We start from the raw sequence: 115,343 nt of genomic DNA, 5'->3' as shown, positions 1-115,343 counted from the left end.
GGGCGATGCCGTATCAAAGCCTGATTATGGAGATGACCCCGGACTATAACGAGCGGACCCGCGTCACGGAAGTGCGTGGCTATTTCCAGACGATGGCCGGTTTTCTGAACGGTTGGATGTGGTGGATTTCGCTGCTGCCGATTTTCTTCCTTAATGGAGAAGCCAGTACCGTAAACGGCATGCGTTATCTCAGTTTGGGCATCGGAGCCATTATCATTGTGCTGGGCATCGTACCTGCCATCTTTGTGAAGGAGCGCTATTACGAAAGCGTTAACAAGCATCAGGAAAAGGTGAGCGTAATCAAGAGTTTGGGCGAAACGCTCAAAAACGTGCCTTTTCGGATCCTATGCCTCTTCACTGTATTCTTCCTGCTCGGCACGGCGATTTTCGACAGCTACGGCCGCTATGTCGGAACGTACTATGTGTTGAATGCCGACTGGACGGTTGCTGCAAAATTTGCCGGTTATGGAACCGTGGTCTACACGGTCTTCAGCCTGCTCTTTATTCCGATTTTCCGCTGGCTGTCCGAGCGGATCGGCAAGCCCAAGTGTCTTGGCATATCCGTCTGTCTGGTTCTGTTTTCAGCGGCAACCACCTGGTGGACCTTTAATCCGGCCTATCCCTATCTGATGCTGGTGAACACGATTTTTATCGGTGCGGGATATGCCGGCCTTTGGCTCATGCTTTCGTCGATGCAGGCGGATGTGGTCGATTATGACGAACTGAAAACCGGAGAGCGTCGCGAAGGCAGCTTCGCCTCCATCTTTTCGTGGATCCTGAAGTTTGCGTTCTGCATCGGCTTCCTCATCTCCGGCCCTTTGCTGGAGCTCACCGGATTTGATGCGGCGCTGGAAGCCGCGCAGCCGGAAGCTGTTTTGCGCAACATGCGCATCGGCTACATCGTCATCCCGGTTGCGGCCTTGGCGGTGGCGCTTGTTTTATTGAAAATTTTCCCGATCACGCCGGCTAAGGCGGCAGAAATCCGCGAACAGCTCGAAGAGCGGCGCGGTAAAGTGTAAACGAAATTTGAAACTTGAAACCTGAAATTTGAAATATGCAGTACGTAATACGAAATACGTGAGGTGAAATTATGAAATACGGATTTTTTGAAGACGCTAAACGCGAATATGTAATCACCAACCCGAAGACGCCGGTGAAGTGGACAAACTATGTCGGCACGCTGGCGTTCGGCGGCATTGTGGACCACACCGGCGGCTCGCTAATCTGCAAGGGCGATCCGGCGCTGAACCGCATTGTGAAATACATGCCGCAGCTGCCCAGCTCGGAGTTCAAGGGCGAGGGGATGTATATCCGCATCAAGCAACCCGACGGCTATAAAATCTTTTCACCGTTCTTCGTGCCGACGCTGGATCACTACGACAAGTATGAATGCCACGTCGGCCTTGGCTACCAGCGCATCGTTTCCGAATTCTATGGCATCCGCACCGACGTCACCATCTTTGTGCCGCCCGGCGAAAACGTGGTGGTGCGCGACATCAAGGTGACGAACCTCGGCGACGAGCTGGTCGAACTGGACGTGGTGCCGGTGGTGGAGTTCACCCACTTTGATGCGCTCAAGCAATACACCAATGCCGACTGGGTGCCCCAGACCATGACGGTCGATGCGGAAAAGAACGCCGACGGCACCGTGCTGTTGCGCCAATACGCCTTCATGAAGAAGCAGTATGAAAACAACTTTTTCACCTCCAACGTGCCGGTGGATTCGTTCGAGACCGACCGCAAGGTGTTCCTCGGCGACAACGAATACGGCACTTGGGCCAACCCGCTTGAGCTGCAGGAAGACCACCTGTCGAACATCGAAGCGCGCCGGGGCGACACCATTGCCGCGCTGCTGCACAAGCTCGGCGAAGTGGCTCCGGGCGAAACAAAGCGCATTGTTACCCAGCTTGGGCAGGACGAGCCGGCCAAGGTGACGGAGACTTCAAAAAAGTTCCGGTCTTTGGAAGCCGTTGATGCCGCCTTTGCCGAACTCGGTGCCTTCTGGGACGAATACCTTTCCAAAAACTGGATCGAAACACCGGACGCTGCATTCAACTCGATGGTCAACATCCACAACCCGCGCCAGTGCCACACGACGATGAACTGGTCGCGCTATCTTTCGCTCTACCAGCTCGGCCTGGGCGCGCGCGGCATTGGATTCCGCGACAGCTCGCAGGATGTGATGGGCGTGCTCGCCGGCGCGCCGGACGAGGCCAAGGCGCTGATGCGCCGCCTGATCAGCGTGCAGCTGCCGAACGGTTCGGCGATGCACCAGTTTTTCCCGCTGACGATGGAAGCCAACGAGGGCGACTCGCGGGAAGAGGGCGACAAACAGTGGTATGGCGACGACCACCTCTGGATTGTTCAGGCGGTTTCCGCCTATGTGAAGGAAACCGGCGACTATGCTTTCCTCGATGAGGAAATCACGTTCTACAGCAAGGAACTGCCGCTGGCGGAACGCGAAAAGGGCACCGTGCTCGAGCACCTCCGCCGTGCGCTGGAGTTCACGCGAACGCATACCGGAAAGCAGGGGCTTCCGCTGCTTGGTTTTGCCGACTGGAACGATACAGTCAACCTCCACGGCGATGCGGAAAGCGTTATGATAGCCAGCCTCTACGGCCGGGCGCTGCTGGAAATGATCGATCTGATGGAATTTCTTGGAGACAAGACGTCTGCACGAGCATACCGTGCTAATCATGCGCATATGAAAAAGGTCGTGAACGAAGTGGCCTGGGACGGCGAATGGTACGCCCGCTACTTTGAAGAAGACGGCACGCCGATCGGTTCGAAGGAAAACAGCGAAGGGCAGATTTACACCAACGCCCAGTCGTGGACCGTGTTCTCCGGCTTTGCCGACGAGGACCGCGCGCTCCAGGCGCTGGAGTCGGTCAACAGCAAGCTGAACACGCCTTGCGGGATCAAGCTCAGCTGGCCGGGCTACGATGGATTTGATCCGGCCAAGGGCGGCGTGACCACCTATCCGCCGGGCGCCAAGGAAAACGGCGGCATCTTTCTGCACTCCAACCCGTGGGTGATGATTGCAGAAACGATGGTCGGCAACGGCGACCGTGCGTTCCAGTATTACAACCAGATCAATCCCGCGGCGCAGAACGACACGATCGAGCGCTTTGAATGCGAGCCCTACTGCTACCCGCAGAACATTCTTGGCGACGAACATCCGCAGTTCGGGCTCGCCCGCAACAGCTGGCTTTCCGGAACCTCGTCCTGGACCTATCAGGCGGCGGTCAAGCATATCCTCGGCCTCATGCCGTGCCACCAGGGGCTGGAAGTCAATCCCTGCATTCCGGCGGAATGGGACGGCTTCAAAGCGACCCGAAAGTTCCGTGGCACGACCTATAACATTGAGGTGAAAAATCCCGACCATGTTTCCAAAGGCGTTGTATCGGTCACCATCGACGGCGAGGCCATCGAAGGCAACGTGCTTCCGGTCTTTACCGACGGAAAGGCGCATTCGACCGAAGTTGTGATGGGCGTCATGGTGGAAGAGGAGCAGTCGCAGGAATCTCAAAAAATGGTTTTGGCGGAAGGCTAGGTCGCATTTCTATGAAAGTTGCTATTCCATCCGGTTTGATTCTTTCGGCGGCATTGCTCTCGAGTTTGTGCGGCTATGCCGAAGGTGCCGGCGAATGGGATTTTGTTTCGCGGGTGCGGAATGAAAATGCACAGCCGCAGCGTCAGGCGCTTCCGGTCCGGTTGGAGCCGCGTTCCAGCGGCATCATGGAGTACGGGCCTCGATGGGAACGTCCCTGCGCTGAAGCATTCAAGGCGAACGAAGTCTACATGCTATCGGTGCGTGCACGCGCCATTGATCCGCAAGCCGTTGGTTCTGTTGCGCTGAAACTTGCCGTAAGCTCTCCCGGCAAGATCAGGGGAAAGGTTCGGCCGGTGTTCCGCTGCGGGCCGGTGCTGAGCGCTGAATGGGAAACCTTCTCTGCGCCTTTTTCCGTGCCGGAAGATGCCGCGCCCGGAAGCCTTTCCCTATTCCTTGTGCATGGCTGGGGCGATGCCGCGGTCGAGGTGGCCGATGTCCAGATTGAAAACCTCGGTTCGGAAAAGCCGCTGCAGGCTTATGCCCGGAAGGGCCGGTGGTATGCCGGCCAGGAAGCGGATGCCGCTTGGCGCCTAGAAGCGCAGTCCATGATTGCCTCCAACCGCATGGGCACCTTTTCGGTGCAGGTGCTTGATGCGCAGGGCGAGCCGGTAAAGAACGCCCGGGTTGTGATCGAGCAGCAGCGTCATGCCTATCGTTTTGGTACGGCAGTCAACAGCCTCTTGTGGCGGTGGATCGCCCCGGATGCGGCATCCAATCCGCAGCTGCAGGCGGAATTCAAAGCCTATCGTGCCGAATCCGGACGCAAGGGGCTGACCTTTGCCCAGCGCCAGGCGGAGATTCAGAAATACTTTGAGGTTTTGAAGGCGGACTTTAACTATGCCGTGTTCGAGAATGCGCTGAAGTGGGAGGCGTGGTCGGGCGCGTGGGACGGCTTTCGGCAGGAAGACACATTTGCCTTGACCGATTGGCTGCATGCGAGCGGTCTTGATGTGAAGGGGCACGCACTGGTTTGGCCGGGGTGGGGCCATGCGCCGGCCTGGACGAAAAAAATGGCGGACCGTCCAGAGGCGCTGAACCGGCTCGTCCATGCCCACATCACCGATATCGGTGCGGCCATGAATGGCCGGGTGGCGGCTTTTGATGTACTTAATGAAGCTTTTAATAACCATGACTACATGGATGTGATGGGCAGCGAAGTGGTCGGGGACTGGTTCAGACAGGCGGATGCGGTATTGCCGGATGCGCAATTAAACGTAAATGATTTTTTATTGATGGCCAATGGCGGGTACTGGACAGAAAAACTCGATTTCTACGATGCGCTTGTGGGCCGGTTGCTGGACGAGCAGGCGCCGTTGGAGGGGATCGGTTTTCAGAGCCATTTCCGCCACAGCTTCCTGACCGGCCCGCAACGGATATGGGTCTTATGCGACCGTTTCGGCCGCTACGGGCTTCCGCTGGTTTGCAGCGAATTTGATGTTGATCTGGCCGATGAAGAACTGCAGGCCGCCTATACGCGCGATTTTCTGACTGCTTGGTTTGCGCATCCGGATACGCAGGCCTTTCTCCAATGGGGGTTCTGGCAGGATTCGCACTGGCTTCCCTATGCCGGGCTTTACGATCGCGACTGGCGGATGAAGCCCAATGCAAAAATCTACCGCGACCTGGTTTACAACCAATGGTGGACCGGACGGGAAGAGGCGCGGTCCTCTGACGACGGACGGGTGGAGTTGCGGGGCTTTCTAGGGAACTATCGGATCACGGCACACGCCAGCGGTCGTAAAGTTGTGCTTGAAAACATTGAGCTTAAAAAGGATGGGGCATCCTTGAGCATGAAGCTCTAGCAGGCTGTTTTTGGCAAAACCGTATGAACCGCAGTAACGATGACTTGAGGATTTATTCATGCAGCATTTATACAGGACCATCATCATGACCGCAGCAGCACTTAGCGTTGTTGCCTGCGAGGGCGCCACGCTTAAAGTCGATTCGTCTACCGTAATTCGCGAAGTGGATCGCCATCGTTTTTTGGGTACGAACGCTGGGCTGTGGCATGAGGCGCGGCAACTGTTCGATACCGATGTGCAGTACTATTTGCGGGAGCTGAATCCGTCGTTCATCCGCATTCCCGGCGGCTCTTGGTCGGACGAGTATGTCTGGAACGGCAACGGCGTGTGGGACGGCAACACGTTTGATATGTCGAAGCTCAAGGACGGCCAGTGGGACGTCGACTATTCCGCCTATGCGCCCGGCTTCCACCTGCTCGCTCCCGGCAAACCGGACGAGTGGCACGGCAATGTGGACGCCTATGCGCTGCACGAGTTCGCCAAAGACAAAGGCTCGCATTCAATCGTGACGGTCAACGTCGGTTCCGGCACGCCGGAAATGGCGGCGGAGTGGGTGCGTTGGGCCAACCTTGAAATGGACTACGGCGTTGAATATTGGGAAATCGGCAACGAGCTTGAAGGCCGTTGGGAAATGGGCAGCACGCTGCCCGACGGTTCACGGATGACCGGCGAAGTCTACGCGAAAAAATTCATTGAATATGCCAAGGCCATGAAGGCGGTTGATCCGTCCATCAAGGTGGGCGGCCCGACGGCGGCGAACACGCGCGCGGTCTTTATGGAAGACCTGATGCGCATTGCCGGCGACTATGTGGACTTTCTTTCCTTCCATACCTATCCGGTGGAGCGGCACCTTGATTCCGAGCGCGACATCATTGATCAGGCCTTCTCGCTGCACGAGCCGATGAAGCGCTATCGCGGCTACATCGAAAAATACCAACCGGACCGCAAGGACGAGATTGAACTCGCGATTACGGAATGGAATTCCAAGGTTCTCGAAGACCGATATACCGGCGATCTGCTGAACGGGCTTTGGAGCGCGATTTTTGTGGGCGAAATGTTCCGCGAGGGCGTTGGCTTTGCGACGCAGTGGGATCTGCTGACGGTTACGCCCGAGGGCGGGCACGGCCTGTTTCATTTTGCGGGGCGCTGCGTGCCGAAGAGCCAGTATTGGGGGCTCTATCTCTGGAGCAAATACATGGGCAACCGGCTACTTGCTTCGGAGCTGCAGGGGAACGGGAACGTCTATGCGGTCGTCACGCGCGATGACGAGCGGCTTTATGTGATGGTGGTGAATGTTTCGCGCGATGAATTTGCGCAGATCAAGCTAGATGTGCCGGGGGTCGCTTTTGCATCCGAAGGCCGGGCGGCAACGCTCTCGCATCGCGAATATTTTTGGGACATCTACAAGCATGAGCCACGTTGGAGCCGCAAGCCCAACGAAAGCCGGTTTGCTATTGGCGACAAGCTTGAATTTGATGTGCCACCCTACACCGCAAAGGTGTTCGAGTTGCCGCTGAAAGGCTTTGGACTTCGTTCGAGCGAAGCGGTTGAAAACTCGGAAATCCAGCCCTTGGAAATTTTGCTGCCCGAATCGTCGCCGGCCGACCTGCCGGTGGAAGGGTGGGTGTTCCTCCAGAACGATCCGGAAGATCCGAAGGTAGGAAAACAATTTGATGCGGCAAAGCTTTCGGTCAGCGGCCCCGCCACGGCGGACGTTGCCACGGTTTGGCTGGGCGAGGCGGCCGGACGCTTTTCGCTCACCCCGACAGGCGCTGGAACCGTTACGGTTCGGGCCACGGCGGCCGATGTTTCGGTGGAACGCGTCATCGAGATTCTGCCGGTGCAGGAGCGCAAGGAGATCGTTTGGCAGTTTGAAGACGCCCCCGAAAAGTGGGGTGCAGCAAGCTCGTACAAACTGGTGGCCGACGATGCGGTGCGCCCGAACCAGCAGGTGGTGGCAGTGGTGCTCGATGGTGATCGTCCAACCTCAGGAAACGATCAGTTGGCGGTGTTTGCGATCGCTCCGGAAACGGTGGAGCGCGAGCGCATTGCCGGCGTAGTGATGGATGTCAGAGCGTCGGCCGACTTGCAATGCGCGGACAAGGATATTGGCGTGCGCATCGTGCTGCAAAGCGAGAGCGCGCATTGGGTCGACCTCGGCTCGCTGCCGTTGGAGCAGGTGCGCGGAAAATGGAAGACGTTGGAGCTGAAACTGCCCGACACCAAGTATTATTCGGTGATGGGCAACACCTATGCGCTGTTCATTCAGCTTTACCAAAACGGTGAGAAGAAGGTTCCAGTGTCTGGAAAAATCTATTTGGATAATATCGGGTTTATTTTGAGGTAGAATCGTGACGAGTGAGCCGTGAAGCGTGATGTGGAAAAACAGTCACGCCTCAATTGTCGCTTATCACGAACGCCGAGTGGAAAAGGAGATACTATGAAATTAGGAAGACGAAGTTTTATTGGAACAGGTGCTGCATTGCTGGCGGGTTGCGCTTTAGCGAAAAAAGAACGCAAGCCGAACGTGGTGTTCTTTATTGCCGATGACATGCTGCCCAAGCATTTCAACTGCCTCCCGCAGGGCAAGGGCAAAAACCTGACGCCGAACATCGACCGCCTGGCAAACGAGGGCACGGTGATGACGGAGCAGCATGTCTGCTCGCCGATCTGTACGCCGAGCCGCTACAACGTGCTGACCGGCACCTACGCCAGCCGCGCGAACAATGACTTTTTTACGGGCCGCACCAAGAACGAGGGACAGTCTGTTGTTGAGTTCAACACGCATATCCTCAGTTCCGACACCACGCTGCCTCGTCTCATGCAAAAGGCCGGCTACAACACCGGCATGGCCGGCAAGAACCATGTGGTAGAGGTGGAGTCCCGTAAACGCTTCAAGGATTTCGACGCCAGCGCAAAGGATCCTGAAAACGTATCGAAGCTCAAGGCCAACCACGATCATGTCTGCCAGGCCATCCGCGAGATTGGCTTCGACTATGCCGACCACGTCTACGACAACAACCCCGACTTCCTCGGACTGCACGAAGTCGCCGTCCAGAACATGGACTGGATCACGGAAGCCGGCGTCGAGTTTGTCGGCCAGCCCCGCGAGAACCCCTTCTTTCTCTATTTCGCCACCACAGTGCCTCATGGACCGACCCAAGAGGAACGCTCTTGGAACGCCAATCCCCTGATTTCTGCGGTCGGCTATCTGGACAAGGCGCCCAATGTGCAGCCGGCGCGCGACACCATTCCGAAGCGGTTGAAGAAGGCCGGTTTGCCGGTGAACGACGACACGGCCAACATGCTATGGCTGGACGATGCGGTGGGTGCGCTGCTGGACAAGATCGAAGAAACCGGACAACTCGACAATACGGTCTTCTTTTTCTTCAGCGACCATGGCCAGAGCTCCAAAGGAACGGTCTACCAAGGCGGCGTGCACGATCCTTCCATCGTCTGGAAAAAAGGCGGCTTCCCAGTAGGGTCGGAATGCGATGCCTTCGTGTCGATCGTCGACTTTGCGCCGACCATTCTCGATATTTCGGGATATAACTATTCGAAGGTAAAGTTTGATGGCGAGAGTTTCCTTCCATACCTCAACGGCAAGCCGCAGAAGCCGGGGCGCGTGCTCTATTTCGAGCTCGGCTATGCCCGCGGCATCCGCAAGGGCAACTGGAAATACATGGCCATCCGCTATCCGGAAGATCTGGAAAATATGAGCATGGATGAGCGCAAGCGGGTGCTCGACGAATGGAATGCCGAGCGGGTGCGCAAGCATTTGCGGACGGTTACGGACGATCCTTCCGCACCGTTCAGCCACCTGACGCCGATTCCCGGCGGTGGCGACGCGGAACGCAAGTCGACCGGTTCCTATCCGGGTTATTTCGACCGCGACCAGCTCTATGATCTTTCCAAAGATCCGCGTGAGCAGAAGAACCTTGCGAAGGATCCGGAATACAAACAAAAGCTCGAAGAGATGCAGCGCGAGATGAAAAAGATTCTCGGCGGGCTCCCCGGCGACTTTGAGCTGTAGTTGAAGATCGGACGGGAACCCATGAAAAGATTGAGCTTGTTCGCCGTTGCATGGCTTCTTGTTGCTTCGGCATGGTCTGCACAGATTGCACCCGATCATCCGACGATCCGCTATGTCGGCCGCTTTACGGAAGACCATCGCTTTGGCTGGACGGGCAGCACGATAGAGGTGGACTTCCAAGGTTCGGAACTTTTCGCTGAGCTGGAATTGGCAGATGGGGCTGCTGCGGGAATGACCGTCGTGGTGGATGGCGAGCCGCGTTTTTTGAAGGTTTCCAAGGGCCGGAACTCCTACAAGCTGGCCGATGGACTGGATGCCGGAACCCATCGAATCACTTTATTCAAACGAAGCGAGGGCGCGATTGGGACGGTGCGTTTTCACGGATTCGACATTTCCGATGAAGGGAAACTATTGCGCCCTGAAACACCTCGTATGAGAATGTTGGTGATTGGCGACTCGATTACCTGCGGCTACGGCAACGAGGCGAAGACGCTGGACGAAGGCAATACCGTCGAAAATGAAAACGGCTATATGTCCTATGCGCCAATTGCCGCCCGCGAGTTAGGCGCCGACATCATGATGTTTTGCTGGTCCGGACGCGGGATATTCCGCAACCGCCAGCTGAAGTATGATCAGGCGACGACCATTCCGAAAATCTTTGACCAGACGCTTCCGCTGGATGCGAACATCAAATGGGATCACACCCGCTTCGTACCCGATGTGGTTGTGATCAATTTGGGCACCAACGATATGGCGGAGCAAAACGGAAAAAAAGAGCCGTTGCCTAAAGAGGGTTATATTGCCGTCTACAAACAGTTCATCACCCGCATCCGCTCCTATGCGCCGGAATCCAAAGTTATCATCAGCATTGGCCCGATGGGGGATGAGCCCGTAAGCGAATGGTTGCCGGAAATTGCCGGTGCGTTCGACGATGTTTCTGTTTTGGTTTATGCGCCCTTTGCCGGCGCGGATGACACGGGCGGGCATCATCATCCCAGCGTGAAAAAGGACAAGGCCATGGCCGCTGAACTCGTGGTTGCGGTTGAAAGTATGTTGAAAGGCAACAACTGATTTAGAAATAAATGAGGCAAGGGTGAAATGAAAAGAATGCGTTTTATAGTGGGATGTTTGGTCCTGTGCGGTCTGGCCGCGCAGGCCAATACGATTCGCGTGGATGCCGGTAAAGCAATCGGTGCGGCTCAACGGGCTCATTTGATGGGCATCAACATTGCCGTCTACAATTCGCCTTCTGATTATTCCAAGGCGATTGACGGCCCGATCAGTGAGCTGGCGACAGGGTTGATCCGGATGCCGGGCGGTTCGGTTTCCGATAAATATTATTGGAATGGCAACGGTGTGGTTTCGAACGGCGTGGTGGATCAGTCAAAATACAAGGATGGCTATTGGCAGATCGACTATTCCGACTATCGTCCGGGTTTCGCGGTGGACAATCAGGATTGGAGCAAGGCCAATCCCGACTTTATCAACATGGATGCCAAAACCATGCACGAGATCACGCGCAAGCATTCGACGGCGCGCAATCTGGTGACGGTGAATATGGGAAGCGGCACGCCGGAGATGGCGGCGGAATGGGTGCGCTGGGCCAATATGCAAAATGATTACGACGTTGAGTATTGGGAACTCGGCAACGAGCTGAACGGCGAGTGGGAGACCGGGCATGTGATGCTTGATGGTTCGAAGATGACCGCCGACAAATATGTGGCGCGCTACATTGAATTCGTCAAGGCCATGAAGGCGGTTGACCCCAGCATTAAAGTAGGCGGGCCGTCGTGCGATGTGGAACACCACGACGACTATTTCGAACCGCTGCTTCGGGATGCCGGCGAGTATGTTGATTTTATAACCCTGCATTACTATTCGCTCCGGAACAGTTTGGCGCCGGAAAAGGAACTGTTTGACGGGCTGCAAAATCTGGCGCCGGTGATGGAGCACCTCAACAAACTGGTGGAGCAATACCAACCTGCCCGCAAAGACGAAATTGAGTACAGCATCACGGAATGGAACTCCAAGCTGCCCAAAGATCAGGATGCGTACCGGTTGTTCAATGGGCTTTGGTTCTCCGCCTGGATTGGCGAGATGATGGCCGAGGGCGTCGATTCGGCCACCGTGTGGGACATGTTCAGCGGCGCCGACAACGGCCATGGGCTGCTGGTCCGCAAGGGGGCCGGCTATGTGCCGACCGGACGCTATTGGGCATTCTGGCTGTGGTCGAACTATATGGCCGATACGCTGGTGGAAACCAAGGTGGCTGATAATGAAAACCTCCATGTGTACTCCACCCGCGATGAGGACGCGCTCTATGTGATGGTGATGAATGAATCACGGACGGAACCGGCTCCGGTTTCGCTCGATATCAGGGGATTCGTTCCGGCGCGGATCGGCAGTGAAATCACGCTTTCATCCAGTGAATATTTTTGGAATCCCTACCTCGGAGCAGCCGATTGGAATAACGGGCCGTCGGTCAAGTCCATCGTGGTCTCCGACGGCATGGAGGCGACGATCCCGCCATATTGCGTGAAGGTGTTTAAGTTCAATGCGCAGGGAGTGAAGGGAACGCTTTCCAAACCGGAGGATGCGGGTTCGCTTGAACTTCGCGTATTGCTGCCGGAGTCCGGCCTGGGCGATATGACGGTAGAAGGATGGGTTCGCGCATTTCAGGCGGGGACAGATCTTCCCTATGCCGGTGAGCTCGGAAAGGTGCGCCTTTCGGTGGACGGGGCCGCCAAGCTTTCAACTGCAGAGGTGGTGTTGGCGGGGGCGGCCGGACGCTTTGTTCTCGAACCTGCAGGGCCTGGGGCGGTAACGGTCACGGCCGATAGCTGCGGGCAGACGGCGAAAAGCGTGGTCGATTTTAAGCCGGTTGATTTTGAAGAGCGGGTGGTCTGGGATTTTGAAAGCGGAAAAATAGAAGAACCGACCGCTTCGGCCTACAGTTATTCGGTGGCCGAACTTCCAGACACTGGAAACCATGCGGTGCGTATCGATTTTTCAGGCGTGGCCGTTCGGCAGCCGGACAACCACATCTTCGATATCACAAAATATCCCAAGGGCATTCCAACGGAGCGGATCGGCGGCGTGGTCTTCGATATTTTCGTACCCGATGAATTTGAACTGGATGAGCACGGCGGCAACCTGCAGGCGGTCTTGCAGAGCACCGGCGCCTACTGGATTCCCTGCGGGCAGGTTCAGCTTGCCGAGTCGCGGGGGGAATGGCGCACCGTCCGGATGGAGATCCCGAACAAACAGTTCCTAAAAGTGATGGACGATGCCTTTTCGCTGCTGTTCGTGATGCACACCGAAGGTCCGGTTTCCGGCCCCATCTATCTGGACAACATTGGCTTTATGCTGCGTCCGGAATAGGGAGTGTGCGGCGAAAAAATATTAACCGAGAATTTTTTATTATGAACAATCAGTTTCCGGAAAACTTTGTATGGGGGGCGGCGACGGCCAGCTATCAGGTTGAAGGCGCTGTTCGCGAGGGTGGCCGCGCTCCGTCGATCTGGGATGCCATGTGCCAAACCCCGGGCAAGATCATGAACGGCGATACGGGCGATGTGGCGTGCGATCATTATCACCGGATTGAAGAGGACGTGAAGCTGATGAAGGACATCGGGTTGACCGCCTATCGTTTTTCCATCGCCTGGCCGCGCATCCAGCCGGATGGCCAGGGCGAAGCCAACCCGGCAGGCATCGCATTCTACAACCGCCTGATTGATTGTCTGCTGGAAAACGGCATTCAGCCGTGGGTGACGCTCTATCATTGGGATTTGCCTCTGGCCTTGCAGATTGAGCATGACGGTTGGTTGAATCGCGACATCGTTGATCGCTTTTCCGTCTATGCCCGCATCTGTTTTGAGAATTTTGGAGACCGCGTCAAGAATTGGATTACGCTGAACGAACCGTGGTGTTCTGCCGTGCTGGGGCATGGTTGCGGGGTGCATGCGCCGGGCCGGGTCAGCAATACGGAGCCGTATATTGCGGCGCATCATTTAATCCTGTCTCACGCGAAAGCGGTTGAAATCTACCGCAGCGAGTTTTCCGGGCAGCACGGAATGATCGGGTTGGTCAATAACTGCGACTACCGCTATCCGTTGACGGAGAGCGACGCCGACAAGGCGGCCGCGGAGCGGAGCATGGAATTTTTCCTGGCCTGGTTCGCCGATCCGGTTTGGAAAGGCGACTATCCCGCGGTGATGCGCGAGCGGGTCGGTGATCGGCTCCCCATATTTTCGGATGAAGAGCGCACGATGGTTTTGGGTTCGAGCGATTTTTTCGGGCTGAACCACTACACAACCATGCTGGCTTCGGAACCTAATGAAAAACCGCATGATGCGAGCGTGGCGGGCAATGGAGGAATCTTCGACGACCAGCATGTTCGGCTGGACGTGGATCCAACCTGGGAGCAAACGCATATGGGCTGGAGCATTGTTCCGGAGGGATGCCGCGAACTGCTGAAGTGGATCGATGCTCGCTACGGCCATCCGATTATTTACATTACGGAAAACGGATGTGCGCTGGATGAACCCGATCATGACACGGGCATTAACGACACGGCCCGCGTGGACTTTCACGACCGGTATCTGCGCGAGTGCCGCAACGCCATTGGGCAGGGCGTGGATCTTCGTGGGTATTTCACCTGGTCGCTGATGGATAACTTTGAGTGGTCCTTCGGCTACGGACGTCGCTTCGGTCTTGTTCGTATTGACTATGAAACGCTGGAACGAACGCCGAAGCTGTCCGCCCGCTGGTATCACGATGCCATTGCTTTAAATGGGGAAAGCATTTCCCTGAAATAAATTCGAAATATGTAAGTTCAAAGGGGCGCAATGAAAAAGAACACGCTGTCGTTTAAGGAAAAGTTCGGATATGCCAGCGGCGATTTTGCGTCGTGTTTGTATTTCGGCATATTCATGAATTTCATGAGTTATTTCTACACGGACGTGTTCGGCATCAGCGCCGCCGCTCTGGCAACCATGATTTTCATCACCCGCACCTGGGACTGGATCAACGACCCCATTATGGGCGTCATCGCGGACCGCACCGACACGAAGATGGGCAAGTTCCGCCCGTGGCTTTTGTGGATGATTGCCCCGTATGCCGTGGTCGGCATCCTAACCTTCACCACCTTTGATCTGGGGGCGACCGGTAAGTTGGTCTACGCCTATGTGACCTATACGCTGCTGACGATGATCTATACGGCGATCAATATTCCGTACTCCGCATTGATGGGTGTGATGACCGCGAAGTCATCGGATCGAACGGTGCTGGCTTCCTATCGGTTTGTGGGTGCCTTTGCGGGTACGTTTTTTGTGAATGGAACCATGCTCTATCTCGTCAGCGCGTTCGGGCGCGGCAACGAAAAGGTCGGCTTTACGCTGACCGTGGCGCTCTACGCGCTGATGGCGGCTGGGTTTTTCTTCCTAACCTTCATCTCAACGCACGAACGCGTTAAGCCTCCCGAGGGGCAGAAGCCGTCTATCGTAAAGGATCTGCAGGCCCTTCGTCACAACGGTCCGTGGATCACGATGATCTTTGTCAGCGTCTTGACCATTCTCTGGATTGCCATCCGGGGCGGGGCGACGATTCACTATTTCAAGTATGTTTCCGGCAACGCGAACTGGGGCAGCCTGTTTCTGAGCATCAGCACCGTGGTGCAAATCGTCGGCGTTCTGCTGACCAGGCAGATTGTTGCGTTGCTTGGCGGCAAGAAGCGCACCTTCATTATCGTTAATTTCGTATCGGGAATCTTAATTGCCTTGTTCTATTTTATTGATCCGAAAAACATCCCGCTAATCATGGCGCACCAAGTGGTCAGTTCATTCATTATGGCGCCGCTCATGCCGCTGTTCTGGTCGATGATTGCCGACACGGCCGACTATGGTGCGTGGAAGCTGGGGCAGCGCTCGACCGGCCTCCTTTTTTCCGCTGGAACCTTCTCTCAGAAAATCGGCTGGTCGATCGGCCCCGCTTTATCGATGGCCTTGCTGGGCTCCTTCGGTTTCGTGGCGAATCAGGATCAATCGCCCGAAACGATTCACGGCCTGCGCCTGATCATGAGTCTGATTCCGGCGGTGTTCGCCTTTCTTGCCGGAGCTGCGGTTTTCTTTTACAAGATTGATGCAACGATGGAGAAGGAAATGGAAACCGCCATGGCGGCAGAAGAGCTATAGTTCCGGTCATCCGTGCGCATTCCAAAATACTCACCGAGGAGTGCCGTTAGGGTTGAATAGAACGAGCTGTCAGCGTTCCTGCTGTTTGGCCTTTTTCCGGAGTTTATTCATGGTTGTGTTGTTCATGTCGGGATTTTTTCCGGTCTTGAAGCGTTCTGTATGATAGTAGTGGCGTTCGAGCCGCCAGAAGACGCCTTCGTCATAAGGTGGTTCTATTTTGTCGGCCTCCCAGTTTTCAAGAAGCGTATTTAGTTTTTGAACCTTTTCGGGCATTGTTTTGACGAGATCTTTGGTTTCGGCGAGATCGTCATCCAGATTGTAGAGGGCCAGCCCATAGTCATCGACGCGGATGAGTTTCCACGGGCCGTCGCGGAGCGCGGCGCAGTCGAGTTTGCGCCAGTAGAGCTTTTCGTGCGGGATGCTTAAGTCCTTCCCATTGATGTAGGGCAGCAGGTTTTTGCCGTCAAGGGGGCGGGGCTGCTCCAGCGAACCGCCGGCGGCTGCAACGCTGGTCGGATAGATGTCGAGCGCGGAAACCATCGGTTCATAAACCTGGCCGGCCTGCACCTTGCCTTTCCAGTAGAGGACAAACGGCACGCGGTGGCCACCTTCGAATTTATATCCCTTCATGCCGCCTAGCGGGGCGTTGGATGATTGTTTGACCGTGCCTCCGTTGTCGCTCAGGAACCAGATCACCGTATTGTCGAGCTGGCCGGTTTTTTCCAAGGATTGGAAAACGCGGCCAATATTGCGGTCCATGCCGTAGACCAATCCGGCATAGTTGTCGTCGGAGCCGAGGGCTTCCATATCCTCGGGCTTTGATTGGAGCGGACCATGGGGTGCGGTGTAGGACAGGAAGGCAAAGAAGGGTTTGTCGGAATCGGCTTCGATAAATTTCAGGGCCTGGTCGGTCAGCCGGTCGGTCAGATGTCCCTTAAACTCAACTTGCTTGCCGTTGTGCTCAATGTTGTGGGGATCGCCGGGTTTGTCGTGCGCATGTGCTGCATCGAACCAATAGGTGCGCGACCCTTCGCGCAGGCCCCAGAATTCGTTGAAGCCGCGTGCGGTGGGATAATGCTGCGTTTCATCGCCAAGATGCCATTTTCCGAAGAGGGCCGTCCGGTAGCCGCAATCCTGCAGCGCTTGTCCCAGCGTCCGCTCCTGCGTGTCCATGCCGAAAGGCCGGGGCGGGCAGTTGCCCTCGTGGCCAAAGCGCTGCTGGTAGCGCCCGGTCATCATGCCGGCGCGCGACGGACTGCAGACCGATGCAGAAACGTGGGCGTCGGAAAACCGAACGCCGTTTTCAGCCAACCAGTCGAGGTGCGGCGTTTTGATATGTTCCGAACCTTGGAAACCGACATCGTGGTAGCCCAAATCATCGGCGAGAATCAGCAGTATGTTGGGCTGGTTCGCCCATGTGCTTGCAGAGGCTAAGCAGAGCAGGATGGTTATAATATTTTTTTTCATGTAGTTGCTTCCTTCATGGTTGTTTTGAGGGGCAGAATAGGGTTTTTAAAATTATTCTGCCACCGAATCATTCTGCCTAATGTTTTCCGGACGTTCCTTCTGGTAGACGCGAACATAGTCGATTTCGTATCGGGAGGGGAATTGTGTTTCAGCGGGATCACCGCCGTTGATTCCGCCGATGGCGAGATTGAGCAGGATATAGTGGGGTTGGTGGAACGGATTTTTGATAGGGTGGCCTTCGGGATTGTTCGTGGTGGACAGCAGGGTTTCGTTCAACAGACGATCATCGACATACAGCCGGATATATTTTTCGGTCCAATCCATGCGCCACACATGAAACGCGTCGTCCCAGTTCGCTCCCAATTCAGCGACCGGTGTTTTTGTCGTGTCCCATTTCGGAGACCATCGCCGCTTGGTTCCCGATGCAACGTTGGCCAGAATGTCGCCCTTATAATATTCCATGATGTCGATTTCGCCGTTGTTCGGCCAATCGCCCTTAACGCCCAGCGTCCAGATGGCGGGCCATAATCCATCGCGGGCCTCGATCTTTGCCCGGATTTCAAAACGGCCGTATTGCCAGCTATGGAGCCCCTTGGTGGTTAGGCAGGACGATGTATAGGCCGCCCCCTTGCGTTTGGTTTTCCAGTTATTGGAATTCGGTTTGTGGTTGGGGTTTGGTTTCCATTCCTTTCGTCCTTCAATAATCAGCAGTCCGTTCGAGCAAAATGCGTTGTCCGGCTGGTACCATTGCAGTTCGTTGTTGCGGACAAAGCCGTGCTCAAGGTTCCAGTTTCCAGCCTTTGGGTCCCCGTCTTGGTTAAACTCGTCCGCCCAGACCAGCTGGTAGTTGTTGGCCAACGCCGTGGCAGAGAGTGCGAGCAGGATGAAGAGTAGCATAGGTTTGATTTTCATATGGTGCCTTTACTGCGTGGCTGCGGCCTGCAGTTCTGAGACGGTGCAGAAAACGAATCCGGCACCTTTCAGCTTGGCGACCACTTCGTCGAGATAATTCAGGGTGATCTCGCGCTCGTGCATGAGGATGATGGCGCCGCTTATGACCTTGGCAACGACTGCGTCGGCATGGGCTGATGCAACGGCGGGATCGTTCAGGTCTTCTTTCCCTTTATAGTCGGCATAGACGCTGGCGTTGAAGGCGGGCAGGTTCAACTCGTCGAGTATGGACCATACCCGGTCGTCAAACTTCAGGAACGGTGCGCGAAAAACGGTTGGTCCAACACCGGTGGTTTTTTTTGCCAGTTTCTGGAAACCAAGAATTTCTTCGCGAATGTCTTCTGAGGTTTTGAGTTCGGTCAGTTTCGGATGGGTCATGGAATGGTTGCCGATTTCGTGGCCTTTACGGGTGACGAGTTTTGAAAGTTGCGGTTCGGCTTTCACTTTTTTGCCGATCTGGAAGAACGTGGCTTTCACCTGATGCTTTTCGAGGATGTCCAGAATGGGTGCGGTATACGCGCTGGGTCCATCGTCAAAGGTCAACGCGATCATTTTTTGACTATTGGGAATTGTGCTGATGGCGCTGCGACCGGCTGAGGCCGAGAGGGCACCCAGCAAAAGCAGGCAGGTTAGAATATTTTTGAACATATTTGACTCCGAGTGTTCTACAGGTGATGTAGTTTCTTTATTTTTAAATATAACATAGATATAACAAAAACAAGGTGTTTTCGATGTGTTTCTTGTTTGGGGGGGAGCAATCGTTGGTGTGGCAAAAATCGCATTAATCGTTAGTTATTTGATTTTATTGGGTTTTTTCCGCGAAACCGATGAGTGGTGGTAGTGAGTGGAACATAAAAACCGGGATTCCCATGTTGACATAGATATAGGAACGATATATAAGCAATCCAACCTGAAGCGATAGGTGTGTATTATTTATATGTGGAGGCGGGTGCCTTCCATGGAGAGTAAAGAGAGATACTACGGAGGTAGAGAGATGAAAAAGTGGCTAGCCATATTAATGGCAGTGGCTTTTGCGAGTGTTTCGCAAGGGCAGAACGTTATAGACAGTTGGGATTTTGATGTTCTGGATGGAGCGATCGATACGGCAGGTAGTTACTCAGATCTGGGTGTCGGTGGAAAAACCTGGGGGGCATCTGATGTTGCGTCGATTGTCAGCAGCAATGCGGTTCTTGAGGGGCTCGGCAATCAGGAGCCGTCACCTTATGTGAATTTTTTCCGATCCGTCACCCCTTCGGTGAGAGCGGGTGAAACCAGCGGAAAATATCAGCTGAGTGTTGATATTGTCTCGGCGAACTTTGCCAATACTTCGGTATCAAACCAGAGTGCCACCTTCGGGATCGGTATCCGCAAAACCGGTGGCGGCGGCGGTGACGATCAGCTGATGCGTTTTATGTATCAAGGTCAGCTCAACGTTACCAACGTAAACAGTTCCGGCGTAACCAATATTATTGCCGATGCAGACCAGATTCAGATCACGGTCGATTCCAAGGACATCACCCTAGGGATTGTTGACTTTTCGATTCCGGGAAGTTCGGTTTCGAATCTGAACTTCAGACAGGTCTATGACCTGAATGCAGGAACCTATGAAGCGTATTACACACTGGGTGCGGCCTCTGAAGTGCTTCTTCACTCGGGAGCCATCAAAGACGGTTGGGACCTCGGCGCTCTGCGAATTAATTCTCAGCAGTATAACGGGGGTCAAATCTGGGAGCCCGGCGACCTGTTTAAGTTCGACAACATCGAGTTCACACAGCTGGTGGCACCTGCCACAACGCTCTATGAGGGAAATCTCAGTATTGTAGACTCCCAAACAGGAACTTTCAACAAGCTCCTGACGAACTTAACGTATAAGACATTCGCCGATGCGCAGGTGGGCGACGTGGTGGTGGTGCTGACTGCTTCAAACAAGGGCGGTGAACCGGACGCAACGGATTCCACCGGCGTGATCACCTTTGGCGGAACCGCATCGCTCACGGAGACAAACTTGAAGAACAGAGTCGCTATCGGCGGGGCACCTTCCGCCAACTGGTGCGCCACGGTAACAGCGGCCGGATCTGTTGATGTAAATTTGAGTCATGTCTCGGACGGGTACTTATCTATTGGAACCTATCTGGTGCGGTCGGACAGCGATGAAATTGAAGTGGTCGCAATGGCCGCCAACTCAGCGACTGATCCCGCTGCTGTTACGAATCTCTATGACTTCGGCGGAATGGTCGACGGACAGGGCCTGTTTTTCGAGGCAACTTCCGGTAACGACGCCGCCGGTTGGGTTGCTTCAAATACCGGTACGATCCTTGATGTGGGGCCGGGTAGTCGCCAGATCGCGCGCGGGACATTCTCAGAAGTGTCTGCGATAACAAATATCTGGACCACGGCTACTGCAGGAAAACGAAGCGGTGTCGCCGGTATTGTTCTCGCGGGTCTCGGCACCTCGCCGACGGTTACTGTTGACGAGTGGGATATGAACAGCAATGGGCAGTATCAGCGTTCAAACAACGATCTGGTTTTACCGGGTACGGACACGAACGCTCATCAGTTTGCCCAGACTACGGATGATGGCACCTTCATTTATGCTACGACGAACGTAGCACCTGCGAATGGGTTTTCAGACAAGACCACCCTGTCGCAACCGGTTGTTCTGACGAATGCAGTGGCGAAGATGACCCTGAAGTTCTCAGAAATCGACTGGTCTTCAGCTACCAATCTGGTCTCGAACTTTGGAATTCGCCTTTACGACGATTCCGAAGCAAATTACGTTGGTTTGAAAATTGCAGATCAGGGAGCTACCAGCGATGCCATTCGTATCAGCGCGGAAGGAAATGCAGCTTTCACCGCTCATGGGCGCCTAAGTTCGGTCAATGCCGTAACCGGCGACTTCTTCGTGACCATTGAACTGGACTATGCGAACAGCGAAATCCGCCTGTTGAGCAGCGGAGAATGGTTCCCCGGCGGAGTTGCCGTGCAGACCAACAGCTTCGATTTTGCAGCTCTAGGCATCACCGAGTTGACAAAAATCCAGACGCGTTCGGCCAACTGGAGTACAGGCGATTATATTGTTCTGGATAATCTGGAGATTAACTACACGCCGCTGGACACTCCGGAACCGCCGGACACCCCCGATTCGTTCTACAGCGAATGGCTGGCGGAAAATGGATACACCTCCGACACCGGCCTGCTCGAAGATGCCAATGGAAACGGCGTTAACAACCTGACCGAATATGCTATTGGCGGAGCGGCGAACCTGCCGGTTGAGTCGGTTGATGGTGCATATCTTGTATACGTCCACGTGCAGTGGGATGATGCAGAAGCTTCTGCCCGCGGCCTGAGCTATGCCGTGCTGGCAGATGATAACCTTGTTTTCGGTGATGGCTTCAGCACGAACGATGTTGAGTTTGTCGGCAGTGTTGACGGTGTCCCGGAAGCGGGGCACATGACGGTCACCAATCAGGTTCCGACCGATATTGGTGCACGGTTTATGAAGCTGGATATTACATTTACCCCGTAGACTGTCGTTTAACAGGTAACCAGAAAAGCCCCGTTTAGCGGGGCTTTTTTTGGTGAAGAGCTTTGTTTTTTTTACCCGGGAAAAGGGTCCTTCGTATATTTTAGTGGCAACGAATGAATGAAAAGCAACGAATGTTTCGGCGGCAGAAGCGATTCCCGCTCATTCTGCGGTAGGGTAGCTGTTTCCCGATAATACTGCAGCTAACGGTCAGCTACAAGGGGCAGGACTATGCTTCGACGCTGACCCTCACCAATGATGAATCCATTGTGGTTATGCTTTCCTCAAGTGTTGCCGACGATGCCTGCACATCGGAGGTGATCGATGCATGGCATTACAATGGTCTGACTAATGGCGCAGAGCTGGCCGAAGGAATCAGCACCGGTTTGGTGGGCGGCGTGTTCTTTAATAATGATCCGTTGGCCTCAATCCAGAACGAAACCGTCCGTTGGCAGGCCGACGGTGCTGATCCCAGCCTGTTCCAAGGCAAGGACCCTTCAAGCTATGACGGCGCAAGCAACGGGCTGTTCCAGCTGTCGGTCGACTATCTTGACGGCGACTTTTCGGGAACCGCGGCGCTGACCAACGGCATTGGCCGCGTCGGCTTCGGTCTGCGCGGCGATCCAGGTGGGGCAGACATCGATGCGACATTCCGTTTGGTGTTCAATAGCGGAGGTGGGTCGAATGCGCACTATCGTTTGGAGGTGACGGATGACGGCGGCGTGAATCAATTGGTTGGTACGTTCCCCGAAGCCACGCTGGATCATTTGAATGTCCGCTCGGTCTACGATCTCGACAGCAGGGGGGCGATCGGTTCGTTTAAGGTGTATTATCGACTCGACGGTGCTGCTGAGGTACTTGCACATGCTGGGCAGCTAGCATCCGGTTTTGCACTGGATCAACTGCGCGCCGTGGTGCAAACCTCCAACGGCGGCGCCAACTGGGAGGTGGGCGATCAGGTCTCGACCGACAACTTGGTTCTCCGCACGCTCGGCGGTCCACCGCCGCCACCGACCAAGACGGTGCTCGAGGAATGGACCTATGCTAGTGTGACCAACGGCGCGGGGCTGTCGGAAGGGTTTAGCACGACGGGTACCGGGCTTGCATGGGCCGACTCCCCGTTGGCGGTGGTGTCCAATCAAATGCAACGCTGGACCTACAATGGAACGACGGAGTCAGCGTTCCAAAATAAAGTCACTTCCGGAAGCAGTTATGAAAATGCAACGTCCGGAGTCTATCAATTGAGCTTCGACGTTGTTTCGGCCGGCTTCTCGGGCACAGCGGCCGCAGATGGGAAAGCACAATTCGGCTACGGCATCCGGGACAACTCCCTTGCAGGAACCGATCGTAACGGCATGTTGCTGGTCCGTTATGAAGGCGGCGGAGCAACGGATGAGTTCCGCATAAGTCTCAGCGCCGGTTCAACGATCCAGCAGGTGGTGCAGAATGGCCGCGTAATGTCCAACCTGCATGTTCGTGCCGTATACGATCTGGACAATGCAGGCGCGGTCGGCTCGTTCAAGGCCTATTACAGCTTCGACGGCGGGACCGAGACGGAAGTGGTTAATCAGCTGGCGGCGGGATTCACGCTCGAGACCCTGCGCATGCAGGTGCAGACCATCAACGGCGGGAACAGCTGGGCCGTTGGGGATGTCGCATTGCTCGATAATATCCAGTTTTGTGAACTGCTTGAAGGTGTTGAGACTCCGTCATCGCTGCTGGCCGACTGGCTGGCGGACTATCTTGGCCTTGGAAGCCAGACCAATCTGACGGATAATCCAGATTCGGATATTGCCAAAAACTTGCTCGAATATGCCTTTGGCGGCGATCCGACCAACGGACTGGATGTCGGCCACTGGCCAACCGCCCAAGCCATGGAGAACGGCGGAACGAACTATATTGAGTATGTCTACGCCAAACGCACTGACGCCGCGACACGCGGATTGGGCTATCAGCTCGAAACCAATCCCGACTTGATTGGCGGAACCTGGACCAACAGCTGTTTTGTTTTGATCGGATCCGGCGAGCTTCCCGGCGGAGCGTTCGATGCCGTCACGAATCAGGTTCCTATGGTTGGAAACACCGGCTTTATCCGGTTGAAGGTGGAATACACGCCTTAATTGGACAGGCTGGATAGCCGGTTCCGTGCCGGCGATCTGGGCTGGAAGCGTTGATTATGTGATCGTTCGCTTTTGAAATTTCATTGTTATATATCTTCCGGTTTCCTTGGGTTTTGTTATTATATCAATAATCAATTGATAGGTTGGTTGTAGATGTCTTATAACAGTTGGGTGGAAAAATGAAAGAAATCGATAGTTCGTTGGAAACATCATTGGAAAGCACGCCTCATAAATATCAGGGTATTTGCGACGATATTTTGGCTCGGATCGAAAGCGGTGAACTACCGCCGGGCACACGGCTTCCTGGCGTGAGAGCGCTGGGCGAGCAGTATGGCTGCAACTACCACACCGTACGACACGCCTTCGAAACGCTGGCCGAGCGGGGGTATGTTGAGCTCAAGCGCGGCAGCGGCACCTTTGTTACGGAGCGTGCAGTGGATTTCAAGATGCGCAAGGTGGCAACCGAAAAGGTGCTGCGCACCACCGACAAGATCGGCGTTCTGCTTCCGCTCAAGCAGTGGGGGTACTATGTAACCAGTCTGATCGACCAGCTGCACCACATGGCTGAGGATATGGGCATCAAGCTCAATATCCGCACCGTAACCGAAATTGATATCCATTCCGCCTCATTGGCGCGCGAATTTTTGGATCAGGATTGTTGCGCCATCATTCTTCCGTGGATCGGGGAGGATCAGCATGCGGCCGGGCTGCACGATTTTATTCGGGCCAGCGAACTTCCGGTGGTGCTGGCCAACCCCGCACACGGACTGGAGGCCAACTGTTATTGGGATCCGAGCGTTGAGCCCGATGCCTCCCACTCCGACACCTACTTGCAGTGCAGTTATTTAAGAAAGCTCGGCTACAATAAAATTGCGCTTCTAGGTCCTGATACAGAGGGGGCGGAATATTTCCAGCGTAAGCTGCTTCAGTACAGCCGTTGGTGCGACCGCGAGGATCTGCCAAACCTGATCGGCATGGTGGACCGCTCGGAGAAGGACTATAAACGGATCATCAAACGCTGGGCGCCCATGAAGGGCGAACTGGCGGTCATCGCGTACCACGATGAGATTGCGTTCGAATTTATGAGTGCGGCGGCCAGCAAGGGCTTCTCCATTCCGGACGATTTTGCCGTTCTCGGACATAACAACAACCCGAACGGGCTGCGGTCGAATCCGCCGCTGAGCACCATGTTGCTTCCCTATGAGTATGTGGCCAAAGGAATGATTGGCCATGCATTGGCGCTCAGCCAAGGCAAGTCGGCGCAACTGGTTCAGCACGAGCCCCAGGCGTTTTATATCCGCGAATCCTGCGGCGGCCGCGCCCGCCTTGGCGTGGATGGCGTTGAGAAGGTGGTTAAAGAACTTATGGATGACTTCGGAAAAAGATAGGAACGTCTCTTCCTGAACGGCGTTTGAACAAAAGCCGGTTCCATCATGTGGAGTCGGTTTTTTTCATGTATGAGTTATAACGGCGAAGCAAAAGGGGGCGATGCCTAATGAACAAAGAACTCTATTCTGCTGAATTCCTGCTTAAAAGACTCATGGAGAAGATGACGGACAGCATCTACTTCAAGGATTTGCAGTCCCGGTTCGTCATGGTGAATAAAAACTTGGCCAATGCTTGGGGCTATTCCTCTCCCGATGAGCTGATTGGTAAGAGCGATTTCGACAGCTTTCGCGAGGACGATGCCCGTCACATGTTTGAAGACGAGCAGGCCATTATCAAGAGTGGCGAACCGTTGGAAGGCATCGAGGAAGAGACCACCTGGAAGAATGGTCATGTGGCGTGGTCTTCCACGTCGAAGATGCCGCTGATTGACGACGCGGGCAAGGTGGTCGGAACCTTTGGCATCTCCCGGAATATTACCGAACATAAGCTCGCGGAATTGCAGGTGGCCCGCTATGCGGAGGAAATCCGCAGGATTAAGGAGGGCATGGAGGAAGATTTGCGCATGGCCGCGGAGTTGCAGAAATCCTTTTTTCCTACGACCTATCCCATTTTCCCTGAAGGCGTATCTCGCGAAGAAAGTGCGGTGCAGTTCCTTCATCATTACAATGCCAGCGGCATGGTCAGCGGTGATATTTGCGCCATCCGTCGCCTGTCGGGCACGGAGTGCTGCGTGCTGCTGTGCGATGTGATGGGCCACGGCGTGCGTGCGGCGCTGGGCACGGCGCTCATTTGCGCCATGGTTCAGGAGCTGGCGGAGCAGGAGCGCGACCCGGGCAGATTCCTCGGACGGATGAACGAACGGCTGCTGCCGATTCTGCGGCAGCAGGACGTGTTTCTTTATGCCACGGCCTGCTATGCGGTCTACGATGCCGCCTCCGGCCGGATGCGGGTGGCCAATGCCGGGCATCCAGTGCCGCTCCTCTTGAAGGGGGGCGAAAAAACCGCCGGCTGGCTCATGGATGATGGATCCATGCGGGGTCCCGCACTGGCAGTTTGTGAAGATGTCGTTTACCAAACCTTTGAAAAACAGTTGCGGGCTGGCGATTCCGTGGTCATGTATACGGACGGCCTCTACGAAGCGCTGGGCACGGATGACGAGGAGTTTGGCGAGGAGCGCCTGCTGCAGGCGGCCAAACGGAATGGAGGGCTTCCGCTCCAAGAACTATTCCCGGCTTTTGTCAAAGAGGTGTGTGATTATTCGGCGGACGGCGAGTTCGACGACGACATTTGTCTGGTGGGTTTCACATGCCGCTCGTTGCGGGCTCAAAGTTGAATCTCGAGAGCCGCTAGGTTCGGAAGTGTTTGGTCGGGCGCTTCTACTGAAACGCCGCGGACTCGCTTTATGGAATCTTCCCCGATGTGTTCCTCCATAGCCTTCATCAACAGCTCGTCCGTGTGAAATGCCCCGGTCTTTGACCTGAACTTAATTGGCGTTTATCGGTCAAAACCGCATGAATCATATTGGCGGCAGGAATCCGGTTTAATATTTTGACAGACAAGAGGCGCACTAATACTTGCAGGTAGTAGTTGACAATGACCCAGTACAGATATATGAGTGATATAGATAATGGGGGGCATCGCGAGATGGATGCCATTTACGGCATGCAAGTGGGTCATTTGCAGTAGGTAAATTAGAAAAAGAGGTTATGATGAAATTTTCAGCATCCATACAAAGTGCAGTATGTGCACTCGCGTTATTGGCATTGGGTACAAGTGCGGCGTTGGCGGGCACGTTGACCATCCAGGAAATCAATCAGATCGAAAGCGCCTTCGGCATCACGCTCACCGCGCAGGAAAGAACGGATCTCGGCAATATTGTAAAGCCGGATGGGATCGAAGCCTGGCGATCCGAGGCGCAGGCGCGCATCGATGCCCACCGCAAGGCAAATCTCGACATTCAGGTGGTGGATTCCCTTGGCAACCCGGTTCAGGGAGCGCAGGTGGAAGTCAAATTGAACAAGAATGCCTTTAAATTCGGCGGCGTGGCGACCGCAGCAGATTTGACCGACGGGGATGGAAACCTTTCCGCTGAGAGCCAGACCGCCGCCTACTGGCAAAACTTTACCTCCAATATGTTCAACTCGGTCGGGTGCAATAATGCATTCAAACCCAAAATCACCAGCCAGCACAGCGATCTTCCTGCCTTTACGAATTGGGCAGCGAATAATAACATCGATGTGCGCGCCCACCTTTTGATGTGGCCGGGCGGTGGAACCACGAACGATCTCGGCGGTGTGGCCGGCACGGATTACGGCGACCACCTGTCGACGGACAGCACCTCCGACTATGCATCGTATGATATTCGGGGCGCGATTGAAACCTATGCAGGAAATCAAAGCGTTGCTAACAGGAATGCGCTCAAGTCGGACGTTGATGGTGAAATTGCGGAATGGGCCGGGCGGTGGAATGTCTACGAATGGGACGTCATCAACGAAACGCGAGGCAACTATCTGCTTCAGCAAATCCTCGGCTATGGCCAGGAAACGGAGTGGTTCAATATTGCCTCGAACAATATGGCCGATCCGGACACCAAACTCTTTATCAATGAAAATCAAATCATCTCTGCCAAATCGGCAGCGCTGAATTCCACTTATTACACGGATCGCCGTGACATCTATTTCACCACCATCGACCGTTTGGTGGCTAGCAATGCGCCGATCCATGGCGTTGGCTTCCAGAACCGCTACAAGTGGGAGCATATCGATCCTGCGGATGTATACAGCCGTTTGGATGATTTTGGCTCCCGCTATGGCTTGCAGCTGGCCGGAACCGAGTTTGAGATCAAACACGTTGACGGAACGTTCACTCCCTCTGATTACACCCGTGCGCAGATGACTGAAGAAACCATGACGGTCTATTACAGCCATGCACTCGCCACTGGGCTGAACGCCTGGGATTATATGGGGGAATCGCCCTCCGTTGCTCCTGTCACGGCTGACGGCACAAACGAATGGAAATCGGCCATGGCCTGGTATGATGGCACCGTCAAGCTCAATGCCTTGGCCTGGTACTATGTCCACCGCATCCGCTACAACTCCGACGCTGAGCTGGCCTCCGGCCTCGATGGCCAAACCGGACTCCGCGCCTTCAAGGGCGACTACGACATTACCGTCAGCTACAACGGGCAGGAAACCACCTCCTCTCTGAGCCTGACCAACAGCGAATCCGTGGTCATCACGCTCGGTTCTGAGATTTCAGACTCCACCGCCTCCACGGTTGTGGACGCATGGAGCTATGACGGATTGACCAACGGCGCGGGTCTGGCCGAAGGCGTCAGCACCGGCCTGGTCGGCGGCGTAAACTTCGGAAATGATGCGTTGGCCTCCATTCAGAACGAGGCTGTTCGATGGCAGTCCGACGGGGTAGATCCGAGCGTGTTCCAAGGAAGGAATCCTTCAAGCTATGACGGGGCAAGCAATGGCTTGTTCCAGCTTTCCGTCGATTATCTCGCCGGCGATTTTTCCGCCACGGCCGCGCTGACCAACGGCATCGGCCGGGTCGGTTTTGGTGTGCGCAGCGACCCCGGCGGCGCCGACCTCGATGCGACGTTCCGGGTGGTGTTCACCAGCGGTGGCGGCTCCAATGCGCTGTACCGTCTGGAGACCACCGATGACCTCGGCAACAATCAAAATATCGGGACTTTCTCAGGATCGACCCTTAATCACCTAGGCGTTCGTGCGGTTTACAATTTGGACAATGCCGGCACTGCCGGATCCTTCAAGGTCTATTACCGCCATGACGGCGGCAGTGAGGTGGAAGCGCACGTTGGCCAACTGCCGGCCGGCTTCAACCTCGATCAGCTGCGCGCTGTCGTGCAGACCTACAACGGCGGCGCCAACTGGGCCGTCGGCGACCAAATTTTTACAGACAACCTAATTCTGGAAAAACTAGGCGAAGCGCCGGCACCGTTCTTTACGGTTGACCCGATCAATAAACCGGATGCGGCTCAGGATACAGCCTACACCGGCCAGACCATCGCCGGCACCGCCTCCAATGCGGTAACTTATGCCAAGGTGGCAGGGCCGGACTGGCTGTCCATCGCTTCCGACGGCACGCTCTCCGGAACCCCGGCGGGAACCGATGTGGGCCAGAACAGCTGGATCGTACAGGTTTCCAACGGGTTTGATGCCGACACCGCCGTACTGAAAATCAACGTCACCGGAGCAGGTGGCGGTGGCCCCGGTGGAAATATTGGTATCATTGCTGGATACCCGATCACTAAAACCGATGATGCAGCCTCGGATACTATTTTCGCGGGAGTGGAAGTGGACGCCGGCGATGTGGTTTGCATCGCAACGGCTCCGAATAAGACAACCTCCGCGAACCTGCTTTCGCTGACATGGAGCGGAACGGAAGGCGTGGACGGTCACTCAACGACCATCAACCCGGGGGATAACGACGGTCGTTCCTGCTATGTTTTCTATACGGAAATCATCAACTCGAACTCCTACACCTTTACCGTTGATGCCGCTGTAGTCGGCCTGACCGCCCAGAGTTCGCTCTTTGTGCTGCGCGCAGGTTCGGGGCTCATTGAAGTGGGCGATGAGGCGACGCTTAATGCGAACACGGCATCACCCGGATTGTCCTACGACTTCTCACCGGAAACACTCCCGGAGTTTGCAATAACCATTGAGTCGTATGCTGCTAAGAACGGCGCAGCGCTTTCGAAGGCTTCGGGCTATGCTGAAACCCAGAATGCGAATGGACGCCACATAGTTTATAGCACCAATGTGACGGGCTCGGTATGGAACAAGGCACACGGCAGTGATGCGGGTGCTCTCAACTATGTGGGGGCAGGCGCAGTCTTCTACGAGAAGACCAGCGGCGCGGCAAACACGCCTCCAACATTTGGAAGCGATCCGATCGAAGAAGCGGGTGCCTATGTCGATACCGCCTACACCGGCAGTACGCTGGCCAGTCACGCTTCCGACGGTGATCTTGATGCGATGACCTTCAGTATTGTTTCCGGTCCGTCGTGGTTGACGGTAGCGCCGTCCACCGGTGCGCTCGCCGGCACGCCGCTGGCGACCGATCTGGGAAGCAACAGCTGGAAGGTATCGGTGTCCGATGGCACGGCTACCAACTTTGCCACGCTGCATATTTCGGTCGGCACCTTGGTAACCCCTTATACCGGAACCAATGTCCTGTTCATTGCCATCGACGACATCAATCCGATTTTGGGCTGCTACGGTAACACATTGATCGAGACCCCGAACATTGATTCGCTGGCGGCGCGGGGCATGCTCTTTGAGAATGCGCATTGCCAATGGTCGGTCTGCGGACCGTCGCGCGCCAGCCTGATGACCGGGCTCATGCCGGAACAGGGCGGCGTGATGGGATTCGTGAAAATGCGGGGCGATGCCGTAAACAATGATCGCGACAACGATAAAGGAGTAACCAATCTGGTGACCATCCCGCAACACTTCATCAACCACGGCTATGCAACGGCTGCGAGCGGAAAAATCAACGACTATCGCTGCGTCGGCACCATCAATCCGGACGGCACCATCAGCGAAGATGGCGGCAGCGTAGATGATCCGCCGTCGTGGTCAAATGGCTTTTCCAGCCCCAGCGGGGTGGGCAGCACGACCGCGGTGCGGACAACCGACGCGAAAATTGTAAAACTGGCAGCCGAAAGCGTCGCTCAGCCGGGTGCCGACTTTACAGACGGACTGATTGCCACTGCTGGGTTGGCTCAGTTGAATGCTCTTGCGACCGGCAACAAACCGTTCTTTCTCGGGGTAGGCTTCAAGAAGCCGCACCTGCCGTTTCTCGCGCCGGCATCCAGCTGGAGTCTCTATGATGACAGCGCTTTCAGCCCGGCCGCATTCCCAGACAAAATGCTGAACGCGACAACGTATACCTTCAACAACATCCACGAATTGCGGGATAACTACTATCTGGAATTAAGCGGCACGAATGCGCTGCCGATTACCGACGGCATTCTGCCGGACGATCAGCAGCGGACATTGCAGCACGGATATTATGCCTGCATCTCCCACGTCGATGAACAGGTCGGTCGTGTGCTCGACGAGCTGGATGCCCTCGGGTTGGCCGACAACACCATCATTGTGCTGTGGGGCGACCATGGGTTCCACCTAGGCGACCACAACGAATGGGGCAAGCACAGCAATCTAGAGCAGGCCACCCGCGTTCCGTTTATCATCAGCGCGCCGGGATATCCTGCCGGGCAAAAAACAGACGCGCCCGTCGGGTTGTTGGATATCTATCCGACCTTGTGTGAACTCGCCGGGCTGCCGGTTCCCGAACAGCCGCCGAATGCAGCGGTTGCAACCAACCGCCCGCTGGCCGGCCTCAGCCTCGTTCCGGTTCTTGCAGATCCCGATGCACGGGTTCAGACCGGAGTCGTGAACCACTACGGCAGCGGAACCTATGGTTATGCCTATCGCACCGACCGTTACCGCTATACCGAGTGGATAGATGAATCCGGAACCGTCCAGGCTCGTGAACTCTACGACTATGAACAGGATCCTTTGGAAACCATCAATCTGGCCGGCGAAACGGGTTATGAAGGATTGGTCTATCAGTTCTCCCGTTCCATGCGCTACCCGACTGAATCCGGTGGTTGTGATCGTCTCAAGGCCAGCACGGCTCCGACGGCTCCAGCCAATAAATCGCTGGCAGGACTGGTGCTGGATGGCGATCAGGTCTCGTGGCCGGATGCTGCGGGTGTAACCTATAATGTCATGACGACCACCAATCTGGTGGACGGCATCTGGACGACCAACCAGACGACCGAAGCCGACAGCTATATCTGGCCGATGGCAAAGCCGGAAGAATTCATCCGGGTGGATGTTTCCGAGTAGCACAAATTAGGATCAAACTTTTCAAGCCGTTAGCGGCTTAAGGTTTGTATGGATGCTTTCGTCCGACTTGTGGAGCAGAAGCCGGGCGTTTCCCATAGCGGGATTGGACAGGAGATCAGAATGAAAAAATATTTTATAGCGGCCGTCATGGCAACAGGTCTAAGCATGGCTGCACAGGCCAAGCAGCAACCCAATGTGTTGTTCATTGCGATCGACGACTGCAAACCGGTCTTCGGCTGCTACGGCGACGAGTTTGCCCAGACGCCGAACATCGATAAACTGGCCGATCGGGGAACGGTCTTTCTGAACAACCACTGCCAGTGGTCGGTTTGCGGGCCGTCGCGCGCCAGCCTGATGACCAGCCTGATGCCGGAGACCACCGGCGTGATGGGCTTCAAGCAAATGCGGGCCATCCTGCCGGATCTGGTCACCCTGCCTCAGTATTTCAGAAGCAAGGGGTATGAAACCGCCGCCACCGGGAAAATTAATGACAACCGCTGCGTCGAAGGCGGCCGCAGCGACGACGACCCGCTCTCGTGGTCGGTTCCTTACTCGTGGGGCGTTGGAAAAGGATACAATCCCAAGGGAAAGGTTTCGTGCGAAGCCTCGACCAACGACGAGGCGGCACACGATGACCGCCAGATTTGCGAGACCGGGATCGAACGGATGAACCAGCTCGCTAAGGGCGGCAAGCCGTTCTTTCTCGGCGTGGGCTTCAAGAAGCCGCACCTTCCGTTCATTGCACCCAAAGCCTATTGGGATCTATACAATCGGGCGGATGTGAAGCTGGCCAGCTTTCAGATGAAGCCGAAGGGCGGAACCCCGAATGCGTGGGACGATTCCGCCGAACTGCGCGGCCATTCGGACATCCCGAACAAGGGTGATATACCGGAAGAAAAACAGGCCGAACTGATTCATGGCTACTATGCCTGCGTTTCCTTTGTCGACACGCTGATCGGCCGTTTGACGGCAAACCTTGAGTGCCTCGGGTTGGCCGACAACACCATCATTGTTATTTGGGGCGACCACGGTTTCCATCTCGGCGACCATGGCAAGTGGGCCAAGCACACCAACATGGAGCAGGCGACTCGTTCGCCGTTAATCATAATTCCTCCAAAGGTTGGAAAAGGCACAAAGACGGCGCTGCCGTCCGGATTCATTGATGTTTACCCGACGCTGTGCGAACTGGCCGGCCTCGAAATTCCGGGTCAGGTGCAGGGCAGAAGTCTGGTGCCGATGCTGAAAAATCCGAAGACCTCGGTGCGTAACGGAAGCATAAACCTGATTCGCCGCGGCGGTATGACGGGGTATGCCTACCGCACGGAGCGCTACCGTTACATTGAGTGGGTTAAAAAAGGTGAAGTGGTCAGCCGCGATCTTTACGACTACGAAACCGATCCGCTCGAAACCGTGAACCTCGCCGTCGATGAACGCTCGAAGCCGCTCATGAAAAAACTGGCCCGGCAGATGCGCGAAGAGGGCGTCGGCTGCACCATGCTGCTGAAGAGCAAGTAGAGGTTGATCATGAAGAGGCTTAGATTACTGCTGGTGGCTTTTGTCGCATGTGCGTGGGTCCATGCCGATCTATCGCATACCGTTCAAAGCCTGAATAATCTAAGCAAGACTACATTCGCCTCCACCGGTACGTTGTCGGTGGTGAAGGGCGATGTCGTGGTCATGGCCGTGAGTTCGAACAAAAGGGGCGGCGTAGTGCCGCTGACGTTTAGCTCCACCGCCGGAACATTTGTCGAAGCGGATGCCCGTTCGCAGTTGGGTACAGACCCGAACCCGAATTCCTATGTGAGCTATTTGACCATTGATTCCCCTGGAACCTTCGACTTTGTGGTCTCTCATGCCGTCTCTATTACGGCGAGCGTTTGGCTTTACAAGCTGACGGCGGACAGCGGAAACCTTGCCTTTCTGGATAGCGATGCCGTTGAGTTTAATTCAGATGCAAACATAAGCTTGCCGATGAGCTATGGCTGGGATGGAACCACCTATGATAACATCGTTGTCATCGAGTCGGGCTCGGCTCTTAAAGGGGTTCTGGACAATACCGTAACAGGTGTTTCCGGCTCGCGTATCACCAGCCTTTCCGAAACCAATGGAACGACCGCGGCGAGCGCATGGAGTTTTACGTACGACCCTGCGAATCTCGGCAAAAATTCGGGTTCGATTGCGGGAGTGGCTTTTGCCGAAATCAGCAGTGAACCCCTGCCTCCTATATTTATCACTGATCCATTGATTGGAACATCTGCTGTAACAAACCAACCCTATACCGGTTCGATCGCCGACCAGGCATCTGATCCCAACGGCGATCCCATGTTCTTTTCAGTTTCACCTTCCAACACCTGGCTGTCTGTAGCCGCCAACGGCGAGATTTCCGGCACACCGCAGGCCGGCGACCTCGGAACGAATCACTGGACGGTTTCGGTGACCGACGGCATCAGCGGCACCAATAGCGCGACGCTTAAAATTTTCGTGACGGCTCCGCAGACGAGCCGGACCAATATTGTGATGATCGTAGTCGATGATCTTGGCTGGATGGATCTTTCCATCCAAGGGTCGGAATTTTATGAAACACCGCGCATCGACGAGTTGGCCACCTCCGGCATGCGCTTCACGCAAGGCTACGCCGCGCACCCGCGCTGTCTGCCGTCGCGCTACGGCCTGATGAGCGGCCGTTTCCCCGGCGCCAACGGCGTGCCGGGAGGCCCTGAGAGCAACCTGCGTCCTTGGGACACGACCGTCGCCGAAGCGCTTAAAGCGGGCGGCTATGCCACCTGCTTCGCGGGCAAGTGGCATCTGATCGGGACGCACGGCGCCGACAACCTTCCGCAGAATCAGGGCTTCGATGTCAATTTTTCTGGAGGCAAGCCCGGTGCTCCTCCGACCTATTTTTATCCGTACCGAATGCCGGGCGTTGCTGCGCCGACCAGCGAGCTGGCCACCGACGCGCTTTATTTTGAAGAGGAGGGCGTGCCCGGTGAGTATGTGACGGATCGCCTGACCGACGAGGCGCTTGATTGGATGTCGTCAAATGCCGACCAACCGATGTTCCTTTGCATGTGGCACTACGGCGTGCATACGCCTTACGAAGCACCAGCTGGGCTGGTGGCAAAGTATGAGGCCAAGCTGGCAACGATGGACTACGGCGATCAGCCGGAATACATCAACGTCGGCGTAGGCCAGCAAAAGATGCGGCAGGATCATCCAATCTACGCGGCGATGATTGAAAGTGTCGATACCAACATTGGCCGGCTGATGGACAAGGTGGCCGAGCTGGGTATCGCCGGAAACACGGTCTTTATTTTTACGGCCGACAACGGCGGGCTTTCCAATCGCGGCGGCTACAACGGTCGCGAGCTGGCGACGGCCAACCTTCCACTGCGCACGGGCAAGGGTTGGCTCTACGAGGGCGGCATGCGTGAAGCGTTCATTGTGTCCGGTGCAGGCGTGGCAACGATGGTTAATTCAAATGCGGTCGTCAATGGAACTGATATTTATCCGACCTGTCTGGAACTGGCCGGCCTGCCACTGCAACCAAGCAATCATCTCGATGGCGTCAGCTTTGCTTCTGCTCTCGATGGATCGACCTATGACCGCGGCGAACCGATCTTCTGGCACTGCCCGCTCGCGCGGCCCTATTCGACGGGCGATTTTGATTCAAGCGCCATCCGTGACGGCGACTATAAATTGATCTGGTGGTACACCACGCCCGGCAAAAACTACGAGCTTTACAACGTCAAACTCGACAAAGAAGAAGCCTTCGACCTCTCGGAATCGATGCCGGAGAAAGCGGCCGAGCTGCTGGGAAAACTTCAGGCGTGGCACGCCGGTGACAACACAGGCTCGGGCGTCATCACCAAATCGGATGCCGATGATGTCTCCAAGCCGCCGCAGGCCTGGCTCGACGATCCAACCGCCCCGGCTACGCTTCTTCCAATGTCTGGAAACCTAAGCTTGTCGTGGGGCGATTATCTGGGCTTCGACTACGACCTCTATAGCCGAACCAATCTCACCGCCGGCACGTGGATGCCGGAAGGAACCGGAATCACGACCAACGAAGCTGTACTCCCAATGGTTGGAAATGAAGGGTTCTATAAAGTTGATCTGGTGCTCCAGCCGGAAAGTTGAAGTGGACAAAGTATAGATGAGGCATCCTGCCTCGTTGTGCGCGCAAAGAGCGGTTGCTCTGTCACAATGAGGCAGGGCGCCTCGTCTATTTCAGCAGGAAGGAAAATGGGCGAAAGGAAAGGTCGGTTGGTTTGAGCTGGTCAAAGAGTGTCAAGAATACGTTCTCGCGTGGTGGATTTATGATCCGCCACGCAGCGCAGTATGCTGTTCAGGGTTCCGATTTTAAGGCTCTTGTGTGCAGGGATGGCAATCCGCTGATGGGAAGGATCTTCGGTTTCAAGAATGATGTGGCTTCCGGTTTGGTGTATTTCCTTATAGCCCCATTTCCGGCAAAGGGTTCGGGCAAGCTTGGTTCCGCCGAGATCACGAGGCAGCTTCATGCAACCGCCATCACCTCGTCCCGTACCATGCGCAGGTGGATCGAATCCGGTTTCGGGCTGTCAAAGAAGAATCCCTGGACGGCATCCTTGACCTGCTCGCGCAGTTCCTGCCATGAATCGCCCTGGGTAAAGATAGCCTCGGTCAGGCATTCTGCGGAATACCCGCCATCGGCATCTTGTGTGACCTCGAATATTAACTCTTTCATGAATAGGAATATATATGCACGGGTGTAGTTTCTGCAAGTTGATAAATAGAGCGGCTGTACATGGCCTGAGCGGCATGGTCTTGGCCCCCCTGTTTCTCGGAGCGCTGACGGTTCAGGCTGAAAGGATTCCGATGGGGGGCGAGGAGCTGTCCTTTGAACAGGAATTCCTTGAGTGGGGTGTTTCGGGCGGCAAGCGCCAGTCCGTTGAAAAAAAAGTTCGATCCGCTTCCGGGATTTCGGCGAAAAAATGCGTTGAACTAAAAATGACGGAACGTACGGACCGAATCTTCGACATTCAGTACAATAACCGCATTGCCGGTCGGATTGAAAAAGACGATGTGCTCCTGTGTTCTTTTTTTGCGCGTTGCCTGGAGTCGTCCGATGAATCGGCACTTGGAAAAATCCTGGTTACGTCCTCTATCCGTTACAAGGAACGGCCCAGCAACTTGTTCACTAAAACCTATACGGTCGGCAAACGATGGAAACATTTTCTGATTCCGCATACGGCTCCGGTGCCGGGTGATGCCGGTTGTGCAATTGGCTTCCGGTTGGGCGGGTTGAAGCCCCAGACCATCCAGATCGGCGGGTTCGAGATTATAAACTACAAGAACAAGCGGATGATGGATGAACTGCCGATTACGGAAACGCGCTATGAAGGAATGGAGCCCGATGCTCCTTGGCGCAAAGCCGCACAGGAACGAATCCGCGAGCACCGCATGGAAAACATGCTGGTGGAGGTGGTCGACCGGCAGGGGCGGCCGATTCCCGGAGCCCGGGTGCAGATGGAGCTGAAGAACCATGCCTTCGGCTTTGGGGCGGCATTGTCGGTTAATGCCATGTTTAATCCTAAAAAGCCGGAGGAATCAAAGCGGCATCAGGATGCGGTGGAAGATTTGTTTAACAAGGCTGTTTTTGAAAACCGGATGAAGTGGCGGTTTTATCGGGATAATGACGAGCAGCTTGAAGAAGCGATGGCCTGGTGCGCGGCTCGGAATATTTCGATGCGCGGGCATGTGATGGTTTGGCCGGCGTGGAAAAGGCTGCCCAGCGGCATGGAGGAAAAGTGGGCCGACAAACCGGACGAGTTCAGGCGGGTCATTGAGGAACACGTAGCAAAAATGGCCACCCAGTATCCTGACACCTTTGCGGAATGGGACGTGGTGAATGAACTCTATTCGCAGCATGAGTTTGTGGATATGTACGACAAAGACGTGGTGGCGGACTGGTTCCGCATTGCCAAAGAAGCCAATCCCAGCTTTAAGCGTTATGTCAACGACTACGGCATCCTGTCTGGAAGCGATGAGGCTCATCAGAACAACTATCATGAGTGGATTGGATATCTGCTGGAGCAGGGCGCGCCGGTCGACGGCATCGGTCTGCAGGGGCACTTCCGCGCGCCCGTTCCGCCGGAGGAAATCCTGCGCCGTCTTGACCGCTTTGGCGAATACGGGCTGGAGATGCAGATTACGGAATTTGATTTCGAGGAAACCGACGAGCTGCTGCAGGCGCGGTATGCGCGCGATTTCATGACGGCCGTTTTCAGCCATCCGCAAACAACCGGCATCATGACCTGGTGTGTGGGGGAGCTGTCTTCTTCAAAGCCGGCCGCGGCATTTTTTACCGCGGACTGGAAAAAGAAGCGCATCGCCCTAGCTTGGGAACACATGATCGAAAAGGAATGGCACACCGAGAGAATCAGCCGGACCAATGCTGAGGGTTTAGCCGGCGTTCGCGGTTTTCTGGGCGACTATGAAATCACGGTTTTGTTTAACGGGAAGACCAAGGTCGTTAAGCACGAGCTGCTCAAGGGTTCCGACAAGGTTGTTGTTAAATTTTAAAGCGGAGTTCCAATGTTCAAGATACAGTTGTTGTTTCTGGTGTGCCTGACGGCCGTTGCTTCTGCCGATGACGTTGTGGTGCTCGACAACGGGGTGATGCGGATGGAGATCAACCGGATGGGCGGTGCGGTTTCCAGCTGCGTGCTGGCCGGGAGCGAGTTGAACCCTTTCAGCTGGCGGGCCAAACGCTGGAACAAGAATGACCGCTCCGTCAAAGAAGGACTCTTCACCTGTTTTGATCGGCTTGGCCAGCCCTCCCCGGAGGACAAGGCGCGGGGTATTCCGTTCCATGGGGAGGCGGCTTCGGTTGAGTGGAAGGTGCTGGGGCGAGAGACGTCCGTTGCGGGACACCTTCTTTTACGGATGCAGTGCATACTTCCAATCGCTGGAATGACGCTGGCGCGGGAATATTGCCTGTTCAAGGATTCATCGGTCTGCCGGGTGCGCGATCGCATTCGAAATGATAATCCGTTCCCCAAAACCTACAACCTGTTGATTCATCCGTCGCATGCGCAGCCGTTTTTGAGTCGCTCGGTCCTGGTGGACTGCAACGGAGCAACGGGCTTCGTGAATTCGAAAGAACCTTCCGAGATCCCCGGCGATCCGATCTGTTGGCCGGAAATCGAATATCAATCGCAGCGCCTCAACTTGAGAACTATGACCAACGGCGTTCCGCTTGTGGTGAACTATCTGTGCGCCAAGGATGTCACCGAAGGGTGGGGATGCCTCTCCAATCCGGACCTTGGATTAATGACCGGATTCATCTGGCCGGTATCGGACTATCCCTGGACGCGCATCTGGCAGGAGTGGAAGGATGGCGCACCGTCGGCGCTGGGCATTGAATTCAGTACGACGCCGTTGGGCTTCCCGCTGGAGGAGATCGAGCGGATAGGCCCGCTTCTTGGCCATCCGACCATCGAAACGCTGTCCCCCGGCGGAGAGGTCACGAAGACGTTCCATTTTTTCCTGTTGGAAATCCCCCGTGAATTTTCGGGGGTCGGCGTGGTACGGATCGCCGACGGCAGCTTGATCGTCGAGGAACACTCGGGAGCCGACAATCGGTGCTGGGTGGTGCCCTTCGCCGAGTGATTCGGTTTTATCTATTTCGATTAGGGCACCGGACAGGTGCCCTAATCGGAAGTATGCGAATATTGCAAATGAGATTCGTGGGCAGATTGAGTCAGGGCGCTTAGCGCCCGGAGCACGATTGCTGCCGGCGAAAGAGCTGGGTGACCACATGGGTTGCCATCAGCATACGGTTCGGCATGCGTTGAAAATGCTCATGTGCGAAGGGTTTCTTAAGTGCGTCAGCGGTACTTACGTGACTGACATGCCCAGCAGGCTCAACGAGATGACGACTCTGAATCGATAATCTCAATCTTGCTTCGCAGCTCATCGACAATATCGTCGGGGTAGTCACCAGTTGTCATAATAACGCGTTGAACACCCATTTCCTCCAGCTGCTTGATCAATATCCGTCTGCGGCTTGTTTTTACCCCGGTCATGTTCAGTTCTTTGACATGAAGTCCCTTGAATTCGGCGAGGGTCAGTAGCGGTAGATTGCTGATATCCATAGAGTATGGCTCCAACGGCTCCAGTATGTTGATTCTTAATAGCCCGATCCCGCTTAAGGAGAAGATTTGGTAGGACGATCCTGTCAGATCGAGGTGGTGGCCATTGGGGCGCTTCTCCAGCTTCATGGGGTGTTTGGATGTCGTTGGGTTTATCCGGTTCACTTTGTCGAGCATGGCCATGGCCAGCGGGAGATAGGCTTCCGGAGTTGGAGAGGGTTTGCGCATTATGTAATAATAGTAGAAATAATTTATGGCCTTGTTTAGGCTCATGGTTTCTTCTACCAGTTCGGTTGCTTGTTGCAGGGAAAGCATGCGCCGATCATTGGGCTTGAGCGTTGCATATTTTTTACTCAGTTGCCAGGAGTCGAGGTCAATCGGTTTGCTCGGTTTGCTCTCTTCAAAGCACTCGGATGCGGCATTAAATTCCTGCAGCACAAAATGTGCTGTCCCTTTTTTCACTAAAAGGTCATTCCGTTTTTGGGGCTCGGGATTTTTATCCAGCGCAATTTCAAGTGCACGGATCATTTCACGTGCCTTTGAGTAGTCACCGCTTTGTGCGGTGAAATGGGTAGTGTCGGATAGCTCGATTCCCAGTTTAGCCACTTCATCCTGCTGTTCACGGTAGAGCCGGAAGTTTTTTTCTGCCTGTACGCGAGCAGACACCGCGGCTGCCTTTTGGCGATTGAGTTTGACCATGTTTACGCTGATGACCGCAGCGAGAAGGAGAAGGGAAAAGATAAGCAGCGCGGCATATTGGTTATGGCGCTTGATTAGCAGAGAAAGGCGGGTGCCGATTCCTGCACGTTCTGCCTGGGTAGGAAGGCCGTTGAGGTAACGTGTGATTTCAGCGCGTAGTTCTACGACAGAAGGATATCGATCCGAAGGATCCAAAGCCATGGCCTTGATCGACACAGTTGCAAGCCCTCGCGGAATCTTCGCTCCCTTGCGGCGGGAATGGGGCGGGATGATTTTCCCGGCCTTGGTATTTTCGATCAGTTCGTTTGCAGAGTTTCCAGACACCGGAAGTTCATACGTCAGGATGTTGTACAGCAGGGCACCCATGGCATAAATGTCCGTTTGAAATATTTTGTCCCCTTGCGAGCGGGTCTGCTCCGGAGCCATGAAGCCGGGTGTTCCTTTGAGCATGCCGGTCTGGGTCATGTCATTAAGGATATCGCCATCCAGCGTGCCCGTATCGGTGGTGGTCATATCGGAGTAGAGAATCCGGGCCAGCCCCCAATCGCAGATGAACACCTCCCCGAATTCGCCAACACGAATGTTGTCTGGTTTGATGTCAAGGTGCAGCACGTTGCGTGAGTGGGCGTAGGCAATGGCATCGCATATTTTCAGAAATAGGTGCAGCAGAACGCTCAAGGGATAGCGGCGTACATACTCCTCGTTTCCCTCTCGCAGTTCTTTGATGACGGTTTTGAGGCTGTCGCCAGGTATTAATTCCATCGTAAAGAAGGGCACGCCCTCGGGATCGATACCCATGTTATGCACCGGCACAATGTTCGGATGGGCGAGGTTGGCCTCGAGCTGGGCTTCTCGCAGAAACTGCTCCTGGTCTTGCCGGTTCTTTGCTTTGATCGCGCGCGCCATGGCAATCTGGCGGTTCAGGCGGTGGTCATGCACGCGCGTTACCCGTTTTTCGCCGCCTTCTGCAATCAGATCGATTTCCTTGTAGCGCTCTTCACTTTCTTCGAGTGAATTCAGGATGGGCAGAAGGGATTCTTCCTCTTCGTCGGGCAGGTCTGAGGATTTCGCGTCGTAAAGGTCGAGCACCCGTTCGTTTCGCGTAAGGAGTTGATCCTCCATATTCGGATGCTTTTCGTCGCCCACGTCTTTTACTCCAGTTCTTCGCGCAATTGCTCAATCTCAATAATTAGACGTTTCTTAACGCGGTTCTTCAACCGGTAGACCGAATTTTCCTGTAGGTCGAGCTGCTTCGCAATGGCCTTGATGTCCATGCCATCCAGGCTGCGTTGGAACACTTCGATCGCATGTCCGGAGAAGAGCGGCTTAATGTTTTCGAGCGCGAGGTTGGTGAGGTGAAGCTTCCACTCTTTATCCGCAATCTTTTCGATGTCCGGCAGGCTGATGGTTTTGAGATAAGTGAGGTCGTCTTCCTTTTCCGCCTTATGCACACGCTCGGTGTCGCGGGTTCTCTTCCTGATAAAATCGAGTACGGCATTTTTTGTTATGGTCGAGAGCCAGCTCCGGAAGCGTCGGATATTTTCAACATCGGTGTTCGGCAGTTTGTTCCACATGCCGAGCAGTACCGTCTGGGCAATATCGTTGGCGTCATGTTCGGAAATGTTCATGCCACGGATGATGGCGTAGATATATCGCCGGTAGATGCGGTCGAAGTCCTCCCACGACGCATCATCGTGCTGGTTCTTGACCCGCCGGATGAGTGTCGCCCGCGTGCGGTTGGGATCTTCGGTCTCGGTTGTTGGCTTCTCGTTCATAATTTTTGATATCTGAACCATACACGGAAATGAGTGAGCTGTCAGGTGGTTGTAGTCCCAAATGAAAGCAGGAGTATCAAAAAACATACGGGAAGTATAACAAATATATAACAAAAGCGGGGTTTTAGACTGAATGAGTCCATAAAACAAAAAAAACCATGCTTAGCGTGTCCATTATATCACTTCCACCCACGTCAATAAATTGTCACTAGGAAAGTATGGCATAACTAGATAATCCTAACAGGAGGAGAGAACATGAAGCGGTTGTTACCAATTATACTATGTGCGGGAATGATATCCGGAGCATCAGGTTTGATTAATACAGACTTCTCTGACTATACAGAGGGAAATATTACATTGAACTCGGCTTGGACATCGATGCCGGAAACCGGCGCAGAGGCCTTCTATATGAGCGGCGGGGTGGCGGATACCGCGCCTTATGCCGGCAGTTTCGATATGACCAATGGGAATTATGTCTATCATCCTGCAACCCTTGGAAATGCGGAAGATGACGAATGGGTAGGCGTGATGGATTTTTCATTGTCCACAACCGCAAGTCCCGGAACCAATATCGCCCTTTTGGGGGGTGCCCATGACTTTTTTGATATCGGATTGACCGCTGCAGCAACCAATGCGTTGGATTCTGGCGATGACGAAGATATCACCATTCACTTGCGCTATAAAAATAATGGGAATACGCAGGTGACGCTCAGCAAAAGAGGAAACTATCAGACTCTCGGAGAGCTAAGCGACGAAGCAATTGGATGGGATCCTCAGCTTCTGGATACGAATAATGTTACCGCAGATTTTGAAACCGATCCATTAAGCCTCACTTGGACGTTGCGTAAAACACGTATTGCCGATACCTATTCCGCGGTTGCCGTCTTGTCCAACAAGAATACCGGTGCGTTCTCCGTATTTGATCCGTCCATAAACATTAACACGATGGTGAAAAGCAATGCCTATGATGCTGTGAGTATGACACTGGCCATGGGGCATGATCGCGATGCGGATGACGGGGGAACCGCCCCTTTGATCGATATCGCCATTGACTCTATGAGCGTCGATCAAACCAGCGGCAATGCGCCGGTTCTCGAATCTCCGGTGCTGACCGCCAATGGCGGCAATAATCTGGTTGATCTCAGCTGGACCGCCTCTTTAGAGGCCACAAGCTATCAGGTTTTCCGCTCAACAACGTCTGGAAGCTTTCTGGATCCAGCGATTGGAACCACGAACGGCACCTCCTTCGTGGATACAACTGCTCTTAACAACACGACCTATTATTATTTCGTGCGGGCCAGCGCAACGGGAGCAACCGATGCGGATTCTGCGGAAGTCTCTGCTGAGCCGCAGTCAGCAGCAACCGGATTGATTGTAGATACGGACTTCTCCGCTTCCGATGCCCCTGCCTATGCCGATGGAAATATCGACGGTCAGAACCGTTGGAAGGATGCCTCTCTAGGAACTTCTCCGGTATTCGCGATCACCGATGCTGCTGGTTCCGGATTCGCGGATTCCGAAGCCTATACCAACAACTTCGACAATACGTTGGCCAATGACGTGTACTACAACACCATCATGTCCAACAACGTGGGCGATGAGTGGACGGGATCGATCACCTTCCAGCTCAAGGCTCCGGCAACACCCGGGCAGGAAGTGATCAGCACTTTTGATGTCTATGATGAATCAGGCACCAATGTGGTGGGTTCGTTTACGGGAACCAATGATGTCGCGGGTCTTTCCGGTGGCGAACTGTTTAAATTCGGCCTGACCGCCGATCCAGATTCGGGATTGGATAATGCCGATAAAAATGACATTTTCTTCTATGTTCGAACGCAGGCTTCCGGGCGCATCGATCTGACCTTTAATCAGTCTAACAATACTCGTATTCTTGAAGCGGCGCGTGACGTTGCAGGCTGGGATCCAAACTGGGAGAATGACGGAAACGATGCCACCAACGGTCCGGATGCTGTGACCGATCCGATTACGATTAACTGGACCATTCGTAAATCATCGATCACCAATACCTACACGGCCGTGGCGGAGATGATCATAGGATCCTACACCAACGCGACTACCGTACAGGATGCCTATAACGGATCCACGGATGCCTACGGTGCTGATTTCATGTATTTCGGCATGGGTATTGGCGAAGATGCTGATCAAGGTAAATCGGATCAGGGAACTGGCACCGCGATTCCTACCAGCGTCAAGAGTGTTGCCATCGATTCATTCAGTCTGATCAAGGCAGATGACGTTCAGCCGACTCCGGTTGCACCGATTGTATTTGGAGAAGGCGGAAACTTTTCAGCGATCCTTACCTGGCAAGCCGCTTTGGAAGCCAGCAGCTATAACGTATATAAAGCGTTGGATATTGACGGGCCATACGGACTGCTGACCAACATAGCCGAGCTGGACTACACGGATTCCGATGGACTGTCTAACGGAACCACCTATTTCTACAAAGTGGCTTCGGTATATCCGACCGTTCCGGCGGAAGCGTTGTCTGACATCGTTCCGGTTCGTCCTTTGGCGGTTATTGTCAAAGGCTGGGGCCCAACAGGACTGGCCGTGACTGCTGATGTGAACGGGGATGAAGCCACAGATATATCTATTCCGGTATCTAGCGATGCGATTCTTTTCCGTGAAGCAAGCTGGTATCATGGACTCTTGACGTATGACACGAATGCGGTACCCCCGTTGGCGTCTATTTCGCAGATATTTAAACAGTCTACGGATTTGGATGTTGATTATCAAAACTGGCGAATCGACCAGACCGCCCCGTTAGATTACATTCGACTCCGTACCAAAAAAGCCGATGCGGGTTCAACGCTGTCTGTACTCTGCTGGTTCGAGGAAATCCAGGACTTCAGTGGCGTTGTGGCTTCCTATTCCGCTGAAGTTGAAGATTCTACCGGGTGGGGCGGAGGCGCATTGCATGCCGCAATCCGGAATGGTTCGATCTGGTATATCAGTCAGACCTCTATCAGTGATAAGGTGCCGCTTGTCATTTCTGATATTTCGGAGGAGTTGTGGACCACACTCACGCTGGCCACAGCTACGACGACAAATATGATGACGGTAGTGGGCAACTCATTTGGGACCGCACCGGCATTCAATGATATACAGGCGGTAGGATATTTCTCAGAGCTGGGTATCTATGTTCATGTTGAATCGTTTGGCGTCAGCGCCGGCGAGCAACCTACGTCGCTCCAGCTATGGACCGATGGATTCAATATCTACAATGCCGATGCCGAAGCCAATGCCGACCCGGATAACGACGGTGTCGTTAACGTACATGAGTGGGGAACCATGGGTGATCCGAGTGATCCCGCGGACAACGGTAAGCAGGATCTAATGTTGGGAGTGGATGAAACCGGAACCAATCTGGTCTATGTCTATCCGCGACTGGATAGCGAACCTCGTCCGGTCTACACGGTATTGGACACCGACAATCTGGTCTATATTCCCTTCTCTGAAGCCACGGATGCCGTGGAAGATGGAGCAGGCCCATGGAATCCGAACAACCCCGGTCTGGGATTGGATGCGGTAACCAACCTGATTCCTATCGACTTGGACGTGAAGTTCATCGGCCTGCAAATCACCGAGTAGGTCCAAACGGCGAAAGTTCCAATCACTGGAACTTTCGTCGTACACTTTTTTTAAATATAGGGTCGGATCGGCAGATCGGAGAGATAGGTTTTCTCGGTTGGTTCGATGAAAAAACAAGGAAAATAAAATGAATAAAATAACAGGCGCGGTTCTGGCAATCGCGGTGCTCGGCCTGGCCGACACGTCGGTGGCTAACGTTGATTGGGCTGCGGGGGCTACTGGAAATTGGACGAACGGGGCGAACTGGGTTGGAGGCAGCATTCCCGCTGCCGGCGATTTGGTTGAATTTAATGGCGGCAACGCGGTCGCCACGATCGATTCGGATGTCGGCACCTTTGCCAAGACGCAAACGGGCGATGTGGCAGGGAGTGGAACCGACACGATTAATGTGGCGACCGGCGGGTCAATCGGTTTCAGTCAATTGCGCCTGGCGAATGCAGCAAGCACCACTTCCATCCTGAATATTGATGGCGGGGCGGTTTCCTATGCGTCGGGAAATGCCGCAATTGGCTATTCAGGAACGGGCATCATCAATCTGGATTCAGGCAGTTTTACCTCGAGCATCGATCTGGATCTTGGAAGAAACTCGGGCTCGCGGGGGGAACTCAATATGAGTGGCGGAAATATGAGTGTCGCCGCCGATTTCATGATCGCTTCCTTCTCAGCGCCGGACAATTCCGGGCACTTCGGTATCACCGCGGGCACAGCAATTATTGGCGGCGATTTATCTGTCGGCATGTATGGAACCGGCACCGCAGTTCTTTCCGGCGGTTCCGTGACGGCAGACCGGGCACGGGTTGGTGGAATGAACACCGGCAGCGGAACCTTGACGGTCGATGCGGATGGACTGCTTACGGTCGGGCAACTCAACGTGGGTGGTTCGGCAGGACTAACGGGTGCCGCGAATCTTAACGGCGGTACCGTGAACGCCGACAACATCTCAATCGGCGCGTCGGGAACCCTGTCGCTGCTGTCTGCTGCTTCGCTTTCGGGCTTCACCAATATGAGCTTCTCGGCCGACGGGCTGCTGGTATGGGAAGGCGACCACACGGCCGATGTAGCGACTCTTGTCGCTGCGGGGACGTTAACCGGGAGTGGTGGGATTGTGGACATCAATACGCTTGATTTAGGAACGGACTACGATCAGGTATTTGGTACCGGTGACAATTTGCTGGTCTCAAAATTTGATGGAAGCAATACCTCGGTTTACACCGTTATTCCGGAACCCGCCACGTTGGGGCTGGTCGCTGCGATGGGCGCGACCCTGCTGTTCGTTCGCAGGGCATTCAGGATGTAGGGCAAGCCATAGCAAGGTATCGCATATTTGGGCCGAGGCTGGAGAAACCCAGCCAAGGCCCATGTTTTTATTAAGCAACGGGAATTTTGATATGTCATTTAGATATAGGATTGCGGGAAGCTTTGTTTTTTTATTGATGGGGATGATGTTGGCACAAGCCGCGCCTAATATTGTATTCATTCTGGCGGACGACATGGGCGTGGGGGATGTCGCCTCCCTCAACCCGGAAGCAAAAGTTAAAACACCCAATCTGGACGCCCTTGTTTCTGCCGGCATGAATTTTACCGATGCGCATACCTCGTCGGCGGTTTGCACGCCCACCCGCTATGGACTGATGACGGGCCGCTACAGCTGGCGTAGCCGCCTTAAAGAACGGGTGCTGAGCGGTTACAGCCCGTGCCTGGTTTCCAGGGATCGGAAAACCGTGGCCTCGCTGCTCAAAGAGAAAGGCTACAATACGGCGATGTTCGGCAAGTGGCATTTAGGCATCACCTGGACCAAAAAGGACGGATCCGTATTCACGGAACTCAAACCGGACGAGGATGAAGCCGAATTGAAAATCGATTTCGCTGCGCCGATCCAGTTGGGGCCGACTCATCTTGGATTTGATTATTTCTTCGGAACGGCCGCGTCATGGGATATGGCACCGTATGCGTTCATTGAAAATGATCGCCTGCACTATACGGAATTGATCAAGCACAGCGGTAAACTGGTTCCCGAGCCGGCGGAAGTCGTGGAGGCGCGCAGCAACAAGGTGCCTGCCGAAGAACTGAAGAAAATCAGCAATAAATATCCTAAAGCCTCGTGGCGCCCCGGACTGGCCGGCACAGGGGTTAAGCCCACTGACGCCTTGCCGGAAATTGCACGCCATGCCGCCCGGTACATCGATGACTACACGAGCGAAAAGCCGTTTTTCGTCTACATGCCGCTTACGGCGCCGCATACGCCTGTGGTTCCCAATGAACAGTTCAAAGGAAAAAGTCAGGCAGGTACCTATGGCGACTTTGTGCAGGAGGTCGACTGGGCCGTCGGCGAGGTGGTCAAGGCGCTGAAAGCCAGCGGACAGTTGGAAAATACCCTGCTGATTTTCACCACCGACAACGGCTATTCGCCGAAAGCCTTTCCCGATGCGCAAAAAGAACAATACGGGCATAATCCGAGCTATATCTACAACGGCTGCAAGGGTCGTTTGCTTGAAGGCGGCCACCGTGTTCCGTTCATTGCCACGTGGCCCGGCGTGGTAGACGCGGGAAGCCGAAGTGATGTGATGATTTGCCTGAACGATTTCTTTGCCACCTGCGCGGAAATTACAGGTTCGGAAATCCCTGACAACACGGCCGAAGACAGCTTTAGTTTTCTCTCCGCTCTGAAGGGCAGTACCACTCCGGTACGCGACACACTGGTCAGCCGCGACTTTGGCGGTTATCTCGCCATCCGTCAGGGCGGCTGGAAGCTCTGCTTTTCCAAAAATGCCAACGCCTACAAGCTCTACAATCTGGCGGACGATATCGGTGAACAGAAAAACCTGTTCAAATCCAATCCCGAAAAGGTCGAGCAGCTGACGGCAACGATCACGAAACTCGTGCAGGATGGCCGCAGCACCCCCGGTGCAAAACAGAAAAACGATGGTGAAGAATGGTGGAAACAGTTATGCTGGATCGTTCCAAACATTGGAAAATAAAGACCGTAGCTGTATTTCTTTTGTTTCCATCCCTTGTCTGGGCAGAGAAAATTCAGTTTGGCGGCCTGACGACAGACCTTCCCTATGCAGGAGCCTCCCGCGTGGTTGAATGGAATGGGGATTATACCAATCTGGTCAGCGCCACCGGCTCTTCAGGGAACGGCACGTTTGACGGGGCGGGCGCGGGCGCCAGCCTGACCTGTCCGGATGACGGGCTGGTAATGACCGCGATACAGATTACACAAGCGGACGGAGCGACCCCGGGAGTCATGAATGCCGGATCCCGGATCGGCATCGACGGCGGCCGTTCCGACTCCATCAATCCAAGCGAATCGCTTGCGCTGAGCTTTGATGCGGATGTCGAACTGATTGCCTTTGATTTTCAGGCGATCACCGCCTTGGATTTGTACGAGATTTCATGGAACGGAACGTCTGTTACAAATTCCGGCGATTACACCTTTTCTGCCGGCGTGGTGCTGACGGCCGGATCCCCGCTGACATTGCGCGGCCTGGTTTCCGGGGGTGACCTTGCTGATGCTAGAACAGATTCGTTTAACTTCGAAAGCCTGACTGTTGAAAGCGTCTCTTCGCCCGCCGTCTCGAACCTGATGCTGACCGTAACCGACCGGGCGGGAACCAACCGGACGGGCACCTTGCTGGTCGACTCCGACCACATCCATCTCGAAGTTTCATCTCCGACGAATATCACGACCTGCAACTACAAGCTTCTCTTTCAAACAGTCGAACCCTCCGCCGGGGAATGGAGTGCAGCAACCGCCTATGGATTCCTCGAGGATCTCTGGTTTTATCGCACGCCCACCAACCAGTGGGTGCAGATTTCGGTTTCCGATGCCTCTAGCGATGCCATCACCGAAGTGGTCGGTCTACAGGGCGGAACGCTGACTGCGCCTCCGGACGATCCGATCACCAATTTCGACTATGTTGATGCCATGGGAATCGGTCTGATTGTCGAGGCTGATTCGGACAAGGATCCGATCCCCGAGCTGGACGTTATTGAAATTAAAAAGGCCGGCTTCGGCCACGTGCGCATGCACATCGGCCGCTTTCTTCAGGACAAGATGACGCCGAATACACCGCAGAACAATCCGGAGTATTTCCAGTTGCTTGATCGGTGGGTTGAGCAGATCAGCCGTCACGGTATGTACTGCCACATCGGCAACAAGGGCAACGCCGAGTGGGAGCTGGCCAATGAGGACGATGGTTCCAATGTTTGGAAAGAAGGCTATGCCGCCGAGCACTTTGCCTGGTGGACCAACGTGCTCGACCACTGCAAGTTTGATTCACACCGGCTGGCCTACCATCTGTTCCTCGAAACCGGCGGCAACAGTTTCATGGGGGATGCCGCGTCACTCGATGCATTTCACGACAGTGTGACGAAAGAAGTCCGGCTGGTTGATCAGGGCCGGATGCTTATTTGTCCGCCGCCGAGCCTCAACAATGTCTTCCGGTTGGTGGAAATGACGTTCCCCTATGAAGACCACGATGCCGGCGACGGCATTGACACCAGCTCCGGCAATTACTGGTTCTCCGACTTCCACAAGAACTTTGCCGGCGGGCGCGGCTGGGTGCTCGATGAAGATAAGCAGATCGTTATCGACAACTTGAATGAAGCCAAGGACTGGATTGCGGCCAACAATGTGCCCCTCATTATGAGTGCCGTGCGCCCCACCGATTCCAACGCACGCCACGATGAATACATTCCGCACCGCATCCGTTTCGTCGAAAATCTCTACAGCCTTTGTGATTCCGCTGATATCCCGATCCGGATCACTTGGCTGAGCTACAACAACTACAACTTTACCCAGGGCCTCGGTTGGCGTCCCGGAATGCTGCCCGTGCTTGAAGCGATGAACCGCAGTGGAACCGCGGTTGCCTCCGATCCCGATGGCGACCAGATTTCCACCGACGATGAAATCAATCTCTACGGAACCAATCCGTACCTGGCCGACACCGATCAGGACAACATTCTCGACACGTACGAATGCACCATGGCCGCTTTCGATCCGCTCGATCCCTCGGACGGCGACCCGATGGCCGATCTGGGCATTATGGCCGATTTCGATGGTGACGGCATGGATAACGCGTGGGAACTGCTCATGGCTGTCAAGTGGGGCGACGACCCGCTCACGACAACCCATCTCTTCGATCCGCTCGACCCCGCGGATGCCCTGCAGGATGCGGAGAACGACGGGGTCACGAATATCTGGGAGCGTATTCTGCGCATTAATGCCCGCGACGACATTTCCTACAAGGATAACGATGCCACCTACGACTGGGACAAGGATGGCACAGATAACCTGACGGAAATCATCGCGCAAACCTGGCCGATGGAGGACGACAAACTCGAATTCGATTCCGACTACGATACCGTAGGCGGCGATGTGGACACCATGCCCTATATCCATGACCAGGGCCATGTGGTCGGCTATACCTATGGTACCGGCCTGTCCGACATTTCCAGTCAGGGATCCGACAATGATGGCGTGCTCACCGGCGGTGCAACGGTTTCCAATGGAATCGCCTTGTTGGACGGGGTCGATGACTTCATCGATATCCCAACCACCGATTTGGGCTCAAGCACCAACCGCTCGGTCAGCCTGCACTTCTGGTCGGCGCAATCCCACGGAACGCAGGTGCTCTACAAAGAGGGCGGTGCAGACAGCGGAATGTCCATTTATCTCAGCGGCATCACGCTCTGGGCGGGCGTCTGGAACCAGCCGCAGGAAACGTTTGTCCAGCTCGGAACCATTTTGCCACAGCAGTGGTATAGTGTTGCAGCCTCTTTTGAGTCCGGCAGCCTTTCGTGTTACTTCTATAATGGAAACAGCCGGCTTGTCTCAACCAATCTTACGACGTCGGTTTTGTCTATCGGCGACGCCGCGTTTCGTGCCGCGCTCGGCGGATCGGCCGATGCCACCCGTATCTGGAGCGGTTCTGAATCAACAATCGTATCCGATGCCTGTTTCAGCGGTCATCTGGATGATTCGCACATCTACAACCGTGTATTAGCCGAAGGTGAAGCCTCCCTGCTGGCGAGAAACGACCTTTATCCTGCGCGCCAGCCTGTTCTACCCGCCACGCTGCCCTATTTCACGGTTGATTCAATCGAGGCAGACGCGGTTGTCGGCGAAGCATTCAGCAGCGCATTGACCGCATATGCCATGGATCCGAATGACGATCCGTTGACCTTCTTGAAGCTCTCCGGTTCGGCCTGGTTGAATGTTTCTTCGAACGGAGTGCTGTCGGGGACGCCGGGGACAACCAACGTCGGCGTGAACCGCTTTATAGTGCAGGTTGCTGACAGCGTGCATGGCAGCGATACGGCTACGCTTGAGATCGAAGTGCTCAATCTTGCTGCGCCGATTCCCTTTAATGCCAACGACCGCGACACCTATGTGCAGGCCAATAAACCGGGCGACAACTTCGGTGATGATACCGGTCTTACGATGCGCAATTCCTCCAGCGGTTTTGCACGCGTTCCTTATCTGCAGTTCGTTGTTTCCGGCTTGACCAACCCGGTTGGAAAAGCTGTTCTCAAGCTACGATCCGATGATTCTTCAGCTCCGGTCAAAGTCTATGCGGTCGTCGATAACAACTGGACGGAGTCGAGTCTGGTTTGGAGCAACCGTCCGACCTTCGGAGTCGAAATAGGCGAGGGGACGGCAGTGGCCGGAAGTTGGTTCGAAATTGATATCACTGGCTACGTCTCGTCCAACGGCACGTGGAGCGTGGCGTTGGATGAGCAAGACAATCTGGTTACTAAGCTGATCAGCAGCGAAGGCGGCAGCGCGCCGGTTCTTGAAATCCGAACCGTTCTTCCAATGCTTGGAAACTTTTATGAGCAATGGGGCGCTGAAAACGGCCTGGTCTCCAGCAATTCCTCATATGATATCGATGCGGACGGCGACGGTCTGGTCAACCTTTTGGAGTACGCCTTCGGTGGCAACCCAACCACCGGAGCGGAAATGCCGCCGATTATTCCGACGGGCAAATTGGTGGCAAACGGCGGCTCCAACGTGGTCGACTATATCTATCGCCGCCGCGCGGATGCGGTCGCCCGTGGATTGAGTTACAGAGTCGAAACCGCAACAGATCTTGTTTCCAATGTCTGGAACACAAACGGGTATATCGAGCTGCCCGCCGCTTGGCTTGAACCCGGATTCGAATCGGTAACGAACCGAATGGATACCATTTCCGATATGCGGTTTATCCGCCTGAAAATTGAAGCAACGGAGTAGATAAAAATGATAAAAAAACGGATGATATGGGCGACTGCGTGTGGGCTGCTGGCTACGTTGGCAATTGCGAAGCAGCCGAATGTAATATTGATTCTGGCGGATGATCTGGGCATCGGCGGTTTGCATTGTTACGGCACGGAATATATCGAGACACCCAACATCGACAGGCTTTGCCAGGAAGGCATGCACTTTTCTAACGGGCTGGCGGCCTATCCGACCTGCCGTCCGTCGCGCGCCGCGCTCCTCTCCGGTCAGTACGGTCCTCGAACCGGAATCTACCGGGTAAAAGACAGCTATGGCGACGAGGACAAGGCGAAATACGTGATTCCGAAAAACCAGCAGCTCGCCACGGATAAAATTACTCTGGGAACTGTTTTTCAGAATGCGGGCTATGCCACCGCCATGTATGGCAAGTGGCATGTCTCAAACGAGAGGCAGACCCATCCGCAGGAATATTTTGGATTCGACGAGGCTTTTGCGAGTGCCGGAGCCCATTACAAGGCAAAATCAACCCCCCCGGTCGACTTGCCGGACGGGATGATGATTGAAGAGCTGTTCAGTCAAAAAGCGTCGGCCTTTATGGAAAAATCGGTGAAGGCCGATAAGCCGTTCTTTATTTACATGCCCTATTTCCTCGTGCATGGCCCGGCAGAAGCCCGGCAGGACTATATCGACCACTTCAAGAAAAAGTTGAGCGGCCTCGATCTGGAGAAAGGGGGGAAGGATTTAGACGTCACCGTTGCGATGACCAAAATGCTCGATGACTTTTCCGGTGTGTTGCTGGATAAAATTAAGGAGCTGGGGGTCGAGGAAGAAACGATTGTGGTGTTCACCTCCGACAACGGGTCGTATGACCGCAATCTGGTGGGTGAATACCGCGGGCGCAAGGGCGACACCTACGACGGCGGCATGCGGGTCCCCTACATCTTCAAGTGGCCTGGAAAAATTAAGCCGGACAGTGTTTCCTATGAAAGGATTATCGGTGTGGATATGTATCCGACCCTGCTCGGACTGGCCGGTATTGAACCTCCCGCCGACTATGCATTGGATGGGAAAGATTTAACTCCGATTTTAACAGGAAAGAGCAACCGCATGCAGAGTCGACAAGTATTCTGCTTCTATCCCAAATATGCCCAGTTCAATGCCAAGAAGGGCCGTTGGAGCTTCTCGTGGCGCAACGTGATTTACGATGGCGAATTCAAGCTTATCGAATATCCTGAATACGGAGAATACGAACTTTTCAATCTTGCTGACGATCCGAAGGAACAACAAAACCTCGCCATGAGGAATCCTGAAAAATGTGAGGCCCAAACTGTAAAGCTGCATCAGTGGCTGAAGTCGATCCATGCGCCTCAACTGGAGCCGAATCCGGACTATTCACTGAAGTAATTGGAGACAATCGAATGTGTGTGAAACGAATGATATTGAGTGTTGTACTGATGGCCGGTGCTGTATTGGCCGCAGACGATAATTTTGAGATACAGGAATTCAAGGTCGATAAGTCAATCAAACTGCCGACCGCGTCGAAAGCGGCGCAGGAGGCGTGGAAGGATCAGCGCTTCGGCATGTTTATTCACTGGGGGCCGATCAGCCAGTTGGGCCAGCAATTGGGGCATTCCCGCAACAGCCCCAGTCATCGTAAAGGCGGGAAGCCGTACAAAACGGCGCAGCTGGAACCGGAGGTGTACGACGCTCAGTACAAAACCTTCAACCCGGTAAAATTCGACGCCGATGAAATGATGAAAATGGCGAAGGCCGCGGGCGTGAGCTACATCGTGTTCACCACCAAGCACCACGCCGGATTTTCCATGTTTGATTCGGCTTATACCGAATACGACATGATGAGCACGCCGTATAAAAAGGACATCGCAAAAATGCTGTCCGACGCAGCGCGAGCGAACGGCATGGAATATGGCTTCTACTATTCGCCGCGCGATTGGCATCACCCGGACTGCGACTCCGACAAAAATCATCCGCGCTACATCGAGTTCTATAAAAACCAGATGGATGAGCTGCTTAATAACTATGGCCCGATCTACTCCGTTTTCTTTGATGGACTCGGGCCGGGCGACTGGGGTAATACCGCTGAAGAAATAATGGGAACCATTCGTAAGCTGCATCCCAACTGCATGGTCAACGATCGCGGTGGCGCCGGAGCCGACTATTACACGCCGGAACATAACATCAGCTATTTTAATCGCGATCAAAACTGGGAAGCCTGTCATACCACAACCGGGCAATGGGGCTACAACCCGAAAGTCGGTCCGAAGAAAATCGAGCAGTTGATGGAAGTCCTGCTCTACACGTGGGGCGGGGACGGCAATATATTGCTGAACATCGGCCCGATGGGTGACGGCCAGGTGAATCCGGCAGAGCGCGCAAGCTTTGAAAAACTCGCCGAATGGTGGACGGTGCACGGTGAAGAAAGCATTCGCGGCTCGCGCGGCGGACCCTATATCCCCGGCCCGTGGGGCGTGGCCACTTGCAAAGACAACCGCGCATTTCTGCATATCTTCCGTTGGCCGGAGCAGGGCGCACTGGAGTTTCCTAAACTCACAGGCCTGAAACTGCAATCTGCACGGGTACTCTCCGGCGGCGATGTGGAGTGTTTCCAAGCATTAGAAAAAATATCAGTCAATGTTCCAAAGGCTGGAAGAGGAAAAATCCTCACGACGATCGAACTGACGTTTGACAAGCCGGTTTATCCGGTTAAGCCGCTCCAACGGGTTCCCTCGCTGACCAAGACCGCCACGTTGACCTGTTCGGATACCACGTCGGATATCGAGGCATTGCGGGATCAGAATGTGCATACGCTTTGGGAAGGCTACTTGAATAAAGGGGAAAAAGAAATCCTGATTGAAGCGGCCTGGGATTCGCCTCAGACCATCGGCAGTTTCAGTATTGCGCGTGGCGAAGAGTGGGTGCCGAAGAATGAGGTGCACATAGAGATTCACGACGGTTCCAATGGGTGGAAAGATGTCACTCCCAAGGGTTTTAAACTGAAGTGGGAAACCATGAAGTTTTTCGACAAACCCCTCACCACGGATCGAATCCGCCTCCGCATCAGCAAGGTGAAAAAATTCCTGATTGCAGAATATGAACTGTTCCCCCCGGTGAAATAATATGAAAAAAATTCTTTTTATGTTGGTCTGTTTGTTGGGATCGCACGTTGTTGCGGTGGGGCGCCCGAATTTTGTGTTTTTGTTTACCGATGACCAGTCGTACAAAGCGATGGGCTGCATGGGAAACACGGAGATTCATACGCCGAACATGGATCAGCTCGGGGCGCAGGGCGTTATCTTTGACCGGCATTACAATACGACGGCCATCTGCATGGCGAGCCGAGCGTCAGTGATGACCGGGTTGCTGGAATATAAACACGGCTGTAATTTTCAGCATGGGTCAATGACTCGCGCGATCTTTTCAAAATCCTATCCGGTACTACTTCAGCAGGCTGGATATTATACTGGATTCGCCGGAAAGTTCGGGTTTGCTGTAACCGATGAGGTCAGTAAAAACAGCGGGCATAATTCCTACGATCAATTGCCCGTGGATTCCTTTGACGATTGGGCTGGCGGAGTGGGGCAGACGGACTATCAGACGTCTAAAAATGAATATATTAAGCAGTATGCAGATACGTATCCCCATAGCACGCGAGCCTATGGCGCATGGGCGATAGATTTTATTGAAAAAGCAAAGGGTAGTGGAAAGCCATTTTGTATGTCCCTGTTTTTTAAGGCATCTCATTTACCGTTTAATCCAGATCCATTTTTTGATGACTTATATGAGGGGAAGACGTTTTCCAAACCAGCCAATTTCGGGCCGGAAAATGGGGAGCATCTGGCGGAGCAGCCAAAGCAGGGGCGTCAGTATCTTTCGTATCATAAGAAAAACGGTTATTTCACTAAATACGATGAGGTCAAGCGCGGGTACTACCAGCTGATCAGCGGAGTCGACTATGCCATCGGAATGGTTCGTGCGGAGTTGGAGAAGCAAGGCCTTGCAGAAAATACCGTGATCATTTTCAGCTCGGATAACGGATATTCTGAAGGCGTGCATGGCTTTTCTGGAAAATGTCTGCCCTACGAGGAGCCCTCGCGATCCCCGATGATTATTTATGATCCGCGTCGACCGGGTAACGGAGCCCGAACCCCCGCCGTGACAGCCGGAATTGATGTGGCCCCGACTCTGTTGGACTTGGCCGGATTGCCGATTCCTGCAAATATGGATGGGAAAAGTCTCCTGCCATTATTGGAGAACAAAGAGCCTCGAGTGCGCGAGTTCCTGCCGTTGATGCAGCTGTTTGGCAGTGCGCCCACGCTTTCGCTCGCGGTGGTTTCCGAGGATTGGAAATACATCTACTGGGCTTATGAGGACGATGGCATGGAGGCCGTGGAAGAGTTGTTCCTGAATAGTAAGGATCCGCGGGAAATGACGAATTTAGCCGCAGATCCGGAGTCACGCCAACAGTTGGAAGAAATGCGTAGCGCCTACGATGCTCAACTGGTTCATTGGAAAGGAAACGCACTGAATTATAATGACTATGCTCAGTATGCGGATGTTTTTAATCGTGAGATCGAATGGGATGCGAAGAAGGATCTGTATCACAAATCTGCGATATCGAATTATAAAAAAGAACTGAAGAGTAAAAAGGAGCAATGAGTGATGGGTAAAATACGGAATAGGGTGAAGACTTGTTTATTGATCTTTGCTGTTTGTGCCTTGGGTTTTGGGGTTGAGGCAGAGACGCAGACTCCGAATATCATTTTAATGATGGCCGATGATCTGGGGTATGGGGATACCGGTTTTAACGGAAACAAGATTATTAAAACCCCGCATATGGACGCACTGGCGAAGCGAGGCATCACCTTGACGCACTTTTATTCAGGGAATTCAGTCTGTTCGCCGACCCGTGCCACCTGTCTGACCGGGCGCCACCATGATCGTTTTGGAATCTACGGTGCAAATCAGGCACACCTTCCCGCACAGGAAATTACGCTGGCCCGTATGTTGAAATCCAAAGGCTACACGACTGGTCATTTCGGGAAGTGGCACTTGGGAACGCTCAGCAAAACCATGTCTGCTAAGGGAGAGAAACGAAAGCCGGAGCTGAACTTTGCCCCGCCGTGGGAGCGCGACTACGATGCGTCCTTTGTCGTGGAATCTGCGATTTGCACCTGGAATCCCGGCCTTGGGAAACGGGCAAAAAACAATCCCTTCTATGAAAATGGCGTGGCGCTTGACGGGAGCGATGAAAGCTTGTTGGGCGGCGCAGCCCGTGTGGTGGTCGACCGCGCCGTGCCGTTTATCGAACAGGCGGTTGCCGACAAAAAGCCGTTTTTGGCCGTGGTTTGGTTCAATGCCCCGCACGAAGATATTGAAGCCGGACCGGAATATCTAAAAATGTATGAAGGACATGGCGAGGCCGCGCATTTCTACGGATGCATTACTGAACTCGACGAGCAGGTCGGCCGTATTTTCCAAACATTGGAAAAAAGCGGGGCCGCCGAAAATACGCTGATCTTTTTCTGCAGCGATAACGGGCCTGAGGGCAAGCAGGCCGCCGGACGGCGCATGGGGACGACCGATGGATTGCGCGGCCGTAAGCGTGCTCTGTATGACGGTGGGGTTCGCGTTCCGGCCTTCGCGGTTTGGCCTGGAAAAATTGAAGCCGGCATCGAATCAGGCGCCATTCTCTCCACTCTCGATTATTTTCCAACCATTGGAAAACTCGTCGATTATCAAATGCCCGACGCCCGTCCGCTCGATGGACAGGATATTCTGCCGGTCCTGATCGGGAAATCCGAAGCCCGCGAACGGGCGATTCCATTCCGTTACGCGAATGGAACGTCATCGCTCGTTAAAGATGGCTATAAATTGTTGATGCCTGCCGGTGAGCTGTACGATCTGTCCAAGGATCGAGCTGAGGAAAACGATGTGGCCGCGCAGTTCCCAGAACGCGTTGACAATATGAAGCGCGAACTGATCGCCTTTTTTCAAAGTGTGGAAAAAAGTCATTCAGGCGCGGACTATAAGGATCCTGCGTATCAGCCCGTCAATAAATGGAAATCCCTGAAGCTGAACAAAGGTAAGAAATGAAACGAATCATAACACTGTTAATCGGCTTGGCTTCTATCTCCGCCGTGGCCACGGAAAAGCCACCTGTGGTGAGCCAGTCGAAACCAAACATCCTGTTCATCATGTCGGACGATCACACGACTCAGGCATTCGGGGTTTATGGCAGTCGGCTGGCCGAGCTTAACCCGACGCCGAATCTTGATAAACTCGCCAGCGAGGGGATGGTGCTCGACAATGTGTTCTGTAATAATTCGATCTGCGTTCCGAGCCGCGCATCCATCATGACCGGCCAGTACAGCGCCGTGAATGAACAGTACACACTGGGCGGTTCACTGAAACACGATCAGCAGTACCTCGCGCATGAAATGCGCAAAGCGGGCTACCAGACCGCGGTCGTGGGGAAGTGGCACCTCGGGTCGCGCCCCTCGGCGTTTGACTACTACAAGGTGCTCGAGGGTCAGGGACGGTATACGGATCCTGAATTCGCAGAAGGAACCTTAGGTGATACCGTGGGGACCCTGATTGAGGAAAAAGGTCACTGCTCCGATATCGTGACCGATACCGTGCTGGACTGGTTCAAAACCAAGCGAGATCCGGCGAAGCCTTTCTTTGTGAAGTTCCATTTCAAGGCGCCGCATGGCCCATTCCGGCCAGCCCCGCGCTACAAGGATTACCTCAAGGACGTCTTTATCCCCGAACCGGAAACCCTCTACACGGACGGCAACCACGGTTCGCTGGCTACCAAGGGAAAGAATGGCGAATTGTATCCCTACATCGGAACCTCGGTCGGTCGCCGCAGCCACTTCCGCCGCTTTTCGGATAAGATCGATAAAAAGGGAAAGCTGAATCCGGAATACACTGACGATCAGGCCAAAAGCATCGGCTACCAGAATTACCTGAAGTCCTATTTGGGCTGTGTGAAGGGCGTGGATGATAACATCCAGCGCGTGATCGACTACCTCAAGGCCGAAGGGCTCTATGACAATACGGTGATTGTCTATACCGGCGACCAGGGGTTCTACCTCGGAGAACACGACTACACCGATAAGCGCTGGCCCTACGACGAGTCGATCCGCATGCCGCTGATCGTTCGCTATCCGGAATCCATCAAGGCCGGATCCCGCAATGGGTCAATCATTGAGAATGTCGACTTTGCGCCGATGCTGCTCGACTACGCTGGTGTGGCAACCCCCGACTATATGCAGGGCAAAAGCTTCCGCTCGATTCTCGAAACGGGTGAAGAGCCGGAAGGATGGAAACAGGCGGCGTACTACCACTACTGGCTGCACCTCGTGCACCATCGGATTCCGGCCAACATCGCGATCCGGACAGCGGAATATAAGCTGATCTTCTATTACAGCACCCACTGGCAGAAAGATGAGCCGGATATGGCCTTCTCGTGGGAACTCTACGACATGGTCAACGATCCCAAGGAGATGAACAACATCTACGACGATCCGAAATATGCCGTTGTCGTCAAGGATCTCAAGGTGCAGCTGAAAGCCCTGCGTGCGGAATACAAAGAGGACACCGACAAATATCCCTTCAATAAGGTGATCGATCAATACTGGAACGACACGGAAGAGGACCGGAAGGTGGCGGAATCGCTGATCGGGCCGTATCTCGAAGCCTGTGAGGCCACACCCAAGAGTATGAAGGATCGAAAGGAATATCTGGAAAACCTGAACCCAAAACTAAAATGGGATTTGAAGTAATTAAAAAAGTATCTTTAACGATGGCGGCTGTGGCCGCTTCCATGGTGGCTTTTGGTGGTTCGTTGACCGGTAGCGAGATTAAGACCGGCCCGTATACCCCGGATTGGGACTCCATCCGGCAGCATCCCGGGGCACCCGAATGGTTCCTGGATGGAAAGCTCGGCATTTACACCCACTGGGGGCCCATCAGCAAAGCGAATGAATTTCGTCCTGATCATGCCTATGGTCGCGATATGTACGATCCGAAGCAGGATGAGTTTGAGTACCATGTAAAAACCCATGGCAGCCAGCATGAAGTCGGCTACAAGGATCTGGTTTCCATGTTCCAGCCGGTTGAGTTCGACGCCGAGGTGTGGGCCGATCTCTTTGCCGAAGCGGGCGCTCGTTTTGCGGGACCAGTGGCCATGCATCACGACAACTTTGCCATGTGGGGCAGCGAGGTCACACCCTGGAACATCGAGCGGACCTTTGGGCGCGACACGTGCGCAGAACTGGAAAAAGCCATTCGTGCACGCGGGATGAAGTTTGTGACCTCTTTTCACCATGCCTACAGCTGGCACTACTATCGGCATGCCTATGCCTATGATGCAGGGAAGCCCGGGAATGAATCGCTCTATTGCAAACCCCATGCGGAAGATGTTGGCCAGAAATCTCCCGAGGCGGCGGAATTCTGCAGGGAGTGGCTGGCGAAGTTGGTTGAGGTGATCAATAAATACGAACCGGACTTTATCTGGTTTGATTGGGGCATTGCCGCCATGCCCGAAGAGCCGGTGCTGGACTTCTTTACGCACTATCTGAACAGCGCTGCGGAGTGGGACAAAGAGGTGATTGTCACCTTTAAGCAAAACCCGAAGAAGGCGTTCCCCGGAGACTTCACGGTGATGGACCATGAGCGGGGCGGGCATTTGGAACTGTCGGACAAACCCTGGGTGAATGACACCTCGGTCGGCCCCTGGTTTTACAACGCGAAATTCGCGGAGAAGGGCGTGGTTGAAACCGACACGCTGGTTGAGTTGTTTGTCGACCTAGTTAGTAAGAACGGCTGCCTGTTGCTGAACATACCTCCGGATCCGCTCGGCCGCATTCCGGCATCTGCTGTTCGGGCCCTTAAAGAACTCGGCCAATGGAACAAGGTGAACGGCGAAGCAATCTTTGAAACGCGCCCCTGGGTGAAGGCCGAGGAAGGCGACGGTAAAATTGAGGGAAAAATGCGCATCAAGTCGGCCATGACGTCCTCCGACATCCGCTTTACCCGCAACAAATCCGGCGACACCTTGTATGTCATCACGATGGACTGGCCGGAAGGCGGAAACATGCAGGTGAAAACTCTCGCCAAAGGTCGTCTGGATCTGGGCTCTGTCAAATCCATTAGCCGTGTTGATAACGGGCTGGATCTGGCCTGGGAGCAGAATCAGGATGGGCTGAACATTGCGCTGGGCGAGCAGCCGGAGACGAATTTTGCGCATGCCGTTAAAATCGTATTTGAAGAAAAAATTCCTAAACTCAAGTAAATGGAAAACACGATGAAGAGAATCATTCTATTATTGACCGTTGCCATGGCCTCTGTTGCCGTTCATGCGGGTAAACCCAATATCGTATTCATTCTTGCGGATGATATGGGGGTAGGGGATGTGTCCGGGTTGAACCCCGACGCGAAGCTCAGCACGCCAAACCTGGATTCATTGATTCAAAAAGGAATGCATTTTACCGACGCCCATACTTCGTCGGCCGTCTGCACGCCGACCCGCTATGGTTTGATGACGGGGCGCTATAACTGGCGCAGCGAACTCAAATTCAAGGTGGTCAACGGCTATGGTCGCGCGGTGATCGCTCCCGATCGCGACACGGTGGCTGACCTGCTTAAACGCAACGGGTATAAAACCGCGATGATCGGGAAATGGCATCTGGGTCTCAACTGGAAGCTGAAGGATGGCTCGGGGATTTCCGACTGGCGGCCAGAAGGCATTGAGGATCAGGTTGATTTTACCCAGCCGTTTTCCGGCGGCCCCATCGATTGCGGATTCGACTGGTACTACGGAATCAATGCCTCGCTCGATTTTCCGCCGTATACATTCCTCGAAAATGACCATGTCACGAAGGTTCCGACTGAACTGCGCCCGAAACAGGGTAGCAAAGAGAATAAGCAAATCATGATGCGTTCCGGTCTGCAGGTGGAAGGGTTTCGTCCCGAACTGGTGCTGAAGCACTTTACCGAAAAGGCGGTTGCGTTCATTGCAGAACAGAAGGCGGACAACCCTTTCTTTCTCTATCTTCCGCTCAACGCCCCGCACACCCCCGTGCTGCCGCGCGATGAGTTCAAGGGATCCAGCGAGTGCGGTATCTATGGCGATTTTATTCAGGAAATCGACTGGGCGGTGGGGCAGGTTTTACAAGCATTGGAAAAACAGGGTCTGCTGGAAAATACGTTGCTGGTATTCACGGCCGACAATGGCGCATCGAATGCCTCTTTTTCCCCGAATCAGGAAAAGGAGTTTAACCACAAACCCAGCTACATTTACAAAGGTCGGAAGGGCTCGCTCGACGAAGGCGGGCATCGTGTTCCGTACATCGTCCATTGGCCGGCAGCAGTAAAACCTGACTCCCGTTGCGATATGGCCTGTTGCCTGAACGACCTCTATGCCACCTGCGCCGAACTCGTTGGCGAAACTGTGGCTGAAAATGCGGGAGAGGATAGCTTCAGCATGATGCCATTGCTCAAAGGGCAATCACGGGGCTATGAACGCAACGGTCTGGTCCACCATGATCTGGCTGGCCGTTTTGCCTTGCGTGATGGACGATGGAAACTGCAGTTCCATCGCTTTGAAAGAAAGTACGGGCTTTACGACATGGAAAATGATCCCGAACAGGAAAACAATCTCTATGCGGCGCACCCGGAGATTGTGAAGCAACTTGAGACGAAGCTCACACAGCTTGTGATGAAGGGTCGGAGCTCACTGGGTACGCCGCAAAAGAATGACGGTCCGGAGTGGTGGGAACAGCTGACTTGGATGGACCAGAAATAATTGGAACTGTAAAATTTTCTATGAAAGAGCCGATGGCAGAGAAGCAAGGTGAGATGGGTTCCCGGAACGGGCCGAAAGAGGGCTTTTGATGGGGATGGTTTCTGTGTCGGCGATGATTTGATTGTTGTTTTTTAGCCCTGATGAGGGCGGCGGCGCACAGCGGGGCTGTGGGTAGCTGAGGCGAAGGCCTCGTGTTCTTTGACATCCGAGTTTTGATTGTTTATGCGGCTTGCCGAAGCAGCTCGACCCACATGTCGGGGTAGAGCCGTTTGCCTTTGAGGCAGGCGAGCGCGACGGGCGCATGCCCGCCGAGGCTGCCGTGCGGTCGCATGAAGTTGTAGTAGGTGACGAAGAGCGTGGTTAGTGCCGCGGCTCCATCGAACTCCTTGACCCCGGCCCGTGGTCGTGTGTGGTATTTGTAAGTGCGGTTGAGCCGTTCGATGAGTTGCTTGTAGACGCGGTAGGCTTCGCTTTCGGGATCGAGGTTCTTGAGTCCGATGACGGTGCGTTTGTTCAAGATCGCTTCTCCGCCTTCTTTGATGGCGGCGGTGTTGTAGGCGATGGTGGCGCTGTCGTAGGAGGGCAGGCCGTCGGTGACGAGTTCGAAGGCTTTTGCTCTGGGCGCGTCCGGCGGGCCGCACATGCTTTGGATCAGTCCGAGCGCAGGTTCGGCCCCTCGTGTTTCAGAGAGGTTGTAGCCGCAGATGGCGCGGCGCGTTTCGGTGATGACGAGCCAGGTGTAGCGGGTCTTTCCGCCGACCTTGATATAGGTTTCGTCCGCCGCGCAGGTTCCTTCGGGAACGGGGCTGTTTTCATCGGTGAAGTCGGCGAGCTGGCAGGCCGCGGCTTTGATATAGTTGATGACGGTTTGGTGTGAGATGCAGATGCCGAAGACGCGCTCGAGTGCCTGGGCGGTGAGCCGGGCACTGAGTCCGAGACTAATGGAGAAGGTGAGGCAGAGCCCGAGGGTATGCAGGCTGTGGTGGATGCGGTTGAGGTCGACCGGGGCGTCTTCGGGGCGCTTGAGCGGAAGCTTTTCCGACGCGAAGTGATATTCCCTGAAGAGGTATCGCAGTTTGAACTGGCTGGTGCTTCCGGCCTTGCGCATGGCGCGCTCTTCGGGCGTGAGTTCGGCGAGGTTGCGCTCGTAGACAGGGCAATGGTCGTTCGGGCACTTGAAGGCGGTGCACAGGCCATCCTCTTTCCATTTGAAGAGAGCGTAGCCGCAGTGCGGACACCAGTAGCGCGCCTTGCTTTCGCGTCGGGGCTTGTCGGTTGGCGAGGTTCCTTTGCAGATTTTACATTTCACCTGCGACCCTAGTTTTCCGTTGTTGAGGTAGAGATATCGCACGGGGGCATGGCAGTGCTGGCAACGGCATTTCTCAGGCGGTGTTGGCGCTCCCTTTTTCCGTTTCACAATGGCGATTGTTTTTCCCGTTGCCCGGAGGTGATCGCCCCGTATTTCTTCCCAGTCCTTTTGTGGTTCGGGCGCTGGCCGGGGATCGCATAGCGGAGGGGTCGGATCGACCCGGAACTGCCGGTAGTGCGGAGGCCGCACCTCCTGTGGTTTGAGTTCGATGTCTTGCCTTGATCCGTTGAGTACTTCAAGCAGTACTGGCACCACCGAAGCCAGATCGTTGTACGTGAGCCTGCGGCATACCCAGCGAAGCAGTTTCCATAGATCATTTTTCATGGGGTCCTCCGATGCATTTTTTGCGTGTGGCAAAAGGGCTTTGGAACGACCCCATCTTACCCAATCAAAACTCGGAATAAAATGGGGGAGAAGATGCCGGATGCATCAACTCCCGTAAGAGAAGTAGTTTAGAGCAGAAAACGAACAGAAGATTTGACAGAAACAAATAATTGATAAGGAGAAAATGATGAAACGCACAATCCTTTTGGTCGCTTGTTTGGCGACAGGTTTGGCTCAGGCCAATCCGAGCGATGTGAAATACGATGAGATGCCAGAGGAATACAAGCCAACCATTTATGCCGAGCCAGACGCGATTGATTGGATGATGGAAGCACGGTACGGTGTATTCATGCATTGGGGCCCGTATTGTCTGGCCAAAGTTCCGGCCAGTTGGGGCCGGAACGGTCCTCGGCCCGGTGCAGGCAAACAGGCGAATTCCGGTGTGCCGGAGGAGGAATACAACAACCTCTATAAAACATTCAATCCGGTTGATTTCGATGCCGACGAATGGATTCGCATGGTGAAGGATACGGGGGCAAAATATTTTATTTTCACCACTAAGCACCACGACGGCTTCTGCATGTTTGATGCAAAGAATACGGAGTATAAAATCACCAATACGCCCTTTGGTCGCGATGTTGCCAAAGAGCTTGCCGGTGCCTGTCATAAGTATGGCATCAAGATTGTCTGGTACTATTCGCAACCGGACTGGGTTCATCCTGATTGCCTGACAGACAACAACGACCGCTATCGCAAATATATGTTCGAGCAGTTGGAACAGCTACTCACGGAATACGGCCCGATTGCCGGACTGTTCTTTGACGGCCTCGGCACAAAATACTACCAGTGGGATACGCCGCGCATGCTCAAGATGTGCCGCACGCTGCAGCCGGGTATTGTCATCAATCGCCGCTGGGGCGGGGGCATGCCGGGTGAATTTTCGGTGAACGGCGATTATGACAATCCGGAACAGGAAATCGGTCACTTTGAAATCAATCGTCCGTGGGAAACCAATTTAACGATGAGCGAAGCCTGGTCGTGGACCGGTGGAAAGCGCGTGAAAACCTATCAGACCTGCCTGCGTCTTTTGATTCAGTGCATTGGCTCCGGCGGTAATCTTGCGCTGAATACCGGGCCGACTCCAGAGGGAACCATCAATTCGCCCGAAAAAGAAAACTACCGCTTTATTGGCGAATGGATGCGAAAAAACAGCGAGAGCGTTTACGGAACCACCGGTGGACCCTACAAGCCCGCTCCATGGGGCGTCACCTGTCGCAAGGACAACAAGATCTACCTGCACATTCTGCCGAAGTTTTCGGGCAAACCTGAAATCACCATTCCCGCGCTGCCTGTGAAGGTGACTAGTTGCGAAGTATTGGGCGGTGGAAAGGTTGAACTGGAGCAGTCTGGCAATACCATGACCATCAAACTTGATCCGGCCAACGTTGATCCGATCGATAATATCGTTGTGCTGACCGTGGAAGGACGCGCGACTAATATTCCCGTAATTGAGCCCGTACCGGATGGCGCCAGGGTTGAGATAGCATCCGCGACCGCCTCGTCGGCTCAGACCGGACGCAACAGCGTGGAGACCTTAATGGGCCGTGCACAGGGCAACTTTGTGGAAGGTAAGAAACACAAAGGCTGGTGGTCCGCCCAAGGGAACGATAAGGATCTATGGCTGGAATTTGATTTCGGTAAGCAGGCCGAGTTCAACTACATCACCATGGCTGAGCAGATTCGGAACTGTTCCACCCGTAAATTCGTCATCGAGTACGATGCGAACGGAGAATGGAAATCACTCTTTGAAGGCGGGCAAATTGGTATGGACTTCAGTCTGAAAGCACCGAAAACAACCACCTCGAAGCTACGCATTCGTTTCCTCGAAAACGCTTTTGGGCAAAAGCCGAACCTCCTGAAGTTAGAAGCCTTCCGTTTGTAGACGTTGGCAGAAAAGTATAGGGTGCTGTCTATGGTGGTGCAACGTCCGGTTTGAACCGGCCTCTTTTTTCATTTAATTGAAAAATGGGGCTGTTATCATTTAGTGTTTAATTTGACATATAACAAAAATATAACAAAAATGGATTGTTAGCGGGTTTAATGTCCAAAAAAATTGACACAATACGTTTATAGATATATATGTGTTGTATTATAAAAATTTGGAGGAGAACGTGCATAGACAACTCGGTATGTGGATAGTGGGACTGGCTTTGGCGATGCCTGCGGTGCTGTGGGCGCAACCTAATGTGGTTTTTATTCTGGCGGATGATCTCGGCTATGGCGGATTGCATTGCTACGGCACGGATTGGCTGGAAACGCCGAACATTGACCGGCTTAGATCTGAGGGCATGAAGTTTACGAATGGATATGCTGATCATCCGACCTGCCAACCCTCGCGCATTGCGATTCTCAGCGGGCAGTATGCCCCGCGCACCGGCGGCTACCGGGTGATGGAGCATCACCGGGGAAAAGAACACCTGATTAAATATATTGTTCCGAAACTGACTGGGTTGCAGTTGGATAAAGTTACCTTTGCCGAGCAGTTCAAGGCCAACGGCTACGCGACGGCGATGTATGGCAAGTGGCACGCAGGGAACTATAAGAATGAGCTGCACCCGCGCTATCATGGTTTCGACGAGGCGTACGTTTGCCGAGGGCATTATGACGACAGCCGTACCGATCCGCCGTTGAAACTGCCGGAAGGCATGGACTCCAATGAATACTTCACCGGCGAGGCGATTAAATTCATGAAGGCATCCGTTAAAAAAGAGCAGCCTTTCTTTCTCTATATGCCGTACTACCTCGTCCACGCCCCGTTCGAAACCCGGCAGGATTATATCGACCACTTTGAAAAGAAGCTCAAGGGACAGGAGTTCATCAGCCGCAAGCCGGAGAACGTTCCGGTAGTTGCTGCGATGACCAAGCATCTCGACGACTGTGTGGGTCGGCTGATGGCGGCATTGAAAGAAATGAATCTCGAAGAGGATACGATCGTTATCTTCACCTCCGACAACGGATCATACTGCGCAGATCTCGTCGGCGGCTATCGCGGGCAGAAGGGCGATGTCTACGACGGCGGCCTGCGGGTTCCCTACATCTTTAAGTGGCCGGGAAAGATCGGTGCAGGGAGCGAGTGCGCTGAACGGATCACCCACGTTGACCTCTATCCCACCTTCCTCGATTTGGCCGGAGTGGAGCGCCCTCAAAACCATCCGCTCGACGGCGAAGTGCTGACGCCGTTGCTGACCGGGAAAAGCAAGACGCTGCCAGCTCGTTCCATTGTCTGCTACTATCCGAAATACGGAGCCTACAACGAAAAAACCAAGCTTTGGAAATATCCCTGGCGCAACGTCATTTTTGATGGCGATTTCAAGCTGCGGGAAAACGTCGAGTACAGCACCTTCGAACTCTACAACCTGAAGGATGATCCGAAGGAAGAGCACGATCTTTCCAAAAGCCATCCTGAAAAAATGCAGCAGTTGACGCAAAAGCTGCGCCGGTGGGAAAAAGAGGTTGGAGCCCCCGAACTCACGTTAAATCCTGACTATGCTTTAGATTGATAATACTGGGGTGAAAATGAAAGCAATGATGCTAATGGTCGCTATGACCGTGTTGATTTTGTTGAGTGGTGAGGCTAGAGAACGGGAAACGGTTCCGGGGGGCTTCACTCCGGAGATGGAGTGGTTTAAGGATGCGAAGTTCGGTATTTTTATCCATTGGGGCATCTATTCGGTGAATGGCGACGGAGCGTCCTGGCCCATCTTCAACAACAAGATCACTTTTGAAGACTACATGAAGCAGGGCGATTCGTTCACTGCGAAAAATTATGACCCGGAGGCCTGGGCGAAGTTGTTCAAAGAGGCGGGGGCCCGCTACGCGGTTTTGACCACCAAGCATCACGACGGCATGGCGCTGTGGGACACCCAGGCAGGTGATCTGGATGTGATCGGAAAAACCCCGGCGGGACGTGATTTGGTGAAACCGTATGCTGAAGCCCTCCGCGAGCAGGGGTTAAAAGTGGGTCTCTATTTTTCATGGCTGGATTGGGCCAACAAGGATTACGGCACGATCGGTAAAATGAGAAAAACGGATGCCAAAAAGAAAACACCTGACTCTACGGAGGCCTGGCAGCGGTTTCGCACGTTTAACGACACGCAGTTGAAAGAGCTGTGCGGGTATCAGCCTGATCTGCTTTGGTTTGATGGCGATTGGGATGTTTCCGAAGAATACTGGGACATGAAAGGCATGCGCGAAAAACTCAAAGCGTGGGCTCCCAATGTGATACTGAATGCCCGGATGGGCGAGTATGGAGATTATGATACGCCGGAGCAGGGGATTCCATTTGCCCAGTTGAACGGACCGTGGGAACTGTGCATGACCATGTGTCCGGGCTGGGGATATAGCGAACGGATGCAAGCTTCGGTTAATAACCACATCGATACGCCATACCTTATTCAACTGTTGAGCGAAACGGTAGCGATGGGTGGTAATCTGTTGCTCAACGTCAGCCCCAAACCGGACGGCACGATACCTCAATGGCAACAGGACAGTCTTCGCCAGATCGGTGCGTGGCTGAAGCTAAACGGTGAAGCGGTTTATGGCAGCACCGCCGGAATCCATAAAAACCACTATGCGGGGTGCAGCACGATTTCCAAGGATCGGAAAACGCTCTACCTGTTTGTTTCGAGTGACCCGGTGAACGGCCTGATGCTCAAAGGGCTTCAGAACACGCCGAAGAAAATTTCCGTACTCGGTGCACCCGATGCAGAAGTGAATATAAAAAATGCCGGCGGCGCGCCATGGAACAACGTTCCGCCTTCGCGCTTTCTCGATGTGCCTGATGACTTGGATATTGGCCTGGGCCGAGTAATCAAAGTTGAACTGGATGAAGCGATTGATCTCTACACAGGCAAGTCCGGAAAAATTTCACAGAATTAGCAGAGTAAATAATAATGATGTCTAGGTTGATATGCATATTGCTGGCAGGTGTTTTCTCGGGAATGGGTTCCCGTGTTGACGCGCGTGACCTAAATGCACTGCAAGACGAGTTTCTGAGCTGGAAGTTTGGCATGTTTATGCATTTTAACATGTCGACGTTTGTGCCGGGCGGTTGGTCCAGCGGTCAGGAGGATCCGCTGCTGTTTAATCCGGATAACCTCGATTTCGGCCAGTGGGCCGATGCGGCGGTTGCAGCAAAAATGAAATATGCTGTATTGACGGTTAAGCATACCGGCGGCTGGTGCCTGTGGGATACCGCCACATCCGATCGTGATGTGACCTGGTTCAAGAACTATAAAGATGGAAAAGCAGATGTCGTTCAGGAATATGTTGATGCATTCCGTTCCCGCGGCCTGAAGGTCGGTTTCTACTATTGCTTCCCGCTGTGGGGTGGGGATCAGTGGAAAAACTATCAGACGCTGCCGCATGAAGATTACGCAACCGGAACCATTGATGCCGAAGGGATGGTTAAAACTCATTTCTCGGAACTGCTTACAAACTATGGTGATGTCGACTTGGTTTGGATCGATCAGAGTGGTACCGACAAAGGCGGGATGACGCCAGGTGCATGGCGCCGGATTAAAGCGCATATTCATTCCTTACAGCCGAACTGCCTGGTTATCGCTAATAATTCCAGCAGCATGGAAGACTCAGATCTGTTCGGGTACGAGTATCCGTATTCGCTTGAGCTGCCTGCTCCTGATAACACTGTGGCGACCGAAGTATGCGATAAGCTGAACAACGGCTGGTTTGCCAATCCGGAAGCGCCCTGTGTTCCGGTGCGGAATGCGGACTATATCGTAAACAAACTGCTGCGTCCGCTGAACGATCGCAATGCCAACCTGCTACTGAACTGTGCGCCGGAAAAAACCGGGGTATTGCATCCTGAAACCGTTGCGGTGCTGAAGCAGGTAGGCGAAATGTGGGATCCGGCCGAAGTGTCGCATGCCGACAGCGAGCTGTACGATATTACACGGGGACCAGTATCGAAGGTTGCCGTTGAAGGCAATCAGGTCTCCCTTATCTTTGCGCCAGACTGGAGTCCTGACAATCTGAAAACTGCGGCAGCGCGTCTGGAAGCTGCGCAATGTCGAGGAACCTTTTTCGTAAATGAAGCGTCTGCCAAAAAAGAGAAAGCATTGCTTCGTGAACTCGTAACGGCTGGTCATGAACTCGGAAACGGTTCAAAAGAATCCTCCGTTATCACCGGAAAAACCAATGCCCGTCTGGTACGCAATGAGGTCGATTCCGTTCAGAAGCAACTGCGCACCACCCAATCACCGGTCGTATTCCGGGCACCCGAATATGAATACGATGACTTTACCTGGCCGGTACTCAATTATCTGGGGCTCACGGCAGTAGAACCTTCGGACGCATTGGCTCCGGGAGCCATTCTTGAAGTAAAAACATTGGCTGAACTCGATGCTGTCCTGGCTGAGCTGAAAACGAAGAAGTTTACATCCGTCACGGTGCGGGAACTATTTGCAACCTCATCGTCCAAGCGACTGCGCGGTGCGGTCAACGTGGCGGATGTGGTAACCGGCCGGGAGTAAGTTTTTGAGTATATGAGATAAATCAGTATTTGTTGATGAATTGTTGTTCTGCAGTGGACTGCGGGATGGTGTGAGTGAAAGACATATAACATGAGGTTAGCTATGAAGAAGTTTATTGGGATTACAATGGCGCTCATGACGGCGGCGATAAGTGCATCCGCGCAGACATCGGTCGTCAATGACATTACGTTTAATGAGACAGCAGGCACGACGCTCGATGGGGTTAGCGATGGCGCTGGCGGAACCGGGACGTTTAGTCCCAACTCCGTAATGGAAGCCTATGGCGCAACGGATGGGAGTTCACTGGTCTGGAGCAATATGGCGCCGGCGAATACCTCGGCCTATGCTGCGTTAGGGTCTACGTTTTACGCGGGGACGTCCAATACAATCCTGCGGTCCACGGTTCGGTTTAATGATTTTAACTTTGATGCAGAGACGACCTATAACTCAGGCATCGGCGTTGGAATCGGGGACGGTTCCAAGATGGCCTTCCTCTACCTGAAGGTGGGGGGCCCGGGGAATCAAGTGCAGATGAAAGCGGATACCGTGTATGGAGATGATTTGCAGACGACGATTGAAATCAGCTCAGACACCAATCTGAATATGACCGCGCTCGGTTGGACGGGGATTCAATTGCGAATGGACATTGATCTGGAGACCGACACCTATTCAACCTATTACCTGCGCGAAGGCGTGGATACAATTTGGCAGCTTGGCGCCGTGGATGGTGCGTTTGGATTGACCAACACTAATCAGACGAATTTTGTTGAGCTGGATAAAATCCGGATTGGCATGATGTACAAAGACTTCGAGCCTGAATGTACTGTGGAAATCGACCAGTGGACGATTGAAACCTTCCAGCCGGGCCCACCGGCGCCACCGCCAGAAGTTGAACTGCTCGAGAGCTGGGACCTCACCGGGGGAGTGGACGGCGCTGCTGTGGGTACCGTGCCTAGTTCCACAGGAACCGGGTCTACACTGGGTGGTGCCGTGGCAAAAGGTGTCGATATCCAAGGTGAAACCGTCAACTTGTTCGCTGCGGGAACCGGAGCGGCTTTTAAGGGCTTCACGCATGCTTCCTATGCGGGTGCTACGACGGGTGTCTATCAAGTGTCCTTTGACATGACGACGTGGGACATGGTGAATACCGCGGCGAGTAACACGTCGGCTCAGGCAGGTTTCGGATTCCGTTTTAATGACGGATCTGACCACGACCTGAGCACACTGGCTCGTTATTCTGGTGCTACTGACCAATTTGTGCTGACGGTCACAGGTACAGGTGGCAACACAACGGTTGTGTTGGAAGATGGAACCGTTGCGAGTGATGTCATTAATGTTCGTCAGGTTTTGGACATGGATCTTGGAACCTATAGTGTCTTTTACACCATTGGTGCAGGAGCAGAACAAACCGCAGCGGTCGAAGGCGTATATGCAGGACAGACGATCGGTGAGTTCCGTCAGCAGTTCCAAACCATCAATGGAGGAAACTATCTGCAGGCGGGCGACACGATGCAGATGGATAACATAACGCTTGCTAAGTTGAATCCTGCGACGGGTGATCAAACACCGGAAGAAGCCTATGAATCCTGGCTGGCTGATTACACGGTGGGGGCAGACACTAATTTGACCGATGATGCGGATGGTGATCTGCTCGATAACCTGAGCGAGTATGCTTTCGGTGGTGCACCGGATAATCCTGCTGACCAGGGTAATACCCCGGTAGAATCGCAGATGAGCGAGGGCGGAACCAACTACCTCGAGTATGTCTATTTCGAGCGTGATGATGCGGCGGATCGTGGACTGTCCTCTATCCTTAACGTGGGAACGGATTTGGTGAACACGAACTGGACCACAACGGGTATCGAGTTTGTTGGAAGCGGTGCATCGGCCGTATCTGGTTATAACGCGGTAACGAATCGGGTTGAAACAGATGTTGATGTGAAGTTTCTTTGTCTGAACATTACATTTACCCCGTAAGCGTGCGGTAAATCATTACGAAAGCCTCGGCGGAAACGCCGGGGCTTTTTCGGTGAAAACTGGGATTTGAACTATATTGCGCCATTCGTGTCAAAGCGTATCAAGTTAAAGAGGTAGAACATGAACATCGTCCGGTATCTTATCGTAACACTATCTATTTTGGGTTCTCTTGCGGTTCAGGCGGCAACGCTTACACCGGAAGAAGTGCAGCAGTATGCGGATGATCTGGGTGTGGTGCTGACGCCCGCCGAGCAACAGCAAATTGCCGACCTGGTCAAGCCGGATGTCGTGCCGCAATGGCGTGTCGACGCGGAGGCTCGGATTGAACAACACCGTAAAGCCGATCTCGATATCCAGGTGGTCGATGTCAACGGGGTCTCGATCGAGGGCGCGCAGGTTGACGTGAAACTCAAGGACCACGACTTTCACTTTTCGGGGGTGTTGCGGGTAAGAGACTTGACCGATTCCGACAATAATCTCCAAGGAATCAGCACCAACCGCTATCAGGAAATATTTCAAAAACTCTACAATGGCGTGGGGTTGAACAACGGACTGAAGCAGAAACTCCGAAGCGGGTTTGAGGCCTATTTGCCGGGATTCTTTGATTGGGCGCAACGCATCAATATGCCGGTTCGCGGGCATTTGCTCATGTGGCCGGGCGGAACCCATATGACCCCCGCTGTGACGGAAAAAGTGGTGGCCCTTGAAACGCTTTGGGATCATGTCTATTTATCTAAGCAGTACGGTACGGCAGCTGTTACCAATGAAGTGATTGCAACCGTTGATGCGCTCGCCGGGGATACGGTGGTGGTACTTTGGAGCTCCAATGTCGGGACGGAACCGCTTGAAACCAATGTGACCTTCAGTGGGACGGCATCTGTTTCGTCGATCCTATTTGATCGCGCCAAGGGAACCGGGCCGAGTGTCGGCTATTGGATTTCCGATGTGCTGGCGGATGGAACGGTTCAGGTGGATATTTCAAGGGAGGCCGCTTATTCAAGCGTGGTGGTCTATCACCTTCGTCCCGACGGCGGAGCCATCAGTTTGCTGGATATTGTTACATCGAGTCAGTCCGATGTGTCCGGGTTGACCAATTCGTATAGCTTTGCCGGAACTTCCTCGGGTATTTTGCTGGAGGGGGTTTCCACCTATGTAGCCGGAATCTATCCCGCATCGGCCGAATGGGTGCTGGTGAACTCGAAGAGAAAGTCGGCTCACTCTTATTTTAATAATGTGTCCGCACTCGAAAGCATCTGGACGCACGATAGTTCTGGAAATACGGCGGTATGCGGCCTGGCTTTTGCGAATGCCCGCGTGGTGGGTGAGCAAGAAGCCAAGTTGGCCGAGCCGGCACTGCAACAAGAACTGAAAGACCAGATCCAAGCCGACATCTCAGAATGGGCCTCGCTATGGCCGGTCTACGAGTGGGACGTCATTAACGAAACTCGCGATAATCACCGCATTCAGGATCTGATTGGCTGGGACCAGATGGCCGAATGGTTCAAAATTGGGGCCAATAATGCCGTCCTGCCGGAATGCCGATATTTATTGAACGAATATGGCATAATCTCTGCGGAACCGGTTTCCATAAACCCAACGGGATATACCAGCCGCCGCGACACGATGATGAGTCATCTCGATATCCTTCAAGCCAACGACGCTCCGCTCTCCCGGATCGGATTCCAGAGTCGCATGACGCGTGGCTATCTCGATCCGGATGTGATTTATGACCGTCTGGATGACTTTGGAGACCGGTATGGTCTTCCAATGGTTGGAACGGAGTTTGAGATTCGCGCGAAAGACACGTTCCCTGTAGATGAAACGTTGCGTGCGCAGATTACGGAAGAGACGTTGACTACTTATTTCAGTCATCCGCTGGTCGCGGGGTTGACGGCCTGGACCTACATGACCGTGGAAGACTGGGCCATGTGTAGCTATGATGGAACCATCAAGTTGAACGGGCTGGTCTGGTACTACCTCCATCGCATTCGTTACGTTACCGAGGAGTCTGCCACAGCCGACGCCGCTGGCGAAACATCGGTTCGCGGCTTCAAGGGCGACTACGACATCACCGTCCATTATGACGGCAAAGATTATCCCGTCGAATACACACTACTCAGCAACCAGACCACGGTGGTGATGCTCGATGATGTTGATCTGAACCCACTCGCCGTCGAAGAGTTGGATACATGGGCCTTCACCGGAGCAGCCGATGGCGTCGCCCTGGACACCGCTGGTACGGAAAGTTCCGTGAATGGGGACACTCTGGGCGGGGGGGCAATGGGCTCTGTGATCAATGAAATGGCTCGTTTCGCCGCGACAGGAGTGGCCGATGAGGGGTTCTTTGTTGGGAAAACGGGTGCATCTTATCTTGGCATCAGCAACGGCATGATCCAAGTGAGTTGGGATGTGGTGGCCGCTGATTTCAGTAACAGCTATGCGTTTACCAACACGGCGTTCGCCCAAGGTGGATTCGGGATCCGTGACGTGACTCTCGGCGACAAGGACAACCGGGCTCTTCTGCGCTATCAGAACCAGGTGTTCAACCTAAGTCTCACCGCCGGCACAGGAACCGGTGGTGCTACAAGTAGCTTGGTTGTCAACGGTACGACTTCTCTAAGCAATCTGCATATTCGTTTGGTCTACGATTTTGATAACACGGGTGCGCTCGGTTCTTTCCGGGCCTACACCACGCTGGGGGGCGGAGCGGAAGTCGAACATCTGCCCGGTGAGATGGCGCTGCATGCCGGATTCAGCTTTGAGCAGTTTCGTGTGCAGTTCCAGGCCCTGAACGGCGGCAATCTCTGGCAACCTGGCGATTACATGGATATCGACAATATCCAGATTGCCCGGCTTAATCCAATTTCGGACAACCCCTCATCGCTATACAGCGATTGGCTGGCGGATCAGGGACACGGTTCAAATACCAACCTGCTCGAAGATGCCAATGGGGACGGCGTGAACAATCTCGTTACATATGCCATCGGCGGGGCGGCCAATCTTCCGGTTGAGTCGATCGAGGGAAGTTATCTGCAGTATATCCATGTTGAATGGGGTGTTACGGAAGCTGCGGCCCGCGGCCTGAGCTATGCGGTTGAGTCGAACTCCAACCTGGTCAGTGGTGTGTGGAGCACCAACGACGTTGAGGTTGTCGGACGGGGGGCTGGCCCGGTGACGGGATTTGAGTCGGCAACGAACCGGGTGCCGCTGACGGAAACGGAAGCGTTTATTCGCTTGAACATCACCTTCACACCGTAATTGGCATAGACGTATTTTTTGCTTATTAAAGAAATCTGAATGTAAAAAGGAATTACAGGATCGGGTAGAGGAGAAAAGTATGAAACGCGGAATTGTATTACTCACTATTGGTTAAATGATGTGTCCTAGTAGCCAGGCAGAGATTTACAGGATGGTCATGGGAGGTAGCCGATACTGTGATCAGCGAGTTTGTGGTAGAGTTTAATCAAAAATTAAGCTGCGCTATGGCCTCTGGAAGTCTCTCCTTTATAGATATAAAAAGTTATATATATAGATATCGAAAAAGAATGGTGGAGAAAGATAAATGATACGTAATGCATTAAGTACCCTGATGGTATTATTATTTTCGGTAAGCACGCTTCATGCGGATGTTTTGGTTGTGGATTCCGCGACGTACAGCACTTATAGTCCCGCCAACAACAATATCGCCACATTTTCTGTGGGAATTGGCGATGTGATTGCCGTCATGGGATCGGGCAATAATAGTGAAATCCGCACCTCCTCCAATTTGGAGCTGAGCGGCACAGCAGGGCTCGCGTGGACAGACGAGGGAAACGCGTCTGCCGGTGCCGCAGTCCAGTATTGGTATGGAACCGCAATGTCCAGCGGGACCGTGACGCTGGACTATGGGCATGATGCGAGTGGGCACATCGCCATCGGGGTTTATCAGCTGAGGTCTGACGCGGCTAAAAGTATTAAACTGCTGACGGATCCTGTCTTGCTGGAATCTGCTAATGATGCCGCCATTTCATCGCTGGATCTGGTCTACAATTTCGGCACCGTGATTGCGCAAGGTGTCTATGTGGAGGGGTACGCTTCCTATAATGTATTCTCCACGAAGGCCATCGCGAATGACATTGAAAGAGTCGGCAAGTTCGGAGTGGGAGACGGGGTTTTTACCAGCACCTCCGGTTTTACCAGCAGTTACGTCATTCCCGATGATGATTCGAATCAGATCGTTTTGGGAGGAATGGCTTTTACGGAGGATGCTCCCGTCGGTAATCGTGCTTCAGAGTTCGATTCTGATCCGGTGGCGGCTCCTTCTGTTTCACCCGACACGAGCTGCAATGCGTCATTGACGGATTATGCCACCGATCTGGATGACGACACGATGACGTTTTGGGCAGAAGGCGGCCCTGTCTGGTTGAATGTTGCAAGTAACGGTGCCCTGACCGGAACCTCGCCGTCGACAGAGGGACTGAACAGTTGGACGGTCTATGTGACCGACGGCAAGGGCGTAACCAATTCGGCCACGCTGGAGATCAATGTGGCTATCCCGCAGTTTGTTGAGGTGCCGCTGACTTCTGCCAATCTCTATGTTCAGGGGGCGAAATATTTAGATATCGATGCAAACGGAATGAATTTCCATCGGTTTGATTTTGATAATACGTATTCGAATGTGAGCCCAGTCAAAGCTAAAACCACCTCCGGGGTCAAGCTCACCCTCTACACTCGCAGTGATACCGTAAAGTTGACATTTGATTATGGGGTGGGGGATGAATATCGGAACTCGTCTAAATTCACGACGTACCAGAATGGGACGTATGTTTCGACTCCGGCGCATGTCTCATTAGAGAACCCGGTTTCCAGTGCGATTCCGTTTGTTGTGGAGCTCGTGAGTGCAAGTGCTCCGGGGGAATTAGTTCGTCATGATGTCGTTTTTCCCAATTGGGCAAATCCGATCCTTTCCAAAGTGGAGGTGAAGGCCGGCGAGGTGCTCGAAGCGGGGAACCCGTTTGAAAACAAACAGGTCGTGTTCCTGGGCGATTCCATTTCGCATGGGACCGGGCAGAGCACGACCGCTGCAGGCTATCCCTATCAAGTGGCTGAGGCGCTGGATATGGAACTGTTCAATCTGGCGGTTGGCGGGGGTAAAATGGCTCCGGATGTGGCTGATTTGCTAGAGGATTTCGATCCAGTCGAAGCCATCTGGATTTTGATTGGATATAACGACTGGCAGGGAGGGAAGACGGTTTCTGAGCTGACGGCTGACTATGAAGCGCTACTTTCAACGGTGCGGTTGCGGCAGCCGGACGCGGAGATTTTCTGTTGTACGCTCGTTGCCACAACGGTTGTGGATGATCCTGGAAGCGGGGTCACCGCAGGAGACGTTCGGCAGGCTGTGAGCGATGTGGTGAATGCACGAATTGCCGCCGGCGATGAGCAGCTTTACCTGGTGGACGGCGACTCGATTTCCTCGTCTGATGCTTCGTATACGATGAACACAACGGTGCATTTTACGGAGCTGGGAGCTGCTGATTTTGCGACTAATGTGGTTGCCATTATGGAGCCGGTTGTTAGCGATCCAAAACCGAATGTCCTGTTTATCGCCATTGACGATATGAACCCGATCGTCAGCGCGTATGGGAACGATCTGATTCAGACCCCCAATATGGATCGGTTGGCAACCCGGGGAACCACCTTCCTGAACGCTCATTGCCAATGGGCGGTCTGCGGCCCGAGCCGTGCCAGTCTGATGACCGGCCTGATGCCGGAGCAGACCGGCGTGATGGGCTTTAATAAAATGCGCGGCCTCAGCGCAAATGGGGAGCGCGACAATACCCGTGGTGTCACCAATGTTGTCACCATTCCCCAGCATTTTATTGACTATGGCTACACTACGGCCGCCACTGGAAAAATCAACGACTACCGCTGTGTCGGCTCCATGAATCCGGACGGCACCATCAACGAAGACGGCGGTTCTGTGGACGATCCGCTATCCTGGTCGCATCAATTCCAAAACTCAGGCGGCAGCGTCAGCAGCAGCAAAGCCTATAATGCGGTTCTTGATAAAGACCTGACACTGGCTTCGGAAAGTGTCAATCAGCCCGCCAGCAACTTTACGGACGGCGTTGCGGCGACGAAGGGAATCGAAATGATGAATGCCCTGGCAACCAATCAGCCGTTCTTCCTCGGAGTCGGCTTCAAAAAACCGCATCTGCCGTTCCTTTCGCCGAAATCCAGCTGGGACCTGTATGACCGGAATGATTTTATCCCGCACCCTTTCCCGTACGAAATGGCCAATGCCACCGGCTATTCTTTAAACAGCATAACCGAGATGCGCAGCAACTATTATCTGGAAACTGATGGTGGAGGCGATGCCCTGAAAATCACCTCCGGAATTCTTCCGGAGGATCAGCAGAAACTTCTGCTGCACGGTTATTATGCCTGCATTTCACACGTTGATGAGCAGGTCGGTCGCATACTCGACGAGCTGGATATTCTAGGGCTCTCCAGCAACACCGTCATCGTGCTGTGGGGCGACCACGGATTCCATCTGGGCGACCATAACGAGTGGGGAAAACACACCAATCTCGAACAGGCGACCCGCGTTCCGTTCATCATCAGCGCGCCGGGATATGCTCAGGGTAAAACATCGACGACACCGGTCGGTCTGCTGGATATATTCCCGACCTTGTGCGATCTCGCGGGGCTTCCAGAACCGGTACAGCCGCCGAACTCCGTGGATCCGCTTCCACGGCCACTGTCCGGGCGCAGTTTGGTTCCGGTTATTACGGATGATTCCGCGGAAGTCCAGACCGGCATCGTCAGCCATTACGGAAGCGGTAATTATGGTTATGCCTACCGTACGGATCGTTATCGCTACATGGAGTGGATTGGCTCCTCAGGTAACGTTATCACCAATGAACTTTACGATTATCAGCAGGACCCAATGGAGACGATCAATCTGGCTGGTGAACCCGGATTTGAAGGATTGGCCTATCAGTTCTCGATTTCGATGCGAGACTCGAGCGAAGCCCGCGGGTGTGACCGATTAAAAGCGTCGACACCTCCGGCGGCACCGGCCAATAAAACGCTGGGTGGATTGGAACTCGATAACGGACAGATTGCGTGGCCGGAAGCGGTCGGGGTTACTTATAGCCTTCTCTCGTCCTCTAATCTGACCGACAGCGTCTGGACAATCCGTCAGACCGGCATTACAGCACCGGTACCGATGCCGACCGAAAAATGGCAGGAATTCTTTAAGATTGAGGTCGCGGAATAGTTTTGTCTGGCAACGTCAATAGATGTGCACAAGGAGAGGTAAGATGAAAAAGTTTGGAGCATTTTTTTTAGTCAGTGCATTGGTCGGAGTGTCACAGGCCGCCCATTATCACACCGACGGGATTGAACCCTATTATAATCCAAAAGAGCTGACCCAATGGATCGAAACGGTGCCGGCAGAAAACCGCTCGTTCCTGTTTGCCAGCGAAGGGGCCATGGACTGGTGGTTGGATGCCCGCTTCGGGATCTTCGTGCACTGGGGGCCGAGTTCGATGCTCGAGTGTTCCATGAGCTGGGGGCGGCTCGGCCCGCGCCCGCAGCATTCGACCGATGGGAAAGTAACCAAAGGGATTCCGCAGGACGTTTACGATAACCAGTACAAACTGCTGGAAGCCGCAGATTTTAATGCCGATGAATGGATTAAACTGGTTAAAGAGTCCGGCGCTAAATATTTTCTGTTCACCACCAAACATCACGATGGATTCAGCACCTTCGATACGGCTTATTCTGATTACGACATCATGAACACCCCGTTCGGGCGCGACATCACTAAAGAGATTGTCGATGCCTGTCATAAATACGGTATCAAGATCGGTTTCTACTATTCCCAACCCGACTGGAACCATCCGCTGTATGCTGAAGGGAAGAATGAACAGTATTGTGAAGAATTCTTGTTCCCGCAAATCCGCGAGCTGATGACCAATTATGGCATGATCGATATCATGTGGTTCGACGGATTGGGGCGAAATGCCGACACATGGAATAGTGGTGAACTGTTGAAAATGATTAGGGAGCTACAACCTGATATCATCACCAATCACCGATTTCACCATCCGCCATATCATGCCGGCGATTTCGATGGACCGGAACGCTCGATCGGGCGTTTCCAGACCAACCGTCCATGGGAAACCTGTACGGTGATCGGCGGCGGTTGGGCCTGGATGGGCGATGCGCCTGCCATGCCGTTGTCGCAGGCGATCAGTCTGCTCGTTCGCTGTGCCGGTGGCGGTGGAAATCTGGCGCTCGGCGTTGGGCCGACCGGCGACGGCGTTTTCCTGCCGGACCACGCTAAACGCATGCGCGAAATGGGGCAGTGGCTTGGGCAGTATGGCGAGTCGATCTACGGCACGCAGGGCGGCCCGTACATCCCTGGCATCTGGGGAGCATCGACCCACAAAGACAACACGGTCTATCTGCACGTACTCGCTTCGTGGAATGGCGTACTGGAACTGCCTGCACTTCCTTCAAAAATACAGACCTTGGACGTGTTGACCGGTGGGACGGCCGAATTTTTCCAAACTTCGGAAAAACTGATCATCAAGATGGCCCCGGAAAACATCAACCCGATCAACACACTGATTAAGCTGGCACTGGAAAAATCCGCCTCTGAAATGGCCCCGATTAAAACACTCGAAATACCGGTCTCCATTGGTGCAGCCGCAACGGCATCCAGTGAGCGCAGCCCGAATAAGAGTGCAAGCAATGTAGTGGCGGCCGATGCGACAGAATTTTCTGAAGGTATCTTTGTGAAAAATACCTGGGGTCCGGCGTCCAAGGATAAAGAGCCGTGGTTGGCGCTTAAATTGATCGAACCGAAATCGGTCAGCCAAATCAAACTGATGGAGGGTAAGTTCGGCAGCGGAAGCCGTGTGCAGGAATATGTGATTCAGGCCAAAAGTTCCAAGGGTTGGAAAACGGTTCATGCCGGAACCTCCATCGGCGGCGATTGTAATATTCTGCTCAAGGAGCCGGTGGAGTCGGATGCCTTCCGCCTGCAGATCCTCAAATGGGACGGCTACATGGATCTTAACTCATTTGAATTGTACGAGTAGAGAAACCGCGTTTGTATATTCTGTTCCGGGCCTTGAACGGCCACGGTGCAATGAAGGAAGGTCTGTTTGTTTTTCAGGAATCAGATTTCAACGGATTGAATCAGGATGATGAATAGAATCGGTCAAATGATATGCACTGCGTGTGCAGCAGGTCTGATTGCCGCTACAATGGCCTCAGAAACGCTGGTACCTTCGGTCAGGTTTTTTGATGCCCCGGTGAAGCCATTGGTCATGCCTGATTCAGATCAGAGTGTACTTCTAGGAACCTCCGGCCATCAGGCGTCAAACGAGACTGAATTGCGGTATCAGCCGGTCGAAGACGGGGGCTTCCAAATCATAAATGGGAAAAAGTCGTATAACCGATCCATTACGATTGGAAGAAACAATCTGGCCAACGGTGATATTCCGTTGTTTAAAATGCATACGACTACGGGTTCTGGCGTTTACTCCTCTGCCGTGGATAGTTGCTTTCCGCTGTTTTCCCGAGAGGATGGAGCAAAAGCAAAAGTTGCCCCGGCGCTCGGAACACTTCGGTTGGCGGTTCCTTCTGCTGCGGGGTTGCAGAAGATGGATACCTATCCTTCCAAAACGGTATTCCGACCGGGGTATACACAATACGAGGTGAGCGGACCGAAGAAGGAATGGAATGCGGCGATCACCATCGCGCCGACCCTGGAGCAGCATGGCTTTGTCTGCAAAGTAGAGTTTGATCGCCCAATGCTTCTTGAGTGGACCTATGGGGATCTCTACTGGAGCGCAAAGGAAACTAACAGTAATGATGTTGGAATCAGCGGGTGCACCGCTGAGTTGACGGAAAAGAACCTGCCGAACGGAGTGGTGTTGGTCGGTTGGGATGGCAACGGTACAGGGACCTCATTTGAATCGAAATACGGGCAGTCGGTTCGCTTTAGCAGTACGCATAAAAAAAAGGTTTATTACATCACCGCAACCTGGGGCGTAACGCAGCATAATCAGGCTCTGGCAGATGAAATGATGGCGCGGCTGGATACACCAGCCGCTAACGCGTGGTCCGTCGAACGGGATGTGCTGAAAAAGGCCTGGTTCGATTGCTATATCGAACCGGCGCTGAATCCGGGAAAAAAGTTTACGACGCTACAGAACAATCCATCGGTCCAACTTACGCAGGCGCTTGAGTATTGGGATGAGCGCCGCAGCCGGTTCCAGATTAAAACACCCGACCCGTATTTAAATGCCTTGGTCAATTTTGAGCGCTGCATCAGTGAGTACCATCAGATGGGGCCGGGGATGGTGTTGAGTAGTTTCAAGTGGCTCATGTATTCACATATCTCCGTTGGTTGGTATGGAAAAATGTGGGCAGGGGATCTGGCGGAAGTAAAAAATCATATGCGCTTCCTTGCGGCTATGCAGGCAGAAGATGGATTTATCAACTGGGTCTCTCCCTCGTTGGCGGCTTATCACGCAGAAAATAACACGCCGTACTGGGTGGACCATGTGTGGTGGCTCTATTGCTGGACCGGTGATGAAAAGTTTATCCGCGATCTTTGGCCAGCCCTTAAGAAGGCGGTTGAATGGGAATGCACAAATAACGATCCCGATGGCGATGGTCTGTTTCAGGCGAAATATGAATATTGGAATTGCGACTCCAATGGTAAAGGTCCCAAGGCGGCGACCCCCACGTCCACGGCCTGGGCGATGCATGATCGGGCGGCAAAAATGGCGGTTGTGGTTGGTGATACTGACGCAGCGGATCAGTACCGTGCCATGGCAGACCGAATTAAAACAAAAACGTTTGAGGAACTGTGGAGTGAAGAGCAGGGCATTCTCGGATCCATTGGCGCAAACGGAGTCTGGAGAGGGCATCCGCAAACCTGGGAGCAGTATAAAGGAATTAACAATGGCTCGATTGCTGCCGACAAGGGGCGTCGAGCCATGCGCTGGATCGAATCCCATTATGGCTTTGAAGGGGATTCCGGCGTGAACATGCTGATGAACTGCGATTGGTGGCCGATTCGCTGGAGCGTGCATTGGGTTCCGACCGGCGATACGTGTCTGGCTGTACTTGCCGGCATGAAGTGCGGTGATACTGATTTGTGGTGGCCCTACATGGAAACGGCTACGCTCTCTTCTTTCCGTAGCAAAACTCCGGGGGTTCATTTTTCGATTGGGAATACCAGTGGCGGCGGAGGGGGCGGTGTTGAATACATCGATTCCGATGATCCGTTTATGCATACCACGGTTCGGGGATTGTTTGGCATTGAACCGGAAATCCAAAACGACCGGCTGTACATAACGCCCGCGTTCCCGTCCGGCTGGGAAACGGCTGAAATTACCACTCCGCAAGTCAGCTATTCCTATCAGCGGAAGGGGGAGCGGGTGGTACTGAAAATCAAGACCCCGCAACCGTTGGTTAAAGTGGTTTCCTTGCGGTCGGGGGGAGCAACGGTGACGACCCCGAAAGAGATGGTTTCCACAGTAGAGTTGAAGAGGGTTCAGTCCAAAGAGGATTCGATGCCTTCGTCAACGCATGAACCTATTCTTACATTGAATAATCCGCCCGAAAAAGAGCCGGTTCTTTCGGTGGCGGATAAGACGCGCCTGGTCCTGATGGACCTCTCTTCAGTTTATAATACGACCTTGTGGGAGTTGGTCACAAAAACTCCGTTTCAAACTGACTATGGGAGTCCTACAACGATCAAGGGGTGGTGGCATACGGTGCCTGGAAAAATGAATGACGGTCCGGAAGTCATCAGCGCGGATAATGGGATCGATTTTCTACTTAAGGGCCGGCCTGATTCGGTTGCCGGAAACGCTGGTAATCTGCTGGCGCTCTCCAGCTGGGGGCAACCCTATCCATTGCCTGCTGCCGCTCGGGTTGGAGTTGGCCGCAAGGTGGAAAAGGTTTGGTTACTGATGCAGAACTATGTCAGCCCCATTAAAAATTATATTCCCAACGGGGAGGTGATTCTTCATTACGATTCCGGCAAGCCGGATCTGATTTCGTTGATTCCTCCATACAACATGGATGGTTATTTCCAATCATTCAGCCGGGAAGGAACATCGGTTCCGCTGGGCGAATTGGTATGGAGTCCTGGTTGGGGCACTTGCAATAAATCGAATTGTGAAGCGCAGGCTAAGTCGTTGGCGATTCCCAGCGATCCGGCACGCGTGCTGAAAGAGATCGAAATACGTGCAACGGTCAGCGAGGGAGTGGTGGGCATTTCCGCCATCACTCTGCTACCGGCAAACGGAGAGTAAATGAAAAATGGTATCTATATTTTAACTTTAATCACATGGGCGGCATCCTGCCTGAGTCCTTTTGCGATGCCGACGCATACCGACGGGATTGAGCCGTATTACCATCCTGAAGAATTGGTTCAATGGATGGAAACGGTGCCGGAAGAAAACCGCCCGTTTTTATTCGCTTCCGAAGAGGATATGGCCTGGTGGAACGAGGCTCGCTTCGGACTCTTCTACTGTTGGGGGCCGGCATCGATGCTGGAGTGCTCACTCGGCTGGGGGCGCATGGGGCCGCGGCCGGGGCATTCGACAGACGACAAGGTAACCAAGGGGATCCCGCAGGAAATCTACGACAACCAATATAAGCAGCTTGAAGCGCCGAACTTTGATGCCGACGAGTTGGTACGCACCGTGAAAAAGTCCGGTGCAAAATATTTAATCTGGTTGACCAAGCACCACGACGGGTTCTGCGTGTTCGACACCGAGCTCACCGACTACAACATCATGAATACCCCGTTCGGCCGCGATGCGACGAAGGAGATTGTCGATGCCTGTCATAAATACGGGATCAAGGTCGCGCTCTATTATTCACAACCCGATTGGTACAACCCGATCTATGCCTCCGCAGACTATGAAAAATATGCAAAAGAGTTTCTATTTCCGCAAATCCGCGAGCTGATGACCAACTACGGAAAGATCGATGTCATGTGGTTCGATGGCCTTGGCCTGCCGGCCGATCGATGGGATGGCGACGCACTTGTGCGCATGATCCGCGAACTGCAGCCGGGCATTATCCTTAACCATCGATGGAACTCCCCTCAGCTTCATGGCGGCGATTTTGATGGGCCGGAGCGCTCGATCGGCCGCTTCCAAACCAACCGCCCATGGGAAACCTGTAGCGTGATCGGCGGCGGCTGGGCCTGGATGGGTGAGAAGCCGGCTATGCCGTTGACGCAGGCCATCAGTCTGTTGGTTCGCTGTGCGGGCGGTAACGGTAACCTGGCGCTCGGAGTCGGGCCGCGCGGTACCGGCGAATTTATTCCGGATCATCAAAAGCGCCTGCTCGAAGTGGGCGTTTGGATGAAGACGTACGGGGAATCGATTTATGGTACGCAGGGCGGTCCGTATATCCCCGGCATCTGGGGGGCATCGACCTATAAGGACCGCACGATGTATCTGCATATATTGGCCTCATGGAACGGCGTGCTGGAGCTTCCGGCACTGCCGGTCGGTATCCAATCGATGGAAGTCCTCTCGGGCGGAACTGCTCAATTTGTTCAGACTCCGGAAAAACTGATCATCAAAATGGATGCAGTAAATATTAATCCGATCAATACCTTGATTAAGCTCACACTTGATCAGCCGGCATCGGAAATCACTCCAATTAATACACTCGAAATACCGGTTTCTATTGGAGCGGCTGCGACGGCTTCGAGCGAACACAATCCCAAAAAAGGTGCGCGGAACGTGGTCGCTGCTGATGCAACGGAATTTTCCGAAGGGATCTTTGTGAAAAACACCTGGGGCCCGGATTCGAAAGATGCACAGCCCTGGATTCAGCTTGAACTGAAAGTCCCGATGTCAGTCAGTCAAATCAAACTGATGGAGGGTAAGTTCGGCAGCGGAAGCCGGGTGCAGAAGTACGAAATCCAGGCCAAAAGTTCCAAGGGTTGGAAAACGGTTCATGCCGGAACCTCCATTGGCGGCGACTGTAATATTCTGCTGGCTGAGCCGGTGGTATCCGATGCCTTCCGTCTGCAGATCCTCAAGTGGGACGGCTACATGGATCTCAATTCGTTGGAGCTCTATGAATAGTGAAATGAAAAAATGAGTGCGCCAAGCAAAGCAGTCTTAAACAAGCTGGACAATCCAGCCCATGTAAAGGTTAGTCGCCGGCATGGAATAGACCTACACGGTTGAGGAGGCAACGAGTCAGTCGAAGCTGTAGGAATAGCAGCTCGTCAGCCACAACGGAAGTGAAGGCTATAAGCCCCGAAATTTTCCATTGTTGCGCAGGGCCAAGGGTTTCATCTCCTGGAAGCCAGTATCGTGTAGCCCGTGAAAGGCGAGGGTTGCACGGCGTGCCGGGGTCTCAGGCCGTGGCGGGCGAATGAATTGTTTAAGGCGGAACTTGGGAGAACCGGGGCATTCCGCGAAAGCCGCTGAGGAAGCCGAAGAGGTGACGAGGCGGTACGATGCTCCGGTAGTCGGATCGACCCGTAATAGAGGGGTAGGCGGGGCAATGCCCGCCGAGGACATAGAGCCGCCCGAAGGGGTTGACGGTTTGTCGTAAAGGGAAAAGGCGAAGGATGCCATACACTGAGATGGATACAACTGAGCTCAAACTTTTCCTTATATCGGAATACGCGAAAGGTGCTCCATAAGCCTTGGCAGGAACAGGGCGGTGGAGCGGGACAGTCCCAGTGCGGGATGTTCGTGTTGCGTGAGATGAATCGAAGAGCCGGATGTGGGAAATCCACAAGTCCGGTTCTGTGAGGGGCATTGACGTTCCTTGCAATATTGAAAGTGAAAGTTAAAAATATTGAAAGGAAGTATATTATGTCTACTCGACAATTAAAAAGTTTGTTGTGTTTCGTCCTTTTGAGCGGATGTTCGATGGCGTTTCCGGCCGACCTGAAAACGGATGATGCGTATAATCGGGGGATCAAGGCGAACAACGCCTTCGTGAAGGCAGATAAAACGCGCGACTACAAGCTGTCTGAAACGGATGGCGCGGCTTGGCAGAAATACGGGAATCTGGATGCCGACCAGGATGGCTTTGTGTCGTTTGACGAATTTGTGGTCGGGGCTGACCTGCCTGATCCGAAATGGGATGGCACCGTCACCCGTAATGTGGTCTACAAACGGGCGGGTAATGAAACGCTGCTCATGGATATTTATGCCCCGCGCAAGCCGGTCGATGGTAAAGCACCGGTCTTTTACTATACCCACGGCGGTGGATGGGTCGGCGGGAACAAAGAGATCGGCGGCGATATCCAACCGCTGTTCGATCAGCTTTCCGATCAGGGTTTTGTCTGCGTCAGCGTGATGTATCGTCTGGTAAAAATGTGGAATCCAAAAGATGATGTGCTGATGCGCGACTGTGTCGTCGATTGTCGCGATGGCCTGCGCTTCCTCAAACAGCATGAAGAGGAACTCGATGTCGATATGAATCGCGTCGTGGTGTTCGGCTCCTCGGCCGGCGGGCATTTGGCTCAGTTATTGACTTTTTCGGGAGCGGATGATTTTGCGGGGGATCCTGCGCTGGCGAAATATAAGGTTGAACTGGCCGCCGGAGTTTCCTGGTTCGGGCCTTCCGATTTCCGGGACAATAACTTATTTGATTACCAAGGGCCGGATAGAAAATTTGCGCCCGACCACTGGTCGCGGTACATCAATAAGTCACAGCATTTTAACTATGGGAAGGAAGATGCTGCGGTCCGTAAAATGACCGAGGAACTCAGCCCCGTCTGGTGGCTGAAGAATGACAATGCTCCGTTGCTGCATATCCACGGCGACCAGGATTTTGTGATCCCACCGCAGCACGCGGCGCATTTGAAGGAAAAGGCCGCCGACTGCGGGGCCGATGTGACCGTCCAGATGGTGAGGGGGGCGGCCCACGGTTGGTGGAATGCCGGGATCGAGCCAAGCCAGGATGAGGTTGTTCAAATGACCGTCGATTTCGCCATGGAAAATACAAAGGTTAAATGATGATGAAAGGAACCGGCTACACAACCTGTATGATCGGCAAATGGCATGTGCCGGGCGAGGCGTGGTAACTACCCGTAATGTTGTTGCAGGAGATTGAACTATGAATATCAAAGGAAGTTGGCGGATTGTATTGGGTGTATGGATGTGTTTTGGGTTTTTGATGGTCGAATCTATTGCAGATGAGCCTTCCATTTTTCCTCCCGGTTCCAAGTTGGAAGTATTGTTTGATGGGGCCGATTCCTTTACGGAAGGGCCTGCCGTTTCTCCCGACGGGGATCTCTATTTCTCGGATATAACCTGGAGCCATACCGGACTCGATATGGCCGGTCATATCTGGCGCTATGATGTTGAAAAGAAAGAAGCTCGCATCTTTCGTTCGCCGAGCGGACAGGCCAACGGGATGGCTTTTGATGCGGATGGAAATCTGGTGATTGCCCAAGGGGCTGATTTCGGGGGGCGTCGAATCATTCGAACCGATATGAAAACGGGGAAAAGCGTCATTCTGGCGGCGACCTATAAAGAGTTGCCTTTCAATGCGCCCAATGATCTGGCGATTGATAAAAAAGGACGCATCTATTTTTCTGATCCCTCCTATGGGCGTCAGATGGCATTTGAACCGATATATCAATCGGTTCAAGGGGTTTATCGAATTGACCCGGACGGAAAGGTCTCCCTGATTATTATCAATGCGGTCAAGCCTAACGGTGTGATGGTATCCCCGGATCAACGCACCCTCTATGTTGCTTCAGTAGATAATGGAGCGGTGGGCGGAGGAGTTGGGCAGTTGGAAAAAAGAACTGTACCTCATGCGATTCTTGCCTACGATTTAGATGAAAATGGTGAGGTCGAATATCGTGGCGAATTTGCCGCTTGCAAAGCCGATGGTATGGCGGTTGATATCAAGGGCAATGTCTATGCTGCTTTGCATGGAGATCGGAAAGTGGCGGTGTTTTCGCCGTCGGGAGATGAACTGGCTTCAATAGCAGTGCCGGAGAAACCGACGAATGTCACCTTTGGAAGAGGGCCTACATCCAAGATATTATACGTTACAGCAGGCAAGAGTGTGTACCAAATTGAGTTGAGCAATCCGGGCTTTTCACTGTGACCTTGGTGCTGTGCAGGATTTGGCTTCGCGGGATCTAGTGAATGGTAGGGGGTATGGAACATGACGTCTGATATGAGCTTGATGCGGATGCTGGGAGTAGGTTCTTTGCTTATACTGCTTTGCGGATGCTCGAGTATGCAGCAGGTGAAACCTGATCGATGTCAGCTTCCGAAACAAGCGGACCCTGCCGATGCCCGACACGCCTACGCCCACTGGAAGACGACATTGGTGACCGGGGATGGAGCGAATGGATTTCGCCGGGTGGTGAGGCTCGACACGCCGGATGGAATTGCTAATTCGACCGTTTCCGAGGGCATTGCCTACGGCATGATCCTCTCCGTCTATTTTGATGATCAGGAACTTTTCGACGACCTGTTTCGCTACAGCCTTCATTGGGTGGACAGCACCGGACTGATGGCATGGTATATCAATCCGGAAGGAACGAAGGCCTGTCCGGGAGCGGACTCGCCGACCGCTGCGACCGATTCGGATGAAGACATTGCTTTTGCCCTGATCATGGCGGACTCCAAGTGGGGTGGATCCGGCGCGTTGGCGCAGCGTTACCGCGACTATGCTCTACGCCAGGTTGCTCTCGTGAAGAAGCACGAGATTGAGCACGAGACCGGTATTGTGAAGCCGGGCAATCAATGGGGCGGGGCGGACCTGTTGAATCTTTCTTATTTCGCACCGGCGTTCTTCGAAGTTTTCGGGCGCTATACCGATGACGTTGCGTTTTGGGATCATGTGATTGACGTCAACTACACGGCGCTGTTCAACAGCCTGAACAAGGCGAACGGCAATGCTGAAAACGGACTGGTTCCCGCGTGGAGCAACGCGAAGGGCGAGCCCGTGACGGCTTTCGAGGGGGCACCCACACATTATCAGACGGATTCCGCCCGCACCCCGTTTCGTATTGCTCAGCACTATTGCTGGACGGGCGACCCGCGCGCCAAAGCCTATCTCGAAAAAGTAAATGCCTTTTTTGGTGCTCAGGGGGCCGGGAAGCTGACCGACGAATATGAACTGGATGGAACGCCTCGTCCGGCCGCTGCTCCGATCGCCAGCTCTCGTTCGGCGGTGATCGTCGGGTGTGCCGGTGTAGCGGCCATGACGGATTCGGCATATCATGATTTTGCCTTAGAAGCCTACGACCTGCTCAAAACACTTAAACTGACCGCTCGCAGCACCTATTATCAACTTTCATGGACGGCAATGTCGTTGGCATTTATGAGCGGGGAATATGTGGATCTGACGCAGAATGTTAAAAAGAAATAGGTCATGGCGACTGGGGTGAATGGGCGTTTGTGCTGTTTCGGGTCGGTCGGTATAACATACATATAACAATATCTATTTTTGTGTTAAATACTGTCCGTTTTCATTGCTTTGATTCGTCTTACGCTATATACGTGTTATACCAGTAGATTGGAGATTAGGATGAGAAGAAGACATTTCCTGCAAACCACCGCGATTGCTTCGGCCGCTACCAGTTTCGGCGCGGCGAAGGCAAAGAGTCGGAACAAAGTGGAGACCGCCGAAGGCCACCCCAATATTATTCTGTTTTACGTCGATGATCTCGGCTGGATGGATCTGGGCGTTCAGGGCTCCAAATTTTATGAAACACCGAACATTGACCGTCTGGCGAAGGAAGGTGTGCGATATATGCAGGGCTACACGCCCCATCCGCGTTGCTTGCCGGCGCGTTACGGCGTCATCACCGGTCGGTTCCCCGCGCGAGGAGGCGTGCCGGGAGGCAAGGGCCATCTGCAGCCCGAAGACCGCACCATGGCTCAGGCGCTCGGCGCCGGCGGATACAAAACTTGCTTTGCCGGCAAGTGGCATCTGGCCCACGAGGCCGAAACGCTGCCTCAGAATATGGGCTTTGATGTCAATATTGCCGCCGGCGCCGCCGGTGCTCCCACCACCTATTTTTATCCGTACCGGAAGAAGGAGACCGACAAGCTGAAGAAGGGTTGGGAGATCGGTCTGGATAAGGAATATATCGCCGGCATGGAAGACGGAAAGGACGGTGACTACATCACGGAAACCATGACGACGAAGTGTCTGGATTTTATTGAGGACAATTCATCTAACCCGTTCTTCCTGTATCTCTCGCACTACGGCGTACACACACCGCTCGAAGCGCCTGCGCGGTTGGTGAAGAAATATGAGGCCAAGCTCAAGACCATGAAGTTTGACGGGCCGGAATATGCGCTGGTCGACCAGGCAACGGGGCGGGGCGATCAAAAGATGCGGCAGGATAATGCCGTCTACGCCGCTATGATTGAAAGCGTCGATGAAAGTCTCGGCCGTGTTTTCCAGACCCTGGAAAAACTTGGCATTGCCGACAACACGATCATTGCCTTCACGGCCGATAACGGCGGGCTTTCAAATCGCGGCGAAACCAACGGCAAGATCAGCGGGCGTCCGCTGGCCACCAGCAACCTGCCGTTAAAAACCGGCAAGGGCTGGCTCTACGAAGGCGGCATCCGCGAGGCGTTCATCGTCAAGTGGCCGGGCGTCACCAAACCGGGCTTTGTGAATGAACGGGATGTGGTGGTCGGCTCCGACCTGTTCCCGACGTTTCTCGAAATGGCCGGGCTGCCGCTGCAACCGAAAAACCACATCGACGGCATCAGCATTGTGCCTTCGCTGAAAGGGGAGATGTTCAAGCGCGGCAAGCCGGTGTTCTGGCATTCGCCAACGAGCCGGCCGTACAGCACCGGCGACACCGACAGCAGTGCGGTGCGTATCGGCGACTATAAGTTGTTGGAATGGTACAACGCCGACCACGTCGAGCTCTACGACCTGTCTAAGGACATCGGGGAGCAGAACGATTTGTCCAAAAAGAGGCCGGAAAAGACGGCGGAAATGCTCGCCGTGCTGCAAGACTGGCGCAAGGAAATCAACGCGCATACGCGCGATCAAAGCTGGGGTAAATAATGAAACGGATTTTAGCAACAGTTCTACTGTCAGTGGTTGTGGTGCAGGCTTCCAGTCAGCGCAGCGCAGGCAAGGATGCCCGCGCCACGAGGCCGAACATCTTGTTCATCGCGGTGGACGACCTCAAGCCGATGCTCGGATGCTACGGCGATACGGATGTCCTGACGCCAAACATCGATACGCTGGCGGAGCGGGGGACGGTGTTCCTGAACAATGCCTGCCAGCAGTCGGTCTGCGGGCCGTCGCGCGCCAGCCTGATGACCGGAACCTATACGGACACGACAAAGGTTTACGACCTGAAGACCAAAATGCGTGAAGCGAATCCCGATACGCTCTCACTGCCGGAGTACCTGCGGGCTAAAGGCTATGAGACGACCGGAACAGGAAAAATTTATGATCCACGTTGTGTCGATAAAACCTTTGATGAGCCATCATGGTCGCAACCGTTCCAGCAGCACCCTCAACAGCGCTACTTTGCCGAGGGTATTCTCAAGCCAACCAGCGGTTTCCACAATCCGGAGGTGGCGAAGCAGAACAAGGAACTCAAGGCTTATCTGAAGAAGAACAACATCAAGAAAATCGATAAGAAGGCCTATGTCCAGGCGTTGTTGGAATATCCGATGGTCAAGCCGCTGACCGAATGCATAGATCTCCCGGATGATGCCTATGACGATGGGTCTTTCGCCAACTGCGCAATCGATCAGATGGAAAAGTTAGCCAAGGGTGGAAAGCCCTTCTTTCTTGCGGTCGGTTTTAAAAAGCCCCACCTGCCTTTTGTGGCACCAAAAAAATACTGGGACATGTACGACCGGTCAAAAATTAAACTCGCGCCGTTCCAGCAGATGCCTGAAGGCGCCCCGGATTATGCGGGGCAGGACTGCTGGGAACTACGCGGCAGTTATTCGGGGGTTGCGCCGGGGCCGATCCCGGCAGCACAGCAGTTGGAAATGATCCATGGCTACCGCGCCTGCGTCAGTTATACCGACTCCCAGATCGGCAAGGTGCTCGCCAAACTCGACGAGCTGGGTTTGGCCGACAACACCATCATCGTGCTTTGGGGAGATCATGGCTGGCACCTCGGAGATCATGGCATGTTTTGTAAGCACACCAATTATGAGCAGGCCGTGAGGTCGCCGTTGATTTTTGCCGCACCAACTCAAAAGGCGAAAGGCACCAAGACTGAATCACCTTCGGAGTTTGTGGATATTTTCCCGACGCTGTGCGAACTGGCGGGGCTGCCGATCCCCAAGAGTGTCGAAGGCAAATCGCTGTTGCCGATCCTCGAAGATCCGAAGGCGATGGTGCACGAGGCAGCGCTGGAGCAATATCCGCGGAATAACAGTCTGATGGGGTACACCCTGCGCGACAAACGCTACCGCTATGTGAAGTGGGTGAAAATGGATTATTACGGTGGCGAGCGTTCGGGGCCGATGGTGGCGAACGAACTCTACGACTATGAAAAAGATCCGCTCGAAACCGCCAACCTGGCAGGCAATCCCGAATATAAGGATGTGATCGCCGGTTTCGAACGCATCTTTAAAAAGCGCGGCATTGCGCAGGATAAATAAGCGATCAAAACGGCTATCAATATTTTAACAGGAGTCCTTCTTATGGGGTTTTTACAGTCGGCAACGTCGGCGGATTGCGCGCGTGATGCGTTCTATTGGAACAGCAGAATCGGGCGGGGGATCAATTTTGGAAACACCTTTGAAAGCCCCAAAGAAAAAGAGGGTTTCCGTCGCCTCAAGCTTGAGCATTTTGATCTGATCAAATCAGCGGGGTTTGACTCGGTGCGCATTCCGGTGCGGTGGTCGGATCATGCTGGAACCAAGCCGCCTTACCGGATCGATCCGGAGTTTCAGGATCGGGTAGACCGGGCGATCAAGGAGGCGTTGTCGCGTGATCTGACGGTTATAGTGAATATGCATCATTACCGTGAACTCATGGATGATCCTGAGAAGCACGAAGAGCGCTTTCTTTCCATTTGGAAACAGTTGGCCGAGCACTATCGAGACTATCCGCTGGCTCTGTATTTTGAGCCGTTGAACGAGCCGGTCGGAAAACTGAACGCGGCGCGCTGGAATGGTCTCCAGAATAAAGCGGTTCAACTGATCCGGAAAACCAATCCGGAGCGGGCGGTTCTGATTGCGCCGATCGGCTGGAACCGTATTGATGAACTCGGGAATCTGGAAGTTCCAGATGCAAACAACCTGATTGTTTCGGTTCATTACTATGAGCCGCACGAATTCACGCATCAGGGGGCCCGTTGGGTGGATGCCCCGCGTCCACTAGGCATTCGGTGGACGGGCAGTGCCGAAGAGCGCCGGATGGTGGAAGAGGAGATGAAGGCGGCCGTGTCTTGGTCGAAGACGCATTCCATTCCTGTGAATATCGGAGAGTTCGGTGCGTACAGTAAAGCGGACATGGAGTCGCGCCGGCAGTGGACCACATTTATCCGCGAGCAGGCGGAAGCCAACGGCATATCCTGGAACTATTGGGAACTCTACAGTGTTTTCGGAATATATGATTCGGAAAATAATTTTTGGCGGAAGGAGCTGCTGGATGCGCTGCTTCCGGATAATAAGATTGATGAAAGCCAGAAACGCTCTAACTCACGAACCATTACGGAAGAATAAGGTATAGACATGAATAGAAAACGATTAATGCTGATGGCTGTTGCTGTAACCGCAACAGCGATTGTAAACGCTGCCACCCAACCCAATATTCTTTTCCTTTCCGTGGATGATCTGAAACCCGAACTGGGCTGTTATGGATCGACGCAGATCAAAACGCCGAACATCGATCGCCTCGCGGAGGGTGGCATGGTGATGCTCAACAACTATTGCCAGCAGGCGCTATGCGCCCCGTCGCGCATGAGCACGTTCACCGGACTGCGCCCGGACAGCACTAAGGTGTGGGATCTAAAAACCAACCTGCGCGAGGTCTGCCCGGAGGCGGTCACCATGCAGCAATATTTCAAGGAAAACGGGTATGCCTCCGCCGGTTGCGGCAAGGTGATGCACGGTTCGAAGGACGAAGATCCTCCCTCCTGGTCGATTCCCTTTCGCCATGATGCCGACCTTTCCTACCATAAGGACTATGCCGTTCCAGCTGATTTGCAGTATCAGGCCAAATCGATCCATCAGGCGTTTAAACAACTGGAAACCATGGGAATCAAGGGCTACAAGCCGCGCAAGGATTGGCTGAAAGCGCAGGACGCGCGCCCCGCCACTGAATGCCTCGATGTGCCGGACGACGCCTACGCCGATGGCGCCATCGCCAATTATGGCATCGAACTGCTGGATGGGTTTTCGAAAACCAAGCAGCCGTTTTTTCTGACGCTGGGCATCCATAAGCCGCACCTGCCCTTTGTTGCCCCAAAAAAATACTGGGATTTGTACGATCGCGAAAAAATCGATCTCGCTCCGTTCCGGGAGCAGGCGAAGGGTTCGCCGGACTATGCCTACCACTCCTGGGGCGAGTTGCGGAACTATTCCGGTACGCCGAAAAAGGGCGACGTGACGGACGATCAGCAACGCGAACTTATCCACGCCTACTATGCCTGCATTTCATATGTCGATGCGCAGATCGGGCGGGTGCTCGATAAGCTCAAAGCTACCGGGCTCGATAAAAATACCGTCGTGGTGCTGTGGGGCGACCACGGTTGGCATCTCGGCGACCACGGGCTCTGGTGCAAGCATTCCAACTTTGAGCAGGCCACCCATGCGCCACTGATCATCTCTGCTCCCGGATTTCCAACGGCTGAAAAGTCCAAGTCGATGACCGAGTTCGTCGATATCTATCCCACCCTCTGCGAGCTGGCCGGACTTCCAGTCCCTGAAACCCTGGAGGGAAGCAGCCTCGTGCCGATCCTTAAAAACCCCAAGGCCAAGGTGAAGGATTTTGCGATGAGCCAATACCCGCGCGAGCACGTCAAACTGATGGGCTACGCCCTGCGCACCGAACGCTACCGCATGGTCGCGTGGGTGGACGAAGCGGTCAGTCGTACCGGAAAGTTTGATCCGTCCAAAATCGATTCCATCGAGTTGTACGACTATCAGAACGATCCGCTTGAAACCGTCAACCTCGCCAAAAATCCGGAATATAAAAGCATCGTTGCCGAGCTCTCAAAAAAGCTGGAAGGATTCTTTAAGCAATAGATTATTACCTCGGAAGTTAAATGCTGAGACTCCCTATAAACGAAAGGCAGCCTCGAAAAGGCACATAATTGGAAGCGGTTAGCGACCAATTTAGCACAAAGATCCGGACAGCTTGGTTCTTATGCCTCTTCGTGGCCATAACTCTGCATGATTTAAAGCTAGAAGCCTTTGGGCGGAATGACGGGGCCGGTTTTGCTTAACCATTCATCTACAGCCTTGGCCAGCTCAGCGGTTTTTTCAGGATGTTGCTCCGAGATCTCGGTCAGGTTGTCGGGATCGTTGAGGTCGTCGAACAGCAGGTTGTGGCCTTCGCCGCGGATCAGGCGGTAGCGGCCGTCGGAAACGGCCACGTAGCTTTCCACCTCGCCGAACGCCAGCTTGCGTTCGTAGGTTCCCTTGCCGGTCAGCAGGGGAAGCAGGCTTTCGCCAAGATTGATTTTACGTTCGTCGAATTGCGATCCGTCGGCCAGCTCCAGCGCGGTGGGAATTACATCCATCAATTCGACCGGAGTTTTTACGACCGTGTTTTGTTTAAATCCCTTGGGCCACGAAACCAGCAGCGAGGGGGTGGTGATCTGGCGGAAGAGGGTGCCTTTGTGGATGCGTTCGTGGTCGCCCATCATGATGCCGTGGTCGGAGAAGAAAACCACCACGGTATTTTCGAGCATGTTGTTTTTCTTGAGGTTTTCCAGAACGCGGCCGACCTGCCGGTCCATGAAGGTGGTGGCCGCGCAGTAGTCCGCCTGGGTTTCCTTCATGTCTGTCTTAACGCGTTTTGTGTCCTTAACCAGTTTTTCGGGGGGCGTGAAATTTGCTTTCTGGACGCCCGGCATGTCGTCGGCTGAAAAGGTGTGGTATTTATCGGCGACGTCATGCGGCCCGTGGGGCAGGGAATAGTTGATCCACAGGAAGAATGGTTTTTTCGCCTTGTAGCCATCAAGGAAATCCAGCGTGGCTTTGGTGAAGAACCCGTCCAGATAGGCGTCTTCCGCCAAGGTGGAGTTTCGTTTGTTCTCACTATCGGCGACTAAGGTTTCGAACAGGCCTTCTTCCTGCAGGAAATTGAAATACCAGTCGTCAATCGCGCCGCCTTTCTTGGCTTTTCCAAGCAGCACGGCGCGGCCGGCGGTGTGCTGCGAATGATCAAACCCCAAATCGGGGCCGAGCCCCCCCTTTGTGCCGGCATAGCCCTTGATATGGCTCTTGCCGATATAGGATGTGAAATAGCCGGCTTTCTGCAAGGCTTGAGGGAACATCCAGGTTCCCTTTGGAAAAGAACCCATTTGGCCGTTGCGGTAGAAGCCCATGCTGTGGGGATACAGTCCGGAAATCAGGGAGTTGCGCGACGGCCCGCACATCATGCCTTGGCACATGGCGTTTTTAAAATAGGTGCCCGACTGTGCAATACGGTCGATGTTGGGCGTTTCCAGCAGTTTTTTTTCTGCAAGACCGGAATATTTGTAGTTGAGGTCGTCGACTTCGATAAAAACAATATTGGGCTTTTGATGCGCTGGTCTGGCGACTGAGTATGAGGTTGTTCCTCCGAGGCATACGCATGCCGTCGCTATGAGCTGTAGTATTTTCATGTGGGTTGCCTTATGGTTATTGGTAGAACAGAGATATATCAAAAAGACAAAATATGGCAAGGTGATATCATGGGCATATTTGGCGACGAACCGGTATTGCGTTGGTGTTGATATATGTGAGATATATGGTGTTGTTTTTGTGAGGCAAAAGTGTTGTTGGAGTGTAGGAGCGGAGTGGTACGGATGAAATTTATGAGAATAATGTGCGTGGCTGTTGTGCTGGGAGCGGCATGCGCGAGCGGTGCGACGCGGGAGGTTCTGGAGTTTAATGCGGGATGGCGGTTTCATCTGGGCGATGCCGCGGGGTTTGAGGCCTCCGGTTTTAACGATTCCAAGTGGACTTCCGTGCGCTTGCCTCACGACTTCAGTATTGGACTCCCCCGCGATTTCGATGACAGCAGCCTGAAGGATGGCGCTTATTTCCAGACGGGCATCGGCTGCTACCGAAAGGAGTTCAAGGTTCCGGAAGCCTGGCTTTCCAAGGCGGTAACCATCGATTTTGACGGAATCTATGAAAACGGCGAGATTTGGATCAACGGCCATTCATTGGGAAAGCGGCCCTACGGCTATGTCCCGGTGTGGCACGAGATTTCAGGTTTTTTGAAGGCGGGCAAAAACGTCGTTGCCGTACGCGCCGATAATTCGAACCAACCCAATTCGCGCTGGTACACCGGTTCGGGTATTTACCGCAAGGCGACGCTGACCGTGGCGAACAAAACCCACGTGGCCTATCACGGGGTTCGGATCGAAACCAAGCCCGAGGGGGCGAACGGCTGCAGGCTGGATGTTGCAGTCGAGGTGCAGCATGGCGTGCCGGGCATGGCTTTGGAGTTCAGCGTGGCGGCCCAGGATGGAACTGTTGTTGCCACGGAGATTGCCGCTGCGGATGGAACGGCTTCTGTGCTGTTGAAGAACCCGGTGCGCTGGTCGCCGGAAACGCCGCACCTCTACACGTTGGAAACGCGTTTGAAGGTTGCAGGAAAGGTGGTGGATGAGCACATGGAAATCTTTGGCGTGCGCGACTTCCGCATGGATCCAAAAGAGGGCCTTTTTCTAAACGGGAAATCGATCAAGCTAAAGGGTGTCTGCCTGCATCACGACGCCGGATCGGTTGGGTCGGCGTTTTACCGCCCCATATGGAAGCGCCGCCTGCGGCTGCTCAAGGAGGCGGGGTGCAACGCCATCCGCACCTCGCACAATATTGCGGCGCGCGAGCTGATCGAACTGTGCGATGAAATGGGAATGATCGTGCTCGAAGAGGCGTTTGATGGGTTGCGCATGCAGAAGCGCGAACAGGACTATCACCTCTATTTCGACGAATGGTGGCGCGAAGACCTGAAGAACATGATCCTGCGCGACCGTAACAGCCCGTCCGTTGTGATGTGGAGCATCGGCAACGAAATCAAGGAGAAGGGCGATGCCGAAAACGGCCCGCCGCTGGTTCGGGCGATGGTGGAGGAAGTCCATCGGCTCGATCCCACGCGCCCGGCGACGTGCGGCAACAACTTTATTTTTGCGGCCAACAAGGCTGGCGTTTCGCAGGAGCTGGACGTGGTGGGCTACAACGACGGCGGCGGGAGCGTTTGGGAATATGCCAACGACAAGGCCGCCTATCCGGATCGTTTGATCTATGGCTCGGAGGTGCCGCATACCTTTGCCACGCGGGGCATGTACAAGACGACGACCCGCGTGAAAAAGGCAAAGAAGGACGCGGAGCTTTCGGGCAGCACCAAGGACAAGGGCGAGTGGGTGCCCAACCTGGCGAAAAAGGAGCTGTGGCCGGAAAACAAGAAGTATGCGAGTTCCTACGACAACGACTATACGCGGATCAGCGTCCGGGGTTCGTGGAAGCTGACGCGGGACCTGCCTTTCATGATCGGGGAATTCCGCTGGACGGGGATCGACTATATCGGCGAATCGGGCAACCGCACCAACAACGACTTTGGCGTGCTCGATCTGTGCGGCTTCAAGAAGGATCCCTACTATTTGCTGCAGAGCCTTTGGACGACGGAACCCATGGTGCATTTGCTGCCGCATTGGACGCACACGTTCAAAAAGGGCACGGTTATTCCGGTCTGGGCCTATTCCAACTGCGACGAAGTGGAGCTGTTCCTGAATGGCAAGTCGCTAGGGCGGCAGACGATGGATCCGGATGTGCTCCGCATCGAATGGAAGGTTCCCTATGCGCCCGGCAAGCTGGAGGCGCGGGCCTATCGCGCAGGCAAACCGGAGGCAGCGACCGTGCGGGTAACCGCGGGCAGGCCCGCCTGCGTGGTTCTGACCGCCGACAAAACCGCGATGACGGCCAGCGGATCGGATGTCGTGCATATCCGTGCTGAGATTCAAGACGGGCAAGGCAACATTTGCCCAACGGCGATGAATCTTGTTGAATTTAAGGTGAAAGGTGTTGGAACCATGTTGGGCGTCGATAATGGCGATCCGTATCTGGAGCACTCTTTTGTCGGAGAACACATGCCGGCTTTCAACGGGCTTTGCCAATTGTTGGTAAAGTCGACGGATGAGGCCGGACGCATTGAAATCACGGCAACGGCGGATGGCTTGAAGTCCGGCAGCATGATTATTCTTTCAGCGCCATCGGCGGATTAGGAGCAGGAGATTATGAATCGAAAAAACTTTATGGCATCATTGGGGCTCGGCAGCGGCATGTTGGCGTTGCCAGCGGCATGGGCGAAAAAACCGGCGAAGCAACCCAACGTCGTGATTCTGCTTACGGATGACCAGGGCTTCGGGGATCTTTCGGCGCACGGCAACCCGGTGATTAAAACGCCGAACATGGACCGGCTCCACGACAGCTCGGTGCGGTTCAACAGCTTTCATGTGGATCCGACCTGTGCGCCGACGCGCAGCGCGCTGATGACGGGAAAATATTCGCATCACGTTCGGGTGTGGCACACCATTGCCGGCGGAAACAGTCTGCGCGAAACGGAACTGACGATGGCCGATGTGTTCAAGTCGTCGGGCTACAAGACCGCGATCTTCGGTAAGTGGCACCTGGGCGCCAACTTTCCCTATCGTCCGATGGACCGCGGCTTTGACGAATGGCAAGGGTCGGGAAATGGCGGGCCGGGAACCACGGACGACTATTTTACCAACGACCGCGTGAACGATCATTACTGGCGCAATGGCGAGCGCGAGTTTATTCCGGGCTACAACCCCTCCGTTTTCTACGACACCGCGGTGGAGTATGTGAAGCAACAAGCAAAAAGCCCCCAGCCGTTTTTCCTGTATGTCCCGACCTATGCGCCGCACGGGCCGCATTCGATTCCGGATCCTGAGCGAACAAAAAAATATCTGGATGCGGGGTATGGCAAGGCCGTGGCTTTTCATTATGCCATGATCGAACACATTGATCTGGGCATGGGGCGTCTGCTGGATACGTTGGAGCAAATGGGTGTGGCGAACGACACGATCGTGATCTTCATGACGGACAATGGCGCAACGGCAGGCCGTACGGTATTCAATGCCGGCATGCGCGCAGGAAAGGGCAGCGAATATGATGGCGGACACCGGGTGCCGTTCTTTTTCCGCTGGCCGAACGGCGGACTGGCGCATGGCCGCGATGTGCCCGACCTCAATGCCCATATCGATGTGCTCCCAACCTTGATCGACCTATGCGGACTCACCCCGTCTCGGAAGGTTGATTTTGATGGGCGCAGTTTTAAGGACCAGCTTTTTGCACCGGATAAGCTGCTTCCATCGCGCGTGGTTTGTGTGGAGAAGCAGCGAACGCTCGAGCCTGAAAAATGGAAGCGAGCCACTGCGATGCAGGGTCCGTGGCGCTTGGTGAACGACAAGGAACTCTACAATGTTGACAGCGATCCAGGGCAGCAAAACAACGTGATCGATCAACGCCCGGAGATGGCCGCGCAGCTCAAGCAGGGCTTTGAAAAATATTGGGAAACGGTGAGTCCGAATGATCGTGAATATGCCTATACCGTAATCGGTGCGCCACAGGATCCTGAAACGTTTTTGACGTCAGACGATTGGCGCGATCCTTTGTGGAATCATGGCACGGTCGCGCAGGGTAAAAAGAAAACAGGCGAATGGCATCTGACGGCAAACCAGGCCGGAACCTACCGGTTCGAGGTGCGCCGCTGGCCGCGCGAGGCGCATACGCCCATGTGCGGTACGCCGGTATTTGATGCGCCGGTGGATGCCTGGACAGAAAAGGGGCCCGTGAAAGGACCTCTATATGGCAACCAGTGCAAGGCGCTTCCGGTGGCTTCGGTGGAGGTCAAGGTCAACGACAAGGTGGTGGCCACGAGGAAGGTGTTGAAAACGGACGAGTGCGCAATCGTTAACATTCCGTTGTCAGCGGGGAAGGTAACAATGACGGCAACGCTGTTGGACTCCGGTGGAAAGCCGCTGAGTACCGCCTATTATGTGTATGTCCGCAAGGGCTGATCTTTGGGTTGTGCAGACCTGCGGCCTAAAATGACAGGAGACGTGAGATGATGAAACATATGGTTTTAGGGTTGGTCTTGGCCGCTGTGATGGCCGGATGCCAGAGCGTAGAGGCGAAGTTGACGCTTGATGAGGCACGGGCAAAGTTTGCGGCGGCTTCGTCTGAAGAGGCGACGAGTCCGTATCATCCCACGACCGATCCGGGGGCGCAGTGGTTTCCGGAAGCCGGGTTTGGTTTGTTCATGCATTGGGGCATGTATAGCGTCAATGAAAACCGCCCGTCCTGGGGCGTGCTGCACAACCGGTTTAAACAAAAAACGCCGCGCGATATCGGGCTGGATGAATACTATGCGCTGGCGAAAAAGTTTAATCCGCAGCGGTACAATCCGGACGAGTGGATGAAGCTCGCGAAGTCGCTGGGAATGACGTATGTCGTGCTGACCACCAAACATCACGACGGCTATTGCCTGTGGCCGAGCGCCTACGGGGATTATAACACCAAAAGCGGCGCAAACGGCCGCGACCTGCTGCGGGAATATGTCGATGCGGCCCGTCGGCATGGCCTGAAGGTCGGGTTTTATTATTCGCCGCGCGACTGGGGCTATAACAACCATCAGAGCGGATTTTTGGTTCCGATGCAGAAATTCGACCGCGATATCCCGGCGGAATTTCCCTATCCGGAATCGCAGAACAAAGAAGAATATTTGAAGTGGATCGACTTTACAGTGGGCCAGCTGAGCGAGCTGTTGACGCAATACGGGCCGATCGATGTGCTTTGGTTCGACGGGGCCACCTGGCAGGGGAAAGGCATCCCGAACAATGAATATGGAAATAAGATCCGCAACTGGATCTATTCCATCCAGCCCCAGATTCTGCTCAACCCGCGTTGGGGGGAAATCACGAATCCCGACTATGCCGTGAATGCCGGCGCTGAGGTGAAAAAAATTGCGCGGTCGGCAGGGGATTTCTATACCTTCGAATCAAACTGGAAACATATTACCGATCCACATCAGAATGCCGGGGTCTACGAGCCGATCTGGTTTGAATTCTGCGATATCTGGAAGGGGTGGAACTGGGGCTATGAAAAGGCGCAATCGGATCAGCCGGATTGGGCCAACATGCATCGGATTCTCGACCACCTCAGCACGCTGCGCGCGCTGGGCGGTAACTATTTGCTGAATATTGGCCCCAGCGGGGATGGCGAGTATCGGCCGGATGTGAAGGCCGAAGCCGCGGTTCTCAGCGCGTGGATCCAGCCGCGCAAGGCGGCGTTTTTCGGAATAACGCCGGTGAAGCAATGGGAAAAGATCAGCCCCGCTCCGCTGACCTGTTCGGAAAAGACCCTCTACGTCCATCTGACCGGTGAAAAGCTTGCCGTGCAGGAGGAGGTTCGCCTCGCCGTGGCGCAGGAGCCGGTGGCGGTTCGTGTGCTGGCCAAGCCGGATGCAAAAGTTGCATTCAAGAGTGACAACGGCGAGTTGCGCCTGACCCTTCCCGTGGCCACCCGCGACCCGCTCGGGGAAATCATTGAAATTCAGTTTAAAAATGACTGTTCCTTATGAAAAAATATGCGTGTTGATGGCCTTGTTGACCGGAGCGGCCTGTGCCGCAGTTCCGCCGTCGGGGATGGAATGGAATAATCCGGCCATTATTCAAGTCGGGGCCGAAGCCCCTCGTGCCACCTTCACACCGTATCCCGATCGCGCGGCGGCGCTGCGCGGCGGGCCGTCGGATCGGGTGTACAGCTTGAATGGCGACTGGAAGTTTGCCTGGGCACCGAATCCGAATGAGCGGCCGCTGGATTTCCAGGGGATGGAATTCGACGACTCCTGTTGGGGCACGCTGCCTGTTCCATCGAACTGGCAGCTGCACGGCCATGGCATTGCGTATAACATCAACACCGGGTTCGGTTTTGATTTTTCCGAACTGAAGGCGCCGGTCGAAGGAAATGAAATCGGCAGCTATCGGCATCGCTTTGATCTTCCGAAGGATTGGGACGGGAAAGAGGTTTCCCTCCACTTTGGCGGCGTGGGCTCGGCGTTCTATCTTTGGGTCAACGGGGAATACGTTGGCTACAGCCAGGGCAGCAAAACCCCGGCGGAATTCAATGTTTCAAGCCATCTGAAAGCGGGGGGCAACCTGATCGCCGCGCAGGTTTTCCGCTGGTCGGATGCCTCCCTGTTCGAAGATCAGGATACGTGGCGGCTCTCGGGTATTTTCCGGGGCGTCTATTTGTGGGCCGCCGATGCGACGCGCATAAAAACCTATGAGGTGAAGGCCTCGTTGTCCGATGATTTTAAAACCGGGTTGCTCGAGGTTGATGCAACCCTTTCCGGCCCCAAGGGGAAGGTGGCTTTTGAGCTGCTGGATGCGGACGATCAGGTGGTGGCCCGTTCGGATGGATCGTCCAATGTGTTTTCCTGCGAAATCCCCGGCATCAAACCGTGGTCGGCCGAACAACCCTATCTCTATCGCCTGTTGATCAGCCGGCTGGATGACACCGGAACGGTGCGCGAGGTCATTCCGCAAAACGTCGGCTTCCGTCGGGTCGAGATCAAGAATGGCCGCTTTTTGGTGAATGGCCGCGATGTGCTGATCAAGGGCGTGAACCGCCCCGAGCATGATCCGCGGACGGGGCAGGTGATAAGCCGGGAACTGCAGCTGAGCGATATGGCGCTCATGAAAAACCACAACATCAACGCCATCCGTACCGCGCATTATCCAAACACCCCGCTCTTCTATGATCTGTGCGATCAATATGGATTCTACGTCATGGACGAAGCCAATCTCGAAAATCATGGCATGCTTAAAGACCGGGAGCATTTTCGTCCCATCGCGGAGGATCCCCTGTGGCTGGAGCCGCAGCTCGACCGCGTTCGCTGCATGGTCGAGCGCGACATCAACCACCCGAGCATTGTGATCTGGTCGGTCGGCAACGAGTTTTTCTATGGCCCGCATACCATGGCGGTGTATGACTGGATCCACGCGCGCGATCCGTCGCGCCCGATCAACAGCGAGCCGGGGCAGTACCGAATCCGCGACGGCAAGGCCGACTTTGCTTCGCGGATGTATATGGAAATGCCGGAGCTGCAATCGCGCCTGGCGAGCAAGTCTGAACAACACGTTCCGATTATCCTGATTGAATATTGCCATGCTCAGGGGAACTCCTGCGGCGGACTGAAGGAATACTGGGATGTGTTCTATGCAGACAATCGGGCGCAGGGCGCCTTTGTCTGGGACTGGCGCGACCAGGGCATTATGCAGCCCGTTCCGGAAAAAGACCGCGCGGCGTATGGCCAGGATGAGTTTGCGGCCTACGGCCCCTATTTCGGCTCGCCGTCAGTCCCCGTCGGCAATGCCGCAAACATGGATGGCCTGGTGCTTTCGAGCGGCGCGGCCACGCCCGGGCTTCAGGCGCTGAAATATGTCCAGCGGTATATCCATGTCGCCCCCGTGGATTTGAGCAAGGGCGAATTCGCCATCAAGAACTGGTACGATTTTTCCCGCGCGGATGACAAGCAAAGCGGGTCTTGGAAAATTACCTGCAATGGAGAAGTCGTGGCCAACGGCGAGCTGGGCCCGCTTGATCTGGGACCCCGCGAAGAAAAGACCGTTGCGCTGGAGCTCCCCGCCATCCGTCCTGAGCCGGGCGCGGTTTATCATATTCTGTTCGAGTTCCGGGCAAAAGCGGATGCCATCCCCTTCGTTGAGGAAGGCACGGTGCTCGGATGGGATCAGTTTGAACTGCCCAACTCGGCGGAAGCTCCCCGGAAGGATCCCGCGGCGATGCCCAAGCTGGAAGCGCAGTTGAACGGCGATGCGCTTCAAATCCAGGCGGCGGGTGTTGCGCTCGTTTTTAACAAAACAAACGGAAAACTGACCTCCTATAAACTGGCCGGGAAAGAGCTCCTCAAAGCCGGGCCGCAACCCGACTTCTGGCGAGCACTTACCGATAACGACAGCGGCTGCGGTCTCGGCGGATGGGGGGAGCACAAAAAGCTGTACGCTTCCCATGTCTGGAAAGATGTCGCGGCCTCCTGGAAGGTGGATACAGTGGATATCGACCGGTCCGACCCGAAGCGCGTGGTGATTGCGGTGAAGGGATCGCTTTCGGTGGGCGCGCAGTATGCCATGCAATACACCGTCTATGGAAACGGCGAGATGGTCGTTGCATGCGATTTCGAATCCCAAAAGGAACTCCCGGCCTTGCCGCGGTTTGGAACCGAGTGGCAATTGGACGAATCGTTCGGCGAGATCAAATGGTTCGGGCGCGGGCCGTGGCCGACCTATGCCGACCGCCGGTTCGAACCGGTTGGCCGCTATCAATCCACGGTTGTGGACAATCGGGTTGATTATCACCGTCCGCAGGAAAACGGAAACAAGGTGGATGTAAAGTGGTTCGCGGTGCTGGACAAAAAATCCACCGGACTGGCCTTTGTCGGCGAGGCGCTGAGCGTGAACGCACAGGCCTATTCCAAGGCCGTCATGCAAAAGGCGCAGTTCCCCTGGCAGCTGAAACGCGACGGCCGAAACTATATCAATGTGGACCTGGCCCAGATGGGCGTCGGCGGCGACAACAGCTGGGGTGCGATCCCGCACGAGGAATACCTGCTGAAAGACAAGAGCTATCATTTGGAATATCGCGTGGTGCCGATCAGGGAACGAAGCGACCTGAATACTTTATTGTAAAGCCTGTCTTCCTTTTGGTCGGCTTGTTCCGTTGTCGTCGCTGCGCGCCAGCTTCTCTCGACAAGTTCTCGGGCGAAAGGATGACCGGATCAACAGGATTTCTTGGGAGGGAAAGAGGGCCGAGGATTTATTTCATCCCGCTCTTTCTGATATTCAAAAAACGGCTATAAACGACGCTTTAAATGGCGCGCCCGACGGTTTTGCTTAGGTGTTTTAAAAATGCCACGTCATTTTGTGAGCCCTCTTTCGCCTGTTGGCTCAGATTGTCGTCGGATCCAGTTTCTAAAAGGAGAATAGATATGCCATTTAAATCCTTAAAGGATAGGACTTGCACGGGGGAAGGGCGTCCATATAATTCCGCGTTCGTTAAATTAGGTGAAAATTATGGGAAAAACACTGTTTGAAAAAATCTGGGACAAGCATGTCGTCAAGGAACTTCCTGGCGGCGAGGTCCTGCTCTACATCGACCGTCATCTCGTTCATGAAGTAACGAGCCCGCAGGCGTTCGAAGGCCTTCGTCTGCAGAACCGCCCGGTTCGGCATCCGGAACTGACCTTCGCGACGACCGACCACAACGTACCGACCGACAGCCGCACCGAGATCACCGATCCGATTGCCAAGGCGCAGGTCGATGCGCTGGAGAAAAACTGCGCGGACTACGACATTACATTCTACGGCATGAAGTCGGAGAAGCAGGGCGTTGTACACATTATCGGCCCGGAACAGGGCATCACGCTGCCGGGTACCACGATTGTATGCGGCGACTCGCATACCGCGACCCACGGCGCCTTTGGTGCCATCTCCTTCGGGATCGGCACCTCGGAAGTGGAACACGTGCTCGCCACGCAGACGCTTCGTTCGACAAAACCGAAGCAGTACAAAGTGGAATACAAGGGCAAGATTCCGGCCGGCGTAACCGCCAAGGACCTCGTGCTTGAACTTTGCGGCCAAATCGGAACGGCGGGCGGCACGGGATGCGCGTTTGAATTCTGCGGCGAAGCCCTCGCGGACATCTCGATGGAAGGCCGTCTGACGATCTGCAACATGGCGATCGAAGCCGGCGCGCGCGCCGGACTGATTGCTCCGGACCAGGTCACCATCGACTATGTTACGGCCGAAGACCGCCCGTTTGCGCCGAAAGGCGAGCAACTGGCCGAATCGATTGAATATTGGAAAACGCTCTATACCGACGACGACGCCGTGTTCGACAAGGTGCTCGTGATCGACGTTGAAAAGCTTGAGCCGCAGGTGACCTGGGGCACCAGCCCCGGAATGGTGACCGGCATCAACGGTACCGTGCCGCAACTCGATGCTGTGGCGGAATACAGCCCCGAAGACGTGCGCGCCGCGCTCGACTACATGGGCCTTGAGCCGGGCATGAAGATGACCGATATCAAGATTGATACCGTCTTCATCGGCAGCTGCACCAACGGCCGGATCGAAGACCTCCGCGCCGCCGCCAAGATTATGGAAGGCAAGCAGGTGGCCGACGGATTGCGCGTGCTGGTGGTTCCGGGCTCTGAAAAGGTCCGCTACCAAGCTGAGGCCGAGCGCCTCGACCGCGTGTTCCACGACGCCGGCGCCGAGTGGCGCTATGCCGGATGCAGCATGTGCCTGGCGATGAACCCGGACAAGCTGAAGGACAAGGAGCGTTGCGCTTCGACCTCCAACCGAAACTTTGAAGGACGCCAAGGCCGTGGAGGCCGCACGCATCTCGTCAGCCCGGCCATGGCCGCCGCCGCCGCGATTGCCGGACATTTTGTTGATGTAAGGGAGCTGGACTAATGGATAAATTCGAAACATTTAAAGGCGTGGTTTGTGCGGTTGACCGCGCGAACATCGACACGGACGCATTGATCCCGAAAGAGCACTTGAAGTCGATCAAACGCACGGGCTTTGGCTCGGCGCTGTTTTCCGACTGGCGCTACAACGACGATGGATCGGACAATGCCGACTTCATTCTGAACCAGCCGAAGACGCAGGGCGCTTCCATTCTGGTTGGCCGCAACAACTTTGGCTGCGGCTCCAGCCGTGAGCACGCCGTGTGGGCGGTTGCCCAGCAAGGCTTCAGGGTTGTGATTGCGCCGCTCGAAGGCGACATCCCCGGCTTTGCCGACATCTTCCGCAACAACTGCGCGAAGAACGGCATCCTGACGGTTCAACTGAGCAGCACAGACGTTGACCGGATCTTTGAAATGAGCGAGGCCGACGAGGCGCTTGAGGCAACGGTCAACCTCGAGGAGCAAACGATATCCTTCAAGGATGTGGAGTTTGCTTTTGAAGTCGATCCGGCCGTGAAAGACAAACTGCTGCGGGGCTTGGACGATATTGCCGAGTCGCTCATGTTCGAAGGCGAAATTACGACCTTCGAGACAGAGCATAAAACACAGTTGCCGACGGCTTAGCCTTTCCTTTCCGAGGAAGAACGGCTACAAAGGAAAGCTTCCAGAGTCTGGAAGCTTTTTTTGTGTTTGAGCGAATGAAAAATTATCTGACAGCATCCATTTCTGCCTCCGCCATCCGGCATAATGTCGGCGTCTTGCGCAAGCACGTCGGCGACGGCGTCGAGCTGTGCCTGGTGGTCAAGGACGACTGCTACGGCCACGGCATGAACGTGCTGTATCCGTTGCTGGCCGAACTGGTGGACGGCTTTGCGGTGGCATCGCCCGTCGAGGCGCTGGAGCTTCGCCAGAAGGGCTATCACGGCTTTGTGCTCTGCTTCCTTTCGGCCTACTTCGACGATTTCGAGGTGCAGGACGAGCTGGTTTGGCAGGAGATCACGCAGACCGTAATGTCCAAGTCGGCGCTCGCTTCAATTCAGGAGGCGGCCCGGCGGGTGGGGAAGACTGCGCCGGTGCATTTAAAGGTGGACACCGGCATGGGGCGCATGGGCATCCCTGCCAAACAGGCGCCGGATCTGATCGAAGCAATCCGGGCATGCCCGGATGTTAGGTTGACGGGAATCTATACTCACTTTGCAACTGCCGACGAACAGGACCGGTCAGAAGTTTTTGAGCAGTTAACGCTGTTCAAGTCGATCCTGCCGCCGGACGGCAATCTGGTCTGCCACGCCGCCAATTCGGCGGCCATCATCGATTTTCCGGAAACGCATTTTAACATGGTGCGTCCCGGGCTGGCGGTCTACGGGTGCCATCCTTCCGAGTTTTTGAGCAACGACATTGGCTTGAAGCCGTGCATGTCGGTCAAGGCCAAGCTGATTGCGGTGAAGCATGTCCGGGAGGGGAGTCACTGCGGCTATGGGCTGTCGCACACATTTGACCGCGACAGCCGGGTCGGCATTGTGCCCATTGGCTACGGCGACGGCTATTTCCGCTGCCTTTCCGGCAAGGCCATCGTTCGGGTCAACGGGCAAGACGCGCCAGTATGTGGCCGCGTTTCGATGGATCAGATGACGGTGGACGTCACCGATATCCCGGATGTGCAGGTTGGCGACGATGTGGAAATTATTTCATCCGATTCAAGCGCGCCCAACAGCGTTGAAAACCTTGCGCGCTTGGCGGGAACCATTCCCTACGAAATCACCTGCCACCTCGGCCACAACATTATCCGCCACGTTTTGGTGGATTAGCCAAATGAGCTTTTGAACGTATCGAACGCATTTTTGAGGGCGTCGAGGTCTTGGCGCAGGTCAGCCACTTCCAGTTCCAATATTTCGATGCGCTCGCCTCGGGTCTGTCCCGTGGGCAGTTCGGTTGACGTATGCTCTTCCGGCAGCATTTCCTGCTCTTCCGGCGCACCGCCGAAGAGGTGCGCCCAGCGACGCTCGCGCTTGCCGGGTTCGCGGGGCAGCTGAACCACAAAGGGTCCGTCTTCTTCAGTTATCAATTCATGAAGGAGATCTTCCACCTCTTTGGAGTCGGCCAGCGAATGCAGGCGCGAGCAGTGGGCGCGCAGGTCGCCCGGGGTTTGCGGGCCGCGCACAAACAGTTCGCAGAGAATGGCTATTTGGGAGAGGGAGAAACTCCATTGGTCGGCCATATTGTGTTTGTATTTGGCAACCCGGCTTCCGGTGGAGGTCACCTCGATGGCGAGCTTGTGCTCCATGCGCAGTTCGTAGAGCGTATGCTCAACGGTGCTTTGTTCCAACTCCATTACGGGGAAGCGGTTCGACTTTTGGTTGCAGGCGCTTACCAAGGAGTTGAGCGTGAGCGGGTAGTGGTCCGGTGTGGCCATCTCCTTTTCGATGAGGCAGCCTAGCACGCGCAGTTCGACAGGGTTCAGTTCAATATCCATTGCAATTCTCCACGTTTAACAGGCTCATAACATAGCGGATCATGTAAAAAAAGTGAAGCGGAAGCCGTTGTTTAATGGACGCACTTTACTGATCAGCGGAATTTGCTAATCTCGGAGACTCTGTTTTATTACGCATTAAACAAGGAGCAGGCATGCAGGCACCGGAATGGAACCGACAGGACAAAGAGGGATCGTTGGAACAGTGGATCGGAATGCTGAACACCGAAGCGCGTCGGCAGTTTTTGGAGGACGGAACGCACGTTGAGATTTTCTTCATCTTTGGCGACGAGGGGCTGCTGGAGGTGGTTCCCATTGCCGGCATGGAAAAGGATGAGATTGTGCGGGAGTTGAAGAAGATGCTGGCCGAACGCAACGGCTACGCGTTCATCCACATCTCCGAGGGCACCATGCGGCACATGGACTCCGCCGATAAGGCCGACATGCTGCTGGTGCATGCTGAGAGCCGGAACGGGCTTGGCGTGGCCTATTGCAGCACCGTCGCCCTGCGCGGCGAGGAAAAGCTGCTGCTCGATGCCGTAAAGGTGGACGGCCAGAAACTGGAAGGCCGCTTTACCAATATTTTTCAGGACCTGTAGGTTGCCCTGTCGAGCGCCTTGACGCCGAGTTGCACCAACGAAGTGCCCAGCGGGAATCCACCTTCCTCGTTTTGGGCGAGGTAGTTTGCATCCAGCAGGGTTTCCGTGATGAGCAACGCGGTGGTGTGCGGGATCGAGAGCTGCGTCGCAATCTCCTTCAGTGGGCATCCGCCCTGCGTGTTGGAAACCAGCTCGAGCAACTCGCACGCTTTTTCGCGGTTTGGAATGTGGTATTTGTTTATTCGCCCATCGGGTTCATGTTTGGACAAAAAGTAAAATGTTTTGAATGCCCGGTTCGCAGTGGATGGTTGGGCGTGGGTTACAGGGATGTGCGGTAGGAGCCGGGCGACATGCCGGTGATTTGCTTGAATACGCGGCTGAAATAGGCGCGGTTGGGGAAGCCCGTAAGTTCGGCGATTTCGTCGATGCCGTATTCGTTTTGTTTCAGTAGATGGCTGGCTTTGCGGATGCGGATCTGGCTGATGTAGTTTGTTGGGCTGGCGCCGAGATGGTTGCGGAACATCCGGTAAATGCCTTCAACACTGATGCCTGCCAGCTTCGCCAGTTCTTCGTTTGGGATTTTCCGGCCGGCGTTTTCATCGATGTGGCGGATGAGCATGGTCAGCTGAACCGGCAGCGCCGGTCGCCAGCGGATCTCGGGGCGGGAAACGAGGACGTTTAGCAGAGCCAGGCTAAGGCGGCGAATCCGTTCGGCGGGGACTGAGTTTTCTTGCATCAACGGGCGGATGGAGTTTATCAGGCCAAGTTCGGCTTTCCCCGGCTTCAACAGAATGGGGATGGGCTGGTCGGAGGCGGGTTTCTGGTCGAAGCTGAAGTGGACCCAGAACGCCGGTGTGGGGCGCTGCCCCAGGCAGTGGAACAGCTGGTGGTCGGGGATCAGCACAATATGGTCGGGGCCCAGCTCATAAAAGGCATCTCCGAAAACAATGCAGTGCGAGCGCTCAGCATTATAGTAGACCCGCCAGAACGGGCTAAGCACGCTCGGAAAGTTCCAGTGGCTGTTGGCCCGGTCGTAACCGGTTTCGTGCAGCACCAGCCCTGTGCGGTCAGCCTGTACGCCCAGCGGATCAAATT

67 protein-coding genes (2 of these 67 cut by a window edge) are annotated in these 115,343 nt (G+C 54.3%); 55 read left to right on the top strand and 12 right to left on the bottom strand.

What is annotated here, in order from left to right:
• The 9 genes from SCARR_RS06420 to SCARR_RS06380 form a co-directional block, all read left to right on the top strand.
• Nucleotides 1–1,019: the 3' portion of an MFS transporter gene (locus SCARR_RS06420; RefSeq protein WP_168433058.1), read on the top strand. 406 nt of this gene lie to the left of the window's left edge; only the last 1,019 of its 1,425 coding nucleotides appear in the window; its start codon lies beyond the left edge, outside the window; its stop codon occupies nucleotides 1,017–1,019.
• 71 nt (nucleotides 1,020–1,090) lie between these two features.
• On the top strand, nucleotides 1,091–3,553 hold the full coding sequence (locus SCARR_RS06415) for a GH36-type glycosyl hydrolase domain-containing protein (RefSeq protein ID WP_136060675.1): 2,463 nt from the start codon (nucleotides 1,091–1,093) through the stop codon (nucleotides 3,551–3,553).
• An 11-nt stretch (nucleotides 3,554–3,564) separates the two neighbouring features.
• A complete protein-coding gene (locus tag SCARR_RS06410; protein WP_136060674.1) occupies nucleotides 3,565–5,415 on the top strand; it encodes an endo-1,4-beta-xylanase in 1,851 nt (616 codons plus the stop codon).
• A gap of 58 nt (nucleotides 5,416–5,473) precedes the next feature.
• Nucleotides 5,474–7,762, top strand: a complete 2,289-nt coding sequence (locus SCARR_RS06405; RefSeq protein ID WP_136060673.1) for a glycoside hydrolase family 44 protein — start codon at nucleotides 5,474–5,476, stop codon at nucleotides 7,760–7,762.
• 93 nt (nucleotides 7,763–7,855) lie between these two features.
• Nucleotides 7,856–9,448, top strand: coding sequence for a sulfatase family protein (locus tag SCARR_RS06400; protein ID WP_136060672.1), 1,593 nt, complete (start codon nucleotides 7,856–7,858; stop codon nucleotides 9,446–9,448).
• Between the two features lie 21 nt (nucleotides 9,449–9,469).
• Nucleotides 9,470–10,519 carry an SGNH/GDSL hydrolase family protein gene (locus SCARR_RS06395; protein ID WP_136060671.1) on the top strand — a complete coding sequence of 350 codons (1,050 nt, stop codon included), beginning with the start codon at nucleotides 9,470–9,472 and terminating at the stop codon, nucleotides 10,517–10,519.
• A gap of 27 nt (nucleotides 10,520–10,546) precedes the next feature.
• The gene (locus SCARR_RS06390) at nucleotides 10,547–12,829 is read left to right on the top strand and encodes a glycoside hydrolase family 44 protein (RefSeq protein WP_136060670.1); all 2,283 of its coding nucleotides are present in this window, start codon (nucleotides 10,547–10,549) and stop codon (nucleotides 12,827–12,829) included.
• A 41-nt stretch (nucleotides 12,830–12,870) separates the two neighbouring features.
• The gene (locus tag SCARR_RS06385) at nucleotides 12,871–14,265 is read left to right on the top strand and encodes a GH1 family beta-glucosidase (RefSeq protein WP_136060669.1); all 1,395 of its coding nucleotides are present in this window, start codon (nucleotides 12,871–12,873) and stop codon (nucleotides 14,263–14,265) included.
• 30 nt (nucleotides 14,266–14,295) lie between these two features.
• Nucleotides 14,296–15,639 (top strand): MFS transporter, encoded by a 1,344-nt coding sequence (locus SCARR_RS06380; protein WP_136060668.1) that lies wholly within the window; start codon nucleotides 14,296–14,298, stop codon nucleotides 15,637–15,639.
• Nucleotides 15,640–15,708: 69 nt separating this feature from the next.
• Here SCARR_RS06380 and SCARR_RS06375 read toward each other — a convergent pair whose 3' ends face one another.
• The 3 genes from SCARR_RS06375 to SCARR_RS06365 are packed head-to-tail and all read right to left on the bottom strand — an operon-like array spanning nucleotide 15,709 to nucleotide 18,705.
• Nucleotides 15,709–17,106 (bottom strand): sulfatase-like hydrolase/transferase, encoded by a 1,398-nt coding sequence (locus tag SCARR_RS06375; RefSeq protein ID WP_136060667.1) that lies wholly within the window; start codon nucleotides 17,104–17,106, stop codon nucleotides 15,709–15,711.
• Nucleotides 17,107–17,157: 51 nt separating this feature from the next.
• On the bottom strand, nucleotides 17,158–18,018 hold the full coding sequence (locus SCARR_RS06370; protein WP_136060666.1) for a glycoside hydrolase family 16 protein: 861 nt from the start codon (nucleotides 18,016–18,018) through the stop codon (nucleotides 17,158–17,160).
• A gap of 9 nt (nucleotides 18,019–18,027) precedes the next feature.
• Nucleotides 18,028–18,705: a polysaccharide deacetylase family protein gene (locus SCARR_RS06365; RefSeq protein WP_136060665.1), complete on the bottom strand. Its 678-nt coding sequence runs from the start codon at nucleotides 18,703–18,705 to the stop codon at nucleotides 18,028–18,030.
• A 346-nt stretch (nucleotides 18,706–19,051) separates the two neighbouring features.
• Here SCARR_RS06365 and SCARR_RS06360 point away from each other — a divergent pair, with 346 nt between their 5' ends.
• From SCARR_RS06360 to SCARR_RS06330, 7 genes are all read left to right on the top strand, one after another.
• On the top strand, nucleotides 19,052–21,583 hold the full coding sequence (locus SCARR_RS06360) for a hypothetical protein (RefSeq protein ID WP_136060664.1): 2,532 nt from the start codon (nucleotides 19,052–19,054) through the stop codon (nucleotides 21,581–21,583).
• Nucleotides 21,584–21,855: 272 nt separating this feature from the next.
• On the top strand, nucleotides 21,856–23,700 hold the full coding sequence (locus SCARR_RS06355) for a hypothetical protein (protein WP_136060663.1): 1,845 nt from the start codon (nucleotides 21,856–21,858) through the stop codon (nucleotides 23,698–23,700).
• Nucleotides 23,701–23,879: 179 nt separating this feature from the next.
• Nucleotides 23,880–25,088: a substrate-binding domain-containing protein gene (locus SCARR_RS06350; protein WP_136060662.1), complete on the top strand. Its 1,209-nt coding sequence runs from the start codon at nucleotides 23,880–23,882 to the stop codon at nucleotides 25,086–25,088.
• A gap of 107 nt (nucleotides 25,089–25,195) precedes the next feature.
• A complete protein-coding gene (locus SCARR_RS06345; protein WP_136060661.1) occupies nucleotides 25,196–26,422 on the top strand; it encodes a SpoIIE family protein phosphatase in 1,227 nt (408 codons plus the stop codon).
• A 373-nt stretch (nucleotides 26,423–26,795) separates the two neighbouring features.
• Nucleotides 26,796–31,976: a sulfatase-like hydrolase/transferase gene (locus SCARR_RS06340; RefSeq protein ID WP_136060660.1), complete on the top strand. Its 5,181-nt coding sequence runs from the start codon at nucleotides 26,796–26,798 to the stop codon at nucleotides 31,974–31,976.
• Between the two features lie 120 nt (nucleotides 31,977–32,096).
• Nucleotides 32,097–33,491 carry a sulfatase gene (locus SCARR_RS06335; protein WP_168433057.1) on the top strand — a complete coding sequence of 465 codons (1,395 nt, stop codon included), beginning with the start codon at nucleotides 32,097–32,099 and terminating at the stop codon, nucleotides 33,489–33,491.
• Nucleotides 33,492–33,500: 9 nt separating this feature from the next.
• Entirely contained in the window at nucleotides 33,501–36,113 is a 2,613-nt protein-coding gene (locus SCARR_RS06330; protein ID WP_136060658.1) for a sulfatase-like hydrolase/transferase, read from the top strand.
• Between the two features lie 140 nt (nucleotides 36,114–36,253).
• Here the strand turns inward: SCARR_RS06330 and SCARR_RS06325 are convergent, their stop codons facing one another.
• Nucleotides 36,254–36,493 (bottom strand): type II toxin-antitoxin system HicA family toxin, encoded by a 240-nt coding sequence (locus SCARR_RS06325; RefSeq protein WP_136060657.1) that lies wholly within the window; start codon nucleotides 36,491–36,493, stop codon nucleotides 36,254–36,256.
• Nucleotides 36,490–36,699, bottom strand: coding sequence for a type II toxin-antitoxin system HicB family antitoxin (locus SCARR_RS06320; protein ID WP_136060656.1), 210 nt, complete (start codon nucleotides 36,697–36,699; stop codon nucleotides 36,490–36,492). Before SCARR_RS06320 ends, SCARR_RS06325 begins: the two co-directional genes overlap by 4 nt.
• Nucleotides 36,700–36,713: 14 nt before the next feature.
• Between SCARR_RS06320 and SCARR_RS06315 the strand changes: the two genes are divergently transcribed.
• From SCARR_RS06315 to SCARR_RS29470, 3 genes are read left to right on the top strand one after another with little or no spacing between them, the layout of a single operon-like run.
• On the top strand, nucleotides 36,714–38,537 hold the full coding sequence (locus SCARR_RS06315) for an endo-1,4-beta-xylanase (RefSeq protein WP_136060655.1): 1,824 nt from the start codon (nucleotides 36,714–36,716) through the stop codon (nucleotides 38,535–38,537).
• A gap of 12 nt (nucleotides 38,538–38,549) precedes the next feature.
• Entirely contained in the window at nucleotides 38,550–39,626 is a 1,077-nt protein-coding gene (locus tag SCARR_RS06310) for a hypothetical protein (RefSeq protein WP_136060654.1), read from the top strand.
• A complete protein-coding gene (locus SCARR_RS29470; protein WP_136062123.1) occupies nucleotides 39,595–39,909 on the top strand; it encodes a winged helix-turn-helix domain-containing protein in 315 nt (104 codons plus the stop codon). The genes SCARR_RS06310 and SCARR_RS29470 overlap by 32 nt, the downstream gene beginning before the upstream one ends.
• Here SCARR_RS29470 and SCARR_RS06300 read toward each other — a convergent pair.
• Both SCARR_RS06300 and SCARR_RS06295 read right to left on the bottom strand, forming a co-directional pair.
• Nucleotides 39,881–41,953, bottom strand: coding sequence for a serine/threonine protein kinase (locus SCARR_RS06300; protein WP_136060653.1), 2,073 nt, complete (start codon nucleotides 41,951–41,953; stop codon nucleotides 39,881–39,883). The genes SCARR_RS29470 and SCARR_RS06300 overlap by 29 nt on opposite strands.
• Before the next feature lie 5 nt (nucleotides 41,954–41,958).
• Complete coding sequence (locus SCARR_RS06295) at nucleotides 41,959–42,582, bottom strand: RNA polymerase sigma factor (protein WP_168433056.1); 624 nt, start codon at nucleotides 42,580–42,582, stop codon at nucleotides 41,959–41,961.
• Nucleotides 42,583–42,837: 255 nt separating this feature from the next.
• Here SCARR_RS06295 and SCARR_RS29665 point away from each other — a divergent pair, with 255 nt between their 5' ends.
• The 11 genes from SCARR_RS29665 (at nucleotide 42,838) to SCARR_RS06240 (ending at nucleotide 64,247) form a co-directional block, all read left to right on the top strand.
• On the top strand, nucleotides 42,838–46,194 hold the full coding sequence (locus SCARR_RS29665; RefSeq protein WP_136060651.1) for a fibronectin type III domain-containing protein: 3,357 nt from the start codon (nucleotides 42,838–42,840) through the stop codon (nucleotides 46,192–46,194).
• Nucleotides 46,195–46,321: 127 nt separating this feature from the next.
• Complete coding sequence (locus tag SCARR_RS06285; RefSeq protein ID WP_136060650.1) at nucleotides 46,322–47,491, top strand: PEP-CTERM sorting domain-containing protein; 1,170 nt, start codon at nucleotides 46,322–46,324, stop codon at nucleotides 47,489–47,491.
• A 91-nt stretch (nucleotides 47,492–47,582) separates the two neighbouring features.
• Nucleotides 47,583–49,172: a sulfatase family protein gene (locus SCARR_RS06280; protein ID WP_168433055.1), complete on the top strand. Its 1,590-nt coding sequence runs from the start codon at nucleotides 47,583–47,585 to the stop codon at nucleotides 49,170–49,172.
• Nucleotides 49,127–53,431, top strand: a complete 4,305-nt coding sequence (locus SCARR_RS06275) for a CBM96 family carbohydrate-binding protein (protein ID WP_136060648.1) — start codon at nucleotides 49,127–49,129, stop codon at nucleotides 53,429–53,431. The genes SCARR_RS06280 and SCARR_RS06275 overlap by 46 nt, the downstream gene beginning before the upstream one ends.
• A gap of 6 nt (nucleotides 53,432–53,437) precedes the next feature.
• Nucleotides 53,438–54,820, top strand: a complete 1,383-nt coding sequence (locus tag SCARR_RS06270) for a sulfatase (protein WP_136060647.1) — start codon at nucleotides 53,438–53,440, stop codon at nucleotides 54,818–54,820.
• A gap of 14 nt (nucleotides 54,821–54,834) precedes the next feature.
• Nucleotides 54,835–56,553 (top strand): alpha-L-fucosidase, encoded by a 1,719-nt coding sequence (locus SCARR_RS06265; protein ID WP_136060646.1) that lies wholly within the window; start codon nucleotides 54,835–54,837, stop codon nucleotides 56,551–56,553.
• A gap of 1 nt (nucleotide 56,554) precedes the next feature.
• Nucleotides 56,555–58,093 (top strand): sulfatase family protein, encoded by a 1,539-nt coding sequence (locus SCARR_RS06260; RefSeq protein ID WP_222846198.1) that lies wholly within the window; start codon nucleotides 56,555–56,557, stop codon nucleotides 58,091–58,093.
• Nucleotides 58,094–58,096: 3 nt separating this feature from the next.
• Nucleotides 58,097–59,530, top strand: a complete 1,434-nt coding sequence (locus tag SCARR_RS06255; RefSeq protein WP_136060645.1) for a sulfatase family protein — start codon at nucleotides 58,097–58,099, stop codon at nucleotides 59,528–59,530.
• The gene (locus tag SCARR_RS06250) at nucleotides 59,527–61,224 is read left to right on the top strand and encodes a sulfatase family protein (RefSeq protein ID WP_136060644.1); all 1,698 of its coding nucleotides are present in this window, start codon (nucleotides 59,527–59,529) and stop codon (nucleotides 61,222–61,224) included. The genes SCARR_RS06255 and SCARR_RS06250 overlap by 4 nt, the downstream gene beginning before the upstream one ends.
• Nucleotides 61,209–62,735 carry an alpha-L-fucosidase gene (locus SCARR_RS06245; RefSeq protein ID WP_136060643.1) on the top strand — a complete coding sequence of 509 codons (1,527 nt, stop codon included), beginning with the start codon at nucleotides 61,209–61,211 and terminating at the stop codon, nucleotides 62,733–62,735. Before SCARR_RS06250 ends, SCARR_RS06245 begins: the two co-directional genes overlap by 16 nt.
• 12 nt (nucleotides 62,736–62,747) lie before the next feature.
• Nucleotides 62,748–64,247 (top strand): sulfatase family protein, encoded by a 1,500-nt coding sequence (locus SCARR_RS06240; RefSeq protein WP_168433054.1) that lies wholly within the window; start codon nucleotides 62,748–62,750, stop codon nucleotides 64,245–64,247.
• 220 nt (nucleotides 64,248–64,467) lie between these two features.
• On the opposite strand, the gene SCARR_RS06235 is transcribed toward SCARR_RS06240, so the two are convergent.
• Complete coding sequence (locus tag SCARR_RS06235) at nucleotides 64,468–65,940, bottom strand: DDE-type integrase/transposase/recombinase (protein ID WP_136060641.1); 1,473 nt, start codon at nucleotides 65,938–65,940, stop codon at nucleotides 64,468–64,470.
• A 184-nt stretch (nucleotides 65,941–66,124) separates the two neighbouring features.
• Between SCARR_RS06235 and SCARR_RS06230 the strand changes: the two genes are divergently transcribed.
• The 17 genes from SCARR_RS06230 to SCARR_RS06150 all read left to right on the top strand — a co-directional run bounded on the left by SCARR_RS06230 (nucleotide 66,125) and on the right by SCARR_RS06150 (nucleotide 98,698).
• A complete protein-coding gene (locus tag SCARR_RS06230) occupies nucleotides 66,125–67,882 on the top strand; it encodes an alpha-L-fucosidase (RefSeq protein ID WP_136060640.1) in 1,758 nt (585 codons plus the stop codon).
• A gap of 229 nt (nucleotides 67,883–68,111) precedes the next feature.
• Nucleotides 68,112–69,500, top strand: a complete 1,389-nt coding sequence (locus SCARR_RS06225) for a sulfatase (RefSeq protein ID WP_136060639.1) — start codon at nucleotides 68,112–68,114, stop codon at nucleotides 69,498–69,500.
• Between the two features lie 16 nt (nucleotides 69,501–69,516).
• The gene (locus SCARR_RS06220; RefSeq protein ID WP_136060638.1) at nucleotides 69,517–70,878 is read left to right on the top strand and encodes an alpha-L-fucosidase; all 1,362 of its coding nucleotides are present in this window, start codon (nucleotides 69,517–69,519) and stop codon (nucleotides 70,876–70,878) included.
• Nucleotides 70,879–71,009: 131 nt separating this feature from the next.
• Nucleotides 71,010–72,491, top strand: a complete 1,482-nt coding sequence (locus SCARR_RS06215) for an alpha-L-fucosidase (RefSeq protein WP_168433053.1) — start codon at nucleotides 71,010–71,012, stop codon at nucleotides 72,489–72,491.
• Nucleotides 72,492–72,593: 102 nt separating this feature from the next.
• Nucleotides 72,594–74,468, top strand: a complete 1,875-nt coding sequence (locus SCARR_RS06210; RefSeq protein WP_136060636.1) for a hypothetical protein — start codon at nucleotides 72,594–72,596, stop codon at nucleotides 74,466–74,468.
• A gap of 120 nt (nucleotides 74,469–74,588) precedes the next feature.
• Nucleotides 74,589–77,726: an endo-1,4-beta-xylanase gene (locus SCARR_RS06205; RefSeq protein WP_136060635.1), complete on the top strand. Its 3,138-nt coding sequence runs from the start codon at nucleotides 74,589–74,591 to the stop codon at nucleotides 77,724–77,726.
• A 304-nt stretch (nucleotides 77,727–78,030) separates the two neighbouring features.
• Nucleotides 78,031–81,732 (top strand): sulfatase-like hydrolase/transferase, encoded by a 3,702-nt coding sequence (locus SCARR_RS06200; RefSeq protein ID WP_136060634.1) that lies wholly within the window; start codon nucleotides 78,031–78,033, stop codon nucleotides 81,730–81,732.
• Between the two features lie 43 nt (nucleotides 81,733–81,775).
• Nucleotides 81,776–83,563, top strand: a complete 1,788-nt coding sequence (locus SCARR_RS06195; protein ID WP_168433052.1) for an alpha-L-fucosidase — start codon at nucleotides 81,776–81,778, stop codon at nucleotides 83,561–83,563.
• Between the two features lie 231 nt (nucleotides 83,564–83,794).
• Nucleotides 83,795–86,800: an alpha-L-rhamnosidase-related protein gene (locus tag SCARR_RS06190; protein ID WP_168433051.1), complete on the top strand. Its 3,006-nt coding sequence runs from the start codon at nucleotides 83,795–83,797 to the stop codon at nucleotides 86,798–86,800.
• Nucleotides 86,801–88,597, top strand: a complete 1,797-nt coding sequence (locus SCARR_RS06185; RefSeq protein ID WP_136060631.1) for an alpha-L-fucosidase — start codon at nucleotides 86,801–86,803, stop codon at nucleotides 88,595–88,597.
• Between the two features lie 744 nt (nucleotides 88,598–89,341).
• Nucleotides 89,342–90,493 carry an alpha/beta hydrolase gene (locus SCARR_RS06180; protein ID WP_136060630.1) on the top strand — a complete coding sequence of 384 codons (1,152 nt, stop codon included), beginning with the start codon at nucleotides 89,342–89,344 and terminating at the stop codon, nucleotides 90,491–90,493.
• A gap of 100 nt (nucleotides 90,494–90,593) precedes the next feature.
• Entirely contained in the window at nucleotides 90,594–91,598 is a 1,005-nt protein-coding gene (locus tag SCARR_RS06175) for an SMP-30/gluconolactonase/LRE family protein (protein WP_136060629.1), read from the top strand.
• Nucleotides 91,599–91,733: 135 nt separating this feature from the next.
• Nucleotides 91,734–92,873: a glycosyl hydrolase family 8 gene (locus SCARR_RS06170; RefSeq protein ID WP_168433050.1), complete on the top strand. Its 1,140-nt coding sequence runs from the start codon at nucleotides 91,734–91,736 to the stop codon at nucleotides 92,871–92,873.
• Nucleotides 92,874–93,032: 159 nt separating this feature from the next.
• Nucleotides 93,033–94,538, top strand: coding sequence for a sulfatase (locus tag SCARR_RS06165; protein ID WP_136060627.1), 1,506 nt, complete (start codon nucleotides 93,033–93,035; stop codon nucleotides 94,536–94,538).
• A complete protein-coding gene (locus tag SCARR_RS06160; protein ID WP_136060626.1) occupies nucleotides 94,538–96,106 on the top strand; it encodes a sulfatase in 1,569 nt (522 codons plus the stop codon). Before SCARR_RS06165 ends, SCARR_RS06160 begins: the two co-directional genes overlap by 1 nt.
• A 42-nt stretch (nucleotides 96,107–96,148) precedes the next feature.
• Complete coding sequence (locus SCARR_RS06155; RefSeq protein ID WP_136060625.1) at nucleotides 96,149–97,174, top strand: glycoside hydrolase family 5 protein; 1,026 nt, start codon at nucleotides 96,149–96,151, stop codon at nucleotides 97,172–97,174.
• A gap of 9 nt (nucleotides 97,175–97,183) precedes the next feature.
• Complete coding sequence (locus tag SCARR_RS06150; RefSeq protein WP_222846197.1) at nucleotides 97,184–98,698, top strand: sulfatase; 1,515 nt, start codon at nucleotides 97,184–97,186, stop codon at nucleotides 98,696–98,698.
• Between the two features lie 158 nt (nucleotides 98,699–98,856).
• Here the strand turns inward: SCARR_RS06150 and SCARR_RS06145 are convergent, their stop codons facing one another.
• Nucleotides 98,857–100,284, bottom strand: a complete 1,428-nt coding sequence (locus tag SCARR_RS06145; protein ID WP_168433049.1) for a sulfatase family protein — start codon at nucleotides 100,282–100,284, stop codon at nucleotides 98,857–98,859.
• Between the two features lie 192 nt (nucleotides 100,285–100,476).
• Here SCARR_RS06145 and SCARR_RS06140 point away from each other — a divergent pair, with 192 nt between their 5' ends.
• The 7 genes from SCARR_RS06140 (at nucleotide 100,477) to alr (ending at nucleotide 112,987) form a co-directional block, all read left to right on the top strand.
• The gene (locus SCARR_RS06140; RefSeq protein WP_168433048.1) at nucleotides 100,477–102,891 is read left to right on the top strand and encodes a DUF4982 domain-containing protein; all 2,415 of its coding nucleotides are present in this window, start codon (nucleotides 100,477–100,479) and stop codon (nucleotides 102,889–102,891) included.
• A 12-nt stretch (nucleotides 102,892–102,903) separates the two neighbouring features.
• Nucleotides 102,904–104,709 (top strand): arylsulfatase, encoded by a 1,806-nt coding sequence (locus SCARR_RS06135; protein WP_222846196.1) that lies wholly within the window; start codon nucleotides 102,904–102,906, stop codon nucleotides 104,707–104,709.
• 47 nt (nucleotides 104,710–104,756) lie between these two features.
• Entirely contained in the window at nucleotides 104,757–106,271 is a 1,515-nt protein-coding gene (locus tag SCARR_RS06130; protein WP_136060622.1) for an alpha-L-fucosidase, read from the top strand.
• Nucleotides 106,237–109,398, top strand: a complete 3,162-nt coding sequence (locus tag SCARR_RS06125; RefSeq protein ID WP_136060621.1) for a glycoside hydrolase family 2 TIM barrel-domain containing protein — start codon at nucleotides 106,237–106,239, stop codon at nucleotides 109,396–109,398. The genes SCARR_RS06130 and SCARR_RS06125 overlap by 35 nt, the downstream gene beginning before the upstream one ends.
• A 384-nt stretch (nucleotides 109,399–109,782) precedes the next feature.
• Nucleotides 109,783–111,183, top strand: coding sequence for a 3-isopropylmalate dehydratase large subunit (gene leuC, locus SCARR_RS06120; RefSeq protein ID WP_168433047.1), 1,401 nt, complete (start codon nucleotides 109,783–109,785; stop codon nucleotides 111,181–111,183).
• Nucleotides 111,183–111,803 carry a 3-isopropylmalate dehydratase small subunit gene (leuD, locus tag SCARR_RS06115; RefSeq protein ID WP_136060620.1) on the top strand — a complete coding sequence of 207 codons (621 nt, stop codon included), beginning with the start codon at nucleotides 111,183–111,185 and terminating at the stop codon, nucleotides 111,801–111,803. Before leuC ends, leuD begins: the two co-directional genes overlap by 1 nt.
• A 74-nt stretch (nucleotides 111,804–111,877) precedes the next feature.
• Complete coding sequence (alr, locus tag SCARR_RS06110) at nucleotides 111,878–112,987, top strand: alanine racemase (protein ID WP_136060619.1); 1,110 nt, start codon at nucleotides 111,878–111,880, stop codon at nucleotides 112,985–112,987.
• Here alr and SCARR_RS06105 read toward each other — a convergent pair.
• Nucleotides 112,984–113,652: a YceH family protein gene (locus SCARR_RS06105; RefSeq protein ID WP_136060618.1), complete on the bottom strand. Its 669-nt coding sequence runs from the start codon at nucleotides 113,650–113,652 to the stop codon at nucleotides 112,984–112,986. The genes alr and SCARR_RS06105 overlap by 4 nt on opposite strands.
• 152 nt (nucleotides 113,653–113,804) lie before the next feature.
• Here SCARR_RS06105 and SCARR_RS06100 point away from each other — a divergent pair, with 152 nt between their 5' ends.
• On the top strand, nucleotides 113,805–114,248 hold the full coding sequence (locus SCARR_RS06100; protein ID WP_136060617.1) for a hypothetical protein: 444 nt from the start codon (nucleotides 113,805–113,807) through the stop codon (nucleotides 114,246–114,248).
• Here the strand turns inward: SCARR_RS06100 and SCARR_RS28050 are convergent.
• Together SCARR_RS28050 and SCARR_RS06090 are read right to left on the bottom strand one after the other, a co-directional pair.
• On the bottom strand, nucleotides 114,236–114,517 hold the full coding sequence (locus tag SCARR_RS28050) for a helix-turn-helix domain-containing protein (RefSeq protein ID WP_168433046.1): 282 nt from the start codon (nucleotides 114,515–114,517) through the stop codon (nucleotides 114,236–114,238). The genes SCARR_RS06100 and SCARR_RS28050 overlap by 13 nt on opposite strands.
• Before the next feature lie 50 nt (nucleotides 114,518–114,567).
• Nucleotides 114,568–115,343, bottom strand: partial view of a helix-turn-helix domain-containing protein gene (locus SCARR_RS06090; protein ID WP_168433045.1) — the 3' portion only. 70 nt of this gene lie beyond the right edge of the window; 776 of the gene's 846 nt are visible here — the last part of the coding sequence; its start codon lies off the right edge, out of view; the stop codon is at nucleotides 114,568–114,570.

Origin of the sequence: Pontiella sulfatireligans (assembly GCF_900890705.1) — a bacterium.
Classification (GTDB): domain Bacteria; phylum Verrucomicrobiota; class Kiritimatiellia; order Kiritimatiellales; family Pontiellaceae; genus Pontiella; species Pontiella sulfatireligans.
This window is presented reverse-complemented; position numbering and strand designations above follow the sequence as displayed.

Excerpts from the sequence above, each read along its gene's own strand:
- SCARR_RS06415 (WP_136060675.1), top strand. The coding sequence starts at position 1,091 with ATGAAATACGGATTTTTTGAAGACGCTAAACGCGAATATGTAATCACC.
- SCARR_RS06410 (WP_136060674.1), top strand. The coding sequence starts at position 3,565 with ATGAAAGTTGCTATTCCATCCGGTTTGATTCTTTCGGCGGCATTGCTC.
- SCARR_RS06405 (WP_136060673.1), top strand. The coding sequence starts at position 5,474 with ATGCAGCATTTATACAGGACCATCATCATGACCGCAGCAGCACTTAGC.
- SCARR_RS06400 (WP_136060672.1), top strand. The coding sequence starts at position 7,856 with ATGAAATTAGGAAGACGAAGTTTTATTGGAACAGGTGCTGCATTGCTG.
- SCARR_RS06395 (WP_136060671.1), top strand. The coding sequence starts at position 9,470 with ATGAAAAGATTGAGCTTGTTCGCCGTTGCATGGCTTCTTGTTGCTTCG.
- SCARR_RS06390 (WP_136060670.1), top strand. The coding sequence starts at position 10,547 with ATGAAAAGAATGCGTTTTATAGTGGGATGTTTGGTCCTGTGCGGTCTG.
- SCARR_RS06385 (WP_136060669.1), top strand. The coding sequence starts at position 12,871 with ATGAACAATCAGTTTCCGGAAAACTTTGTATGGGGGGCGGCGACGGCC.
- SCARR_RS06380 (WP_136060668.1), top strand. The coding sequence starts at position 14,296 with ATGAAAAAGAACACGCTGTCGTTTAAGGAAAAGTTCGGATATGCCAGC.
- SCARR_RS06375 (WP_136060667.1), bottom strand. The coding sequence starts at position 17,106 with ATGAAAAAAAATATTATAACCATCCTGCTCTGCTTAGCCTCTGCAAGC.
- SCARR_RS06370 (WP_136060666.1), bottom strand. The coding sequence starts at position 18,018 with ATGAAAATCAAACCTATGCTACTCTTCATCCTGCTCGCACTCTCTGCC.
- SCARR_RS06365 (WP_136060665.1), bottom strand. The coding sequence starts at position 18,705 with ATGTTCAAAAATATTCTAACCTGCCTGCTTTTGCTGGGTGCCCTCTCG.
- SCARR_RS06360 (WP_136060664.1), top strand. The coding sequence starts at position 19,052 with ATGAAAAAGTGGCTAGCCATATTAATGGCAGTGGCTTTTGCGAGTGTT.
- SCARR_RS06355 (WP_136060663.1), top strand. The coding sequence starts at position 21,856 with ATGCTTTCCTCAAGTGTTGCCGACGATGCCTGCACATCGGAGGTGATC.
- SCARR_RS06350 (WP_136060662.1), top strand. The coding sequence starts at position 23,880 with ATGAAAGAAATCGATAGTTCGTTGGAAACATCATTGGAAAGCACGCCT.
- SCARR_RS06345 (WP_136060661.1), top strand. The coding sequence starts at position 25,196 with ATGAACAAAGAACTCTATTCTGCTGAATTCCTGCTTAAAAGACTCATG.
- SCARR_RS06340 (WP_136060660.1), top strand. The coding sequence starts at position 26,796 with ATGATGAAATTTTCAGCATCCATACAAAGTGCAGTATGTGCACTCGCG.
- SCARR_RS06335 (WP_168433057.1), top strand. The coding sequence starts at position 32,097 with ATGAAAAAATATTTTATAGCGGCCGTCATGGCAACAGGTCTAAGCATG.
- SCARR_RS06330 (WP_136060658.1), top strand. The coding sequence starts at position 33,501 with ATGAAGAGGCTTAGATTACTGCTGGTGGCTTTTGTCGCATGTGCGTGG.
- SCARR_RS06325 (WP_136060657.1), bottom strand. The coding sequence starts at position 36,493 with ATGAAGCTGCCTCGTGATCTCGGCGGAACCAAGCTTGCCCGAACCCTT.
- SCARR_RS06320 (WP_136060656.1), bottom strand. The coding sequence starts at position 36,699 with ATGAAAGAGTTAATATTCGAGGTCACACAAGATGCCGATGGCGGGTAT.
- SCARR_RS06315 (WP_136060655.1), top strand. The coding sequence starts at position 36,714 with ATGCACGGGTGTAGTTTCTGCAAGTTGATAAATAGAGCGGCTGTACAT.
- SCARR_RS06310 (WP_136060654.1), top strand. The coding sequence starts at position 38,550 with ATGTTCAAGATACAGTTGTTGTTTCTGGTGTGCCTGACGGCCGTTGCT.
- SCARR_RS06295 (WP_168433056.1), bottom strand. The coding sequence starts at position 42,582 with ATGAACGAGAAGCCAACAACCGAGACCGAAGATCCCAACCGCACGCGG.
- SCARR_RS29665 (WP_136060651.1), top strand. The coding sequence starts at position 42,838 with ATGAAGCGGTTGTTACCAATTATACTATGTGCGGGAATGATATCCGGA.
- SCARR_RS06285 (WP_136060650.1), top strand. The coding sequence starts at position 46,322 with ATGAATAAAATAACAGGCGCGGTTCTGGCAATCGCGGTGCTCGGCCTG.
- SCARR_RS06280 (WP_168433055.1), top strand. The coding sequence starts at position 47,583 with ATGTCATTTAGATATAGGATTGCGGGAAGCTTTGTTTTTTTATTGATG.
- SCARR_RS06275 (WP_136060648.1), top strand. The coding sequence starts at position 49,127 with ATGGTGGAAACAGTTATGCTGGATCGTTCCAAACATTGGAAAATAAAG.
- SCARR_RS06270 (WP_136060647.1), top strand. The coding sequence starts at position 53,438 with ATGATAAAAAAACGGATGATATGGGCGACTGCGTGTGGGCTGCTGGCT.
- SCARR_RS06265 (WP_136060646.1), top strand. The coding sequence starts at position 54,835 with ATGTGTGTGAAACGAATGATATTGAGTGTTGTACTGATGGCCGGTGCT.
- SCARR_RS06260 (WP_222846198.1), top strand. The coding sequence starts at position 56,555 with ATGAAAAAAATTCTTTTTATGTTGGTCTGTTTGTTGGGATCGCACGTT.
- SCARR_RS06255 (WP_136060645.1), top strand. The coding sequence starts at position 58,097 with ATGGGTAAAATACGGAATAGGGTGAAGACTTGTTTATTGATCTTTGCT.
- SCARR_RS06250 (WP_136060644.1), top strand. The coding sequence starts at position 59,527 with ATGAAACGAATCATAACACTGTTAATCGGCTTGGCTTCTATCTCCGCC.
- SCARR_RS06245 (WP_136060643.1), top strand. The coding sequence starts at position 61,209 with ATGGGATTTGAAGTAATTAAAAAAGTATCTTTAACGATGGCGGCTGTG.
- SCARR_RS06240 (WP_168433054.1), top strand. The coding sequence starts at position 62,748 with ATGAAGAGAATCATTCTATTATTGACCGTTGCCATGGCCTCTGTTGCC.
- SCARR_RS06235 (WP_136060641.1), bottom strand. The coding sequence starts at position 65,940 with ATGAAAAATGATCTATGGAAACTGCTTCGCTGGGTATGCCGCAGGCTC.
- SCARR_RS06230 (WP_136060640.1), top strand. The coding sequence starts at position 66,125 with ATGATGAAACGCACAATCCTTTTGGTCGCTTGTTTGGCGACAGGTTTG.
- SCARR_RS06220 (WP_136060638.1), top strand. The coding sequence starts at position 69,517 with ATGAAAGCAATGATGCTAATGGTCGCTATGACCGTGTTGATTTTGTTG.
- SCARR_RS06215 (WP_168433053.1), top strand. The coding sequence starts at position 71,010 with ATGTTTATGCATTTTAACATGTCGACGTTTGTGCCGGGCGGTTGGTCC.
- SCARR_RS06210 (WP_136060636.1), top strand. The coding sequence starts at position 72,594 with ATGAAGAAGTTTATTGGGATTACAATGGCGCTCATGACGGCGGCGATA.
- SCARR_RS06205 (WP_136060635.1), top strand. The coding sequence starts at position 74,589 with ATGAACATCGTCCGGTATCTTATCGTAACACTATCTATTTTGGGTTCT.
- SCARR_RS06200 (WP_136060634.1), top strand. The coding sequence starts at position 78,031 with ATGATACGTAATGCATTAAGTACCCTGATGGTATTATTATTTTCGGTA.
- SCARR_RS06195 (WP_168433052.1), top strand. The coding sequence starts at position 81,776 with ATGAAAAAGTTTGGAGCATTTTTTTTAGTCAGTGCATTGGTCGGAGTG.
- SCARR_RS06190 (WP_168433051.1), top strand. The coding sequence starts at position 83,795 with ATGCCTGATTCAGATCAGAGTGTACTTCTAGGAACCTCCGGCCATCAG.
- SCARR_RS06185 (WP_136060631.1), top strand. The coding sequence starts at position 86,801 with ATGAAAAATGGTATCTATATTTTAACTTTAATCACATGGGCGGCATCC.
- SCARR_RS06180 (WP_136060630.1), top strand. The coding sequence starts at position 89,342 with ATGTCTACTCGACAATTAAAAAGTTTGTTGTGTTTCGTCCTTTTGAGC.
- SCARR_RS06175 (WP_136060629.1), top strand. The coding sequence starts at position 90,594 with ATGAATATCAAAGGAAGTTGGCGGATTGTATTGGGTGTATGGATGTGT.
- SCARR_RS06170 (WP_168433050.1), top strand. The coding sequence starts at position 91,734 with ATGCAGCAGGTGAAACCTGATCGATGTCAGCTTCCGAAACAAGCGGAC.
- SCARR_RS06165 (WP_136060627.1), top strand. The coding sequence starts at position 93,033 with ATGAGAAGAAGACATTTCCTGCAAACCACCGCGATTGCTTCGGCCGCT.
- SCARR_RS06160 (WP_136060626.1), top strand. The coding sequence starts at position 94,538 with ATGAAACGGATTTTAGCAACAGTTCTACTGTCAGTGGTTGTGGTGCAG.
- SCARR_RS06155 (WP_136060625.1), top strand. The coding sequence starts at position 96,149 with ATGGGGTTTTTACAGTCGGCAACGTCGGCGGATTGCGCGCGTGATGCG.
- SCARR_RS06150 (WP_222846197.1), top strand. The coding sequence starts at position 97,184 with ATGAATAGAAAACGATTAATGCTGATGGCTGTTGCTGTAACCGCAACA.
- SCARR_RS06145 (WP_168433049.1), bottom strand. The coding sequence starts at position 100,284 with ATGAAAATACTACAGCTCATAGCGACGGCATGCGTATGCCTCGGAGGA.
- SCARR_RS06140 (WP_168433048.1), top strand. The coding sequence starts at position 100,477 with ATGAGAATAATGTGCGTGGCTGTTGTGCTGGGAGCGGCATGCGCGAGC.
- SCARR_RS06135 (WP_222846196.1), top strand. The coding sequence starts at position 102,904 with ATGAATCGAAAAAACTTTATGGCATCATTGGGGCTCGGCAGCGGCATG.
- SCARR_RS06130 (WP_136060622.1), top strand. The coding sequence starts at position 104,757 with ATGATGAAACATATGGTTTTAGGGTTGGTCTTGGCCGCTGTGATGGCC.
- leuC (WP_168433047.1), top strand. The coding sequence starts at position 109,783 with ATGGGAAAAACACTGTTTGAAAAAATCTGGGACAAGCATGTCGTCAAG.
- leuD (WP_136060620.1), top strand. The coding sequence starts at position 111,183 with ATGGATAAATTCGAAACATTTAAAGGCGTGGTTTGTGCGGTTGACCGC.
- alr (WP_136060619.1), top strand. The coding sequence starts at position 111,878 with ATGAAAAATTATCTGACAGCATCCATTTCTGCCTCCGCCATCCGGCAT.
- SCARR_RS06105 (WP_136060618.1), bottom strand. The coding sequence starts at position 113,652 with ATGGATATTGAACTGAACCCTGTCGAACTGCGCGTGCTAGGCTGCCTC.
- SCARR_RS06100 (WP_136060617.1), top strand. The coding sequence starts at position 113,805 with ATGCAGGCACCGGAATGGAACCGACAGGACAAAGAGGGATCGTTGGAA.